This window comes from Streptomyces sp. AHU1, from assembly GCF_045343905.1.
Taxonomy (GTDB): domain Bacteria; phylum Actinomycetota; class Actinomycetes; order Streptomycetales; family Streptomycetaceae; genus Streptomyces; species Streptomyces triticiradicis.
Map to the genome: position 1 here is coordinate 3135936 of NZ_CP174283.1, position 114345 is coordinate 3250280.

99 protein-coding genes, 3 tRNA genes and 1 pseudogene (2 of these 103 running past the window's edge) are annotated in these 114345 nt (G+C 72.4%); 32 read left to right on the forward strand and 71 right to left on the reverse strand.

The window, feature by feature from the left end; translation table 11 throughout:
- The 4 genes in view from ACICHK_RS14180 to ACICHK_RS14195 are tightly spaced (at most 58 nt apart) and all read left to right on the forward strand, a layout consistent with a single transcriptional unit that may run on beyond the window.
- Positions 1 to 362 carry the end of a metal ABC transporter substrate-binding protein gene (locus tag ACICHK_RS14180; RefSeq protein WP_406837187.1) on the forward strand. It extends 601 nt beyond the left edge of the window, so the window shows 362 of its 963 coding nt (coding positions 602–963); its start codon lies off the left edge, out of view; it ends in the stop codon at positions 360 to 362.
- A complete protein-coding gene (locus tag ACICHK_RS14185; protein ID WP_406837188.1) occupies positions 359 to 1147 on the forward strand; it encodes a metal ABC transporter ATP-binding protein in 789 nt (262 codons plus the stop codon). The genes ACICHK_RS14180 and ACICHK_RS14185 overlap by 4 nt, the downstream gene beginning before the upstream one ends.
- Entirely contained in the window at positions 1147 to 2046 is a 900-nt protein-coding gene (locus ACICHK_RS14190) for a metal ABC transporter permease (protein ID WP_406837189.1), read from the forward strand. Before ACICHK_RS14185 ends, ACICHK_RS14190 begins: the two co-directional genes overlap by 1 nt.
- Positions 2047 to 2104: 58 nt before the next feature.
- Positions 2105 to 2521: a Fur family transcriptional regulator gene (locus ACICHK_RS14195; RefSeq protein ID WP_151468024.1), complete on the forward strand. Its 417-nt coding sequence runs from the start codon at positions 2105 to 2107 to the stop codon at positions 2519 to 2521.
- 152 nt (positions 2522 to 2673) lie between these two features.
- Here the strand turns inward: ACICHK_RS14195 and ACICHK_RS14200 are convergent, their stop codons facing one another.
- From ACICHK_RS14200 to ACICHK_RS14215, 4 genes are all read right to left on the reverse strand, one after another.
- Positions 2674 to 3519 (reverse strand): isoprenyl transferase, encoded by an 846-nt coding sequence (locus tag ACICHK_RS14200; RefSeq protein ID WP_151468023.1) that lies wholly within the window; start codon positions 3517 to 3519, stop codon positions 2674 to 2676.
- A gap of 133 nt (positions 3520 to 3652) precedes the next feature.
- Entirely contained in the window at positions 3653 to 4399 is a 747-nt protein-coding gene (gene recO, locus ACICHK_RS14205) for a DNA repair protein RecO (RefSeq protein WP_151468022.1), read from the reverse strand.
- 112 nt (positions 4400 to 4511) lie between these two features.
- A complete protein-coding gene (locus ACICHK_RS14210; protein WP_406837190.1) occupies positions 4512 to 4736 on the reverse strand; it encodes a hypothetical protein in 225 nt (74 codons plus the stop codon).
- Positions 4733 to 4891 carry a hypothetical protein gene (locus ACICHK_RS14215; RefSeq protein WP_192582289.1) on the reverse strand — a complete coding sequence of 53 codons (159 nt, stop codon included), beginning with the start codon at positions 4889 to 4891 and terminating at the stop codon, positions 4733 to 4735. The genes ACICHK_RS14210 and ACICHK_RS14215 overlap by 4 nt, the downstream gene beginning before the upstream one ends.
- A gap of 229 nt (positions 4892 to 5120) precedes the next feature.
- On the opposite strand from ACICHK_RS14215, the gene ACICHK_RS14220 reads away from it, so the two are divergent.
- Both ACICHK_RS14220 and ACICHK_RS14225 read left to right on the forward strand, forming a co-directional pair.
- The gene (locus ACICHK_RS14220; protein WP_406837191.1) at positions 5121 to 5954 is read left to right on the forward strand and encodes a helix-turn-helix domain-containing protein; all 834 of its coding nucleotides are present in this window, start codon (positions 5121 to 5123) and stop codon (positions 5952 to 5954) included.
- A complete protein-coding gene (locus ACICHK_RS14225; RefSeq protein WP_406837192.1) occupies positions 5936 to 6289 on the forward strand; it encodes a DUF397 domain-containing protein in 354 nt (117 codons plus the stop codon). Before ACICHK_RS14220 ends, ACICHK_RS14225 begins: the two co-directional genes overlap by 19 nt.
- Before the next feature lie 9 nt (positions 6290 to 6298).
- On the opposite strand, the gene ACICHK_RS14230 is transcribed toward ACICHK_RS14225, so the two are convergent.
- The 3 genes from ACICHK_RS14230 to ACICHK_RS14240 form a co-directional block, all read right to left on the reverse strand.
- Positions 6299 to 6997, reverse strand: coding sequence for a response regulator (locus ACICHK_RS14230; protein WP_406837193.1), 699 nt, complete (start codon positions 6995 to 6997; stop codon positions 6299 to 6301).
- Positions 6994 to 8331, reverse strand: a complete 1338-nt coding sequence (locus ACICHK_RS14235; RefSeq protein ID WP_406837194.1) for a sensor histidine kinase — start codon at positions 8329 to 8331, stop codon at positions 6994 to 6996. Before ACICHK_RS14235 ends, ACICHK_RS14230 begins: the two co-directional genes overlap by 4 nt.
- Positions 8332 to 8456: 125 nt before the next feature.
- On the reverse strand, positions 8457 to 9215 hold the full coding sequence (locus ACICHK_RS14240; RefSeq protein WP_406837195.1) for an AraC family transcriptional regulator: 759 nt from the start codon (positions 9213 to 9215) through the stop codon (positions 8457 to 8459).
- Between the two features lie 56 nt (positions 9216 to 9271).
- Between ACICHK_RS14240 and ACICHK_RS14245 the strand changes: the two genes are divergently transcribed.
- Entirely contained in the window at positions 9272 to 9844 is a 573-nt protein-coding gene (locus ACICHK_RS14245; protein ID WP_406837196.1) for a class I SAM-dependent methyltransferase, read from the forward strand.
- Positions 9845 to 9871: 27 nt separating this feature from the next.
- Here the strand turns inward: ACICHK_RS14245 and ACICHK_RS14250 are convergent, their stop codons facing one another.
- Together ACICHK_RS14250 and ACICHK_RS14255 are read right to left on the reverse strand one after the other, a co-directional pair.
- The gene (locus ACICHK_RS14250) at positions 9872 to 10348 is read right to left on the reverse strand and encodes a protein-tyrosine phosphatase family protein (RefSeq protein WP_406841219.1); all 477 of its coding nucleotides are present in this window, start codon (positions 10346 to 10348) and stop codon (positions 9872 to 9874) included.
- Between the two features lie 344 nt (positions 10349 to 10692).
- Positions 10693 to 11433 (reverse strand): FadR/GntR family transcriptional regulator, encoded by a 741-nt coding sequence (locus ACICHK_RS14255; RefSeq protein WP_406841220.1) that lies wholly within the window; start codon positions 11431 to 11433, stop codon positions 10693 to 10695.
- Between the two features lie 270 nt (positions 11434 to 11703).
- Here ACICHK_RS14255 and ACICHK_RS14260 point away from each other — a divergent pair, with 270 nt between their 5' ends.
- The 5 genes from ACICHK_RS14260 to ACICHK_RS14280 are packed head-to-tail and all read left to right on the forward strand — an operon-like array spanning position 11704 to position 18298.
- The gene (locus ACICHK_RS14260; protein ID WP_406837197.1) at positions 11704 to 13332 is read left to right on the forward strand and encodes an ABC transporter substrate-binding protein; all 1629 of its coding nucleotides are present in this window, start codon (positions 11704 to 11706) and stop codon (positions 13330 to 13332) included.
- Positions 13333 to 13351: 19 nt separating this feature from the next.
- Complete coding sequence (locus ACICHK_RS14265) at positions 13352 to 14314, forward strand: ABC transporter permease (RefSeq protein ID WP_406837198.1); 963 nt, start codon at positions 13352 to 13354, stop codon at positions 14312 to 14314.
- Positions 14311 to 16287 carry a dipeptide/oligopeptide/nickel ABC transporter permease/ATP-binding protein gene (locus tag ACICHK_RS14270; protein ID WP_406837199.1) on the forward strand — a complete coding sequence of 659 codons (1977 nt, stop codon included), beginning with the start codon at positions 14311 to 14313 and terminating at the stop codon, positions 16285 to 16287. The genes ACICHK_RS14265 and ACICHK_RS14270 overlap by 4 nt, the downstream gene beginning before the upstream one ends.
- On the forward strand, positions 16284 to 17366 hold the full coding sequence (locus ACICHK_RS14275) for an oligopeptide/dipeptide ABC transporter ATP-binding protein (RefSeq protein WP_406837200.1): 1083 nt from the start codon (positions 16284 to 16286) through the stop codon (positions 17364 to 17366). The genes ACICHK_RS14270 and ACICHK_RS14275 overlap by 4 nt, the downstream gene beginning before the upstream one ends.
- Complete coding sequence (locus tag ACICHK_RS14280) at positions 17363 to 18298, forward strand: dihydrodipicolinate synthase family protein (protein WP_406837201.1); 936 nt, start codon at positions 17363 to 17365, stop codon at positions 18296 to 18298. The genes ACICHK_RS14275 and ACICHK_RS14280 overlap by 4 nt, the downstream gene beginning before the upstream one ends.
- Position 18299: 1 nt before the next feature.
- On the opposite strand, the gene ACICHK_RS14285 is transcribed toward ACICHK_RS14280, so the two are convergent.
- The 6 genes and pseudogenes from ACICHK_RS14285 to leuA form a co-directional block, all read right to left on the reverse strand.
- Entirely contained in the window at positions 18300 to 19502 is a 1203-nt protein-coding gene (locus tag ACICHK_RS14285; RefSeq protein ID WP_406837202.1) for an exo-alpha-sialidase, read from the reverse strand.
- Positions 19503 to 19665: 163 nt separating this feature from the next.
- Positions 19666 to 20343 carry a response regulator transcription factor gene (locus ACICHK_RS14290; RefSeq protein ID WP_151468005.1) on the reverse strand — a complete coding sequence of 226 codons (678 nt, stop codon included), beginning with the start codon at positions 20341 to 20343 and terminating at the stop codon, positions 19666 to 19668.
- A 314-nt stretch (positions 20344 to 20657) separates the two neighbouring features.
- A pseudogene (locus ACICHK_RS14295) lies at positions 20658 to 21830 on the reverse strand (sensor histidine kinase); the annotation flags it as partial.
- A gap of 90 nt (positions 21831 to 21920) precedes the next feature.
- Positions 21921 to 24002 (reverse strand): MMPL family transporter, encoded by a 2082-nt coding sequence (locus ACICHK_RS14300; RefSeq protein ID WP_406837203.1) that lies wholly within the window; start codon positions 24000 to 24002, stop codon positions 21921 to 21923.
- Positions 24003 to 24168: 166 nt separating this feature from the next.
- Entirely contained in the window at positions 24169 to 24864 is a 696-nt protein-coding gene (locus tag ACICHK_RS14305) for a TerB family tellurite resistance protein (RefSeq protein ID WP_406837204.1), read from the reverse strand.
- Positions 24865 to 25081: 217 nt separating this feature from the next.
- Entirely contained in the window at positions 25082 to 26833 is a 1752-nt protein-coding gene (gene leuA, locus ACICHK_RS14310) for a 2-isopropylmalate synthase (protein WP_406837205.1), read from the reverse strand.
- Between the two features lie 319 nt (positions 26834 to 27152).
- Between leuA and ACICHK_RS14315 the strand changes: the two genes are divergently transcribed.
- The 4 genes from ACICHK_RS14315 (at position 27153) to ACICHK_RS14330 (ending at position 31257) form a co-directional block, all read left to right on the forward strand.
- Entirely contained in the window at positions 27153 to 28220 is a 1068-nt protein-coding gene (locus tag ACICHK_RS14315) for a M4 family metallopeptidase (protein ID WP_406837206.1), read from the forward strand.
- An 88-nt stretch (positions 28221 to 28308) separates the two neighbouring features.
- On the forward strand, positions 28309 to 28575 hold the full coding sequence (locus ACICHK_RS14320; RefSeq protein ID WP_406837207.1) for a protealysin inhibitor emfourin: 267 nt from the start codon (positions 28309 to 28311) through the stop codon (positions 28573 to 28575).
- A 112-nt stretch (positions 28576 to 28687) separates the two neighbouring features.
- The gene (locus ACICHK_RS14325) at positions 28688 to 29992 is read left to right on the forward strand and encodes a GH1 family beta-glucosidase (protein WP_406837208.1); all 1305 of its coding nucleotides are present in this window, start codon (positions 28688 to 28690) and stop codon (positions 29990 to 29992) included.
- Positions 29989 to 31257, forward strand: a complete 1269-nt coding sequence (locus ACICHK_RS14330) for an MFS transporter (RefSeq protein ID WP_406837209.1) — start codon at positions 29989 to 29991, stop codon at positions 31255 to 31257. The genes ACICHK_RS14325 and ACICHK_RS14330 overlap by 4 nt, the downstream gene beginning before the upstream one ends.
- A gap of 85 nt (positions 31258 to 31342) precedes the next feature.
- Here ACICHK_RS14330 and ACICHK_RS14335 read toward each other — a convergent pair whose 3' ends face one another.
- Positions 31343 to 32221 carry an NAD-dependent epimerase/dehydratase family protein gene (locus ACICHK_RS14335; protein ID WP_406837210.1) on the reverse strand — a complete coding sequence of 293 codons (879 nt, stop codon included), beginning with the start codon at positions 32219 to 32221 and terminating at the stop codon, positions 31343 to 31345.
- A gap of 119 nt (positions 32222 to 32340) precedes the next feature.
- Here ACICHK_RS14335 and ACICHK_RS14340 point away from each other — a divergent pair, with 119 nt between their 5' ends.
- The 4 genes from ACICHK_RS14340 (at position 32341) to ACICHK_RS14355 (ending at position 36683) form a co-directional block, all read left to right on the forward strand.
- Positions 32341 to 33183, forward strand: a complete 843-nt coding sequence (locus ACICHK_RS14340; RefSeq protein ID WP_151467996.1) for a helix-turn-helix transcriptional regulator — start codon at positions 32341 to 32343, stop codon at positions 33181 to 33183.
- 324 nt (positions 33184 to 33507) lie between these two features.
- Positions 33508 to 33984, forward strand: coding sequence for a hypothetical protein (locus tag ACICHK_RS14345; protein ID WP_406837211.1), 477 nt, complete (start codon positions 33508 to 33510; stop codon positions 33982 to 33984).
- Positions 33985 to 34208: 224 nt separating this feature from the next.
- On the forward strand, positions 34209 to 35534 hold the full coding sequence (locus tag ACICHK_RS14350) for a beta-xylosidase (RefSeq protein WP_406837212.1): 1326 nt from the start codon (positions 34209 to 34211) through the stop codon (positions 35532 to 35534).
- A gap of 123 nt (positions 35535 to 35657) precedes the next feature.
- Positions 35658 to 36683, forward strand: a complete 1026-nt coding sequence (locus ACICHK_RS14355) for a WxL protein peptidoglycan domain-containing protein (RefSeq protein ID WP_406837213.1) — start codon at positions 35658 to 35660, stop codon at positions 36681 to 36683.
- On the opposite strand, the gene ACICHK_RS14360 is transcribed toward ACICHK_RS14355, so the two are convergent.
- Complete coding sequence (locus ACICHK_RS14360; protein ID WP_151467992.1) at positions 36577 to 36915, reverse strand: P-II family nitrogen regulator; 339 nt, start codon at positions 36913 to 36915, stop codon at positions 36577 to 36579. The two genes, ACICHK_RS14355 and ACICHK_RS14360, sit on opposite strands and share 107 nt — an antisense overlap.
- Positions 36912 to 38219: an ammonium transporter gene (locus tag ACICHK_RS14365; protein ID WP_151467991.1), complete on the reverse strand. Its 1308-nt coding sequence runs from the start codon at positions 38217 to 38219 to the stop codon at positions 36912 to 36914. Before ACICHK_RS14365 ends, ACICHK_RS14360 begins: the two co-directional genes overlap by 4 nt.
- A 259-nt stretch (positions 38220 to 38478) precedes the next feature.
- Here ACICHK_RS14365 and era point away from each other — a divergent pair, with 259 nt between their 5' ends.
- Positions 38479 to 39471, forward strand: coding sequence for a GTPase Era (gene era / locus ACICHK_RS14370; protein ID WP_151467990.1), 993 nt, complete (start codon positions 38479 to 38481; stop codon positions 39469 to 39471).
- Between the two features lie 57 nt (positions 39472 to 39528).
- Here era and ACICHK_RS14375 read toward each other — a convergent pair whose 3' ends face one another.
- A complete protein-coding gene (locus tag ACICHK_RS14375) occupies positions 39529 to 39882 on the reverse strand; it encodes a cytidine deaminase (protein WP_151467989.1) in 354 nt (117 codons plus the stop codon).
- Positions 39883 to 39925: 43 nt separating this feature from the next.
- Positions 39926 to 40747, reverse strand: a complete 822-nt coding sequence (locus ACICHK_RS14380; RefSeq protein ID WP_406841221.1) for a helix-turn-helix transcriptional regulator — start codon at positions 40745 to 40747, stop codon at positions 39926 to 39928.
- Between the two features lie 141 nt (positions 40748 to 40888).
- On the opposite strand from ACICHK_RS14380, the gene ACICHK_RS14385 reads away from it, so the two are divergent.
- Positions 40889 to 42421: an MFS transporter gene (locus tag ACICHK_RS14385; RefSeq protein WP_406837214.1), complete on the forward strand. Its 1533-nt coding sequence runs from the start codon at positions 40889 to 40891 to the stop codon at positions 42419 to 42421.
- Positions 42422 to 42444: 23 nt separating this feature from the next.
- On the opposite strand, the gene ACICHK_RS14390 is transcribed toward ACICHK_RS14385, so the two are convergent.
- The 5 genes from ACICHK_RS14390 to ACICHK_RS14410 all read right to left on the reverse strand — a co-directional run bounded on the left by ACICHK_RS14390 (position 42445) and on the right by ACICHK_RS14410 (position 46917).
- Positions 42445 to 42804, reverse strand: coding sequence for an MmcQ/YjbR family DNA-binding protein (locus tag ACICHK_RS14390; protein ID WP_406837215.1), 360 nt, complete (start codon positions 42802 to 42804; stop codon positions 42445 to 42447).
- Positions 42801 to 44105, reverse strand: a complete 1305-nt coding sequence (locus ACICHK_RS14395) for a hemolysin family protein (RefSeq protein ID WP_406837216.1) — start codon at positions 44103 to 44105, stop codon at positions 42801 to 42803. Before ACICHK_RS14395 ends, ACICHK_RS14390 begins: the two co-directional genes overlap by 4 nt.
- Entirely contained in the window at positions 44102 to 44599 is a 498-nt protein-coding gene (gene ybeY, locus ACICHK_RS14400; RefSeq protein WP_103554818.1) for an rRNA maturation RNase YbeY, read from the reverse strand. Before ybeY ends, ACICHK_RS14395 begins: the two co-directional genes overlap by 4 nt.
- 12 nt (positions 44600 to 44611) lie before the next feature.
- Complete coding sequence (locus tag ACICHK_RS14405) at positions 44612 to 45670, reverse strand: PhoH family protein (RefSeq protein ID WP_151467987.1); 1059 nt, start codon at positions 45668 to 45670, stop codon at positions 44612 to 44614.
- 143 nt (positions 45671 to 45813) lie between these two features.
- Positions 45814 to 46917 (reverse strand): carbohydrate kinase family protein, encoded by a 1104-nt coding sequence (locus ACICHK_RS14410; protein WP_406837217.1) that lies wholly within the window; start codon positions 46915 to 46917, stop codon positions 45814 to 45816.
- 478 nt (positions 46918 to 47395) lie between these two features.
- Between ACICHK_RS14410 and ACICHK_RS14415 the strand changes: the two genes are divergently transcribed.
- Positions 47396 to 48706, forward strand: coding sequence for an MFS transporter (locus ACICHK_RS14415; RefSeq protein WP_406837218.1), 1311 nt, complete (start codon positions 47396 to 47398; stop codon positions 48704 to 48706).
- A 56-nt stretch (positions 48707 to 48762) separates the two neighbouring features.
- Here the strand turns inward: ACICHK_RS14415 and ACICHK_RS14420 are convergent, their stop codons facing one another.
- The 10 genes from ACICHK_RS14420 to hrcA form a co-directional block, all read right to left on the reverse strand.
- On the reverse strand, positions 48763 to 49755 hold the full coding sequence (locus ACICHK_RS14420) for an adenosine deaminase (RefSeq protein ID WP_151467984.1): 993 nt from the start codon (positions 49753 to 49755) through the stop codon (positions 48763 to 48765).
- A 130-nt stretch (positions 49756 to 49885) separates the two neighbouring features.
- On the reverse strand, positions 49886 to 50791 hold the full coding sequence (locus tag ACICHK_RS14425; protein ID WP_406837219.1) for a ribonuclease Z: 906 nt from the start codon (positions 50789 to 50791) through the stop codon (positions 49886 to 49888).
- 6 nt (positions 50792 to 50797) lie between these two features.
- The gene (locus ACICHK_RS14430) at positions 50798 to 51175 is read right to left on the reverse strand and encodes a histidine triad nucleotide-binding protein (protein WP_406837220.1); all 378 of its coding nucleotides are present in this window, start codon (positions 51173 to 51175) and stop codon (positions 50798 to 50800) included.
- Positions 51176 to 51525: 350 nt separating this feature from the next.
- Positions 51526 to 54738, reverse strand: coding sequence for a S41 family peptidase (locus ACICHK_RS14435; RefSeq protein ID WP_406837221.1), 3213 nt, complete (start codon positions 54736 to 54738; stop codon positions 51526 to 51528).
- Between the two features lie 73 nt (positions 54739 to 54811).
- Entirely contained in the window at positions 54812 to 55357 is a 546-nt protein-coding gene (locus ACICHK_RS14440; protein ID WP_406837222.1) for a hypothetical protein, read from the reverse strand.
- Positions 55358 to 55503: 146 nt separating this feature from the next.
- A complete protein-coding gene (locus tag ACICHK_RS14445; protein WP_151467980.1) occupies positions 55504 to 55896 on the reverse strand; it encodes a VOC family protein in 393 nt (130 codons plus the stop codon).
- A gap of 50 nt (positions 55897 to 55946) precedes the next feature.
- On the reverse strand, positions 55947 to 56696 hold the full coding sequence (locus tag ACICHK_RS14450; RefSeq protein WP_406837223.1) for a 16S rRNA (uracil(1498)-N(3))-methyltransferase: 750 nt from the start codon (positions 56694 to 56696) through the stop codon (positions 55947 to 55949).
- On the reverse strand, positions 56693 to 57787 hold the full coding sequence (locus tag ACICHK_RS14455; protein WP_406837224.1) for a nitronate monooxygenase: 1095 nt from the start codon (positions 57785 to 57787) through the stop codon (positions 56693 to 56695). The genes ACICHK_RS14450 and ACICHK_RS14455 overlap by 4 nt, the downstream gene beginning before the upstream one ends.
- Positions 57788 to 57897: 110 nt before the next feature.
- Positions 57898 to 59037 carry a molecular chaperone DnaJ gene (gene dnaJ / locus ACICHK_RS14460; RefSeq protein WP_151467977.1) on the reverse strand — a complete coding sequence of 380 codons (1140 nt, stop codon included), beginning with the start codon at positions 59035 to 59037 and terminating at the stop codon, positions 57898 to 57900.
- A complete protein-coding gene (gene hrcA, locus ACICHK_RS14465; RefSeq protein ID WP_037618735.1) occupies positions 59038 to 60054 on the reverse strand; it encodes a heat-inducible transcriptional repressor HrcA in 1017 nt (338 codons plus the stop codon).
- Between the two features lie 176 nt (positions 60055 to 60230).
- Here hrcA and ACICHK_RS14470 point away from each other — a divergent pair, with 176 nt between their 5' ends.
- Positions 60231 to 61046 (forward strand): MBL fold metallo-hydrolase, encoded by an 816-nt coding sequence (locus ACICHK_RS14470; protein WP_406837225.1) that lies wholly within the window; start codon positions 60231 to 60233, stop codon positions 61044 to 61046.
- Positions 61047 to 61077: 31 nt separating this feature from the next.
- Positions 61078 to 61887: a DUF3097 domain-containing protein gene (locus tag ACICHK_RS14475; RefSeq protein WP_406837226.1), complete on the forward strand. Its 810-nt coding sequence runs from the start codon at positions 61078 to 61080 to the stop codon at positions 61885 to 61887.
- Positions 61888 to 61926: 39 nt separating this feature from the next.
- On the opposite strand, the gene hemW is transcribed toward ACICHK_RS14475, so the two are convergent.
- The 4 genes from hemW to lepA all read right to left on the reverse strand — a co-directional run bounded on the left by hemW (position 61927) and on the right by lepA (position 69584).
- Positions 61927 to 63159, reverse strand: coding sequence for a radical SAM family heme chaperone HemW (gene hemW, locus ACICHK_RS14480; RefSeq protein ID WP_406837227.1), 1233 nt, complete (start codon positions 63157 to 63159; stop codon positions 61927 to 61929).
- Positions 63160 to 63215: 56 nt separating this feature from the next.
- Positions 63216 to 65294 carry a SpoIIE family protein phosphatase gene (locus tag ACICHK_RS14485; RefSeq protein WP_406837228.1) on the reverse strand — a complete coding sequence of 693 codons (2079 nt, stop codon included), beginning with the start codon at positions 65292 to 65294 and terminating at the stop codon, positions 63216 to 63218.
- Between the two features lie 325 nt (positions 65295 to 65619).
- Positions 65620 to 67491 (reverse strand): AMP-dependent synthetase/ligase, encoded by a 1872-nt coding sequence (locus ACICHK_RS14490; protein WP_406837229.1) that lies wholly within the window; start codon positions 67489 to 67491, stop codon positions 65620 to 65622.
- 224 nt (positions 67492 to 67715) lie between these two features.
- Positions 67716 to 69584 (reverse strand): translation elongation factor 4, encoded by a 1869-nt coding sequence (lepA, locus tag ACICHK_RS14495; RefSeq protein ID WP_151467971.1) that lies wholly within the window; start codon positions 69582 to 69584, stop codon positions 67716 to 67718.
- Positions 69585 to 69898: 314 nt separating this feature from the next.
- On the opposite strand from lepA, the gene rpsT reads away from it, so the two are divergent.
- Complete coding sequence (rpsT, locus tag ACICHK_RS14500; RefSeq protein ID WP_103553320.1) at positions 69899 to 70165, forward strand: 30S ribosomal protein S20; 267 nt, start codon at positions 69899 to 69901, stop codon at positions 70163 to 70165.
- 265 nt (positions 70166 to 70430) lie between these two features.
- On the opposite strand, the gene holA is transcribed toward rpsT, so the two are convergent.
- From holA to leuS, 8 genes are all read right to left on the reverse strand, one after another.
- Complete coding sequence (gene holA, locus ACICHK_RS14505; RefSeq protein ID WP_192582285.1) at positions 70431 to 71417, reverse strand: DNA polymerase III subunit delta; 987 nt, start codon at positions 71415 to 71417, stop codon at positions 70431 to 70433.
- 104 nt (positions 71418 to 71521) lie between these two features.
- Positions 71522 to 71767, reverse strand: coding sequence for a hypothetical protein (locus tag ACICHK_RS14510; RefSeq protein WP_151467969.1), 246 nt, complete (start codon positions 71765 to 71767; stop codon positions 71522 to 71524).
- Between the two features lie 112 nt (positions 71768 to 71879).
- Entirely contained in the window at positions 71880 to 72710 is an 831-nt protein-coding gene (locus ACICHK_RS14515) for an arylamine N-acetyltransferase (protein WP_406837230.1), read from the reverse strand.
- Positions 72711 to 72714: 4 nt separating this feature from the next.
- A complete protein-coding gene (locus ACICHK_RS14520) occupies positions 72715 to 75237 on the reverse strand; it encodes a ComEC/Rec2 family competence protein (protein WP_406837231.1) in 2523 nt (840 codons plus the stop codon).
- Positions 75238 to 75383: 146 nt separating this feature from the next.
- The gene (locus ACICHK_RS14525) at positions 75384 to 76616 is read right to left on the reverse strand and encodes a ComEA family DNA-binding protein (RefSeq protein ID WP_406837232.1); all 1233 of its coding nucleotides are present in this window, start codon (positions 76614 to 76616) and stop codon (positions 75384 to 75386) included.
- A 129-nt stretch (positions 76617 to 76745) separates the two neighbouring features.
- Complete coding sequence (locus ACICHK_RS14530; RefSeq protein WP_151467965.1) at positions 76746 to 77591, reverse strand: DegV family protein; 846 nt, start codon at positions 77589 to 77591, stop codon at positions 76746 to 76748.
- 72 nt (positions 77592 to 77663) lie between these two features.
- Positions 77664 to 78395 (reverse strand): hypothetical protein, encoded by a 732-nt coding sequence (locus ACICHK_RS14535; protein WP_406837233.1) that lies wholly within the window; start codon positions 78393 to 78395, stop codon positions 77664 to 77666.
- A gap of 225 nt (positions 78396 to 78620) precedes the next feature.
- Positions 78621 to 81512 (reverse strand): leucine--tRNA ligase, encoded by a 2892-nt coding sequence (gene leuS, locus ACICHK_RS14540; protein WP_406837234.1) that lies wholly within the window; start codon positions 81510 to 81512, stop codon positions 78621 to 78623.
- Positions 81513 to 81934: 422 nt separating this feature from the next.
- Between leuS and ACICHK_RS14545 the strand changes: the two genes are divergently transcribed.
- Positions 81935 to 83221: a cytochrome b/b6 domain-containing protein gene (locus ACICHK_RS14545; RefSeq protein ID WP_406837235.1), complete on the forward strand. Its 1287-nt coding sequence runs from the start codon at positions 81935 to 81937 to the stop codon at positions 83219 to 83221.
- Positions 83218 to 84837 carry an NADH-quinone oxidoreductase subunit NuoF family protein gene (locus ACICHK_RS14550; RefSeq protein WP_151467962.1) on the forward strand — a complete coding sequence of 540 codons (1620 nt, stop codon included), beginning with the start codon at positions 83218 to 83220 and terminating at the stop codon, positions 84835 to 84837. Before ACICHK_RS14545 ends, ACICHK_RS14550 begins: the two co-directional genes overlap by 4 nt.
- Before the next feature lie 137 nt (positions 84838 to 84974).
- Here the strand turns inward: ACICHK_RS14550 and ACICHK_RS14555 are convergent.
- The 10 genes from ACICHK_RS14555 to ACICHK_RS14600 form a co-directional block, all read right to left on the reverse strand.
- Positions 84975 to 85047 (reverse strand) — tRNA-Ala (locus ACICHK_RS14555).
- A 564-nt stretch (positions 85048 to 85611) separates the two neighbouring features.
- Complete coding sequence (locus tag ACICHK_RS14560; protein ID WP_037618755.1) at positions 85612 to 85845, reverse strand: hypothetical protein; 234 nt, start codon at positions 85843 to 85845, stop codon at positions 85612 to 85614.
- 3 nt (positions 85846 to 85848) lie between these two features.
- Positions 85849 to 86022, reverse strand: a complete 174-nt coding sequence (locus ACICHK_RS14565; RefSeq protein ID WP_103553920.1) for a hypothetical protein — start codon at positions 86020 to 86022, stop codon at positions 85849 to 85851.
- 473 nt (positions 86023 to 86495) lie between these two features.
- Positions 86496 to 86568 (reverse strand) — tRNA-Ala (locus ACICHK_RS14570).
- Positions 86569 to 86685: 117 nt separating this feature from the next.
- Positions 86686 to 87372: a histidine phosphatase family protein gene (locus tag ACICHK_RS14575; protein WP_151467961.1), complete on the reverse strand. Its 687-nt coding sequence runs from the start codon at positions 87370 to 87372 to the stop codon at positions 86686 to 86688.
- Positions 87369 to 87812: a ribosome silencing factor gene (gene rsfS, locus ACICHK_RS14580; RefSeq protein WP_151467960.1), complete on the reverse strand. Its 444-nt coding sequence runs from the start codon at positions 87810 to 87812 to the stop codon at positions 87369 to 87371. Before rsfS ends, ACICHK_RS14575 begins: the two co-directional genes overlap by 4 nt.
- 126 nt (positions 87813 to 87938) lie before the next feature.
- Positions 87939 to 89789 (reverse strand): LCP family protein, encoded by a 1851-nt coding sequence (locus ACICHK_RS14585; RefSeq protein ID WP_406837236.1) that lies wholly within the window; start codon positions 89787 to 89789, stop codon positions 87939 to 87941.
- Positions 89790 to 89806: 17 nt separating this feature from the next.
- Positions 89807 to 90538 (reverse strand): nicotinate-nucleotide adenylyltransferase, encoded by a 732-nt coding sequence (gene nadD / locus ACICHK_RS14590; RefSeq protein WP_151467958.1) that lies wholly within the window; start codon positions 90536 to 90538, stop codon positions 89807 to 89809.
- Between the two features lie 68 nt (positions 90539 to 90606).
- Entirely contained in the window at positions 90607 to 90768 is a 162-nt protein-coding gene (locus ACICHK_RS14595; protein WP_167455651.1) for a hypothetical protein, read from the reverse strand.
- Positions 90769 to 91004: 236 nt separating this feature from the next.
- Positions 91005 to 91163 (reverse strand): hypothetical protein, encoded by a 159-nt coding sequence (locus tag ACICHK_RS14600; protein WP_406837237.1) that lies wholly within the window; start codon positions 91161 to 91163, stop codon positions 91005 to 91007.
- 103 nt (positions 91164 to 91266) lie between these two features.
- Here ACICHK_RS14600 and ACICHK_RS14605 point away from each other — a divergent pair, with 103 nt between their 5' ends.
- Positions 91267 to 92406 carry a M48 family metallopeptidase gene (locus ACICHK_RS14605; RefSeq protein WP_406841222.1) on the forward strand — a complete coding sequence of 380 codons (1140 nt, stop codon included), beginning with the start codon at positions 91267 to 91269 and terminating at the stop codon, positions 92404 to 92406.
- 55 nt (positions 92407 to 92461) lie between these two features.
- Here the strand turns inward: ACICHK_RS14605 and ACICHK_RS14610 are convergent, their stop codons facing one another.
- The 5 genes from ACICHK_RS14610 to proB form a co-directional block, all read right to left on the reverse strand.
- Positions 92462 to 93529: a hypothetical protein gene (locus ACICHK_RS14610; RefSeq protein WP_406837238.1), complete on the reverse strand. Its 1068-nt coding sequence runs from the start codon at positions 93527 to 93529 to the stop codon at positions 92462 to 92464.
- A 123-nt stretch (positions 93530 to 93652) separates the two neighbouring features.
- Positions 93653 to 94285 carry a hypothetical protein gene (locus ACICHK_RS14615; protein WP_406837239.1) on the reverse strand — a complete coding sequence of 211 codons (633 nt, stop codon included), beginning with the start codon at positions 94283 to 94285 and terminating at the stop codon, positions 93653 to 93655.
- 220 nt (positions 94286 to 94505) lie between these two features.
- Positions 94506 to 95792, reverse strand: a complete 1287-nt coding sequence (locus ACICHK_RS14620) for a glutamate-5-semialdehyde dehydrogenase (protein WP_151475038.1) — start codon at positions 95790 to 95792, stop codon at positions 94506 to 94508.
- Between the two features lie 61 nt (positions 95793 to 95853).
- Positions 95854 to 96264 carry a hypothetical protein gene (locus tag ACICHK_RS14625; RefSeq protein WP_151475042.1) on the reverse strand — a complete coding sequence of 137 codons (411 nt, stop codon included), beginning with the start codon at positions 96262 to 96264 and terminating at the stop codon, positions 95854 to 95856.
- A gap of 318 nt (positions 96265 to 96582) precedes the next feature.
- The gene (gene proB / locus ACICHK_RS14630; RefSeq protein ID WP_151475039.1) at positions 96583 to 97689 is read right to left on the reverse strand and encodes a glutamate 5-kinase; all 1107 of its coding nucleotides are present in this window, start codon (positions 97687 to 97689) and stop codon (positions 96583 to 96585) included.
- A gap of 1094 nt (positions 97690 to 98783) precedes the next feature.
- Between proB and ACICHK_RS14635 the strand changes: the two genes are divergently transcribed.
- Together ACICHK_RS14635 and galU are read left to right on the forward strand one after the other, a co-directional pair.
- The gene (locus tag ACICHK_RS14635; RefSeq protein WP_406837240.1) at positions 98784 to 101084 is read left to right on the forward strand and encodes a CDP-glycerol glycerophosphotransferase family protein; all 2301 of its coding nucleotides are present in this window, start codon (positions 98784 to 98786) and stop codon (positions 101082 to 101084) included.
- 83 nt (positions 101085 to 101167) lie between these two features.
- Positions 101168 to 102082 carry a UTP--glucose-1-phosphate uridylyltransferase GalU gene (gene galU / locus ACICHK_RS14640; RefSeq protein WP_406837241.1) on the forward strand — a complete coding sequence of 305 codons (915 nt, stop codon included), beginning with the start codon at positions 101168 to 101170 and terminating at the stop codon, positions 102080 to 102082.
- A 94-nt stretch (positions 102083 to 102176) separates the two neighbouring features.
- Here galU and obgE read toward each other — a convergent pair whose 3' ends face one another.
- The 7 genes from obgE to ACICHK_RS14675 all read right to left on the reverse strand — a co-directional run bounded on the left by obgE (position 102177) and on the right by ACICHK_RS14675 (position 112284).
- The gene (gene obgE / locus ACICHK_RS14645) at positions 102177 to 103613 is read right to left on the reverse strand and encodes a GTPase ObgE (RefSeq protein ID WP_406837242.1); all 1437 of its coding nucleotides are present in this window, start codon (positions 103611 to 103613) and stop codon (positions 102177 to 102179) included.
- A gap of 224 nt (positions 103614 to 103837) precedes the next feature.
- Positions 103838 to 104092, reverse strand: a complete 255-nt coding sequence (rpmA, locus tag ACICHK_RS14650; protein WP_037618784.1) for a 50S ribosomal protein L27 — start codon at positions 104090 to 104092, stop codon at positions 103838 to 103840.
- 16 nt (positions 104093 to 104108) lie between these two features.
- Positions 104109 to 104429, reverse strand: coding sequence for a 50S ribosomal protein L21 (rplU, locus tag ACICHK_RS14655; protein WP_103551359.1), 321 nt, complete (start codon positions 104427 to 104429; stop codon positions 104109 to 104111).
- A gap of 257 nt (positions 104430 to 104686) precedes the next feature.
- Positions 104687 to 108712, reverse strand: coding sequence for a ribonuclease E/G (locus ACICHK_RS14660; protein WP_406837243.1), 4026 nt, complete (start codon positions 108710 to 108712; stop codon positions 104687 to 104689).
- A gap of 261 nt (positions 108713 to 108973) precedes the next feature.
- Positions 108974 to 109762, reverse strand: coding sequence for a TIGR03936 family radical SAM-associated protein (locus ACICHK_RS14665; protein WP_151471374.1), 789 nt, complete (start codon positions 109760 to 109762; stop codon positions 108974 to 108976).
- A 48-nt stretch (positions 109763 to 109810) separates the two neighbouring features.
- Positions 109811 to 111028, reverse strand: coding sequence for a hypothetical protein (locus ACICHK_RS14670; RefSeq protein WP_406837244.1), 1218 nt, complete (start codon positions 111026 to 111028; stop codon positions 109811 to 109813).
- 113 nt (positions 111029 to 111141) lie between these two features.
- Positions 111142 to 112284: a tetratricopeptide repeat protein gene (locus ACICHK_RS14675; RefSeq protein ID WP_406837245.1), complete on the reverse strand. Its 1143-nt coding sequence runs from the start codon at positions 112282 to 112284 to the stop codon at positions 111142 to 111144.
- 332 nt (positions 112285 to 112616) lie between these two features.
- On the opposite strand from ACICHK_RS14675, the gene ACICHK_RS14680 reads away from it, so the two are divergent.
- A complete protein-coding gene (locus ACICHK_RS14680; protein ID WP_406837246.1) occupies positions 112617 to 113303 on the forward strand; it encodes a hypothetical protein in 687 nt (228 codons plus the stop codon).
- A gap of 195 nt (positions 113304 to 113498) precedes the next feature.
- On the opposite strand, the gene ACICHK_RS14685 is transcribed toward ACICHK_RS14680, so the two are convergent.
- Together ACICHK_RS14685 and ACICHK_RS14690 are read right to left on the reverse strand one after the other, a co-directional pair.
- Positions 113499 to 113584, reverse strand: a tRNA-Asp gene (locus ACICHK_RS14685).
- Between the two features lie 23 nt (positions 113585 to 113607).
- A protein-coding gene (locus ACICHK_RS14690) for an RNA-guided endonuclease InsQ/TnpB family protein (protein WP_406837247.1) crosses the window boundary here: on the reverse strand, positions 113608 to 114345 show its 3' portion. The gene runs 486 nt beyond the window's last position; 738 of the gene's 1224 nt are visible here — the last part of the coding sequence; its start codon lies off the right edge, out of view; it ends in the stop codon at positions 113608 to 113610.

The window sequence follows — 114345 nt, forward strand, 5'->3', positions numbered from 1 at the left end:
GCGAGGGTCTCGCGGACACGAGGACCAAGACCTTCATCACCACCCACGCCGCGTTCGGCTACCTGGCCGAGCGCTACGGGCTCACCGAGGAGGCCGTCAACGGCCTCGACCCCGAGTCGGAACCCAGCGCGAACCGGGTGAGGACCCTGGAGAACCTGGCGAAGGCCGACGGCGTCACGACGGTGTTCTACGAGACGCTCACCAGCGACCGGACCGCCGGCACCATCGCCCGGGACGTGGGGCTGCGGACGGACGTCCTCGACCCCCTCGAAGGCATCACCGACAAATCAAGGGGCGACGACTACATGCAGGTCATGCGGTCGAACCTGAAGGCCCTCCGGACAGCTCTGGGGACGAAATGACCACTGTGGAGGACGTCGTGAGCGAGTCCGTCGTGTCCCTGCGCGGCGTCCGGGCGGAGCTGGGCTCGCGCCCGGTCCTGCGCGGCGTGGACCTGACCGTGCGCCGCGGGGAGGTCGTCGCGCTGCTCGGGGCCAACGGCTCCGGCAAGTCGACCGCCGTGCGGGGCATCATCGGCCAGGTCGCCCCCAGCGCCGGCGAGATCGAGATCTTCGGCGTCCCGCGCCGCCGCTTCCGCGACTGGCACCGGGTGGGCTACGTCCCGCAGCGGACCACGGCCGCGGGCGGCGTGCCGGCGACGGTCACCGAGATCGTCGCCTCGGGGCGGCTGTCCCGCGCCCGCTTCGGCATCCTGCGCAAGGCCGACCACGCGGCCGTACGACGGGCCCTGGAGCTCGTCGGGATGGCCGACCGCGCCAAGGACTCCGTGAACGCCCTGTCGGGCGGACAGCACCAGCGGGTCCTCATCGCCCGCGCGCTGGCCTCCGAACCCGAACTGCTGATCATGGACGAGCCGATGGCGGGCGTGGACCTGGCCAGCCAGGAGGTGCTGGCCGAGACCCTGCGCGGCCAGGTCGCCCAGGGCGCGTCCGTGCTGCTCGTCCTGCACGAGCTGGGCCCCCTGGAGCCGCTGATCGACCGCGCGGTCGTCCTGCGGGACGGCTGCGTCCTGCACGACGGCCCGCCGCCGAGAGCGGTCGGCCAGCACGCCCTGCCCGGCCACGACCACGTACACCCCCACGCGGCTCATGACGCCGAACCGATCCGGACGGGACTCCTGAGCTGATGGACATCCTCGACTACGCCTTCATGCAGCGGGCCCTGCTCGCCGCCGTCCTGGTGGGCGTCATCGCGCCCTCCGTCGGCGTCTACCTCGTCCAGCGCCGCCAGGCCCTGATGGGCGACGGCATCGGCCACGTGGCGATGACGGGCGTCGGCCTCGGCTTCCTGCTGTCCACCTCACCGGTGTGGATGGCGACGGCCGTGTCCGTGCTCGGCGCCGTGCTCATGGAGCTGATCCGCTGGTACGGAAAGACCCGCGGGGACATCGCGCTGGCCATGCTCTTCTACGGCGGCATGGCGGGCGGCGTGATGTTCACCCACCTCGCGGGCGGCTCGACCGCCAACCTGACCACGTACCTCTTCGGCTCGCTGTCGACGGTGAGCGCGTCCGACGTCACGTCGATCTTCCTGCTGGCCGCCTTCGTCATGGCCGTCACGCTCGGGCTGCGCCGGCAGCTGTTCGCGGTCAGCCAGGACGAGGAGTTCGCCCGGGTGACCGGTCTGCCGGTGCGGACCCTGAACCTGCTGACGGCGGTCACGGCGGCCGTCACGGTCACCGTCGCGATGCGGGTGGTCGGTCTGCTGCTGGTGAGCGCGCTGATGGTGGTGCCGGTCGCGGCGGCCCAGCAGCTCACCCGGAGCTTCGCGGCGACCTTCGCCGTCGCGGTGGCGATCGGGGTGAGCGTGACGATCGGCGGCACGGTGACGTCGTTCTACCAGGACGTGCCTCCCGGCTCGACGATCGTGCTGCTGACGATCGGCGCGTTCATCGCACTGACGGCGCTGGCGTCGCCGCTGGCCCGGCGCCGGGCGCGGACGCCGGCCGCGGCGCAGGCCGCGGGGGATCCCGCGGAGTGTGTCATTCCGGCCACCCGCGGTCCGGAGGACACCGTCGGCGTCTGACCGTGCTCCGCCCGGACTGGCACAATGGCCGGGCAAGCGCAGACGCGAGGAGGCAACGGTGACAACCGCTGGATCGCCCGTCCGGGGCCGCTCCACCCGGCAGCGTGCCGCCGTGGCGGCGGCGCTCGACGAGGTGACCGAGTTCCGCAGCGCGCAGGAGCTGCACGACATGCTCAAGCACAAGGGCGACTCGGTCGGGCTCACCACCGTCTACCGCACGCTCCAGTCCCTCGCCGACGCGGGCGAGGTCGACGTCCTGCGCACCTCGGAGGGCGAGTCCGTCTACCGGCGCTGCTCCAGCGGCGAGCACCACCACCACCTCGTCTGCCGCGTCTGCGGCAAGGCCGTGGAGGTGGAGGGCCCCGCGGTGGAGAAGTGGGCCGAGGCCATCGCCGCGGAGCACGGCTACGTGAACGTGGCGCACACGGTGGAGATCTTCGGCACCTGCGCGGAGTGCGCGGCGGCGAACGCCTGATCCCCCGGGGAATCAGGCCGCGCGCCGGATCGCGGCCGGGAACCACCCGCGGCCGGCCCGCACCCTCATGACGACGGCCCCTCACCACCGGACGGTGGTGAGGGGCCGTCGTCATCGCGCGGGATTCGGACAACACCCGCGGGCGGCGGGGGTCACGACCCGTCGCCCCGCATGGCCTGCTCCATCGCGAGCAGCTGCTCGTTGGGGACGGCGCCGCCGAAGCGGCGGTCGCGCTGGGCGTACTCGACGCAGGCCCGCCACAGGTCGCGCCGGTCGAAGTCGGGCCACAGCACGTCCTGGAAGACCATCTCGGCGTACGCGCTCTGCCAGATCAGGTAGTTCGAGGTGCGCTGCTCGCCGCTCGGACGCAGGAACAGGTCCACGTCCGGCATGTCCGGGTAGTACATGTACTTCGAGAGGGTCTTCTCGTTGACCTTCGACGGGTCGAGCCGGCCCGCCTTCACGTCCTCGGCCATGGCCCGGGCCGCGTCGGCGATCTCGGCACGGCCGCCGTAGTTCATGCAGAAGTACAGCGTGAGCGCGTCGTTGTCCTTGGTCTGCTCCTGGGCGATCTGGAGCTCCTTGGCGACCGACTTCCACAGCTTGGGCATCCGGCCCACCCAGCGCACCCGGATGCCGAGTTCGTCGAGGGTGTCGCGGGTCTTGCGGATGAAGTCGCGGTTGAAGTTCATCAGGAAGCGCACCTCGTCGGGCGAGCGCTTCCAGTTCTCGGTGGAGAAGGCGTACAGGGAGATGCTGCCGACGCCGACCTCGACCGCGCCCTGGAGCACGTCGAGCACGCGCTCGGCACCGACCTTGTGCCCCTCGGTGCGCGGCAGCCCGCGCTCCTTGGCCCAGCGGCCGTTCCCGTCCATGACGATCGCCACGTGGTCCGGGACGAGTTCGCCGGGGAGTTTGGGCGCGCGGGCACCGGAGGGGTGCGGCTCCGGGGCCTTGTACTCGCGGCGCCGGCCGCCCAGGATCCCGCGTACGACCATGTGCTTCTCGTCTCCCTCTTGCGTGCTCGCGTGCGCCGGGCGCTCGTCTCGCTCTGCTTGCTGTTCTTTGCTGTTCGCACGCGCTCGTGCCGCGCGCGTGCGCTCCCGCCGCCCGGGTCCGCCCGGACGGCGCCTACTTCTCCACGTACCGCAGGGAACGCAGTCCGCGCTCCAGGTGCCAGTGCAGATAGGCCGACACCAGCCCGCTGCCCTCCCGGACGTGCCGCGGCTCGCAAGCGTCCGCGGTCTCCCAGTCTCCCGTGAGCAGCGCGCCGAGGAGTTCGAGGGCCTGAGGCGAGGGTACGACGCTGCCGGGCACCCGGCAGTCGGCGCATACGGTTCCTCCCGCCGCGACCGAGAAGAAGCGGTTCGGTCCCGGCATGCCGCATTTGGCACAGTCGCTGAAGCTGGGCGCGTAGCCGTTGACCGCGAGGGAACGCAGCAGGAAGGCGTCGAGGACGAGGTGCGGCTCGTGCTCGCCGCGGGCGAGGGTGCGCAGCCCGCCGACCAGCAGCAGGTACTGCTGGACCGCCGGCTCCCCCTCGTGGTCGGTGAACCGCTCGGCGGTCTCCAGCATCGCGGTGCCCGCCGTGTAGCGGGCGTAGTCGGTGACGATCCCGCCGCCGTAGGGGGCGATCGTCTCGCTCTGGGTGCACAGGGGCAGCCCGCGGCCGATCAGCTCGCCGCCCCGCGCGAAGAACTGCACGTCCACGTGGGAGAACGGTTCGAGGCGGGCCCCGAACTTCGACTTGGTCCGCCTGACCCCGCGCGCCACCGCCCGTACCCGGCCGTGACCGCGCGTGAGCAGCGTGATGATCCGGTCCGCCTCACCCAGCTTCTGGGTGCGCAGCACGATGCCGTCGTCGCGGAACAGACTCATACGGCCCATTCTCGCCTACGGCGCACGCGCCCCGACCCGGACGGGTCATATCGGGTCCGGGGCCGCCCTCGCGACCCCCGCGGCCATCACGCTCCGGGGGCGCCCCGGCGCCTCACAGCACCTCGCCGCGGCTGCGCGCGTTGACGTACGCGGTCGCCGCGCCGATCCGCTCGGCCGTGGTGGCCTCCCGGACGACCTCCGGCGGGCAGTCCCACTCCCTGCCGCCGCCGAGCGGTCTCAGCTGCACGTACGGCCCCTCGTACCCCATGACCACGCCGACCCTGCCCGTGCGGATGTCGACCGCGCAGGAGCCGGTCGGCGGCGCCGCCGACCTCATCGCAGGGCCGCCGCGAGCCGGGCGGCGACCTCCACCGAGCAGCCGCCCAGGACGATCAGCGGACGAGGTGTGTCGCGCGCCACGCTCGCCGGGTCGATCCGCAAGGAGGGCAAGGTGATGCCGGCCCGTGCGAGCGCCGTCCGTAAATCCTGCACGGTTTCCTCCGCCTCTTCGACGCGGTGCGCCGAGTCCCGCCGCCCGTCAGGCGGCGTGTGTACGTGGGGTCGTCCTTGTGCCGGTACGTGTGCTCGTGCGTGTTCTTCCTTCACCCTGCCCCACCGATCTGCCGTTTTCACGCTTCGCATCCACATAGTGACGCTCCGCATCTAGAATCGGCAGGGTCCCGTCCGCTACAAGCGTGGTGCAGCGCAGAAGGGTTGGCCCATGGCCAACGGTTCGCGGCAGGCCGCCTGGGAGTTTTTCGGTTCAGAACTGAAACGACGTAGGGAGGATGCAGGTTTCACGCAAGTGGAACTGGGGGCTCGGGTCTTCGTCTCCGGGGGCTATATCGGCCAGTTCGAACAGGCCATCCGCAAACCCCAGTTGGACGTGGCCCAGCGCATCGACTCACTGCTGCGGAGCGACGGTTTCTTCGAGCGGATGTGGCACAAGCTCATCGACGACAAGCGCTACGCGGGGTATTTCGCGGCGGTCGTCGAACTGGAACGGACGGCGACGAGGATCGCGGAGTTCGCCCCGGCCCTGGTACCGGGCCTGTTGCAGACGGCGGGGTATGCGCGGGCGGTGACGCTGGCCGCCAATCCCTTCGCGACGGACGAGTACGTGGAGGAGAAGGTGGCCGCCCGGCTGGAGCGGGCCCATGTCCTCGCCGACGCTACAAGGCCCCTGTATTGGGCCGTGCTGCACGAGAACGTGCTGCGCATCCCGGTGGGCGGGGCGGCGACGATGTCCGGACAGCTCGGCCACCTCGCGGGTGTGGTGCGGGAGCGGAAGGCCGCCGTGCAGGTGATCCCGTACGCGGCCGGGGCGCACGCGCTCATGACCGGGGACCTCCGGCTCATGGAGTTCGAGGACGCTCCACCAACCGCCTATGCGGAAGCCCCCTTTTCGGGAACGCTCGTCGACGATCCGGCTGTGGTGAAGCGTGCGCAGCACACCTACGATCTGCTCAGGGCCGTCGCTCTGTCGCCGGAGGCGTCCCTTGCCCTGATCGAGGCGGCGGAGGAGGCCTTCAGACGATGCGCGCCCATGACCTGAGCAACGCCCGCTGGCGCAAGAGCAGTCACAGCAACGGCGAGGGCGGCAACTGCCTCGAAGTCGCCGACGGAGTCACCGGCACCGTCCCCGTCCGGGACAGCAAGGTGCCGGACGGGCCCGTGCTCCTGATCGGCGCGGACGCCTGGACCGCGTTCGTCAGCAACGCCCGCTGGCGCAAGAGCAGCTACAGCGACGACAACGGCGGAAGTTGCCTCGAAGTCGCCGACGCAGTACCCGGCACCGTCCCCGTCCGGGACAGCAAGCTGCCGGACGGCCCCGTGCTCCTGATCGGCGCGGACGCGTGGACCGCGTTCGTCGCCGGCGTCGCGGGCTGAACCCCCGCGTCACCGGGCCGCGTCACGGGTTCGCGCGGCCCTGTTCACCGACACCAGCCCCGCCTCGTAAGCGATGATCACCAGCTGGACGCGGTCCCTGGCGTCCAGCTTCGAGAGCAGCCGGGTGAGGTACGTCTTCGCCGTGGCCACGGTGATGAAGAGCCGCTCGGCGATCTCCGTGTTGGACAGCCCGCTGCCGACCAGCGTCAGGACCTCGCGTTCGCGGTCCGTGACCCCCTTCAACTCGGATCGTGTGCGCACCAGTTCGGGGCGGGCGGCGGTGAAGTCCTGGATGAGCCGACGGGTGATGCCCGGGGCGATGAGGGCGTCCCCGGCCGCCACCACGCGCACCGCCGTGATGATGTCGTCCAGGCCCGTGTCCTTGACCAGGAACCCGGACGCGCCGGCGCGCAGCGCCCCGTACACGTAATCGTCGTCGTCGAAGGTCGTGAGGATAACGATCCTCGTCGGGCCCGTCGGCGCGGAGGTGTCCGCCGTGATCCGGCGGGTCGCCTCGATGCCGTTCGTGCCGGGCATGCGGAGGTCCATGACGACGACGTCGGGGCGCAGTTCTCCGGCGAGCGCCACCGCCTCCTCGCCGTTCTCCGCCTCGCCCACCACCTCGATGTCCTCGATGTCGGCGATGACCATGCGCAGGGCCGTGCGGATGAGCTGCTGGTCGTCGGCGAGGACCACGCGCACCGTCATCGGGTGCCCGTCCCGCCCGTGGCCGGGATCGGGAGGCGGGCGCTCACCCGGAACCCGCCTTCGGGGCGCGGGCCCGCGGTGAACTCGCCGTGCAGCAGGGCGGCCCGCTCGCGCATGCCGATGAGGCCGAAGCCCGTGTCCGTGCCGCTGCCCCTGCCCCGGCCGTCGTCGGTGATCTCGACCGCGACCTCCGTGTCACGGTGGTCGACGGTCACTCGGCAGGCGGTCGTCGCCGCGTGCCGCAGGACGTTGGTGACGGACTCCTGCACTATCCGGAACGCGGACAGGTCGATGTCCGGAGGGAGCCGACGCCGCTCGCCGGTCCAGTGGACGTCCACGCGGACTCCGGCCGCGGTCGCCGCGGCGGCCAGCCGGTCGAGGTCGGCCAGGCCCTCGGCCGGGCTCAGCGGCACGGTCCGCGCGGTGCTGGCCTCGTCCTGGCCGGGCACGGCGGGAGAGGCCGTCTCCGCGGAGCCGTGTTCCGGGGACCGGTCCCGCGGGTCCACGGCACCGCCGTCACCCGGGCCGTCCGTCCGGGCCTCCTGGTCCCCGTCGTCCGCCTCGCGCAGCGCGACGAGCATGCGGCGCAGCCCGGCGAGGGTCTCGCGGCCGGCCGTCTCGACCGCCGTCATCGCCTCGCGGGCGGCGTCCGGCTGGGTGCGCACGACCCGGGCCGCCGCGCCCGCCTGGAGGGCGATGATGCCGATGCTGTGGGCGACCATGTCGTGCATCTCGCGGGCGATGCGCAGGCGTTCGTCGGTGACGGCCTGGTCCGCGGCCCGGGTCCGCAGCTGTTCGGCGTGGACACGGGTGCGGTGGGTGGCGTCGCCGAGCAGCCAGGAGACGACGACGGTCAGCGCCACGGTCAGCTCGACGAGGGTGTCGACGTCCCAGCCCATCAGCAGCCGTACCGACAGCCAGGCGACCAGGACGGCGAGCGCCATGGCGAGTCCGACGGCTGCGGTGCGGCGGGGACGTGCGGCCGCGATGAAGTAGAGAGCGATGTCGACGGCCAGGTACTGGGCGAGCTGGATCGCTCCGACGGCGAGGTTGGTGGTGAGCAGGGCGCCCGCCGCGAGCAGCATGGCCAGGGCGGCGAGGGGCCGACGTCCGAGCCGGGCACTGCCGGCCAGGGCCAGGACGCACGCCACGGTCAGGAACAGCATCCCGTCCCAGCGGTAGAACTGGGCGGCGGCCAGTTCGTTCGGCCCGTTCTGGCCGGGCAACCGGATCCGCGCGAGGAACGTGAACACGGTGCTGGCGCACCAGGCCAGGGCCACCCAGGCGCCGGGCGGGACACGTCTGAGCGAGGGGAGCGACGGCGTGACATGCATGTGCCCGATCGTAGGCAGGCGGTGCGGCCGGGGCATCGGACCGGGGACGTACGACCGTGGTCGACACGTCCTCCTGAACTCGCCTCGCCGACAGCATCGGTGACGGCTTCTCAGGTCGGTGACGCTCAGGTCCGGGACGGGAAGTACTGGCGGGGCGTGACGCCCACGACGCGGTGGAAGGCGGCCACGAAGGAGCTGGCGGAGGCGTATCCGGTGCGGCGGGCGACGGTCTCCAGGGCCAGGCCGTCGGCGAGGAGCGGCATCGCGGCCTGCATGCGCAGCCGTTCGCGCCACTGGCCGAAGGGCAGGCCCGTCTCGGCCACGAAGATCCGCGCCAACGTCCGTTCCCCGGCGCCGACTTCGGCGCCCCACGCGGACATCGGGCGGCCGTCGGCCGGATCGGCACTCAGCGCGTCGGCGACGGCCCGGGCCCGGGGGTCCCGGGGCACGCGCACGGCGACGCTCGTGACGGGGACGGGCGTCAGGACGTCCAGGAGCACGGCCTCGGCCCGGGAACGGTGTTCGTCGGGGAGACCGAGTCCCGCCAAGTGCTCGACGAGCGCGGCCTGCAGGGGGCCGACCGCCACGGCCGTCGGCTCCGTCCAGGTGATCTGCGGGCAGCGCGCGGGATCGATGTAGGCGCTGTGCATGAACGCGTCGCCCGCGGCCTCCGTGAGGTGCGGCAGCCCGGCCGGGATCCACAGGGCGAGGGACGGCGGCAGCAGCCAGGAGCCCCGTTCGCTGCTCACCCGCAGCAATCCTCTTACGGGGACCGCCAGTTGGTGGACGGGATGGGTGTGCGTGGCGAAGACGGTGCCCCGGGGCATGGTGAAGTGCCCCACGAAGACGGCCGTGCCCGCCGGCCCCTGTCCGTTTCGCGACATGGGTCGGCAGCCTAGCCCGTGGCGGACGGCCCGGCCCCGCCCCTAGCGTCGACGGCATGCCGATGAACCGAGCACACCGCAGACTCTGCAGCTCAGAAGGCTGGGCGCGCACCACCAGGGACCGCATCCTGCCCTGGGCCCTGAGGGACGTGGAACTGGGCGACGACGTGCTGGAGATCGGGCCCGGCTACGGCGCCAACCTGCGGGTCCTGGTCGAGTCCGTGGAGCGTCTGACCGTCGCCGAGATCGACGCGGACACCGCGCGGCTGCTGACCGGGCGGTGGGGCGGGCGGGCCCGCGTCCTGCACGCGGACGGCGCGGAGCTGCCGCTGCCGGACGCCTCGTTCGACTCCGTCGTCTGCTTCACGATGCTGCACCACGTGCCCACCGCCGACCGGCAGGACCGCATCTTCGCGGAGGCGTCGAGGGTGCTGCGTCCGGGCGGTGTCTTCGCGGGCAGCGACAGCCTGCCGAGCCTGGGCTTCCGGCTGCTGCACGTGCGCGACACGATGAACACCGTCGACCCGGCGGAGCTCCCCGGGCGGCTGGGCGCGGCCGGCTTCACGGACGTCTCCGTCGACGTGCACCCGAAGGGAAGCATCCTCCGTTTCCGGGCGACGCGCCCCTAGTCCTCGGGGCCGGGTCGGCCGTCCGGATCAGTCCGGCGTGCCGAAGCGGCGTACGTACGCGCGCTGCCAGGGTGTCTCCACCGCGTGCCGGTCGTAGTGCTCGCGCACGTACGCCACCGCCTCCCCGGGCGGTACGCCGTCGAGGACGGCGACGCAGGCCAGGGCCGTGCCGGTGCGGCCCCGTCCACCGTGGCAGGCGATCTCGACGCGTTCGTCCGCGGCCCGTCGCCAGGCCTCCGTGAGCACCGCGCGGGCCCTCGCCCGGTCGGCGGGCAGCCGGAAGTCCGGCCAGCGCAGCCAGTGGGCCTCCCAGGGGACCGGGGGCGGCTCTTTGCCGAGGAGGTGGACGGCGTAGGCGGGCTCGGGTCCTCCGTCGGCCGGGAGCGGCCGGCGCAGCGCCCGGCCCCGGATCAGCCGGCCGGAGGGCAGCGCCAGCACCCCGGGGGCGCGCGCGTCCCAGGTGCCCTCGTGGGCCCGGGAGCCGGACGGGGAGTCGGGTCTCATGTCGGCCATGGGCCCAGCCTAGGGCGCACGGAGCGCAGACCCCGGGCCGAGGCGGGACGGGCGGGAGCGGCGGACCCGGGCGGGGCGGGCCCTGGGGTGCAGGGCCCCTCGGCACCGGCGCCGAGGGGCGGACCCCGGCGGGGAGCCGGGCCGAGGCGGAGCGGACCCGGGAGTGCGGGGCCGACGGCACCCCGCGGGAAACCCGGGCCAAGGCGAGGCGGGTAAAAGCGGCGGACCCGGGCGGAGGCGGACTCGGGGTGTGGGACCGGGCGGCGCCGGGCACGCAGCCCGACTTCCCGGACCGGAGGAGCGGACCGGAGAGCGGGCCCGGGGAGGGGGCCTGTTCAGCTCACGCCGTGGGCGCCCTGCGCGGCGCGGGCCTCGATGCCCCGGAAGTGGTCGGCCATCGCGCGCCGGGCGCCCTCGACGTCCCGGACCCGCAGGGCGGTGAGGATGTCGCGGTGGCGGCGGGCCGTCACCTCCGGGGTGACGTCGTCGGTCCAGCCGCGCACCGCGGCGACCCGCCTGAAGACGGTCCAGAACGCGCCGAGGAGCTGGGGAACGAGCGGGTTGCCGAGCGAGGCGTACAGCAACTCGTGGAACTGGATGTCGAGTTCGGGGAAGGAGCGGCCGTCGTCGCCCGCCTCCTCCATCTCCGTGACGACGGCTTCGAGCCGGTCCAGCTCCTCCTCGGTCAGCACTTCGGCCACCCGGCTTATCAGGCCCTCCTCCAGCACCTCGCGGACCTGGAGGATCTCGGCCAGCGCCCCGGTGGGATCGTCCGGGCGGGCGAGGGTGCGGAAGGTCAGTCCGTCGACGAACGGAGTCATCGACGCCTCACCCACATAGGTGCCGTAGCCGTGCCGGATCTCGACTATGTCGAGCGCCTGAAGGGCCTTGAGCGCCTCGCGGACCGAATTGCGACTCACCCCGAGGTCGTTCATCAGCTCGGTCTCGGTGGGCAGCGGCGCACCGGCCGGGAGCCCCTGGTCGAGGATCAGCTGCATGACCTCGCGCTGGATCTGGCTGCTCACCCGGCGCTCGGGCCGGCGCCGGTTCCCGGTCTCCTCAGGCATGCGCCGCATCGTACGCTCGCTGGACATCGGACGTCCCACCTCCGGGCTGATTAAACGCCAAGTTCGGCCAACTACCCCTGTTTCATACCGTCATTGGTCGTGCCTGTGGAAGATACGCCATTCGTGTGCGGGCCCTTGACCCCCTCCGCGCCCTTTCCTATGGTCGCGCTGCCCCCCATGACGTAGGACGTCGTATCTCCTGCTTCCCGGGACGGCCGCACCGACCGCTCCACCGCCTCACCGGACCGTTCAACTGGACCACTCCTTGCTGGAGGAACCGTGCGCGACGTGAACCCCGCTCCGGCGCCGCACCGCCGGTCGTTCCTGAAGTACACCGGGGCCCTGGGCGCGGCCGCCGCCCTCTCCTCGACGCTCGGCGCCTGCTCGTCCGGGCCGGAGTCGACCAACGACACCGGTGGTTCGGGCAGCGGTGCGAACGCCACGCTGACCGCCGTGATCGGCTACGGGAACGACGGCAGCTGGGACCCGACCCAGACCGCGTCCGCCTTCTGCATGGCCGCCAACAACCACATCTACGAAGGCCTGCTGGACACCGACCCGATCTCCCGCGAGCCCTACGCGGCGCTCGCCACCCAGGTGCCCGCCGACCTCACCGGCACGTCCTGGAAGTTCACCCTGCGGGCGGGAGCCACGTTCCACGACGGGAAGCCGGTCACCGCCGACGACGTGGTCTTCGTCTTCGACCGGATCCTCGACCCGAAGACCCAGACGCTCGCCAAGGGCTTCTTCGCCCCCTGGCTGAAAGAAGTACGCAAGATCGACGCGCGGAACGTCGAGCTGGTCCTCAAGTTCCCCTTCCCCGAAGGGGTCTCCCGGCTCACCCTGGCGAAGATCATGCCCAAGCACGTCTTCTCGCAGCCGGGCGCCTGGGACGACGCGATCAAGGGCAAGGCGATCGGTTCGGGCCCCTACCGGCAGACCGCGCACCACCCGAAGTCCAACACGACGTTCGAGGCGTTCACCGCCTACAACGGGCCGCGCAGGGCCGCCTTCAAGAAGATGAACTGGCTGACCATAGTGGACGCCGCGCCCCGCGTCGCGAAGATCTCCGGGGCGAGCGCCGGGGCCCAGATCGCCGACAACATCCCGTACGCCAACATCGCACAGCTCCGCAAGGGCGGCATGACCGTCCAGGGCGGGGCGGGCATGAACAACCTGTTCCTGATGTTCAACACCGAGCACAAGCCGTTCGACGACGTCCGCGTCCGGCAGGCGCTGCGCTACGCCATCGACACCGACAAGATGGTCGAGGTCGCGCTCAAGGGGCACGGGAAGCCGTCGACCTCCTTCCTCAACGAGGCCAACCCCTCCTACCGTCCCGCGAAGACCGTCTACTCCTACGACCCGGAGAAGGCGAAGAAGCTCCTGAAGGAGGCCGGGGTCGAGAAGCTGAGCATCGAGATCCTGTCGGTGAACGTCAGCTGGATCGTCGACTGCCTGCCGACCGTCAAGGCGTCCTGGGACGCGATCGGCGTGGAGACGACCCTGTCCCCGCAGGAGACCACGGCCGTGTTCACCAAGATGGACCAGAAGCAGGACTACCAGGTCGTCGCCGCCGCCTCGAACCCCAACCAGTTCGGCCTCGACGCCGACCTGATCATGCACTACAACTACGGCCCCCAGAACCTCTGGATGGGCTACGCCCGCTGGGCCGGCGACCCCGTCGCCAAGCAGCTCTTCAAGGACATGGACCGGGCGACGCAGGAACCGGACGCCGACAAGAAGAAGACGATGATCCAGGACTACATCGACGTCGTCGCCGAACAGGCCGTGCTCTACCCGGTGGTGCACAACGAGCTGATGACGGCGTGGAATCCGCGCCGGCTCGCGGGGATAAGGCCCCAGCCCTATCCGGGCATCAACCTGCTCCAGGCCAAGTGGGTCTAGGCGACGGGGGAGTCCGTACGTGGTCACCGTCGTCAGGATCCTGCTGCGCCGCATCGCGCTGCTCGTACCGCTGATGCTCGGGATCGTCCTGTTCGTGTTCCTGGTGATGCGGTTCTCGGACGTCGACCCGGCGTCCGCGTTCTTCCAGGGCGCCAACCCGACCCCCGAGCAGCTGCACGACTTCAGGGAGCGGAACGGGCTGCTCGATCCGCTGCCCGTGCGCTACGTCCACTTCGTGGCCGACCTGCTGCACGGCGACATGGGAACCAGCGCGCTCACCCGGGCGCCGGTCGTCGAACAGGTCACCACCGCGCTGCCGCTCACCCTCCAGCTCACCTTCCTGGGGCTCGGCATCGCGGTGGTGCTGGCGCTCGTCGGAGGGGTGACCGCCGCGATCCACCGCGACCGGCTGCCGGACCAGGTCATCCGGGTGGTGTCCCTGACCGGTGTCGCCGCACCGGGCTTCTGGCTGGCCCTGCTGATGATCCAGTACCTGGCCGTCGACCGGGGCTGGTTCCCGACCGGCGGCTACGTCAACCCGGCGGACTCGCTGTCCGGGTGGCTGAAGACCATGGCGCTGCCCGCGCTCGCGCTCTCCCTGCCGGTCGCGGCCCAGCTCACCCGGATCGTGCGGACCTCCGTGGTCGAGGAGCTCGACAAGGACTACGTGCGCACGGCGATCGGCAGCGGGCTGCCGCCCCGGGTGGTCGTCGGCCGCAACGTCCTGCGCAACGCCCTGATGAACCCGCTCACCGTGCTGGGCCTGCGCGTGGGCTATCTGCTGGGCGGGGCGGTCGTCATCGAGACGATCTTCTCGCTGCCCGGCATGGGCAAGCTGATGATCGACGCCGTGCAGAACGGGGACCCGGCCGTCGTGCAGGGCGTCGTCCTGACCACCGCCTTCGGCTTCGTGGTCGTGAACCTCGTCATCGACATCCTGTATCTGCTGGTCAACCCACGACTGAGGGAAGCGACCCGATGATCACGCGGAAGGATCTGGCCGGCGCCCTCGCCCGGCCCGGTGTCCGGCTGCGCGGCCGGCGCAGGCTGCCGCCGCTGTCGAGGATCGCGGTCTGCTTCCTGACCGTGGTCCTGGTGGTGGCGCTGTTCGCCCCGCTGCTCGCGCCGCACGACCCGCTCGACCAGCAGCCGCAGACGGACGGCACCGGGCATCCCTCGGCGGACCACTGGATGGGACAGGACAGCCTCGGCCGGGACATCCTCAGCCGGCTGATGTACGGGGCGCGCTGGTCCCTGGCCATCGGGCTCGGCGCCACCGCGCTCGCCCTGGTCGTGGGCGCGCTGCTCGGCGCGCTCGCCGCGACCTCGCGCAAGGCGGTCGACGAGACGCTGATGCGCGCGCTCGACGTGGTGATGGCGTTCCCCGGGATCGCGCTCGCCGCCGTGCTCGTCGCCGTGTTCGGCGGCGGCATCACCGTACTGATCTGCGCGATCGCGTTCCTGTTCACCCCGCCCGTCGCCCGGGTCGTCCGGGCGAACGTCCTCGACCAGTACGGCGAGGACTACGTCACCGCCGAGCGGGTGATCGGCGCCCGCACCCCACACATCGTGCTGCGGCACGTGGCCGTCAACTGCGCGGCCCCGGTCCTGGTGTTCTGCACCGTGCAGGTCGCCGAGGCGATCGTGTTCGAGGCCTCGCTGTCCTTCATCGGCGCGGGCGTACGGCCCCCGGACCCGTCCTGGGGCAGTGTCGTCGCCGACGGCAAGAACATGGTGCTGACCGGCGGCTGGTGGGCCACCGTCTTCCCGGGCCTGCTGATGCTGCTCACCGTGCTGTCGCTGAACGTCCTCTCCGAGGGCGTCTCCGACGCCTGGGCCGCGCCGGCCGCCCGGGAGGTGTCCGTGCCGCCCGCGGAGGACCGGCTCGAAGCCCCCGAGCCGGGCAGCGGCACGGTCGTGGAACTGCCCGGTCTGGCGGGAGCCGCGGCCCGGCTGCGGGCGCGGGCCCGGCCGCCGGTCACGGACGGACGGCCCGTGCTCGCCGTCGAGGATCTGGCCGTCGGCTTCGAGGGCCGGCACGGCGGGGTGGACATCGTCGACGGCATCGGCTTCGAGGTGTATCCCGGCGAGGTGCTCGGCCTGGTGGGCGAGTCGGGCTGCGGGAAGTCGCTGACGGCCCTGACGGTGATGGGCCTGGAGCCGAAGGGCGCCCGGGTGCGCGGCCAGGTCCGGTTCCGCGGGCGGCAGCTGCTCGGCGAGCCGATGCGGGTACGGCGCCGGCTGCTGGGCCACGAGATGGCGATGGTCTACCAGGACGCGCTGTCGTCCCTGAACCCGGCGATGACGATCAGGGCGCAACTGGGGCAGGTGGTACGGCGGGGCGGCAGGCGCACGGCGGCCGAGCTCCTCGCCCTGGTCGGCCTCGATCCCGAGCGGACCCTGCGCAGTTACCCCCACGAGCTGTCCGGGGGCCAGCGCCAGCGCGTCCTGATCGCGATGGCGCTGTCCCGGGAGCCCGCGCTGATCGTCGCGGACGAACCGACGACGGCCCTGGACGTCACCGTCCAGGCGCAGGTCATGGAGCTGCTGCTGCGGCTGCGGGAGGAACTGGACTTCGCCCTGGTCCTCGTCTCGCACGACCTGGCGCTGGTCTCGGCGGTCACCGACCGGGTGGTCGTGATGTACGGCGGGCAGATCGTCGAGACGGGGGTGACGGCGGACCTGGTGGAGTCCCCGGCGCACCACTACACGCGCGGGCTGCTGGGCAGCGTCCTGTCGCTGGAGTCGGCGGCGGAGCGCATGACGCAGATCAGGGGGGTCGTCCCCTCCCCCGCCGACTTCCCGGCCGGCTGCCGGTTCGCCGACCGGTGTCCGATGGCGGACGGGACGTGCCGGACGACGGCGCCGGACCTGACCGGCACCCCCACGCACACGGCGGCCTGCCACCACCCGGCCGTCGACCTGGTGACCACGGAGAGCGAGGCCGTGACATGAGCACATCCCCGGCGGACGCGCTCGTCCGGCTCACCGACGCGCACGTCGTCCACAAGGCGCGCAGCGGCGGTGTGTTCACCCGGGACCGGGTGTACGCGCTGACGGGCGCCGACCTCACCGTCGCGCCCGGCGAGACGATCGGGGTCGTCGGCGAGTCGGGCTGCGGCAAGTCGACGCTCGCGAAGGTGCTGGTGGGGGTGGAGCGGCCGACGTCCGGCACGGTGACCTTCGGCGGCCGCGACCTGTGGTCCCTGAGCCCGGACGAGCGGCGCACGGCCGTCGGCTCCGGCACGGGCATGATCTTCCAGGACCCGTCGACGGCCCTGAACCGCAGACTGCCCGTACGCCGGATCCTGCGCGACCCGCTGGACGTGCACCGGCGCGGCAGCACGGCCGAACGCGCCGACCGGGTGCGGGAGTTGATGTCGCTCGTCGGTCTGCCCCGGGCCCTCGCGGACGCGCTGCCCGGCCAGCTCTCCGGCGGTCAGCGCCAGCGGGTGGCGATCGCCCGCGCCCTGGCCCTGGAACCCGGCCTGGTGGTGGCCGACGAGCCGACGAGCGCGCTGGACGTGTCGGTGCGCGCGCAGATCCTCAACCTCCTGCTCGATCTGAAGGAGCGCCTCGGCCTGGCCCTGGTGTTCGTGTCCCACGACATCCAGACGGTGCGCCGGATGAGCGACCGGGTGATCACGATGTACCTCGGGCGGATCGTCGAGGAGTCCCCGGCCGGCGAGGTCACCGACCGCTCCCGTCACCCGTACACCCGGGCGCTGTTCTCGGCGACCCCGAGCCTGCTGGACCCGGTCGAGCCGATCCCGCTGACCGGGCCCGTCCCCTCGGCGACGCGCCCGCCGAGCGGCTGCCCCTTCCGCACCCGGTGCTGGAAGGCGGACACGGAATGCGCGACCCGGATGCCGGAGTTCACGGCCGCGTCGGCGCCCGGCCACCGCTTCCGGTGCCACCATCCTGTCGAGGAGGGCCGGTCGACGCGCACCCTCGTCGCGCAGGCCGGATCCGCCGCCGGGGCCGCCGCCCCGGCCGACGTTCCGCCCCAGCAGCACATCAGGGAGCCTTCATGACCTTCCCCGCCCCGCTCACCGGTGTCGTACCGCCCGTCTGCACGCCCCTGACACCGGACCGCGAGGTGGACGTCCCCTCACTCGTCCGGCTGATCGACCATCTGGTGGACGCCGGGGTGCACGGTCTGTTCGTCCTCGGCTCGACGTCCGAGGTGGCCTATCTGACGGACGCGCAGCGCAGGCTCGTGGTGGAGACGACGGTGGCGCACGTCGCCGGCCGGCTCCCCGTCCTGGCCGGCGCGATCGACATGACGACGCCCCGCGTCCTGGACCACGCGCGCTCCGCCCGGGCCGCGGGCGCGGACGCGATCGTCGTCACGGCGCCCTTCTACACCCGCACCCATCCCGCCGAGATCGCCCGCCACTTCCGTCTCGTCGCGGCCCGCGCCGGGCTCCCGGTGTTCGCCTACGACCTTCCGGCCTCCGTCCACAGCAAGCTGAGTCCCGAACTGGTCCTCGAACTCGCCGCCGACGGTGTGCTCGCGGGCCTCAAGGACTCCAGCGGCGACCTCGGCTCCTTCCGGGCGGTCGTCACCGGCGCCCGTACCCGCCCCGGGATCCGCGGCTTCGCCGTGCTCACCGGCTCCGAGGTGGTCGTCGACGCTGCGCTGGCCCTCGGCGCCGACGGCGTGGTCCCCGGTCTGGCCAACGTGGACCCGGTGGGCTACGTCCGGCTGTACGAACTGTGCGCGGCGGGCGACCAGGAGCGGGCCCGGGCCGAACAGGAGCGGCTGTGCGAGCTGTTCGGCCTGGTGGGCGTCGGCGACCCGGCCCGGATGGGCGGCAGTTCCTCGGCGCTCGGCGCCTTCAAGGCCGCGCTGCACCTGCGGGGCGTCATCGACTGCCCCGCGACGGCGGAACCCCAGGTGCCGCTGTCGCCGGACGAGGTCGAACTCGTGGGCAAGCACCTGGCGTCGGCGGGACTGCTCTGAGTCACCCGAGCAGCCCGACCGGCGGCAGCCGCCGGAACTCGATGGTCTCGTACGGTCCCGCGTCGCCGGTCTCGTAGAGGACGCCGACGCGGGAGGCGCCGAGCTGGACGAGGTCCGAGTAGGCGGCCCGCCGCGCGGACAGGGTGACCGCCTTCGTGAAGTCCGCTCCGGCGGTCGTGCTGCGCCAGACGGCCATCGACTGGCGGACGGTGGGGACGGACGGGCCCGAGAAGAGGAGCGGGGCGTGGCGGCCGGTGAGCTGGAGGACGCTGCCCTGGACGACGGGGACGTCGTTCAGGGAGGGCTGGACGGCGAAGGGGCGGTCCAGGGACTCGGCGCCGTCGCTGGAGTAGGAGTCGAGGCGGTTGCCGGTGCTCGTGCCGTTCTGGTCCCGCGAGGAGAAGTAGAGCCGCCCGTCGGGGAGTTCGGCCACCGAGCTCTCGTTGGCGTTGTCGGTGCCGTCGTAGGAGTCGTCGACGAAGCCGATCCGCCAGGTGCGTCCGCCGTCGTCGCTGTAGAGCGCGTGCGCTCCGTAGTACCTGGCCTCCTGGCCGGTGTCGGCCGATCCGGCGGGCGGGGCGGCGGAGTGGTTGGCGGGCACGACCAGGCGGCCCGCGTGCGGTCCGCGGCGCAGCGCGATCGCGTGGCCGGGACCGGTGGCGTACCAGCGCCAGTCCGGCGGCTTCACCTGGTCCGTGATGTCCCGCGGGGCGGTGAAGTGCCGCCCGTCGTCACGGCTGGTCTGGACGAAGACGCGCCGGCTCTGTTCGGCCGTGACCTCGCCCCGCATGATCTGGGCCTCGGTCACCGCACCGCTGTTGTAGGAGGTGAGCAGGACGATCCGGCCGGTCCGGGGGTCCACCACCGGCGCCGGGTTGCCCCGGGTGTCGCCGTCCCCGGACGCGACGACCGTGAGCGGGCCCCAGGTGCAGCCGCCGTCGGAGGAGCGTCTGAGGACGACGTCGATGTTCCCGGTGTCGCCCGCGCCGCTGTGCCGCCCCTCGGCGAAGGCGAGCAGCGTGCCGGCCCCGGTCATGACGGTCGCCGGGATGCGGTAGGTGTCGTAGCCGTCCTCGCCCGCGGTGTACGGGACGGAGGAGGCGCAGCCCCCGCCGCCCCGGGGCGCGGCCGAGGCGGCGGGGCCGGTGACGGCGAGGGCGGTGAGGAGTCCGGTGGCGGCGGCGAACGCGAGCATGCGGCTCATGGCACTCCCTGGACTGCGTCGACTTCATCGGACACGGAACGACATGGGACGTGGGATGTCCCGGTGAACCTAATGTGCCCAGGGGCTGCGGCGATACCCGTGCTTCCACGGCGGGTGACGGGGCGTCAGCGCGTTTCGGCCGTGCTCCGGGCGGGCCGCCGGGTCAGGCCCGGCCCGCGTCCCCCGGTGTCACCAGGCCCGACTCGTACGCCACGATGACCAGCTGGGTCCGGTCGCGGGCGCCCAGCTTGCCCATGATGCGGCTGACATGGGTCTTCGCGGTGAGCGGGCTGAGTCCCAGGGCCGCCGCGATCTCGGTGTTGTTCAGGCCCCGTGCGACCAGGGTGAGCACCTCGCGCTCACGCCCGGAGAGCCCCTCGGGACCGCCCGCCGTGAGCGCGGGGACGGACGGGGCGCTCAGGAAACGGGCGACCAGACGGGCGGTGGGACCCGGCGAGAGCAGCGCGTCCCCGGCTGCCACCGTACGGATCGCGTCGAGGAGTTCGGCGGGCCGGGTGTCCTTCACCAGGAAGCCGGAGGCGCCCGCGCGCAGCGCCTCCACGATGTGCTCGTCGGTGTCGTACGTGGTGAGCACGAGCACCCTGACCCCGGCGAGGTCCTCGTCGGCCGCGATGAGCCGGGTGGCCTCGATGCCGTCCAGGTCGGGCATGCGGATGTCCATCACGACCAGGTCGGCGCGCCCGGCGCGGGCCAGCTCCACGGCCTCCCGGCCGGTGGCCGCCTGACCGACCACCTCCATGTCCCGCGCCGACTCCACGAGCATGGCGAACGCGGCCCGCACGAGGTTCTGGTCGTCGGCGAGAACCACTCGGATGGTCATCGCGCCCCGCCCCGGCTCGGCTCGGCACCGCGTACGCCGTCGGCGTCCAGGGCGGCCCCGGGTCCCCGCGCGGGACCGCTGTCGCGCACGGTCCCGGAATCCGGCACAGGCCGGGAGGTACCCGGTGTGCCGGGCGCATCCGGCGCACCGGAAGGGGCTGGTACTCCGGACGAGGCCGGGCGGTCCGCCGACGTTCGCCGACTCGGCTGCGGCTGCGGCTGCGGCTGACGATCGGGCTCCGGCCGCCTTCCCAGCTCCGGCCGCCGATCGGACTCGAGCTCCGTCCACCGGCCAGGCTCCGGCACCGTCGTGCCCAGGGGCAGTACCGCCACCACCGCGAAACCGCCCTCCCGTCGTGTTCCGGTCTCCACCGTGCCGCCCACACTGCGGGCCCGCTCCCGCATCCCCACAAGACCGAAGCCGGGCGGGCCGCCCGCGTCCCCGATGCCGTCGTCCGTGACCTTCACCCGCAGGGCCCAGCCGTCCGTCTCCAGTTCCACGCGGACGCCCGCCCCGGGGCCCGCGTGCCGCACCGCGTTGGTCAGCGCCTCCTGGACGATGCGGTAGGCGGCGGCGCCCACGGCGGAGGGGACGCCGTCGGCCCCCGCCAGGGCCTGCGCCTCCACCTCCGTGCCCGCCGCGCGGGCCGCCGCCACCAGGTCGGGCACTCCGTCGAGGCCGGGCAGCGGGCCCCGGCCGTCGCCGCCGTACCCGGTGTCGCGCAGCACCTCCAGCGTGCTCCGCAGTTCGCCGCGCGCGGTCCGGCAGGTCTCGGAGATGTCGTCGAGCGCCTTGGCGACGGCCGCACGGTCCAGGCGGTCGGGGTCGGCGGCCAGGACGTGCGCGGCGACGGAGGTCTGCACCCCGATCAGGGTGATGCTGTGGGCGAGCAGGTCGTGCAGGTCCCGGGCGATGCGCAGCCGCTCCTCGGCGACCCTGCGACGGGCCTCCTCCTCGCGGGTGCGCTCGGCGCGCTCGGCTCGTTCGACGACCGAGGCGAGGTACTGCCCGTGCACCCGGACGTACACGCCGAGCACGATGAACGCGACGATCCAGCCGGTGATGCGCAGCGCCTCGGTGCCCTCGGCGGCGCCCTGCCCGAACTTGACCGTGAGCATGATGCCGATGACACCGCCGCCGACGATCAGGGAGCGCAGCGGGCTCCCGGTGGCGGCGACGGTGAACAGCGCGGTCATCGAGACGAGCAGCGGCGGATTGTGGTCGAAGTCGAGTGCGTGGTACGGGGCGACGCAGGCGACGAGCCCGAGGAACGCGGCGAGCGGGGCACGCCGCCGGAAGACCATCGGGAGGTGGGCGGCGACCAGCAGGGACCAGCCGAGCGCGTCCAGCCGCCGGCCGTCCATCGGCACGATGAGTGCCACGGCGGTGTCGAGGATCAGCAGCACGCCCGCGAGCAGCGCGTCCTGGCGCAGGACCCGCGCCGGGTCGGTGGTGCCCCAGTGTCCGAAGCCCATGAGGTGCAGCATGCGTTTGGCGTCCACCGCTTCATCTTCCGTGAGGGGGGCGCCCCCGCGGGAGGCGGGGGCGCCCGGTGTCCGTCGTCCGGTGGGTGCGGGTCAGCCCACGGGGACGGGGTCCTGCCGTCCGGCCGTCCCGTGGTCCGGTTCGCGGGAGAGGCCGCCCGGCCACCACACCTTCCGGCCCAGTGCCACGCTCGCGCTGGTCACCAGGTACGTACGGACGAGGAAGGTGTCGAGCAGCACTCCGACCGAGATGACGAAGCCGAGCTCGACGAGTTGGAGGAGCCCCATGTTCGTGAGGACCGCGAAGGTGGCCGCGAGGACGAGGCCGGCCGAGGCGATCACGCCCCCGGTGGTGCGCAGGGCGGTGAGCGCGGCGGCGGCCGGTTCGGCGCCGGAGAGGGACTCCTCGCGCATCCGGTGCATGAGGAAGATCCCGTAGTCGACGCCGAGGGCGACCAGGAAGACGAAGGACAGCAGGCCGAGGCCGGGGTCGGTCCCCTCGAACCCGAACAGCGGGCCGAAGACGAGGCCGCCGATGCCGAGGGCCGCGCCCCACACCGCGATGACGGCGGCGACGAGCAGCAGCGGTGCCACGAGCGAGCGCAGCAGCAGGATCAGGATCAGCAGCACCGAGACGAGCACGATCGGGACGACGACGAGCCGGTCGCGGGCGTTGGTGTCCTGGAGGTCGAGCTGCTGGGCGCTCGGGCCGCCGACGTACGATCCGTCGAGGTCGGCCCGCAGGGCCTTGATCGTGGCGGTCTCGGCGGCCGACTGCGGGGCGCCGCGCGCGATGACGGAGATCTCGGTCCAGCCTCCGCCACCGCGTCCGCGTTCGGCGCTCGCGACCCCGGTGTGCCCGCGCACGGCGGACAGGGTGGCGTCCGCGCGTCCGGTGGGGGTGATCACGGTGATCGGCTGGGTGCCCTGCCCGGGGTAGGCGCGGGCGAGCGTCTCCATGGCGGTGACCGAGTCGGGCCGGTGGACGAAGGAGTCCTCCTGCTTGAGCGCGCCCGGCAGGTTCAGGGTGCCGAGGGCGAGCGCCCCGAGCAGGGCGGCTCCGCTCGCCAGGACGACGAGCGGCCTGCGGCCGGCCGAGGACCCCATGGCGGCGAACAGGCTCCGCCGCTGCCGCGGCTCGCTGCCGTAGGCCGGGACGAGCGGCCAGAAGACCCGCCGCCCGAGCAGGACGAGCACGGCGGGCAGCAGGGTCAGCATGGCGAGGAGGGCGCAGAGCACGCCGACGGTGCCGGTCGGGCCCATGCCGCGGCTGCTGTTGAGGTCGGCGGCGAGCAGGCAGAGCAGTCCGGCCGCGACGGTCCCGGAGGAGGCGAGCACGGCGGGCCCGCAGCCGCGCAGGGCCTCCTTCATGGCGTCGTAGGGCCGCTCGACGCGCCGCAGTTCCTCGCGGTAGCGGGAGATGACCAGCAGGGCGTAGTCGGTTCCGGCGCCGAAGACGAGGATCGTCATCACGCCCGAGCTCTGGCCGGAGACGCTCGTGCCGAACGCCTGGTTCAGTCCGTAGGCGACGCCCATCGACAGGTAGTCGGCGACGCCCGCGACGGCGAGCGGTACGAGCCACAGCAGCGGGCTGCGGTAGATGAGGATCAGCAGGAGGGCGACGACGGCGACGGTGGTGTAGAGCAGCGGCCCGCCGAGCGAGTCGTAGACCTCGCCCGCGTCGGTGGCCAGGGCGCCGGGCCCGCCGACGACGACGCTCATCCCGTCGGTGTCCCGGGCCACGTCACGGACGTCGTTCACGAACGCGTCGCGCTTCTTCTCGTCGGTGCCGGGCGCGTTGCTGGCGACCGGGTACATGAGGGTGCTGCCGTCGGAGGACGGCACGGCCCTGGGGGTTTCGGTGAGCGGGTTCGCCCGGGTGATCGCGGCGATCTGGCGGGCCGCGGTGTCCCGGTCGGCCTTCCGGAGTCCCCCGTCGCGGTGGTAGACGAGCACCAGCTCGGTGGTCTCGCCGCCGGGCAGCTGGTCCTCGATCTTCGCGACCCGTGTGGAGTCGGCGCTCGACGGCAGATAGTCGACGGCACGGTCGTGCTGCACGTCGGACAGCTTCGCGGCGAACGGGCCGACGACGGCCAGCAGTCCGATCCACAGCGCGAGCACCGCCCACGGCACGGCCCGCCGGCGCGAGCGCGTCCTTGTCTCTCCGGCCCCCATAAACAGGGCCTCCCTTCGGTCCGGATGTCTGGTTTCCGGGTTCCAGACTTCCGGGCCCAAGGACCCCTTTCGTCGCCCGCGGGAGCGAGCCGCGCCCTACTGCGCCGGGTGTCCCGGGGAGGCCGTTACTCCCCGGGGAGTACTGCGGCGCCGACGCCGGGGTGCGCTACGACGGTGTGCGGGCCGTGGCCAGGAGGCGGGTCACGTCGTCCGAACAGATCGTCAGGGCCGCGCCCACGGTGGCGAGGGCGTCCCGTTCGGCGGGGGTGTACGGGCCGTCGGCGAGGGCGATGCGGGCACCCTGGAGGAGGATCGCCTCGCGGCCCGTCGGGGCGAGGTGCGGGGCCAGCGGGTCCAGGGCCTCGTGGAGCTCTATGGCCAGGCTCGCTCCGCAGGGCTCGCCGAAGAAGCGGCCGGTGTCGGCGGCGAGGGCCTCGACGAGGGCGCCCAGCTGGTCCTCCGTGCAGTCGTCGAAGCCCGCCGAGCGGACGGTGGCGGCGGCGGTCTGCAGGGACGCGCGGGCGCAGCAGCCGCCCGCCGCGAGGACCGCGAGGGCGACGGTGTGGACGGCGTCGCGGAGCATCGCGGAGAAGCGGGTGGTGGTGGGGTGGTCCAGGACGTCGGTGCCGTAGTGGGTGTGGCAGGCCGCGCATTCGACGACGGGCCCCGTCTCGCCGCGCGGGAGGACGGGAACACCCAGAAGGGTGAAGCGGCGCCGGCCGGTCAGCCGCTGGTAGTTGCGGTCGCCGCCGCAGCCGGGGCAGAAGAACTCCCCGTCGCCGACGGTGCTCCACGCCGTACGGGTGCCCAGGACACGGGGAACCTGAACTGCACGACCGTTTCGTCCCCATCCTGGCAGCACGTCGCACACCTCCGTAACTCCCCCACAGCCTTAAGGGCGCGGGCGGTGCCCCCGCGGCAACATCGCCGCGCTGGCGTGATGTTAGCCACATTGTCGAGGTGTCGTCAGTACCTGCGACGAGACCTGCTTGTGACCTGCACACGAATTGGCCGGGACACGACCCGGCCCCGCCCGCCTCGAAAGGCGGACGGGGCCGGGAAGAAGCAGGTGAACGAGGTCAGCGGGCCGCGCGGTTGACGGCGGAGACGACGGCCTTCAGCGAAGCACGTGTCGTGTTCGCGTCGATGCCGATTCCCCACAGGACCTTGTCGCCGATCGCGCACTCGATGTACGAAGCGGCCTGCGCGGAGGCGCCCTCGCTCATCGTGTGCTCCTGGTAGTCGAGCAGGCGTACGTCGATGCCGATGGACTCCAGGGCGTCGAAGAAGGCCGAGATCGGGCCGTTGCCGGAGCCGGACAGCACGGTGTCCGCGCCGTCGACCGTCGCCTCGACGGTGAGGGTGTCCACGCCGTCGGTGTCGGTGGTCGACTGGCCGGTGCGGACCTGGATGCGGCCCCAGGGGTTCTCCGGGTTCGGCAGGTACTCGTCCTGGAAGACGGCCCAGATGTCGCCCGGCGTGACCTCGCCGCCCTCGGCGTCGGTCTTGGCCTGGATGAGCTTCGAGAACTCGATCTGCATCCGGCGGGGCAGGTCCAGCTTGTGGTCGTTCTTCAGGACGTAGGCGATGCCGCCCTTGCCGGACTGCGAGTTGACGCGGATGACCGCCTCGTAGGAGCGGCCGACGTCCTTGGGGTCGATGGGCAGGTACGGCACCGCCCACTCGATGTCGTCGACGGTGACGCCCTTGGCCTTCGCCTCGGCCTCCATCGCGTCGAAGCCCTTCTTGATGGCGTCCTGGTGGGAGCCGGAGAAGGACGTGTAGACCAGGTCGCCCACGTACGGGTGGCGCGGGTGGACCTCCATCTGGTTGCAGTACTCCCACGTACGACGGATCTCGTCGATGTCGGAGAAGTCGATCTGCGGGTCGACGCCCTGGGAGAACAGGTTCATCCCCAGGGTGACCAGGTCGACGTTGCCGGTGCGCTCGCCCTGTCCGAACAGGCAGCCCTCGACGCGGTCGCCGCCGGCCATGACGGCCAGCTCGGCGGCGGCCACGGCGGTGCCGCGGTCGTTGTGCGGGTGGATCGACAGGCAGACGTACTCGCGGCGGGTCAGGTTGCGGTGCATCCACTCGAACCGGTCGGCGTGCGTGGACGGCGTCGAACGCTCCACCGTGGCGGGCAGGTTGAGGATGATCTCGCGGCCCGGACCGGGCTGCCAGACGTCCATGACCGCCTCGCAGACCTCCAGGGCGAAGTCCAGCTCGGTGTCGGTGAAGATCTCGGGGCTGTACTGGTAGCCGAACTCGGTCTCGGGGCCCAGCAGTTTCTCGGCGTACTCGACGACCAGACGGGTGCCGTCGACGGCGATCTGCTTGATGTCGTCCTTGGAGCCGCGGAAGACCACCCGGCGGAAGACCGGCGCGGTGGCGTTGTACAGGTGGACGGTGGCCCGCTTGGCGCCCTTCAGGGACTCCACGGTCCGCTCGATCAGGTCCTCGCGGGCCTGGGTCAGTACGGAGATCGTGACGTCGTCCGGGATCGCGCCCTCTTCCTCGATGATCGAGCGCACGAAGTCGAAGTCGGTCTGGCCGGAGGCGGGGAAGCCGACCTCGATCTCCTTGTAGCCCATCTTGACCAGCTGGTCGAACATCCGGCGCTTGCGCTCGGGCGACATCGGGTCGATCAGGGCCTGGTTGCCGTCGCGCAGGTCCGTGGAGAGCCAGCGGGGGGCGACGGTGATCCGGTTGTCGGGCCAGGTGCGGTCGGGGATGTCGACCTGGTCGTACTGGCCGTACTTGTGGACCGGCATCGACGTGGGGCGCTGGCGGTTGGCTCGGGTCTGCTCGCTGCTGTGGCTGTTCGCCATGTGCGTGGGCTCCTCAGGATGTCCGAAAGGACGGCCGACGGCGCAACGCCAGACTCCGCGGGGAGGGGGTCGGCCTCGACTACAGGCCCTCGCCGCGGCAGCTAAGGAGAAGCAGCCCGAAACGCATGATGCTCCGCAGCCTAGCGGAGCCGCGCTCCGTACGGAGGGCTGTATCAGTATGCGGGATCGCGCGCCCCGAAAGGGACAAAAAGTGCGCCATACCACTTCCGGGCGGAATCTCCGGCTCCTTATCACCCCATTTCATCAATCATGGTTGCACGTGGTGACAAGTGCATCACGCAGTGCAATGGTGCCGGGCATGACGACCAACGGGGGCTTCGAGCCCGTCCACTGCACCATCGTTCCGCCCCACGTCCTCGACAGGATCGCCCGGCACGAGGACCCCGCGCTCGCCGGTCCCGCACGCCGGACCCTGGAGCGCGACGCGTACGAGCGCACCCACCGGCGGCTGACGACCGTCGTCGGCGCGCCCGCCGCCGCGCCCGTGGAGGCCGACGGCCGCGCGCCGCACCGCACGATCTACGACGCCCGCCACCACCAGGACCTGCCGGGCAGGAAGGTCCGCGCGGAGGGCGACAAGCCGGGCAAGGACGCCACCGTCAACCGCGCGTACGCGGGCCTCGGCGCGACCTTCGACCTGTACCTGAGCGCCTTCGGGCGCACCTCGATCGACGGCGAGGGCCTGCGGCTCGACGCCACCGTGCACTACGACACGCACTACAACAACGCCTTCTGGAACGGCGAGCAGATGGTGTTCGGAGACGGCGACGGCGAGATCTTCCTCGACTTCACCCTCCCGGTCGACGTCATCGGCCACGAGCTGACCCACGGCGTCACCCAGTACACGGCGAACCTCACCTACTTCGGCCAGCCGGGCGCCCTGAACGAGTCCATGTCGGACGTCTTCGGCTCGCTGATCAAGCAGTACACGCTCGGCCAGACCGCCGCCGAGGCCGACTGGCTGATCGGCGCCGGCCTGCTCGCCCCGCGGGTCACCGGCACCGCCCTGCGCTCCATGAAGGCGCCGGGCACCGCGTACGACGACGACGTGCTCGGCAAGGACCCGCAGCCCGGGACGATGGACGGCTACGTCCGCACCGGCCGGGACAACGGCGGCGTCCACATCAACTCCGGCATCCCCAACCACGCCTTCTACCTCGTCGCCCAGGCCCTCGGCGGCCACGCGTGGGAGCGGGCCGGACAGATCTGGTACGACGTCCTGACCGGCGGGGAGCTGCCGCAGCAGGCCCTCTTCTCCGACTTCGCCCGGCTCACGCTCGCCGCCGCGCGGACCCGGTACAGCGAGGGCGAGGAACTGCAGGCCGTGTCGAAGGCCTGGGAAGAGGTCGGCGTCACGCCCGCGTAGCCCGGGATCCGGCGCCGGATCCCGGGTATCCGGTCCTTGGCCCCGGGGCGCCCGGCCCCGGCGCCCGACTCCTACGGGATGAGGACTCATGCGGATCGAAGTACGGCGCACGGGCGGGTTCGCGGGCATCGAGCGCCGTGCCGAGGTGGACACCTCGGCGCGGCCCGACGCCCCCGAGTGGCACGCCCTGGCCGAGCAGGCGCTCGCCGCGGGCTGTGCCACGCCTCCCGCGGGCGTCCCGGACGGCTTCAGTTACCAGATCACCGTGGACGGGAGGACGGTCTACGCCGCCGATCCCCGACTGACCGAGGAACAGCGCGAGTTGGTCTCCCTGGTGCTGAAGGAGGGTGCCTGACGAAGGCGCCCGGGGACGCGCCCCGGGAGGCGCGCGGGGCGGCGAGGGAGCGGGGTCCACGGGTTCACGCCGAACCGTTGACTTCCGTTACCGCGGGTACAGATGATCGCGCATGGCGACGAACCCCCTCCCCCAGTTCCCCTCCGGCTTCCTCTGGGGCGTGTCCACCTCGGCCCATCAGATCGAGGGGGCCGTGGACGAACGCGGCCCCTCGGTGTGGGACGCCTTCACCGCCGGGCCCGGGCACGTCAAGGACGGCTCCACGGCCGCGGTGGCCTGCGACCACGTCCACCGCTACCCCGAGGACGTGGCCCTCCTCGCCGGCCTCGGCGTGGACGCGTACCGCTTCTCCGTCTCCTGGCCCCGGGTGAACTCCCCCGGCGGCCTGGACTTCTACGACCGCCTCGTCGACGCGCTGTGCGCGGCGGGCGTACGGCCCGTGCCGACCCTCTTCCACTGGGACCTGCCGGCTGAACTGGACTGGCTGGAGCGGGACACCGCCGAGCGGTTCGCGGAGTACGCCTCGGTCGTCGCCGGACGCCTCGGCGACCGCGTCAAGAAGTGGATCACCCTCAACGAGCCCGCCGAGCACACCCTGCTCGGGCACGCGCTCGGCGCGCACGCCCCCGGCAAGCGGCTCATGTTCGACGCCCTGCCGGTGGCCCACCACCAGCTCCTCGCCCACGGCCTGGCCGTACGGGCGCTGCGCGCGGCCGGGGCGGGCGACGTCGGGATCGCCAACTCGCACGGCCCCACCTGGGCGGCCTCGGACCGTACCGAGGACGTGGAGGCGGCCGACTTCTACGACCTCCTGCTCAACCGGCTCTTCGCCGACCCCGTCCTGCTGGGCCGCTACCCCGACGGCATCGGCGAGCTGATGCCCGGTGACGTCGAGGCGGATCTGAAGATCATCGGCGAGCCGGTCGACTGGTACGGGATCAACTACTACCAGCCGACCAGGGTGGGCGCCCCCGAGGGCGCGGAGATCGAGTTCGGCGGACTGACCCTGCCCGCCGAACTGCCCTTCACCGTCAAGGAACTGGAGGGCTACCCGGTCACCGACTTCGGCTGGGCGGTGGTGCCCGAGGGGCTCACCGAGCTGCTCACCGGCTTCCGCGAGCGCTACGGCGACCGGCTCCCGCCCGTGGTGATCACCGAGAACGGCTGCAGTTACGAGGGCGTCGACGACCAGGAGCGGATCGCCTTCCTGGACGGCCATGTCCGGGCGCTGCACCAGGCGTTGGAGCAGGGCGTCGACGTGCGCGGCTACTTCGTCTGGTCGCTGATGGACAACTTCGAGTGGGCGGAGGGCTACCAGCGCCGCTTCGGTCTCGTGCACGTCGACTACGACACCCTGGAGCGGACCCCGAAGGCCTCGTACGCCTGGCTGCGGGACGCCCTGCGGGCGCAGAGATGACCGCGGCCGACCCGGCCGTACCGCTGCCCGTCTCCGCCCTCGCCGAACCGGTCGAGCGGGTCGGCCGGGGCTGGACCTCGGCCCTCTGTCTCGCCAACGGGGCGATCTGGGTGGGCTGGTACGGCCCCCTGCAGATCCTCCTCGCCTCCCAGGCCGAGAACTTCGCGCCCGGCTCCGGCATGTCCAAGGAGACGATGCTGGCCTGGGTGACGGGCGCGGGCGCGGTCGTCTCGCTGGTCGCCAACCCGCTCTTCGGCGCGCTGTCCGACCGGACGACCGCGCGGTGGGGCCGCCGTACGCCGTGGATCGTGGCCGGGGCGGCCGGGGGCGCGCTGTCCCTGCTGCTCCTCGCGGGCGCGGGCGGGGTGTGGACGATGGCGGCGGGCTGGTGCCTGGTCCAGCTGACCCTGAACGCCGCGTTCGCCGCGGTCACCGCGGCCGTGCCCGACCGGGTGCCGCGGCTCCAGCGCGGCAGCGTGGGCGGCTGGCTGGGGGCGGCGCAGATCCTCGGCGTGGTCGGCGGCACCGGGCTCGCGACGGTGGCCGGGGGCACCGGCGGCGGATACGCGGCCTGCGCGGTGTTCACCCTGGTGGGCGTCCTGCCGTACGTACTGCGCCACCAGGACCTGCGGCTGCCGGTGTCGGCCCGGCCGCCCTGGTCGGGGCGGGAGTTCCTCGCCTCGTTCCGGCTGAGTCCGCGCGAGCACCCCGACCTGGCGTGGGCCTGGCTGACCCGCTTCCTGATCAACCTCAGCAACGCCCTCGTGCTGCTGTACCTGCTCTACTACATGCGGGACCGGCTGCGCCTCGACGACCCCGAACAGGGCGTCCTGGTCCTCACGGCGGTGAACGGGGTCACCCTCCTCGCCACGGTCGTGGTGGGCGGGGTGTGGTCGGACCGGCTGGGGCGGCGCAAGCCGTTCGTGATCTGGTCCGGGGTGCTGATGGCGGTGGCCACGGCGGTGCTGGCCTGCCGGCAGACCTGGCCCGGCGCGATCGCCGCCGCGGCCGTCCTCGGCATCGGCTTCGGTGTCTTCACCTCCGTCGACTTCGCCCTGATGACCGACGTCCTGCCGAAGGCCCTGGACCGCGGCAAGGACCTGGGCGTCATCAACATCGCCAACGCCCTCCCCCAGGTCGCGGCCCCGGTCCTGGCGGCGCCGGTCGTGACGTACCTGGGCGGCTACCGGGTCCTGTACCTGCTCGCGGCGGTGATCGGCCTCGCGGGGGCGGTGCTGGTGGTGCGGATCAAGGGGGTGGACTGAGGGGGTGGACTGAGCGGGAGGACTGAGGGGAGGCGCTCCCGGGGCCGCCCCCTCGGGCGGCCCCGGGCCGGGTTCCCGGGCCCGGTCACAGGGCCCCGGCGTCGCGGGCCGTCCACAGGGACGGGTACACCGGGCGGAAGCCCAGGTCGTGGCGGATGCGGTCGGTGGACACGATGCCGTGCCAGGGGTCGGGGTCGACGCGCTCGTACAGGGCGGGCGGTACGTCGACGCCGTTGATCCGGTGGAGGTCGACGGCGGTGACGGGGGCGTCGTCGGCGATGTTGTAGACGCCGGTGCCGCCCACGCCCGGGGCGTACAGCAGGCGCAGCAGCCCCTGCGCCACGTCCGCGTGGTGGACCATCTGCAGCCGCTGGGTCGCGGCCCACTGCCCGGCCCACCTGAGCGAGGCGGCGAGATGCGGGTCGCCCTCCCCGTAGACGAAGGGCAGGCGGCCGATCCGTACGTCCATGTCCGTGTCCAGGGCGAGCAGACCGCGCTCCGCCTCCGCCTTGGAGGCCGGGTAGGCACCCCACATCTCCCCGCCGGGCACGCTCGGGTCGTCCTCGGTGAGCGGGCGCCCCCGGCCGGTCCCGTACACCAGGCTGGTGCTGACCTGCACGAACCTGCGCACCCCCGCGGAGACGGCGGCGCGGCCCAACTCCAGCGCGGCGTCGCGGTTGACCGACCGGGCCTCGTCGTCCGGCACCCCGCGGAAGGCGGCCGCGATGTTGACCACCGCGTCGACGCCCGCGAGCGCCTTGCCCAGCGCCTCGGCGTCGCGCAGGTCCCCCACCGCGATCTCCGGCCCGAGACCGGTCGGGCCGGTGACCGTGGCCAGGGCCGCCGCCCGGGACTCGTCGCGGACCAGGATCCTCACCCGGTCGCCGGGGGGCGCCTGCTGCAGCAGGCGGGGCACGAAGCGGCGTCCGACCTCGCCGGTGGTTCCGGTCACCAGTGTCAGCATGATCTGCTCCTCTCGTCGGCCTCCACCGTCCCCCCGTGCCGGGCGGGGCGGGAGAGACCTCCTGATCCGGGGACCGTCGGTCCCTGGATAAGACCGGCGGCCCGCGTCACGCTGGAGAGATGGACAGACCCGAGGTGGCCGACTTCCTGCGCCGCGGCCGTGCCCGGCTGGAGCCCTCCGACGTGGGCCTCCCGGCCGGCTCCCGGCGCCGCACCCCCGGACTGCGCCGCGAGGAGGTGGCGGCGCTCGCGGGCATGTCCGTGGACTACTACACCCGGCTCGAACAGTCCCGCGGGCCGCGCCCCTCGCGCCAGATGCTGGGCGCGCTGGCACGGGCGCTGCGGCTCACCGGTGACGAACGGGACCACCTGTTCCACCTGGCCGGCGAGGAACCGCCGCGGGCCACGAGCGCCTCGCCGCACGTGCGTCCCGGGCTGCTGCTGATCCTCGACCGGCTGTACGACGCGCCCGCCCAGGTCGTGACCGACTACGGCGAGCTGCTCGCGCAGAACGCGATGGCGGCGGCGCTGACGGGCGAGGCCGAACCGGGGCGCAACCTCGTACGCCGGTTCTTCACCGACCCGGCCTCCCGCGCCCTCTTCCCGCCCGAGGACCGCCCCGGGCACGCCCGCTCCCACGTCGCCAACCTGCGCGCGGTCACCGCGGCCCGCCCGAAGGATCCGGCCCCGGCCGCCCTGGTGGCCGAACTCCGTTCCACGAGCGAGGAGTTCGCGGAGCTCTGGGAGTCCCACGAGGTCGCGGTGCGGCGCTCCGCGACGAAGCGGTTCCTGAACCCCGCGGTCGGTCTGCTGGAACTCGACTGCGAGATCCTGACCGGCTCCGGCGACAGCCAGCTCCTCGTCGTCCACACGGCACGCCCCGGCACCGAGTCCCACGAACGCCTGCGGCTGCTGCGGGTGATCGGCCTGCAGGACATGGCACCGGCCGCCGGTCACGGGTGAACCCCCGGCCCCGGGAGCCGTGTCGCCGGTGGCCTTCCGCGCCCGGGAGCCAACTTCGGCCACTTTTCGCGGCGTCGGGGGAAAGGGCTCTCTGTCCCTTGCAATCATGAGGCGCCCGCGCCTCAATGGAGCCGCACATTCCGACGGGCCGTCAGAAACGCCTCCGCACGGCGTTCCGCACCCCACGAGCGGACGGTCCGCGTACACGTCTCCCCGCACCCTCACCGGGCACAGAGGTGAGGAGTCCGTGTGCCCGGACCCGGGCGGACGGCTCCGTCCCGACCATCCCCACATGGCAATTCCCCGACACGGGAAGGGATTTCGATGAGAGGCAAGCGACTCGCGACGCTCTCGGCGTTAGCCGCCGGGACGCTCGCGGCGACCGGTCTGGCCTTCGCGCCGGCCGCCGCGGCCGTCACTCCCCAGACGGCCACCGTCACCGCGACCTGCACCATCGGCGGCGGCGGCGCGGCCACCCTCACGGCCACGCAGAACGGCACGGCCGCGACCGTCACCCTCAGCTCCACCGCCATCACGGCCCCGATCCCGATCGCCGCGAACTCGGTCACCTCGACCCTGTCCCTGGTGAACGCGAGCGGCGGGACCACCGCGTTCAGCGGCAGGAAGAACCCCGCGATGGCCATCGGCAGCGGAGTCTCGGTGGGCCCCCTCGACGGCACCGTCGCCTCCGGCGACAGTCTGGAGTTCTACGGCGGCTCCCTGAAGATGACCGTCTTCGGCATCACCATCACCTGTACGGCGGACGCGCCGCAGTCCCCGGGCCCGTTCGTCTTCGACTGATCCGCCGTTCCACCTCGCCCTGACGTGAAGAGGGCCGGCGCCGCCCGCGCGCAGCGGCGCCGGCCCGGCTCCCGCGGCTCCCCGGTGACCATGACAGAAACTGATGGCCCATCAGTCGGTGTGCCGGGACTCCATTGACTTCTCGCACGGCCCGCCCATCAATGTCCCCCTGGCGGCGCAGAAGAGCCGCTGCGCCCGCATCCCTCAGGAGGGGGGCAACACCCATGTCAACCACGGGTCCGACAAACCGAAGACGCCGCATCGCGGCCCTGCTCGGGGCGACCGTACTCGCGCTCACCGTGGGAGGTGCGCTGGCCGCTCCGGCCGGAGCCGCACCCACGAACGTGGACTTCCCCACGCACTGCATCCCGCCGGCGATCGCGGGCCTCCCGCCGATCGACGGCACCACCACCGCGAAGATCACGGTGGACAACGCGAGTCCCAAGGTCGGCGACACGGTCACCGTGACCTACACGGTGGTCAAACCCGCCGCCAGCAACCCCGTGGACCTCGCACTGCCGGCCGACATCATGACCCCGACCGGCAAGGTCGCGCTGGGCGGGGCCCAGACCGGAAGCGTCACCGTCGCCGGCCCCAAGAAGAACGACCCGGTGCCCGCCAAGGGCGCCTTCCCGTCGTTCAGCATGACCGGCACGTTCACCGTGACCGCGCCCGGCGCGATCACCCTGGCGCCCGGCGACTACAACATCCACACCAGCTACATCATGGAGCTGGACACCCCGTGCACGGTCACCAACCCGCCCGCCCCGGTGTCGGAGACGGTCACCGCGACCGGCGGACAGACCAACACCCGGGCCATCCAGCTCGGTTCGGCCTCCGGGCACCCCGGTGACAGCGTGACCGTCACCGGCAGCGGCTTCACCCCGGGCGCGAGCGTCACCCTCGCCGGACGGTCCGGGGCCACCCAGACCGCCGACACGGCGACCGTGACCGCGAACTCCCAGGGCTCCGTCAGCGGCTCGCTCGTCGTCAACGACAGGACGACGACCGGCGTGGTCGCGTACGAGGGAGGAAGCTGGGACCCGGACACCGGCGCGGGACCCGCCGCGTACGTCGTCATCGACGACACGCCCGTCCCCGACGGCAGTCAGAAGCTCACCACCACGGTGAGGGCGGGCACCCTGTCGATGACCCAGGCCGGGGACGCCGTCGCGCTGTCGGCGGTCGACTACGGCAAGGGCGGGGCCTCCACGGGCGCCCTGAAGACGGTGACGGTCAAGGACTTCCGCGGCGGGCCCGCGGGCTGGTCCCTGACCGGCAAGGTCACCGACTTCACCGGCCCCGGCGCGAAGATCGGCGCCGGTGCCCTGAGCTGGACCCCGGCCTGCGCGACCAAGGCCGGCAGCCCGAGCACCTGCCAGGCCGGCTCGTCCGGAACGGTGGGCACCTCGGGAGCGACCCTGGCGTCCACCCCCAACGGGACCCTCACCGGTGGTGAGTTCACCGTCGACGCCGGACTGTCGCTGAACGTACCGGAGTTCACGCCTCCCGGCTCCTACTCCGGTGTGCTCACCCTGACGCTCAGCTGACCGGTCCGCCACTCGACCGGTCTTCCGCACCCCTGTGGCCGGGCGCGCACCCGCCCGTCCACGCAGGGGCTGTCACGACGACAGCCGCCCGTCAGCCGATGCCGTCCGCGGGGGTCCGCACCCATGCGCAAGCCGTACGCCCTCCTCCTGAGCGTGTTCCTGGTCCTGCCCGCCCTCGTGGCCCTGATCGCCACACCCTCGTACGCGGCCGACAACGGCAGCTGGTCGGTCTACCCCGTCTCCTCGCGCATCGCCGCGCGGCCCTACTTCTACCTCTCCGCCGACCCCGGCCAGACCCTCCGGGACAAGGTGACCGTCGCCAACAAGACCGGCTCTCCGCTGACGTTCCGGCTGTACGCGGCCGACGCCTACAACACCGCCCGCGACGGCGGTTTCGCCGTCCGCACCCTGGCCGAGAAGCAGCGCGGGGTGGGGGCGTGGGCCCGGCCCGCACGCACCCGGGTCACCGTGCCCGCGCACGGCGAGGTCACCGTGCCGTTCACCCTGCGGGTCCCCGAGCGCGCCGAACCGGGCGACCATCCGGGCGCGCTGGTGGCGCTCGACGAGCGGATCGAGACGGGCTCGGGCTCCCTCTCGGTCGGGGTGCGACGAGCCGTCGCCGCCCGGGTCTACCTCCGGGTCGGCGGGCCCACGGTCCCCGCCCTCGCGGTGGAGAAGGTCCGCCTCACCCACCACCAGCCGCTGGTCCCCGGCACCGGCTCCTCCGCGGCCACCGTCTCGTACACCCTCCACAACACGGGCAACGTGACGCTGAACCCGAAGGTGCGGCTGAGTGCGGAAGGGCTCTTCGGGCGCACCCTGCTGTCCCGCGAGCTCGCGGGCATCCCCTCGGAACTGCTGCCGGGCCAGCGGGTGCGGCTCACCGCGCCCTGGCACGGGGCGCCCCAGCTCGACTGGGGGGACGTGACGCTGACGGCCAGCGCGCCGGGCACGAAGGAGTCGGCGAGCGCCTCGTTCCTCGCGCTGCCGTGGCTCGTGGCGGTGCTGACGGTCCTCGCGCTCGCCGCGGCCGTGGTGACGCTCAGAGCGCGTCGGGCCCGCGTTCGCCCGTCCGTACCCGTACGACCGTCTCCACGGGTACGGACCACACCTTTCCGTCCCCGATCTTCCCGGTCTGCGCGGCCCTGACCACCGCGTCGATGACCGCGTCGGCCTCCTCGTCCCCGACGACGACCTCGATCCGGACCTTGGGCACCAGGTCGACCCGGTACTCGGCGCCGCGGTACACCTCGGTGTGCCCGCGCTGGCGCCCGTACCCGCTGGCCTCGGTGACGGTCATCCCGTGCACACCGAGCTCCTGCAGGGAGGTCTTGACCTCGTCGAGTCGGTAGGGCTTGACGATCGCGGTGATGAGTTTCATGCCTGGGGCCTGGTCTTCTGCGCGGTGGGAAGGGACGACGAAACCGGGGCGCCGTGGCCCAGGACCCCGTGATCGTAGGCGCTCTCGGCGTGCACCGTAAGGTCCAGGCCGGTCCGCTCCTGCTCCTCGTCCGCGCGCAGCCCCATGAACCGGTCGATCAGGGTGCCGATGCCGTACGTGGCGCCGAACGCGTACGCCCCGACGGCCACGACACCGACGAGCTGGCGGCCGAGCTGTCCGAGCCCGCCGCCGTACAGCAGCCCCTCGGCGCCGCCGGTCATCGAGTGGACGGCGAAGACGCCGATGAGCAGCGTGCCGATGATCCCGCCGACCAGGTGGACGCCGACGACGTCGAGGGAGTCGTCGTAGTTCAGCTTGAACTTCCAGCCCACGGCGTACGAGCAGACGACGCCGGCGGCGAGCCCGACGGCGAGCGCGCCCAGCAGGGACACCACCCCGCACGACGGGGTGATGGCCACCAGACCGGCGACCGCGCCCGAGGCGGCGCCCAGGGTCGTCGGGTGGCCGTCGCGGCGCTGCTCGACGAGGAGCCAGCCGAGCAGGCCCGTGCAGCCGGCGGCGAGGGTGTTGAGGAAGGCCGCGGCGGCCAGACCGTTCGCGCCGAGGGCGGAGCCGGCGTTGAAGCCGAACCAGCCGAACCACAGGAGACCGGCGCCGAGCACGACCATCGGGAGGTTGTGCGGCCGCATGGCGTCCTTCTTGAAGCCGAGCCGCGGCCCGAGCACCAGGCACAGCGCGAGCCCGGAGGCGCCCGAGGCGATCTCGACCGGCATGCCGCCCGCGAAGTCGAGCGCGCCGAGGCCGTCGTGGATCCAGCCGCCCGGGCCCCACACCCAGTGCGCGACGGGAACGTATACGAGCAGGGTCCAGACGGGTACGAACACGAGCCAGGCCCCGAACTTCGTCCGGTCGGCGACCGCCCCGCTGATCAGCGCGGCGGTGATGATCGCGAAGGTGAGCTGGAAGGTGGCGAAGAGCAGGGTGGGGACGGACCCCTGGACGCCGTCCGGGCCGATCCCGGCCATCCCGGCGTGCTCCAGGCCGCCGACGAGCCCGCCGAACGCGTCCGGGCCGAACGCGAGGGAGTATCCGGCGGTCAGCCACACCACCGTGACCAGGGCGATCGACACGAAGCTCATCATCAGCATGTTGAGCACGCTCTTCGCGCGGACCATGCCGCCGTAGAACAGGGCGAGTCCGGGGGTCATCAGGAGGACGAGCGCGGTGGCGGCGAGCAGCCAGGCGGTGTCGCCGGTGTCGATCCGGGAAGCGGCCAGGGTCACGGTCTCTCCAACGGAGTGGGGGGTACGGGGTGGGGGCGTCGTCAGAGCGTCGTGGGTGTCCGTTTCCGGTTGCGCACGCCCACGTTTCCGATGTGTTTCATTGCGCCGTGATTTCCGATTCCTCACCGGGGAGGGAGCGGCCCGCGGCCTCGGGACATCCCGTCCGCGGGAACCGGAACGACCGCTTCACCGGTGCCGTGACGACCGCCTCACGACCGTCGGCCGGCTTGGTGCGGCGGGCACCCGACGATCAGGGACAATGGGCGCCATGAGCGTTCGCAATCAGTCATCCGGGCCGTCCGAGGACAGGGGCACCTCCCACGCCCACGACGCGGCGGGGAAGCACCGCGCCGGCTTCGCCTGTTTCGTGGGCCGCCCCAACGCGGGCAAGTCCACCCTCACGAACGCTCTGGTGGGCCAGAAGGTCGCGATCACCGCGAACCAGCCGCAGACCACGCGTCACACCGTGCGCGGCATCGTGCACCGGCCCGACGCGCAGCTGATCCTCGTCGACACCCCCGGCCTGCACAAACCGCGCACGCTGCTGGGCGAGCGGCTCAACGACATCGTCCGCACCACCTGGGCCGAGGTCGACGTGATCGGCTTCTGCCTGCCCGCGAACGAGAAGCTCGGCCCGGGTGACCGTTTCATCGCGAAGGAACTGGCGTCGATCAAGAAGACGCCGAAGATCGCGATCGTCACCAAGACCGACCTCGTCGACAGCAAGACGCTCGCCGAACAGCTCATCGCGATCGACCAGCTCGGCCGGGAGCTCGGCTTCGAGTGGGCCGAGATCGTCCCGGTGTCGGCGGTCGGGGACAAGCAGGTGGGCCTGCTGGCCGATCTGATCGTCCCGCTGCTGCCGGAGGGACCCGCCCTCTATCCCGAGGGCGACCTGACGGACGAGCCGGAGCAGGTCATGATCGCGGAGCTCATCCGCGAGGCCGCGCTGGAGGGCGTCCGCGACGAGCTCCCGCACTCCATCGCCGTCGTGGTGGAGGAGATGCTGCCGCGCGAGGACCGTCCCGCGGACAAGCCGCTCCTGGACATCCACGCCTTCGTCTACATCGAGCGCCCCAGCCAGAAGGGCATCATCATCGGCCCCAAGGGCAAGCGCCTGAAGGACGTCGGCATCAAGTCCCGCAAGCAGATCGAGGCCCTGCTGGGCACGCCGGTCTTCCTCGACCTGCACGTGAAGGTCGCCAAGGACTGGCAGCGCGACCCCCGGCAGCTGCGCAAGCTCGGCTTCTGAGGGAGCTCCGGCCCGGGGGGAGGGAGCCGGTCCCGCCCCCCGGGGACATCCGTGCGCTCAGCCCGCGGCCACCGTCGTGTGCACGACGCCGTCGAGCCCGGCGAGGAGCACCGGCGTGGCGGGCCCGCCGAGATCCCGTACGGCCGCGCGGTCCGCGTCGGTGACGGCCTCGGCCCCGGACACCACGGCCGCCGCCTCCAGGGACTTCGCCCCGGACGCCACGGCCATCGCGACGGCCGTCTGCAGGGCGCTCAGCCGCAGGGACTGAAGCTCCACGGTCCCGGCGACGTAGGTACGCCCCGTCTCGTCGCGTACGGCCGCGCCCTCGGGCACACCGTTGCGGGCCCGCGCGGAACGGGCCAGGGTGACGATCTTGCGGTCCTCGGGGTCGAGCGCGCTGCTGTCGGTCATGACCAGAGCATACGAAGTGCCGGCACCGTCCCCCGCCGAAGGGTCACCCGGCCACCGGGTACATCGATCCCCGGCGCCCCTCCGGCGAGGCGAGCCACTCCAGCTTCGCGGCCGTGTTCGCCTCCGGCAGCGGCGTGTGCAGCACGACCGTGAGGTCGGGCCGGGCGGGCACCTTCATCGCGGTGGACTCGACGGCGAGCAGTCCCACCAGGGGATGGTCGAGCTCCTTGCGGATCTGCCCGGCCTCCTCGATGTCCCGCCGCTCCCACAGCTCCGCGAACTCGGGGCTCTCCCCGGTCAGCCGGGCCAGCAGCTCGCGGAACCCGTCGTCGTCCGGCGCGGCGGCGCACGACGCGCGGAACTGGGCCACGACGGTACGGGCGTTGCGCTCCCAGGTGTGCGAACGGCCCCGGTAGAGCGGGTCGGTGAAGAAGTCGAGGACACAGTTCTGGGTGATCTCCGGACGCATGCCGAGGACCACCGCGGCGGCGTCGTTGTACATGACGCAGTTGTAGTACGGGTCCATGATGTGCGCCGGATACGGCATCCACGTGTCGATCAGCCGCCGCAGCCCCTCGCACATGTCCCGGTCCCCCGGGGCGACTTCGGGCGCGGGCGGGTTCAGTCCGGCCAGCGTGTACAGATGGCGCCGCTCGGTGTTGCTGAGCCGCAGCACGCGGGCCACGGAGTCGAGGACCTGCGGCGACACGGAGATGTCCCGCCCCTGTTCCAGCCACTGGTACCAGGAGGCGCCCACCCCCGCGAGGACGGCGACCTCCTCGCGGCGCAGCCCCGGTGTGCGGCGGCGGGCGCCGCCGTCCGGGAGCCCGGCCTCGGCCGGTGAGACCCGCGCCCTGCGGCTCATCAGGAACTCGCGCAGCTCCGGGCGTCGTTGGGACCTCGGCGCCTCCTCCGTCACGTGTCTCCCCCTTCGGTGACTGGTGGTGCGGCCACCAGCATAAGTTCCGGCTCCCCACGGATGTTCCGGCCGCCGCACGCTCTTCCCATGACCACGAGGACGACCACCGAGTCCACCACCCGCACCCCCGGCGACGGCACGCCGGGCATCGATCCGGGCACCACGAACGGCCCCCGGGCCGAGACCTCCTCCGCTTCCCCGGCCCGCCCCGGGGGCGGCCGGCCACCACGCGCGGACCGGCTGTCCGGGCGCGACGCACTCGTGCTCTTCGTGCTGTGCGCCGCCCAGTTCATGGTCGCGCTGGACTTCTCCGTCCTGAACGTGGCGCTGCCGGTGCTCGGCCGGGACCTCGGCATGAGCCCGTCCGCGCTCCAGTGGGCCGTCACCGCCTTCGCGCTGCCCTCCGGCGGCTTCCTGCTCCTCTTCGGCCGTGTCGGCGACCTGTTCGGCCGCCGGGGGCTCTTCCTCGCCGGACTGGCCGTGTTCGGCGCGGCCTCGCTGCTCGCGACCTTCGCCTGGGACCCGGCGTCGTTCCTGGCCGGACGGGCCCTGCAGGGGCTCGCCGCGGCGGCGATCGTGCCGACCGGCATGTCGCTGCTCACCACGACCTTCCCGGAGGGTCCCGCGCGTGACCGCGCGCTCGGCATCTCCGGCACGCTCCTGTCGCTCGGCTTCACGGTCGGCATGGTGGCGGGCGGCGTCCTGACCGACGCGCTGGGCTGGCGCTCGACGATGGGCCTGCTGTCGCTGTTCGCGCTGGTCGTGCTGCCGCTCGCCACCGGCCTGCTGCCCGCGTCCGGCCACCGGCCCGCGGACGCGGCGGACCGCCCCGGTCTGGACGTCCCCGGCGCGGTCACCGTCACCGGCGGCCTGCTGTCCCTGATCTACGCGCTGTCGACGGCGGCGGAGCGCGGCTTCGGCGGCGCGGACGTCGTCACGACGCTCGCCCTGGGCGTGCTGCTGCTCGGCGCCTTCGTCCGGATCGAGTCCCGTGCCGACGCCCCGCTCGTCAGCCTGGGGATGCTGCGCCGCCCCACGGTGGCGTGGGGCAACCTGGGCGGCCTGGTCACCTTCTCGATGATGTCGACGGTCGTCTTCGCGCTGACCCTCTACCTCCAGGGGACGCTCGGCCTCTCCGCCTTCGGGACGGGCCTGGTCTTCGGTGCGCAGGGTGCGCTGTCGGCCGTCGCCGGGATGTACGCCCCGAAGGTCATCGGCCGCTTCGGCGCCCGGCGCACGCTGGCCGGCTCGCTGGCCGGCCAGGGGCTGTTCGTGGCGGGGATGCTGCTGCTGAACGCGCACACCTGGTCCGTGTGGATCGCCGTCGCCGGGGTGTCGCTGGCCAGCATGTTCCACCTGGGCGCGATCGTCTCGTACGGACTGACCGTCACCTCGGGCGTCCCCGACGAGGAGCAGGGCCTGGCCACCGGTCTGGTGACCTCCACCCAGCAGGTGGGCATCACCGTCGGCATCCCGCTCCTCGGGGTCCTCGCGACCACGTCGGGCGACCTGCTGGACGGCGTCCGCACGGTCCTCGCCCTGGACGCGGCGATCGTGCTCGCGGCGGCGGCGCTGATCGCGGTCGGACTCGGGCGCGGGGGCGCGGCGCGCGCCCGCTGAGGGCGGCGCCCGCCCGCCACGGGTCAGGGACGGTCGAGGCGCAGCCGCTCGGCCCGCGGCAGACCGGCCACGACGAGATCGTACGAATCCTCGACGAGCTCCCGGACCAGACGGTCCGGGAGCTCTGCGTCGACGGTCACCGTGTTCCAGTGCCGCTTGTTCATGTGGTAGCCGGGGACGATCAGCCCCGGGTGCTGCTCGCGCAGCCGGACCGCGTCGTCCGGGTCGCACTTCAGGTTGACCGTGAGCGGGCGCCCGTCCAGGTTCGTCAGCGCGAAGAGCTTGCCCAGCACCTTGAAGACCGAGGTCTCGGGGTTGAAGGGGAAGTCCTCGACGGTGGCGTTGAAGGACAGGCAGAACGCGCGCAGTTCCTGCGGGGTCACTCCGGCTTCTCCTCCTGCGGGGGCCCGGCCGGGCCGACCGGCTCGACGAGCACGGTGACGATCTTGTTCCGGCGGCCGGCGGCGGCCTCGGCGGTGAGCCGCAGCTCGCGGGTGTCGGGCAGTTCGACCGCGGCGGAGGCGCCGGCGATGGGAACCCGGCCCAGGGCCTTGGCGAGCAGTCCGCCGACGGTCTCCACGTCCTCGTCGTCGTAGGCCTCGAAGCCGTACAGCTCGCCGAGGTCGGTGATGTCGAGGCGGGCGGTCACCCGGAAGCGGTCGTCGCCGAGCTCCTGGACGGGGGGCAGCTCCCGGTCGTACTCGTCGGTGATCTCGCCGACGATCTCCTCGAGGATGTCCTCGATGGTGACGATGCCGGCCGTGCCGCCGTACTCGTCGATGACGACGGCGACGTGGTTGCGCTCCTGCTGCATCTCGCGCAGCAGGTCGCCGGCGTTCTTGGTGTCGGGCACGAACGCGGCGGGACGCATGGCCGTGGACACCAGCTCGGACTCGGCGTCACGGCTGATGTGCGTCTTGCGGGCCAGGTCCTTGAGGTAGACGATCCCGACGATGTCGTCCTCGTTCTCGCCGGTGACGGGTATGCGCGAGAAGCCCGAGCGCAGCGCCAGGGTGAGGGCCTGCCGGATGGTCTTGTAGCGCTCGATGACCACGAGGTCCGTACGGGGCACCATGACCTCGCGCACCAGGGTGTCGCCGAGCTCGAAGACGGAGTGCACCATGCGGCGCTCCTCGTCCTCGATGAGCGACTCCTTCTCGGCGAGGTCGACCATGGCCCGCAGCTCCGCCTCGGAGGCGAACGGGCCGCGCCGGAATCCCTTGCCGGGGGTGAGCGCGTTGCCGATGAGGATCAGCAGCGGCGGGATCGGCCCCATGATCCGGGCGAGCGGCAGCAGGACGTACGCCGCCGCCGTCGCGGTGTTGAGCGGGTGCTGGCGGCCGATGGTGCGCGGCGAGACGCCGACCGCGACGTACGAGACGAGCACCATGACGGTGATGGCGACGGCGAGGGCCTGCCAGGTCTTGTCGAACTCCTTGAGGCAGGCGTAGACGACGAGCGCGGCGGCCGCCATCTCGCAGACCACGCGGACCAGCAGCGCCACGTTCAGATAGCGCGTCGGGTCCGCGGTGACCTGGGCGAGCCTGGCGCTGCCGCGCCGGCCGGCGCGGACCGCCTCCTCGGCGCGGAAGCTGGAGACGCGCGCGAGGCCCGCCTCCGCGCAGGCGGCGAGCCAGGCGACGACGACCAGGACGACGGCACCGACGGCGAGCTGTGGGCTCATGACACGGTCGGGGCCGGAGACGGACCCGTGAGGCCCTTCTCCGCGCGCCAGCCGTCCACGAGGGCGGCCTGCAGACCGAACATCTCGGCCTTCTCGTCGGGCTCCTCGTGGTCGTAGCCGAGCAGGTGCAGCACGCCGTGGACCGTGAGGAGCTGGAGCTCCTCGTCCATGGAGTGCTGCGTCGGGGCGTCCTTGCCCTGGCGCTCGGCGACCTCGGGGCAGAGCACGATGTCGCCGAGCAGCCCCTGCGGCGGCTCGTCGTCGTCCTTCGACGGCGGGCGCAGCTCGTCCATCGGGAAGGACATGACGTCCGTCGGTCCCGGCAGGTCCATCCACTGGATGTGCAGCTGCTCCATGGCCTCGGTGTCGACGACGATCACCGAGAGCTCGGAGAGCGGGTGGATGCGCATGCGTGCGAGCGCGTAGCGGGCGATGTCGAGGATCGCCTGCTCGTCGACCTCGGTTCCGGACTCGTTGTTGACGTCGATCGACATGGCTGTGCTGGTCTACTTCCCTTTGTGGCCCCGGCTCTTGTGCGAGCCGTTCTCGGTGCCGTTCTCGCTGTCGTACTTCTCGTACGCGTCGACGATACGGCCGACCAGCTTGTGCCGGACGACATCCTGGGACGTGAGCCGTGAGAAGTGGACGTCCTCGACGCCCTCCAGGATGTCCTGGACCTGCCGCAGACCCGACTTCGTGCCGCTCGGGAGGTCGACCTGCGTCACGTCACCCGTGATCACGATCTTCGAGTCGAAGCCGAGCCGGGTGAGGAACATCTTCATCTGCTCGGGGCTCGTGTTCTGGGCCTCGTCCAGGATGATGAAGGCGTCGTTGAGCGTCCGGCCGCGCATGTACGCCAGCGGCGCGACCTCGATCGTGCCCGCCGCCATCAGGCGCGGGATCGAGTCCGGGTCGAGCATGTCGTGCAGCGCGTCGTAGAGCGGGCGCAGATAGGGGTCGATCTTCTCGTAGAGCGTGCCGGGCAGGAACCCGAGCCGCTCGCCGGCCTCGACCGCCGGACGGGTCAGGATGATCCTGTTGACCTGCTTGGACTGGAGCGCCTGGACGGCCTTCGCCATGGCGAGGTACGTCTTGCCGGTGCCGGCGGGGCCGATGCCGAACACGACGGTGTGCTTGTCGATGGCGTCGACGTAGCGCTTCTGGTTGAGCGTCTTGGGGCGGATGGTGCGGCCCCGCGAGGACAGGATGTTCTGCGTGAGCACCTCGGCCGGGGTCTCCTGGCCGTCGCCCGTCCCGTCCTCGCTCGCCCTGAGCATGGCGATCGAGCGTTCCACTGCGTCCTCCGTCATGGGCTGCCCCGTGCGGAGCACCAGCATCATCTCGTCGAACAGGCGCTGGACTAGGGCGACTTCACCCGCGTCGCCCACCGCGCTGATCTCGTTTCCCCGGACGTGGATGTCGGCCGCCGGGAAGGCCTTCTCGATCACGCGCAGCAGGGCGTCTCCGGAACCCAGAACGGTCACCATGGGGTGCTTGGCCGGGACGGTGAAGTGTGCGCGCGCCTGCCCCTGGGCGGGGCCGTGAGCTGTGGGTGTCTGAGTCATGGGCCGGCTCTGTAGGCCTGCGTATCCTCCTCGGTCGGCACGCTTGCCACACGGGCAGCCTTGCGGTTCCCAGCGTACGTCGCACCGCTCATGGACCCGTAGGGCTTTTCTCCCGGTGACGAGGTCGTGACCTGAGGGCACGCTCAGGCCGAGCGGCCGAAGCCGATCGTGGGCACCGCCCGGCGCAGCGGCCAGGGGCGGGTGACCTCCGGGAGCAGGCCCTCCAGGAAGGCGTACCGGCTCAAGGCTGCCGGATCCTGGTCGGCGACCGAGTGGACCCGGCGCCACCAGGCGGCGATCTCCGACCAGCCGGGCGCCGACAGTGATCCGCCGAACTCCTGGACGGAGAGCGCGGCGGTCAGCCCGGCGAAGGCGAGCCGGTCGGCGAGCGGCCAGCCGGCCAGGGTCCCGGTGACGAAACCGGCGACGAAGACGTCTCCCGCGCCGGTGGGGTCCAGCGCCTCGACGGCGATGGCCGGGACCTCGGCGCTCTCCCCGGAGCGCCCGTCCACGGCGTAGGCGCCGTCGGAGCCGAGGGTGACGACCGCCAGCGGCACGTGCTCGGCCAGCGCGTGCGCCGCCGCCCGGGGGCAGTCGGCGCCGGTGTAGCGCATGGCCTCCTCGGCGTTCGGCAGGAACGCCTCGCAGTGCGCCAGGTCGGCGAGCCCCGCCAGGTCCCAGCGGCCGGTGTCGTCCCAGCCGACGTCCGCGAAGATCCGGGTGCCCCGGCTCGCGGCCTGCTCGATCCAGGGCGCGCGGACCCCCGGGGTCAGCGAGGCGACGGCGGCACGCGCGTGCGGCGGGCGGTCCGGTGCGGGCTCCTCCAGGGGTGCCTCGTGCCCGTGGCTGACCATGGTCCGCTCGCCCTCGTACGCCATCGACACGGTGACCGGCGAGTGCCAGCCGGGCACGGTCCGCGACGGCGTGAGGTCGATGTTCTCGCCCTGCTCCAGGGCGTCCCAGCAGTACTCCCCGTAGTGGTCGTCCCCGAAGGCGGCCGCCAGGGAGGTCCGCAGGCCCAGCCGGGCGAGGGCGGTCGCCATGTTCGCGACGCCGCCGGGGCTCGATCCCATGCCGCGGGCCCAGGACTCGGTGCCGCGCACGGGGGCGGAATCGAGCCCGGTGAAGATGATGTCCAGGAACACCGTGCCGGTCAGGTAGACGTCCCAGGGCGGGTCGTCGGCCGTGCGCAGCCCGGCGAGCGGGTCGACATGGGCCTGGCGGAACGGTCCTTCGCCGTTGATCACGGTGCGCTCCCAGGGATGGTGCGGATCTGGCCAGTGTGCACCACACCGGCCGCGCGAGCCGTCGGTCACGCCGGACGGGCCACCACCGCGCACCCGCACCCGGCGACGCGCGGGAGGGGCCGTGCCGGTACATCGAATGCCCGCAGGCCGGACGGATCATCACCCACGCCCACCTGGAAACCCCGCCGGGATCCGTCCGGATGCGGGCGGATGTACCGGCACGGCCCCGACCCCCACCGGGCCGCACCCGAACCGCGACGGCCGGCGCAGGCGAACCCGCTCGGCGTCCGAAAGTCCGAAAGAGGGCACCCCTGCCCAGGGATCCCCACCGCAAACAAAGAGTGCCCCAGATCACATCACCACGCCTTCTTCGCGGACCCCCCACCTTGATACAAATTGCCCGCGCGTTCCTGTCCGTCGACAGCCGCCCCTCCCCCTCACTCTTCTTGAGCCGCTCTCGCCTGCCCTGGGAACGCCCGTGTCCGCCCGCACCCCCACGCCCTGGCCCCTCGTCGCCCTTTTCACGGCCGGGTACCTCGCCGCGTATCTGCTCCCCACCACCGTCGGCCGCCTCGACGCGGGACTCCCGCTGTCGGCCACCGGGGCCGGGGCCGTCGGCAGCGTCCTGCTGCTGAGCTCGGCCTCGGCCGGCTTCCTGCTCGCCTCCCGCGTCGACCGCTTCGGCCCGCGCGCGCTGGCCCGCGCCGGACTGCTCCTCGCGGCCGCCGGCTACGGCACCGCCGCGCTCTCGTCGGCGCTGCCCCTCGTGGTCGGCGGGGCGATCGCCGGCGGCTTCGGCTCCGGTACGGCCACCACGGTCGCCGCGACCGGGATCGCCGGCCGGCCCGACCCCCACCGGGTCACCACCCTGGGTCTCTTCGCCGTCTCCGGCCTCGCGGGCGCGCTGTACCTGACCATCCCCCACCTCGGCCCGGGGCACGGATACCCGCTCGCCGCGATCGCCTGCACGGCGCTGCTCGCGCTGTCCCTGACGGGACGGCTTCCCGCACGGACACCGGCCGCCCACGCCGTGCGCGCCGGCGCCCCGCTCCCGCACCGCCGCTCGGGCCTGCTCCTCGCCGGCGCGATGCTCTTCTGGTCCCTCGCGCAGAACTCCCTGTGGGGCGTGAGCGGCAGGATCGGCCTGACCCAGGCGGGCCTCACGGAGGTCGAGGTCGGCGCGGTCTTCGCGGCGGCGCTCGGCGCCGGACTGCTCGGGACCGTCGGCGCGGGCGCCCTCGGCCCGCGGCTCGGCCGGGCGCTGCCGATCGGCCTGGGCACGGCGCTGATCGCCGGCTGCATCGCGCTGAGCGCGGCGGCCACCGGTCTGACGTCCTTCGCGGCGGGCGAGACCGCCTGGAACGCGGTGTACCCGGTCGTGCTCTCGTACGTGATCGGCCTCGCCGCCTCCATGGATCCGCGCGGACGGTGGGCGGTCCTCGTGGGTTCCGCCTCCTCGCTCGGCACGGCGTGCGGCCCGCTCACGGGCAGCGTGCTGTCCGCGCGGGCGGGCTACCCGGCGATGGGAACGGTCCTGGCGGCCGGTCTGCTGCTGGTCGGCGTCCCGATGACGCTCGTGGCCCTGCGCGCACGGCACACCACCCAGATCGTGGAGATCCCCGTGGCCGAGATCCCCGTGGCCGAGATCCCCGTCGTGGACATCCCCGTGACAGAGCTGCCCGTCGTGAAGACCACGCTGGACGGCGTGCCCGCCCAGCGCGGGGCGTACGGGACGACGCCGCGCCGGCGCACGGCCGCCACGCCCGCACCCGGTCCCGTGGGCGTCTGACTCCCGCGAGCGCCCGCCCGCCCATCGGAGGGGAGGGTGGGCGGGCGCTCGACGGGCTAAGGGAACTCGTACGCCTCGACCTCGGCGATGTACCGCGCGCGCCGCTCCTCGTCGTGCTCCAGGAAGGACGCTTCGAACGAGTTGCGCGCCAGCTCCCGCAGCCGCTCCTCACCGAGGCCGAGGGCCTCGCGCACCGCGTCGAAGTTGTCGCCGGCGTAACCGCCGAAGTAGGCGGGGTCGTCGGAGTTGACCGTGCACAGCAGCCCGGCGTCCATCATGGCGGGCAGCGGGTGCTCCGCCAGGACGTCCACGGCGCGCAGCCGCACGTTCGACAGCGGGCACAGGGTCAGCGGCACCCGCTCCCGGACCAGCCGTTCGACGAGCCCGGGGTCCTCCATGCAGCGCAGCCCGTGGTCGACGCGCTCGACGCCGAGGATGTCCAGGGCCTCGGTGATGTACGCGGGCGGCCCCTCCTCGCCGGCGTGCGCGACGCGCCGCAGCCCGAGCTCGGCGGCGGCCTCGTACACCGCGCGGAACTTCACGGGCGGGTGGCCGACCTCGGCGGAGTCCAGGCCGATGCCGGTGATCCGGTCGAGGTGGGGCTTCGCCGCCTCCAGGGTCTCCATCGCGGACTCGGCCGACTCGTCGCGCAGGAAGCACATGATCAGCTGGGTGGAGACGCCGTGGGTCTCCTCGCTGCGCCCGAGCGCCCGCCACAGCCCCTCGACGACCGTCCCCATCGGCACGCCCCGGGCGATGTGCGCCTGCGGGTCGAAGAAGATCTCCGCGTGCCGTACGCCCTGCGCCGCGGCGCGGGCGAGGTAGGCGTCGGCCAGGTCGGCGAAGTCCGCTTCCGTCCGCAGGACGGCCATGAGCTCGTAGTACAGGTTCAGGAAGGTCTGGAGGTCGTCGAAGCGGTACGCCTCGCGGAGCTCCTCGGTGTCCGCGTACGGCAGCGTGACCCCGTTGCGCGCGGCGAGCGCGAAGGCCAGCTCGGGTTCGAGGGTGCCTTCGATGTGCAGGTGCAGTTCAGCCTTGGGGAGAGACATCGAAGCATCGTACGGCTCGCCGCCCGATGTATCGAAAACATCACCTTCCCGCCACGGAGCCTCCCCGCACAGGGCACCCGGCACCGGCGGCACGGACGGGGCCGGTCCGGCCCCGTCCCGCCTCGTGTCCTCAGCGCCGCTTCGGGACCGGCACCCGCACCAGGTCGTTCGCCACCGTCAGCTCCCCCTCGAAGCCCGCGGCGCGGGCCTCGCGCTCGAACTCCCCGGAGTCGGGGTAGCGCTGGCTGAAGTGGGTGAGCACGAGGTGCCGCACGCCCGCCTCCCTGGCCACCCGTCCGGCCTGTCCCGCCGTCAGATGACCGTGGTCCTCGGCGAGCTGGTGGTCGCCGTCGAGGAACGTCGACTCGATGACCAGCAGGTCGCAGCCCTCGGCGAGCGCGTCCACGCCCTCGCACAGCCGGGTGTCCATGACGAAGGCGAACTTCTGTCCCCGCCGCACCTCGCTGACGTCGTCCAGCGAGACGCCCCGCAGCGAGCCCTCCCGCTGCAGCACCCCGACGTCGGGGCCCTTGATGCCGTGCTCCCGCAGCCGCTCCGGCAGCATCCGCCGTCCGTCCGGCTCGACCAGCCGGTACCCGAAGGACTCGACCGGGTGGGAGAGCCTGCGGGCCTCCAGGGTGTACGCGGGCGTCGTCGCGAGGACGCCGTCCTCCTCGACCGGCACCTCGGTCAGCGGCACGGTCTCGCGGTAGGCGGTGGCGTACCGCAGCCGCTCGAAGAAGTGCGCCCCTGAGAGCGGGTAGTGCGCGGTCACCTCGTGCGGTACCCGGTCGAGGTTGATGCGCTGGATCACCCCGCCGAGTCCGAGCGCGTGGTCCCCGTGGAAATGGGTGACGCAGATGCGGTTCAGGTCGTGCGCGGCGACCCCGGCACGCAGCATCTGGCGCTGGGTGCCCTCGCCGGGGTCGAAGAGGAGACCCTCGCCGTCCCAGCGCAGCAGATAGCCGTTGTGGTTGCGGTGCCGGGTCGGGACCTGGCTGGCGGTGCCGAGGACCACCAGTTCACGTGCGGACAAGGCCGGCTATCCCGGCGGCCACTGCATGCCGCGGCCGCCCAGGAGGTGGGCGTGCGCGTGGAAGACGGTCTGGCCGGCACCGCTGCCCGTGTTGAACACGATGCGGTAGCTCTCCAGCTTCTCCTCGTCCGCGACCTCGCCGGCCTCGCGCAGGACGTCCGCCGCGACGGCGGGCTCGGCGGCGGCCAGGGACGCCGCGTCGGGGTAGTGCACCTTGGGGATGACCAGGATGTGCGTCGGTGCCTGCGGGTTGATGTCGCGGAACGCCACGGTCGTGTCGCTCTCGCGCACCAGCGTCGCCGGGATGTGCCCCGCCACGATCTTGCAGAACAGGCAGTCGTCCTGCGGTTCCCCGCCCGGGCCCCGCCTCGGCTCCTGCGTCATGCGTGTGCCTCCTCACGCCGGCCGATCATTACCCCGCATGCTAGGCCCTGTCGTCACATTCCCGCCTGCCCCGCGACGCCCGGCACGCCCCCAAGCTCTTCGAGCAGGGGGTACCCCCGCTCGCCGCACCGGGCGAAAGCCCAAGTACGTCCAGTACGAGGACTTCCGCCCGATACGCCGAGAGCACGCTCCCCCGAGCTCTCGGCTTCGCTCGAGCAGGGGAGACCCCCACGCCGCCGCAGGGCCGCCCTTCGGGCGACGACGGGAATTCGACGACAGGGCCTGGCGGCCCGGCGGCGCGGAGGGCTCTCGCCGCCGTCCGCCCGCGCCGGGCCGCCGGTGTCACCGGGTCACAGCGGCGGCAGCACGGGCGCGGTCTTCGCCGGGTTCTCCTCCAGCGCGGCCAGGGCGATCCTGACCGCCTCGTCGAGCTGGGTGTCACGCCCGGCCGCGTGGTCCTGCGGCGCCTGGACGACCTCGACGTCGGGATCGACGCCGTGGTTCTCCACGTTCCACTCGTAACCCTCCATCCAGAAGGCGTACTTGGGCTGGGTGACGAGGGTGCCGTCGACGAGGCGGTAGCGGCTGTCGATGCCGATGACGCCGCCCCAGGTGCGGGTGCCGACCACGGGCCCGATGCCGAGGGCCTTGATCGCGGCGTTGACGATGTCGCCGTCGGAGCCGGAGAACTCGTTGGCGACGGCGACGACGGGGCCGCGCGGCGCGTCCTCGGGGTAGCTGTAGGGGCGCAGACCGCGGGGCAGGTCCCAGCCGACGATCCGCCGGGCGAGCTTCTCCACGACGAGCTGGGAGGTGTGGCCGCCGCGGTTCTCGCGGACGTCCACGACCAGGCCCTCGCGTGCCACCTCGACGCGCAGATCGCGGTGGAGCTGCGCCCACCCGGCGCCGACCATGTCCGGCACGTGCAGATAGCCGAGGCGGCCGCCGGACAGCTCGTGGACGTGGGCGCGCCGGTCGGCCACCCACGCGTGGTAGCGCAGCGGCTCCTCGTCGGCGAGCGGTACGACGACCGCGTGACGCGGATCGCCGCCGCCCGAGGGCGAGATCGTCAGCTCCACGGGTTTGCCCGCCGTGCCGACGAGCAGGGGCGCGGGCCCGGCCACCGGGTCCACCGGCCGGCCGCCGACCGCGATGATCGCGTCCCCGGCGCGCACCGCGACGCCGGGCGCGGCGAGCGGGGCCCGCGCGTCCGGGTCGGAGGTCTCCGAGGGGAGGATCCGGTCGATGCGCCAACTCCCGTCCTCGTGACGGGAGATGTCCGCGCCGAGAAGTCCCTGCGCCCGGTCGCCGCCGCCCCATCCGCCGCGCGGGGTGACGTAGGCGTGCGAGGTGCCGAGTTCGCCCTGCACCTCCCACAGCAGGTCGACCAGGTCGTCGTGGGTGGCGACCCGGTCCAGGACCGGCCGGTACCGGTCGAGGACCCCGTCCCAGTCGACACCGCCGAGGTCCGGCCGCCAGAAGTTGTCCCGCATGAGACGGCCCGTCTCGTCGTACATCTGGCGCCACTCGGCGGCCGGGTCGACGCTCTGGCGCACCCGCGACAGGTCGACGGTGATGTTCGTGTCGCTCTCGTCGTCGTTCGAGGCGCGCCGGTCGCTGGGGACGACCTTCAGCTTGCCGTCGGTCCACAGCAGGACCCGCTTGCCGTCGCCGGTGACGGTGAAGTGGTCGGCGTCGGCGGCGAGATGCTCGATGCGCTGCTGGGCGAGGTCGTACCGCTCCAGCTCGGTCTTCGGGTCCGGGTCGTCCGGGGTGGCGCGGGAGGAGCCGAGCACGCCCCGCACCGGGTGGCGCAGCCACAGCAGTCCGTCCTTGGCGGCGCGCAGCGTGGAGTAGCGGGCGGCCTCGACGGGGAACGGCACGATCCGGTCGGCGAGGCCGTCCAGGTCGATACGGGTGCTGGGGGCACCCTCGCTGTCCGGCGTCTCGTCCTTGTCGGGCGCCTCGAAGGGCCTGCCGTGGCGCTGCGGTCCGAAGGGCGAGGGGGTCGTCGCGGCCAGGGTGATCAGATACGGCCGGGAGCCGCCGACGAAGGCCAGGTCGAAGACGTGCTCGTCGTAGACGGGGTCGAAGGCTCGGGCCGACAGGAAGGCGAGGTGCTTGCCGTCGAGGGTGAACGCCGGCGCGTAGTCCCGGAAGCGCAGCGGGGTCGCCTCGGTGACCGACAGGTCGGTGGTGTTGGCGAGCTTGAGGTGGCGCAGCGGGCGGGGGCCCGGGTGCGACCAGGCGAGCCACGCCGAGTCGGGCGAGAAGACCAGGCCGCTGACCTCGCCGTCCTCGCTGCGGTCGACCTCGCGGACCTCACCGCTCTCGCGCTCGACGAGCAGCACGCGCCCGTCGTGGGAGGCGACGGCGACACGGCTTCCGTCGGGCGCCACGGCGAGGCCGAGGACCCGGCCGAGCGCTCCGGCGGCGAGCCGGCGCGGGGTGGCTCCGGGGGCGGCTCCGGTGGCGGGGGCGAACTCGAGGGCGTCGTCGCCCTCCGCGTCGGTCACCCACACCACCTGCTCCTCGCCCCCGGCGCGGAAGGTGCGGGGCAGCCGGGCGCGGACGCCCTGTCCGTCGGCGAGGGCGCGGGTGGGGCCGGAGCGGTGGGTGACCCAGTGGACGGCGCCGCGCACGGAGACAGCGCTGCCGCGTCCGGTGTGGTCGGGGGCCGCGGCGGAGAACCAGCGCGAGGCGCTGACGGGGTGCGGCTGCTGGTCGGTGCGCTGGCCGCCGAGCCGGACGTCGAGGCGGCGCGGCTCGGCGCCGTCGAGGTCGTCCAGGAGCAGGAGTTCACCGGCGGACACGTACACCACGCGGGTGCCGTCGGTGGCCGCGTGGCGGGCGTAGAAGGCGTCGACCGGTGTGTGGCGGCGCAGGTCGGATCCGTCGGCGAGCGAGGAGTACAGGGCGCCGACGCCCTCGTGGTCCGACAGGAAGGCGATCCGCCCGCCGACCCAGAAGGGGTACTCGATGTTCCCGTCGAGGTCCTCGTGCAGCCGGACGAACTCGCCCTCGCCGTCCCGGTCGATCCACAGCTTGCCCGCCGTGCCGCCGCGGTAGCGCTTCCACCAGGCCGCCTCGCGCCCCATCGGGGCGGACAGCAGGACGACGCCGCCCTCGCCGTGGGCGACGTCGCCGACGGGGCCGTACGGCAGGGTCGTCGCGGGGCCGCCGTCGAGCGGGACGGACCGTGCCCAGCTGCGGCGCAGGCTGGCCTGGCCCTGGGTGCTGAGGGCGAGCACCTGTCCGTCGGGGGTCCAGCCGCGCACCTGGGTCCTCGCGCTGCCCCAGTACGTCAGCCGTTTCGCGGGACCGCCGTCCAGGGAGGCCGCGTGGACCTCGGGGGCCCCGTCACGCGTCGACGTCCAGGCGACGGTCGTGCCGTCCGGGGAGATGCGTGGATGGCTGACCGGTACGTTGTCGGCGCTGACCCGCCAGGCGCGTGCCCCGCCGTCGAGGGGGGCGGCCCAGATGTCGTCCTCGGCCGTGAAGACGACCAACTCGCCGTGCAGATGCGGGAACCGGATGTACGCGGAGGCTGCGGACTCAGTCACCCGGTCACCCTACGCAGCGCACGCGCGCCCCGACAGGGGTTCGGATCACTTGATCCCCGTACTGCTTGGCAGGTCACTTGCCCTGCGAGGGCCAGCAGGTCGGGTCGCCCTTGCACCACATCGTCTTCGTGACGGTGACGGTGACGGTGGGATCGGGTCCGCCGTACGTGGGGTGGTGGGTGACCGGCGGGGTGGGACCGGAGTCGCAGTCGCCCAGGCCCTTCACGCGGAAGACCTGTCTGCCGCCGACGGTGGCACGCAGATCGCCGCGCACGCAGGCGCCGTTGACGGCCCGGGTGACCTTGCCCGTGACGACGATGGCCCGGCCGTCGCGGGTCTGGCCACGGCAGTCGACGGCCGCCACGGTGTTCTCGCTCGGTGAGTGCGACCTGCCCGCGTCGCCCAGCCGGGCGGTGCAGGTGAGCCAACTCACGTCCACGTGCCGCCGGTCCAGTTCCCTGGTCGCCGTCTGGTCGGTCGTGTAGGCGACGGTGGCGGTGCTGAGCCCGTCGATGGGCTGGCACGCGGTCACGGCGAACACTCCGGCCGCACCCAGCCCGACGGCCGCCGCCACGCGCCCGCGCCTCGTGCGGCGCCTGAAATACCTCATAGCCCCCATGAACGGCAGCGTGCCACCGCGGGGCGGGGCGCGGTAGACCGCATGCGGCCATCGGGGGCACAACCACCCGAAGGAGTTGCCCGGTCGGCCCCGGGGACCGTGGAACTCCCGGTCCCCCGGGGGCCCGGCGGGCTCCTGAGCGGCCGTCAGCCGAGCATCAGCAGCCATTCCTGGAGTTCCACCAGGTTGCCCTCGGGGTCCTTGAGGTGGGCGACACGCATGCGGTCCGTCATGGGCGCCGGGCCGTGCAGCAGGGTCGCGCCGCGCGAGACGATCTGCTCGCAGTAGGCGTCGAGTTCGTCCACCCGCAGCACCACCAGCGACCGGTGTCCGGTCACGGCGTCACCGAGCTCACCCAGTATCCCGGCCATCATGGACCGGTCCTGGAGGGCGATGCCCGCGGACCCGGTGACCGGACTGAACTTCTCGTACGGGCCCTCGGCCGCGCCCGACTGGGGCTTGAGGCCGAGGACTTCGGCGTAGAAGCGGTAGCAGGCGGCGAAGTCGGACACGAGCAGTCGTACCTGAGCGAGTTCCACGGGCTCCCCGTTCGATGTGCGGATGTGAGGTCGTACCGGCGGCGGACGGGTCAGGACCAGCGTCCGGTACGGGCCAGCAGCAGCGCGGTGGCCACGGTCCCGGCCGTCGAGGTGCGCAGCACCGTGCGCCCCAGGTGGAAGGTCTTCGCGCCGGCCTCGGTGAAGAGCGCGACCTCCTCGGCGGAGATGCCGCCCTCGGGGCCGACGACCAGGACGATCTCCCCGGAGCCGGGCAGCGCGGCGGTCGCGAAGGGCTCGGTGCCGAGAGCGGTGTCCTCGTGGAGGACGGCGGCGAGGTCGGCTTTGGCGAGAAGCGCGGCAACCTGCTTGGTCGTCATCGCGTCCGCGACCTCCGGGAAGCGCGTCCGGCGGGACTGCTTGCCGGCCTCCCGGGCGGTGGCCCGCCACTTGCCGAGCGCCTTCAGACCCCGCTCGCCCCTCCACTGCGTGATGCAGCGGGAGGCGGCCCAGGGGACGATCGCGTCGACGCCGGTCTCGGTCATGGTCTCGACGGCCAGCTCGCCCCGGTCGCCCTTGGGCAGGGCCTGGACGACCGTGATGCGCGGCTCCTCGGCCGGCTCCTCGGTGACCGCGCCGATCCGTACGATCAGCCGGTCCTTGCCCTCGGTGTCCACGACCACTCCGTCCGCCCAGCGTCCGGCCCCGTCGGTGAGCCTGACGTCCTCACCGCTGTGCAGCCGTTTCACGGAGACGGCGTGCCGTCCCTCGGGTCCGTCGAGGACGTGCCGTCCCTCGCCGTCCGTGTCGAAGTGCTCGACCAGGAACACCGGCGCCGTCATCGGGCCGCACCCTCTTCCGGGGTCTCGGCGGCGGCCGACAACGCTGTCTCGGCGGCCGCGATCTCTGCGTTCAGTACCTCCACCAGCTGCCCGGCGGGCAGGTCCCGCGCCATGCGGTGGCCCTGCCCGGCCCACAGGGCCATGCCCTGCGCGTCGCCCGCCTTGGCGGCCGCCTTGCGCAGCGGCAGGGTGAGGTGGTGGATCTCGGGGTAGGCGGCGGGGGCGTACGGGCCGTGCTCGCGCATGAAGCGGTTGGCCAGCGCGCGTGCCGGGCGTCCGGAGAAGGCGCGCGTGAGCTCCGTGCGCACGTACAGGGGGTCGGTCAGGGCCTGTTTGTGCACGGCGCTCGCGCCGGACTCGGGGGTGGCGAGGAAGGCGGTGCCGAGCTGGGCCGCGTCCGCGCCCGCGGCGAGGACGGCGGCGATCTGGCTGCCGCGCATGATGCCGCCCGCCGCGACGACCGGGATGGTCACCGCCTCGCGGACCTGGGCGACCAGGCTGAGCAGGCCGACGCCCGTGCCGTCCGTCTCCGGGTTGTCCCGGTGGGTGCCCTGGTGTCCCCCGGCCTCGACGCCCTGCACGACGACTGCGTCGGCCCCGGCCCGCTGCACGCCGAGGGCTTCCTCGGCCGTGGTGGCGGTGACCAGGGTGAGGGTTCCGGCGCGGCGCAGCGACTGGAGCACCTCCGGCTTCGGGACGCCGAAGTGGAAGGAGACCGCCGCCACCGGCTTGTCGAGGAGGACGGCGAGTTTGGCGTCGTAGCCGTCGTCGCGTCCGCTGTCCGGGTCACCGAGCTCGGTCTCGTACCAGGCGGCCTCGCCGGCGAGCTGGTGGGCGTACACCTCGACCGCGGCGGCGTCCGCGTGCTCGGGCTGCGGGAGGAACAGGTTGACGCCGAAGGGACGGCCGGTCAGCCCGCGCAGCTGCTTGATCTCCTGGTACATGCCGTCGGCGGTCTTGTACCCGGCGGCGAGGAAGCCGAGCCCCCCGGCCTCGGACACGGCGGCCGCGAGCTGCGGGACGGAGACCCCGCCCGCCATGGGAGCCTGCACGATCGGGTGAGGGAAGAGATCGGTCAGCGCGGAGGACATGACGGCATGTTGTCACGTCGCCGCAACAAGTCCGAATCCGATCGCCCGCCCGGACCGGCCCCCGGGACGAAGGGCACGGAGCGGTGTCCCCGCCCCGTGCCCCGCCTGGATCAGCGGCCGTTGAAGGCGTCCTTCAGCCGGGAGAAGAGCCCCTGCTGACCGGGCTGGAACTGACCGGTGGGCCGCTCCTCGCCGCGCAGCTTGGCGAGCTCGCGCAGCAGCCGTTCCTGCTCCGGGTCGAGCTTGGTCGGCGTCATGACCTCGACGTGCACGACGAGGTCGCCGCGGCCGCCGCCGCGCAGGTGCGTGACGCCCCGGCCGTGCAGCGGGATCGACTGGCCGGACTGCGTGCCCGGACGGATGTCGACCTCCTCCATGCCGTCGAGGGTCTCCAGCGGCACCTTGGTGCCGAGGGCCGCCGCGGTCATCGGGATGGTGACCGTGCAGTGCAGGTCGTCGCCGCGCCGCTGGAAGGTGGAGTGCGGCAGCTCGTGGATCTCGACGTACAGGTCGCCGGCGGGGCCGCCGCCGGGGCCGACCTCGCCCTCGCCCGCGAGCTGGATGCGGGTGCCGTTGTCCACACCGGCCGGGATCTTGACCGTGAGGGTGCGGCGGGAGCGGACCCGGCCGTCGCCCGCGCACTCGTGGCACGGGGTCGGGACGACGGTGCCGAAGCCCTGGCACTGCGGACACGGCCGCGAGGTCATGACCTGGCCGAGGAAGGACCGCGTCACCTGGGACACCTCGCCGCGGCCGCGGCACATGTCACAGGTCTGCGCGGCGGTGCCGGGCGCTGCGCCCTCGCCGTTGCAGGTGCCGCAGACGACGGCCGTGTCGACCTGGATGTCCTTCGTGGTGCCGAAGGCCGCCTCGTCGAGCTCGATCTCCAGCCGGATCATGGCGTCCTGGCCCCGGCGGGTGCGCGAGCGCGGTCCGCGCTGCGACGCCGTGCCGAAGAACGCGTCCATGATGTCGGAGAAGTTGCCGAAGCCGCCCTGGCCGAAGCCGCCGGCGCCACCGCCGCCGCCCTGCTGGGACAGCGGGTCGCCGCCGAGGTCGTAGACCTGCTTCTTCTGCGGGTCCGACAACACCTCGTACGCGGCGTTGATCTCCTTGAACCGCTCCTGCGTCTTCGGATCGGGATTGACGTCCGGGTGCAGCTCGCGAGCGAGCCTCCGGAACGCCTTCTTGATCTCGTCCTGGGACGCGTCGCGGCGCACGCCGAGTACGGCGTAGTAGTCCGTGGCCACTTACGACTCCGCCAGGATCTGTCCGACGTACCGTGCCACCGCTCGTACCGCTCCCATCGTTCCCGGGTAATCCATGCGGGTCGGGCCGACCACGCCGAGTTTGGCTACTGCCTCGCCGCCCGAACCGTAGCCGACGGAGACCACGGACGTGGAGTTGAGTCCCTCGTACGCGTTCTCGTGCCCGATTCGCACGGTCATGCTCGAATCCCCGGCCTCTCCAAGCAGTTTGAGGAGCACGACCTGCTCCTCCAGCGCTTCGAGCACCGGCCGGATGGTGAGAGGGAAGTCATGTCCGAAACGGGTGAGATTGGCGGTACCGCCGATCATCAGCCGTTCCTCGGTCTCCTCGACGAGCGTCTCCAGCAGCGTGGAGAGCACCGTCGAGACCGTACCCCGGTCCTCCGCCTCGAAGGCTTCGGGGAGGTCCTGGACGAGCTGCGGGACGTCCGCGAAGGGGCGCCCCGCGACCCGGCTGTTGAGCCGGGCGCGCAGGTCCGCCAGCGACGTCTCACCGAACGGCGCCGGACAGTTGATCATGCGCTGTTCGACCCGGCCGGTGTCCGTGATCAGCACGAGCATCACCCGCGCGGGGGCGAGCGACAGCAGCTCCACGTGACGCACGGTCGAACGGGTCAGCGAGGGGTACTGCACGACGGCGACCTGACGGGTGAGCTGCGCGAGCAGCCGCACGGTCCGCCCGACGACGTCGTCGAGGTCGACGGCCCCGTCCAGGAAGTTCTGGATGGCGCGGCGCTCGGGCGCGGTCATCGGCTTGACGCCGGCGAGCTTGTCGACGAAGAGGCGGTACCCCTTGTCCGTGGGGATGCGCCCGGCACTGGTGTGCGGCTGGGCGATGTACCCCTCGTCCTCCAGGACCGCCATGTCGTTGCGGACGGTCGCGGGCGAGACGCCGAGGCGGTGCCGCTCGGTGAGCGCCTTGGAGCCGACCGGCTCCTCGGTGCCCACGTAGTCCTGGACGATGGCGCGGAGCACCTCGAGCCTGCGTTCGCTGAGCATCGCGCACCTCCAGAAGTCGACTCGGTGGTCTTCGTGGCCTTCGTGGCATTCGCCTGGCACTCAGCGCACGCGAGTGCCAACGTTCCCCGGCCCAGTGTACGGCGGTGGGGCACGGCCCGGGCAAGGGCGGGCCTGCGATGTCGTGCACGGCACCCCGCCACCGTTAGCGTCGCCGCATGAGGCTGACTTGGGAAGAGCTGGGATGGGAAAGGGTGGCGCCCCGGGTCGGGCGACGGCGGCTTCCGGACTGGGACTGCACGGCCGGGCTCGTCGTCGGCGAGGGCGCGGCGCTGATGATCGACGCCGGGTCGAGCCTCGCGGAGGGCGCCCGGCTGCGCTCCGATGCGCGGGTCCTGGCCGGCGGACGTGTGACCCATCTCGCGCTCACCCACCCGCATTTCGATCACGTTTTCGGCGCCGCGGTGTTCGCGGGCGCGCGGGTCCTCGCCGCGGACGGTTCGTCCGGGGTGTACGAGAGGGGCCGCGACGAACTGTGCGCGGACGCGGTGCGCAACGGCCTCGCCCCGGAGGCGGCGGAGGAGGCGGCCGACACCCTCGTGCGCCCCCGCCTCTTCGTCCGGAGCACCCTGGACCTGGACCTCGGCGGCGGTGTCGGGGTCCGGCTGGTGCGGACGGGCGAGGGCCACACCGCCCATGACCTCGTGGCCGTCGTGCCGGGGGACCCGGCGGTGGTGTTCTGCGGCGACCTGGTCGAGGAGTCGGGCGAGCCGCAGGCGGGCCCCGACGCCGTGCCGTCGCGCTGGCCGACGGCCCTCGACCGGCTGCTGGAGCTGGGCGGCGAGGACGCGCTCTACGTCCCCGGGCACGGGGCGGTCGTGGACGCCGCGTTCGTGCGGGCGCAACGGGACGCCCTGGCCGCGCGGTTCGGCGTGGCCGCCGCCGGGCCGGCGGGACCGGGGACAGGGGGTTCCGGCTCGGCGGGTTCCGGCACGGCGGGTTCCGGCACGGCGGGTTCCGGCGTGTCGCGGTGAACGCCGCCGGGCTTCTCCTATCGTCATCCGAATGCGCCAGTACTCTCCGGACCTGACCCCGCCGTGGAAGAAGCCCCGGTCCGTGCCCGAGGTCCCGGCGGACCCGGGTCTGGTCGTCGAGGAGCCCGGCACCGGCTTCTGCGGCGCGGTGATCCGCTGCGAGGCGGGCACGGTGACCCTGGAGGACCGCTTCGGCAAGCACCGGGTGTTCCCGCTGGAGCCGCGCGGCTTCCTCCTGGAGGGCAGGACGGTGACGCTGGTCCGCCCGACGGCCGCCGCGCCGGTCCGCCCCGGCCGTACGGCGTCCGGATCGGTGGCGGTCCCCGGCGCCCGCGCCCGGGTCGCGCGCGCCGGGCGCATCTACGTCGAGGGCCGCCACGACGCCGAACTCGTCGAACGGGTCTGGGGCGACGACCTGCGCGTCGAGGGCGTCGTCGTGGAGTACCTGGAGGGCGTCGACGACCTCCCGGCGGTCGTCGACGCGTTCGCCCCGGGCCCGGACGCCCGGCTCGGCGTCCTCGTCGACCACCTGGTCCCGGGTTCGAAGGAGTCCCGGATCGCGGAGGCGGTCACGAGCGAGCACGCCCTGGTGCTCGGCCACCCGTACATCGACGTCTGGGAGGCCGTGAAGCCCTCCTCCGTCGGCATTCCGTCCTGGCCCCGGGTCCCGCACGGCCAGGACTGGAAGACGGGTGTGTGCCGCGCCCTGGGCTGGCCGGAGAACACCGGCGCGGCCTGGCAGCACATCCTGTCCCGGGTGCACTCCTACAAGGACCTGGAACCGGCGCTCCTGGGCCGGGTGGAGGAACTGATCGACTTCGTGACCGCGCCGCCGGAGTGACGGGAACGGCACGGGCGGCCGGGGCCGGGCGCGGCGCGCTCAGTCCACCAGGTCCCGGACGACGGCGTCCGCGAGGAGGCGGCCGCGCAGGGTGAGGACGGCGCGGCCCGCGTCGTAGGGACCGGCTTCGAGGAGCCCCTCGGACAGGGCGCGGCGGGAGGCCGCGAGGCCCTCGGGGCGCAGCAGGGAGAGCGGGCAGCCCTCGCGCAGCCGCAGTTCGAGGAGGATCCGCTCGACCCGCCGGTCCTCCTCGGAGAGGAGTTCACGGCCCGCCCCCGGCGAGCGGCCCTCGGCCAGAGCGGCCGCGTACGCCCCCGGATGCTTCACGTTCCACCAGCGAACACCGCCCACGTGGCTGTGCGCGCCGGGGCCCGCGCCCCACCAGTCGGCGCCCCTCCAGTAGAGCTCGTTGTGCAGACAGCGGCCGGCCTCGGAGGTGGCCCAGTTCGACACCTCGTACCAGTCGAAGCCCGCCGCCGACATCACCTCGTCCGCGATGAGGTAGCGGTCCGCGTGCACGTCGTCGTCCGTCATGGGGACCTCGCCGCGGCGGATGCGGCGCGCGAGCTGCGTGCCCTCCTCGACGATGAGCGCGTAGGCGGAGATGTGATCGGGGCCGGCGCCGAGGGCCGCTTCGAGGGAGGCCCGCCAGTCGTCGTCCGACTCCCCCGGTGTGCCGTAGATCAGGTCCAGGTTCACATGTGCGAAGCCGGCCGCGCGGGCCTCGGCGACACAGGCCTCGGGGCGGCCCGGGGTGTGCGTGCGGTCGAGCACCTTCAGGACGTGCTGGCGGGCGCTCTGCATGCCGAAGGAGATCCGGTTGAAGCCGCCGGCGCGCAGGGTCGCGAGGTACTCGGGGCCGACCGACTCGGGGTTTGCCTCCGTCGTGATCTCGGCGTCGTCCGCGAGCCCGAACTCGTCCCGGATCGCGCCCAGCATCCGTACGAGGTCGTCGGCGGCCAGCAGCGTGGGCGTACCGCCTCCGACGAAGACCGTGCGGACCTGGCGGGGGTCGTCGCCGAGGACCTTGCGGGCGAGCCGGATCTCGTCGGTCAGGGTGTCCGCGTAGTTGTCGCGGGAGGCGAGCACGCCACCGCTGCCCCGCAGCTCGGTCGCCGTGTAGGTGTTGAAGTCGCAGTAGCCGCAGCGGGTCGCGCAGTACGGCACGTGGAGGTAGAACCCGAGGGGCCGCTCGGCGGCCCCGGCCAGGGCGTGCGCGGGCAGCGCCCCGTCGTCGGGGACGGGCTCGCCGTCGGGGAGTGCGGAAGGCATGCCTTCCATTGTCCAGTACGGGCGGGGTCCGGCGGCCCGGCTCCGGGTGAGGCCCGTTACTCGGCCTGCAGCACCAGCAGGGCCATGTCGTCCTCCGGCGGACGGCTGCCGAACGCGTGGACCAGGCCGCGGATCCGTTCCGCGATCATCTCGGCGTTCAGGCCGGCGCAGTCCGCGAGGGCGTGGGCGAGACCGTCGTCGTCGTCGAACTGACGGGACCCCTCGCGCCGCTCCGTCACCCCGTCGGTGACGCACAGGAGGGTGTCACCGGGGTACAGCTCGAAGGACTGGGAAGCGTACTCGGGGTCCTCGAAGACGCCGAGCAGGGTCTGCGGCCGGGCCATCTCCCGTACGACGCCGTCGGGGCCCAGCAGCAGCGGCAGCGGATGCCCCGCCGAGGCGAGGGTGCAGCGCACTCCGCCGTCGAAGGGGACCAGTTCCCCGTAGAGCATGGACAGGAAGCGCGTCTGCGGGCCGAGGTCGTTCCCGAGCCCGGGCCCGCCCGCGGCCACGAGCGCGCGGGCCGCCGCGTCCGCGGCCTCCGTCGCGTCGTCGAGGAGGAGCTGGTTGAGCCGGTCGAGGACGTCCGCGACGTCGTAGCCCTCGCGGGCCAGCAGCCGCAGCCAGGGCCGGGCCAGGCCGATCACGACGGCCGCCTCGGGGCCCTTGCCCTGGACGTCGCCGACGGCGAAGCACCAGCGCCCGTCGCCCGCCGGGAAGACGTCGTAGAAGTCGCCGCTCGGACCGCCCTTGTCGACCGGCTCGTAGACGAGGGCGGTGCGCACCCCGGGGATCTCTGCGACCGCGCCCGGCAGCAGTCCGCGCTGCAGAACCCGGCTGATGGTGGCCTGGCGCGCGTACTGGCGGGCCGCGCCGATGGCCAGGGCGATGCGGCGGCTGAGGTCCTCGACGAGTCCGGTGACCTCGTCGGGGAAGTCGGGCGGCCCGGCCCGCCCGATGACGAGCGTGCCCAGCGGCCGGCCGCCCGCGATCAGCCGGTACGCCAGCGCCGCCCCGCTCGCCCCCCGGGCGCCCAGCGCCTCACCGGGCCAGGGCACCGGGACGGCACGGGAGCGCACCGCGTCGGGAAGCCGCGGCGGGTCCTTCTCCAGGGCCTGGCGCAGCCCCTCGACGAGGTTCTCGCTGCCGTGCCAGACGCGGGCGAGGCGGGGGCCGAGGGCGAGACCGAGGCCGCCGGCCCGGTCGGTGGCCTCGTCCTCCAGCCACACGGCGCACCAGTCGGCGAGGCGCGGGACGAGGAGCTGTCCGGCCAGCGCGGCGACCAGGTCCTCGTCGAGCTGCCCGGCGAGCAGGTCCGAGGCCTCGGCGAGGAAGGAGAGGGCTCCCCGGTCGAGCCAGTCGTGGCCCCGCGCGGTGCCCCGGCCCGCTCCCGGGGCGGACATCGCGGCGTACGGCTCGACGCCGGCCCCCGGCCCGTACTCCGGCACCCGCCCCTCGGCGTACGCGACGGTCCCGGCCGGCCACGGACCGTCCACCGAGGCCGTGAGACCGTCGGCGTACGCGAACCCGCCCTGTCCGTAGAGACCGTCCGCGTCGTCGAACCGGGCCGTCCCGCGCGGGCCCTCGGCGTCCGCGAAGACGTCCGCCCCCGGCAGGGCGCCGGCGGTCCCGTCGACCAGCAGCCTCGACCACACCGTCTTGACGCCCGGACGGTAGGTGATCCCCCAGGCCTCGGAGAGCGCGGAGACGAGGCGCAGGCCCCGTCCGTACTCGGGTGTCCCGTACGGGGATTCGGCGCCGTCCTCCCGTATGGCGCGCGAAGGATGGTGGTCGGAGACCTCGACGACCAGCGTGCCGGGCGGGCCGTCGGCCGGGCGCTCCAGGCGGCACAGCAGCTCGACGTCGGTGCCCGCGTGCACGACGGCGTTGGTGACGAGCTCGCTGACCACCACGGCCGCGTCGCCGGCGAGCCGGTCGTCGATGATCTCGGCGCCGGGCAGGGCCGGTTCGGACCAGTCCAGGAGCGTGTCCCGGAGGAACCGTCGCGCGGCCGCGGCGGCGAGCGGGGTGCCGGGCAACGACGTACGGGACACGACGTCCTGGCCGGCCCGGTGGTGCGCGAGCGCGTCCGGTGCGCACGCCGTGGACTCCCGTTGCGTCGGAATGGCCCTCACTGTGCGGCTCCCTGGGCGGTTCGGACGGTGGCACCTCGGACGATGCGGCCAGGGTGACAGACCGGGGGCGGCCATAAGCACCGAGTAACCAAAGTGGGCCATATTTGATTCAATTTGAGTGGGACCAGTGGGGTGACTCCTTCCCGTCACGAAGGACGGGGACGGGGACGGGGACGGGGCGCGGGGCGCGGGCAGGACGACCGCACGGCGAGCGACCGCGGAGGCGAGCGGTCACGGAACGGGGGCGGGGACGCGCGGGTCCCCGCCGCCCGGTCGCGGAGAGGTCCTGCGCGCCACCGCCCCCGTGACGGGCCGGGAGCCGGGGCTACGCCTCGCGGCTGCCCGCGTACATCTCGTCGATCAGGTGCTTGTACGCCTTCTCGACGACCGGGCGCTTCAGCTTGAGGCTCGGAGTGATCTCACCGTGCTCGACGTCCAGGTCGCGGGGCAGCAGACGGAACTTCTTGATGGTCTGCCAGCGCTGCAGTCCGCCGTTGAGCTCCTTCACGTAGCCCTCGACGAGGGCGACCGTCGCGGGCGCCGCGACGACCTCGGCGTACGACTTGCCCTCCAGGCCGTTGCCCTTCGCCCACTCCAGGATCGACGGCTCGTCGAGGGCGATGAGCGCGGTGCAGAAGTTCCGGTCGGCGCCGTGCACGAGGATGTTGGAGACGTACGGGCAGACGGCCTTGAACTGGCCCTCGACCTCGGCGGGCGCGATGTACTTGCCGCCCGACGTCTTGATGAGGTCCTTCTTGCGGTCGGTGATCCGCAGGTAGCCGTCCGGGGACAGCTCGCCGATGTCGCCGGTGTGGAACCAGCCGTCGGCCTCCAGGACCTCGGCGGTCTTCTCGGGCAGCCCGTGGTAGCCCTCCATGATGCCGGGACCGCGCAGCAGGATCTCGCCGTCGTCGGCGATGCGCACCTCGGTGCCGGGCAGCGGCTTGCCGACCGTGCCGGTGCGGTAGGCCTCGCCCGGGTTCACGAAGGAGGCGGCGGAGGACTCGGTGAGTCCGTAGCCCTCCAGGATGTGGATGCCGGCGCCCGCGAAGAAGTAGCCGATCTCCGGCGCGAGCGCGGCGGAGCCGGAGATGCAGGCGCGCAGGTTGCCGCCGAAGGCCTCGCGGATCTTGGCGTAGACGAGCGCGTCGGCGACCTTGTGCTTGGCGCCGAGCGCGAACGGCACCGAGGCCGAGCCCGTGCGGCGGAAGTTGTCCTGGCTCGCCTTCGCGTACTCGCGGGAGACCTCGGCGGCCCACTGGAAGATCTTGTACTTGGCGCCGCCGCCGGCCCGCGCCTTGGCCGCGACCCCGTTGTAGACCTTCTCGAAGATGCGCGGCACGGCCGCCATGTACGTCGGCCGCACGACCGGCAGGTTCTCGATGATCTTGTCCACGCGGCCGTCGACGGCGGTGACGTGCCCGACCTCGATCTGGCCGGAGGTCAGGACCTTGCCGAAGACGTGCGCGAGCGGCAGCCACAGGTACTGGACGTCGTCCTCGCCGAGCAGTCCGGTCCCGGCGATCGCCTTGGCCATGTACGACCAGTTGTCCTGCGGCAGCCGGACGCCCTTGGGGCGGCCGGTGGTGCCGGAGGTGTAGATGAGGGTCGCGAGCTGGTCCGCGGTGATCGCGCCGACGCGCTCCTTGATCAGCTCGGGGTGCTTCTCCAGGTACGCGGAGCCGCGCGCCTCCAGCTCGGCGAGCGTCAGGACCCAGTCCTCGCTCTCCACGCCCTCGGCGTCGACGACCACGACGTGCGTGAGCTCGGGGAGCTCCGCGCGCTTCTCCCGGGCCTTGGCGAGCTGGGCCGCGTCCTCCGCGATGAGGACCCGGCTCGCGGAGTCGGAGAGGATGAACGCCGACTCCTCGGCGTTGGTCTGCGGGTACACGGTCGTGGTGGCCGCGCCCGCGCAGAGGATGGCGAGGTCGGCCAGGATCCACTCGACCCGGGTCGAGGAGGCGAGCGCGACGCGCTGCTCCGGCTGGACGCCGAGTTCGATCAGGCCGGCCGCGATGGCGTAGACCCGCTCGGCGGCCTGCGCCCAGGTCAGCGACTTCCAGTCGTCCGGCCCGTCGCCCGGAGCCGGTACCGGGTACCGGTATGCCTCGGCGTCGGGTGTGGCCGCCACGCGCTCCAGGAAGAGGGCGGCGACGGACGGCGGACGGTTCTCGATCAGGGTCTGTGTGTCGCTCACGACATCCTCCGGGGCCCGCGGCAGTGCGGCTGGCTCAATTGCGGCTGTTGTTTAACTCGCGAGTAACTACCGAGCAGAGATCAGACTAGAGCGCGTCCGGCCAGTGCGTAAGAGGCGGCGGCCGGTCACTTCCGCGCCGCTTCCCGCAGGACACACCCCCGAGACAAGCACAGGACCCGCCGCGCCGAAGCGCGACGGGCCCTGAATCCCGGGATTCGGCGTGGCTACTTCTTGCCCTTGGCCGAACCGCCGCTGTCGTCGCTGGACAGCACGGCGATGAAGGCCTCTTGCGGAACTTCCACAGAGCCCACCATCTTCATCCGCTTCTTGCCCTCCTTCTGCTTCTCCAGCAGCTTCCGCTTACGGGAGATGTCACCGCCGTAGCACTTGGCGAGGACGTCCTTGCGGATGGCGCGGATGGTCTCGCGGGCGATGACCCGGGAGCCGATGGCCGCCTGGATGGGCACCTCGAAGGCCTGCCGCGGGATCAGCTCGCGCAGCTTGGCGACCAGCCGGACGCCGTACGCGTACGCGGCGTCCTTGTGGGTGATCGCCGAGAAGGCGTCCACCTTGTCGCCGTGCAGCAGGATGTCGACCTTGACCAGGCTGGAGGTCTGCTCGCCGGTGGGCTCGTAGTCGAGCGAGGCGTAGCCGCGGGTCTTTGACTTCAGCTGGTCGAAGAAGTCGAAGACGATCTCCGCGAGGGGCAGGGTGTAGCGGATCTCGACCCGGTCTTCGGAGAGGTAGTCCATGCCGAGCAGGGTGCCGCGCCGGGTCTGGCACAGCTCCATGATCGAGCCGATGAACTCCGAGGGGGCGAGGATCGTCGCGCGCACGACGGGCTCGTACACCTTGTCGATCTTGCCCTCGGGGAACTCGCTCGGGTTGGTGACGACGTGCTCGCTGCGGTCCTCCATCTCGACGCGGTAGACCACGTTCGGGGCGGTGGCGATCAGGTCGAGGCCGAACTCGCGCTCCAGCCGCTCCCGGATCACGTCCAGGTGCAGCAGGCCGAGGAAGCCGACGCGGAAGCCGAAGCCGAGGGCGGCGGAGGTCTCCGGCTCGTAGACCAGGGCGGCGTCGTTGAGCTGGAGCTTGTCCAGGGCGTCACGGAGCTCGGGGTAGTCGGACCCGTCCAGCGGGTACAGGCCCGAGAAGACCATGGGCTTGGGGTCCTTGTACCCGCCGAGCGCCTCGGTCGCACCCTTGTTCAGGGTGGTGATGGTGTCACCGACCTTGGACTGGCGGACGTCCTTCACGCCGGTGATGAGGTAACCCACCTCGCCGACACCGAGCCCGTCGGCGGGCAGCATCTCGGGCGAGTTGGTGCCGATCTCCAGCAGCTCGTGCGTGGCGCCCGTCGACATCATCCGGATGCGCTCGCGCTTGTTGAGCTGGCCGTCGATGACACGGACGTACGTCACGACACCGCGGTACGAGTCGTAGACCGAGTCGAAGATCATCGCGCGGGCGGGGGCGTCCTGGACGCCGACCGGGGCGGGGATCTCGGCGACGACCTTGTCGAGCAGCGCCTCGACACCCAGACCCGTCTTCGCGGAGACCTTGAGGACGTCCTCGGGGTCGCAGCCGATGAGGTTCGCGAGCTCCTCGGAGAACTTCTCCGGCTGGGCGGCCGGCAGGTCGATCTTGTTCAGTACGGGGATGATCTTGAGGTCGTTCTCCATCGCCAGGTAGAGGTTGGCGAGGGTCTGCGCCTCGATCCCCTGGGCGGCGTCGACGAGCAGGACCGTGCCCTCACAGGCCGCCAGGGACCGCGACACCTCGTACGTGAAGTCGACGTGCCCGGGGGTGTCGATCATGTTGAGGATGTGGGTGCGGCCCGGATCCTGGGACGGGGCCCAGGGCAGCCGTACCGCCTGGGACTTGATCGTGATGCCGCGCTCGCGCTCGATGTCCATCCGGTCGAGGTACTGAGCGCGCATCTGCCGCTGCTCTACCACCCCGGTCAGCTGGAGCATGCGGTCGGCGAGCGTGGACTTGCCGTGGTCGATGTGCGCGATGATGCAGAAATTGCGGATCAGGGCCGGGTCGGTACGGCTCGGCTCGGGCACATTGTTAGGGGTCGCGGGCACGCAGGGTCCTGTCTCTTGAGGCGCCTGTCGCCTCGGGTCGGATCGATACGTAGGTTCCATGGTCCCACGCGCGGCGGGCTGCGACCGGTTCGGGCCGCGCGAGGGGGACGGCGGAAACCGGTTCGCAGTCCCTGACCAGGGCGTCGACGACCGGCCCCGGACCGGGGCCGTCCGGCTGGTTTGGGCCGGTCGTGCGGGGACTGGTAGCCTGGGTGGCTGTGTCTCATGCCCTCTCTGCAGGAGACGCACCCAAGAAAATCAAACGGCGGGTGAGACGTGCCGTCTCGCGCGCCTGAACCTGTAAAGGCTCATCAGTGGCGAACATCAAGTCCCAGATCAAGCGGATCAAGACCAACGAGAAGGCCCGGCTGCGCAACAAGGCCGTCAAGTCCTCTCTGAAGACCGCGATCCGCAAGGCCCGCGAGGCTGCTGCCGCGGGTGACGTCGAGAAGGCCACCGTCGCGGCGCGCGAGGCTTCGCGCAAGCTCGACAAGGCCGTCTCGAAGGGCGTCATCCACAAGAACCAGGCCGCCAACAAGAAGTCGGCGCTTGCTTCGAAGGTCGCTTCCCTCCAGGGCTGAGTCGGCTGAGCTCTCCGGGGCTCAACCCCTGACTTGACCGTCGGCCGGACCCGAGCGGGCCCTCTCTCTCCGCTCCCGACCGACGCACCGGATTCACGCGCGATCTGCGTTCGCCACGCGGGCGTGAGTCCACCGGCTCGAACCGAAGGCCCCGCTCCCTCCCTTCCCCGGGAGAACGAGCGGGGCCTTCGGTGTGCCGCGACGGTTCCGGACCGGTGCCGCGACGGGCGGCGTTCACGGCCCGCCATGATCGACCGGACGGGTCCTAGCGCCGGCCGGAGCGGGCGGCTCGCGCGATGGCCACGACCGCCTTCTCCAGGGCGTACTCGGGATCGTCCCCGCCGCCCTTGACCCCGGCGTCCGCCTCCGCGACGGCCGTGAGCGCCATGGCGACCCCGTCGGGCGTCCAGCCCCGCATCTGCTGGCGCACGCGATCGATCTTCCACGGCGGCATCCCCAGCTCACGGGCCAGGTCGGCGGGCCTGCCGCCCCGCGCGGAGGACAGCTTCCCGATCGCCCGCACCCCTTGCGCGAGCGCGCTGGTGATCAGGACGGGAGCCACACCGGTCGACAGCGACCAGCGCAGCGCCTCCAGCGCCTCCGCAGCCCGCCCCTCCACGGCCCGGTCGGCCACGGTGAAGCTGGACGCCTCGGCCCGCCCGGTGTAGTACCTCCCGACGACGGCCTCGTCGATCGTCCCCTCGACGTCCGCGGTCAGCTGCGACACGGCCGACGCCAGCTCCCGCAGATCACTCCCGATGGAGTCCACCAGCGCCTGGCAGGCCTCAGGAGTGGCCGCCCGTCCGAGCGTCCGGAACTCGCTCCGCACGAACGCCAGCCGGTCCGCGGGCTTGGTCATCTTGGGGCAGGCGACCTCCCGCGCGCCCGCCTTGCGCGCGGCGTCGAGCAGCCCCTTGCCCTTGGCCCCTCCCGCGTGCAGGAGCACCAGGGTGATCTCCTCGGCGGGCGCCCCCAGATACGCCTTGACGTCCTTGACCGTGTCGGCCGACAGGTCCTGGGCGTTGCGGACGATCACGACCTTGCGCTCGGCGAAGAGCGAGGGGCTCGTCAGCTCGGCGAGCGTGCCCGGCTGCAGCTGGTCCGGGGTGAGGTCCCGGACGTCCGTGTCGGCGTCGGCGGCCCTGGCGGCGGCCACCACCTCCTGCACGGCACGGTCGAGCAGGAGATCCTCCTGGCCCACTGCCAGCGTGACAGGGGCGAGAGGGTCGTCTTGTGCGGTCTTCTTGGCCATCACCGAAAGCATCCCACGCGCCACCGACAACACGTGCCGCGAGCCGCACTCCCCCGCCCGGCCGAACCCCCTCGCCCTTCCCCTTCCCCCCTCTGCCTCCTGGTTTAAGGCTCCTCGTGCCAGCCGTCCCACTCGGCCGCGAACTCGTCCAGCTCCTTCGGGTCCAGCCGCTCCTCGGGGTCCGTCAGGACCACCAGCCACTGCGCGTCCTCGGCGTCGTCCTCACCCGCGAGGGCGTCCCGGACGAGCTGCGGCTCCTCCAGCAGCCCGAAACGGTCACCGACGGCCTCCGCCGCCTCTTCCGCGGCGTCGCGGTCGGGCAGCACCAGTACATGTCTCACATCGTTCACATGAACATCTTCCGGTACGCCCGACCCGGTCGATGCCGGATCCGGGGGCAGGTCCGTGTGATCCGCGTCCGGGAGCGGGTCCGTGTGATCCGCGCGGCGTGCCGGGCCGTGGCTACCGGGCCCCGCCGACCTCCGGCACCCGGTCCAGTTCGATCCCGAAGCGCTCCCGGTACGTGGCCAGCACCTCCTCGTCCGTCGCCAGTTCCGACACCTCCTTGGTCCCGTCGGCCGTCGACACGGTGAACTTCCGTCCGCTGAGCGTGATCCGGCCTCCGTCCTCGGTGACCCGCGAACAGACCAGCGACCGGGTGAAGTGCGACAGCGGCGAGGTGCCGTGCCACCAGGCCCCGGCGACGAAGTCCCCGAGCACGCGCGGCCGTACCTCCAGCCGGTACTGACGCCTGCCGCCCATGAGGACGTCCAGGTCCTCGTACTCCCGCGAACCGCCTGCGCCCCGCACCCCCGCCGCGTCCGGCCCCGACTCCACGACCCGGAACAGCCCTCCGGGGTCCCGCTGTTCACCCCGCTCCATGAACGCCAGCGGGTAGTGGCTGTGCGCCCCGAAACCGACGTCCGTCAGCCAGTCGCCCCCGTCCACCGTCCGCACCCGCAGCGCGAGATGGTCGTAGGGGATCCCGGGCTTCCCGTCGTCCCCGTACACCCGCGCCGCGAGGAACGTCACGTCGAAGCCCAGCGTCCCCAGCAACGCCCCGAACGCGCCGTTCAGTTCGTAGCAGAAACCCCCTCTGCGGGCGTCCACCACCTTGTCCATCAGCCGCTTCTCCTCCAGCACGATCTCCTCGCCGAGGTGGATCGACAGGTTCTCGAAGGGCACCGTCCGCAGATGGCACAGCTGAAGCTCGCGGAGCACATCGGACGTGGGCCACGCCGGGTGCTGGGCTCCGATGCGGCGAAGGTAGGCGTCGGCCTGTGCGGAATTCATGCATTCAGTGTCGCGCCACGCCCAGCCCTTCGCCCGCACCGGTGACGGCGAGATCGCCGTCCTCGTCGGTACGCAGCACGACCGCTCCTCCCGCCCGCAGGGCCGCGACCGTGCTCGGGGCGGGGTGTCCGTAGGGGTTGTCGCCGCCGACCGAGACGAGCGCGAGCCGCGGAGCCACCCGGCGTATGAGCTCCGGATCCTGATAGGCCGAACCGTGGTGGGCGACCTTGAGCACATCCACACCGTCCAGTTCCGCGGCCTCCGGCGATCTCGACAAGGCCCGCTGGGCGGTCGGCTCCAGGTCGCCGAGGAGCAGCAGCCGCAGCCCCGCGGACCGCACGAGCAGGGTGACACTGGCGTCGTTCGGTCCATCGGGCGGCGGGGCCGGATCCCGCGGCGGCCACAGCACCCGCCAGTCGAGGCCTCCCGCACGCCTCCGCTCCCCCGCCACGGCCCGGGTCAGGGGGATGTGCCGGGCGGCCGCCTCCCTCCGTACGAACTCGGCCTGTTCCGGGGGCTCTTCGAAACCGGTCGTCTCGATCGCGCCCACCGGACGCCCGTGGAGCACACCCGGCAGGCCCGCGACGTGGTCGGCGTGGAAGTGCGTCAGGACGACGAGCGGGACCCTGGTGACCCCGAGCGTGCTCAGACAGCGGTCGACCAGCACCGGGTCGGGCCCCGCGTCCACCACCACCGCGCTGCCGTCCCCCACCGCGAGCACGCTCGCGTCGCCCTGCCCCACGTCACACATCGCGAACCTCCAGCCGGGCGGCGGCCACCCCGTGATCACCCTGGTGAGCGGCGGCGGCTGCACCACGAACAGCAGGAACAGCACCGCGCAGACACCGCTCGGCAACGGATGTCTCAGCAGCCGCCGGCCGGCGGCCACGCCGGCCACCGTGACGAGGGCCAGCAGCAGGGCGCCCGTCCAGCTGTCCGGCCAGTCCACTCCCCCGCCGGGCTGGGCCGCCCCCGTGCGCGCGATGCCCGCGATCCACCGGGCGGGCCAACTCGCCCACCACGCCAGGAACTCGGCCACGGGCATCGCCGGGGAGGCGGCCGCCAGTGTCGCGAAACCCAGCACCGTGGCCGGCGTGACCGCGAACTCCGCGAGGAGGTTGCAGGGCACCGCCACCAGACTCACCCGGGCCGACAGCACGGCGACCACCGGCGCGCACAGTGCCTGGGCGGCCGCGGCCGCGGCGAGCGCCTCGGCCCAGCGCGGAGGCACACGGCGCCGCTGGAGTGCCGCGCTCCAGCGCGGGGCGAGTGTGAGCAGGGCCCCGGTGGCGAGGACGGAGAGCAGGAACCCGTGACTGCGGGCGAGCCAGGGGTCGTACAGCACCAGGAGCAGGACCGCGGCGGCCAGCGCCGGGATCAGTGATCTGCGGCGTCCGGTCGCGATGGCGAGCAGCGAGACCGATCCGCAGGCCGCGGCCCGCAGCACGCTCGGGTCCGGCCGGCACACGACGACGAAGGCGAGCGTGAGCACTCCGCCGAGCAGGGCGGTCGCCCGGAGCGGCACCCCGATCCGGGAGGCGAGGCCCCGGCGCTCCACCCGCTGGGCGAGGCCCGGCGGCCCGATGAACAGCGCGAGGACGATGACGAGGTTGCCTCCGCTGACGGCGAGGAGGTGGGTGAGGTCGGTGGCCTCGAAGGCGTCGTCCAGTTCCGGCGTGACACGTGAGGTGTCCCCCACCACCAGACCCGGCAGCAGCGCCCGCGCGTCCGCGTCCAGGCCGTCGGTCGCCTTCCGCAGCCCTTCGCGCAGCCGGCCGGCGAACCGCTGCGGACCGGACGGTGCTCCCACCACCGCGGGCGGCGCGCCGCCCCGTACCCGCAGCACCGCCGCGATGTCGTCCCCGTCCGACAGGGCGGGCGCGACCCGCGCCGCCACCCGCAACCGGGTGGACGGCAGCAACGACAGCCAGGGCGAACGCCCGCCGGCCTTCCCGGGCGCACCCCGTCGCGGGCGCGCGTCGACGATCACCAGCACCGGTGTCCTGGTGGCCAGCACCACGCCGTCCGCCTGTACGACCCGTGTGACGTCGGCGTCGAACAGCAGCGCCGTCGGGGCTATGTGATCCCCGTTGATCCGGGGCCGGGTGAGCCGGGGATCGGAGGTGATCTCCACCTCCGCGGTCACCTCGGCGAACTTCTCCGCGAGTGCCGGGACGGGCCCGCGCCGCAGGTCCGCCGCGTGCAGCCCCGCGGAGGCCGCCGCGGCGCCGACGCAGAGGAGCACGGCCGCGACGGACACCCGCAGCCCCGGTCGCGCCGCCGCTCGCCCCTCCCCCGCACCCAGGTCGCCCCGTGCCGTGGCCGGGTCTCCCCGCCCCGCCGCCAGCAGCGCGCCACCGGCGGCCAGGGACACGGCCACGACGACCGTCACCTGGCCCGGCGACGCTCCGACGCCCACGGCCGCCGTGAGCCAGACCGCCGCGGCGGGCGCCACGAGCCGGAGATCGGCCGGTCCCTCCGCCCTGGGGTGCGAGGCTCCCAGCCGCCTCCCCGAGGCCGCGTGCACGGGCCGCCGGCCGGACGCGCCGGGGAGACCCGCCGGGGACGTCGGGGAACCTTCCGGCTCGCGGGGCTCCGCCGTCGCCCTCGCCGGCCCGCCGGGCAGCGCGCTCCTCACCGGGCCGGCCCGCCGGACCCTCCTCCCGGAGCCGTTCATGGCCGCACCAGGTCCCGGAGATCGGCGAAGCGGCGGTCCCCGATCCCGTTCACTTCGCGGAGCTCGTCGACCGAGCGGAAACCGCCGTGCGCGGTGCGGTAGTCGATGATGTGCCGGGCCAGGACGGGCCCGACGCCGGGCAGGCTGTCGAACTGGTCGACGGTGGCCGTGTTGAGGGGGATCGGCGCGAAGGGCACGGCACCCGCAGCGGATCCTCCGGGGCCGAGCGCCCCGGGACCGCCCGAGCCGGCTCCCGGCGGGGGCGCGGACGCGCCGACCACGATCTGTTCGCCGTCCACGAGCAGCCGGGCGCGGTTGAGGCCGTCGGTGTCCGTGCCGGGCCGTAACCCGCCGGCGGCCCGCAGGGCGTCCTCGACGCGGGACCCCGCCGGCAGCCGCTGGAGTCCGGGGGCGCGCACCTTTCCGCCCACGTCCACGACGACCACGCTCCCGTCGGCACCCACGGCGCTCGAAGCCCCGGCCGAGGCACCGGACCGCGCTCCCGGCCGGTCGCCCGGCGCGTGCTTCCCGCCGTACGGTGCCGCGGCGCCCACCACCTCGGGAGCCCGGACCGGCCGCGTCCGGCCGGCCCAGAAGTGCTGCACGGCGAAGACGGCGGCCGCGACCAGCAGCACGGTCAGCGCGGCCACGCTCCCGCGTTCCAGACCGCACCTCGACTGCAGCCACAGCGGGAGCCGCTCCCGCACGGCGAGCCCGGCCCGCTCCCGCCACGCGGTGTCCGCCTCCTCGGCCGGATCGCGCGAGACCGGCTCATGCCCGGTCGACGCAGGTGCGGTCGGCCCATGTGCGGTCGGCACGGCCACGGTCGGCGAACTCGCGGCCGTCGTCCCGTCGGCCGCGAAGCGGTCCGTCCACAGGGTCCGGGCGGTCCCCGGCACGATGTCACGGCGGTGTGCCCCGGCGCCGGGAGTCCAGGGCTCCCGGGCGGGACCGGTCAGAACTCCCGTGCCCGCCGCCGTGTTCGCCCTGGGGGCGCCCTCGGCATCGCGGTCCGGCCGCGGCGGCCCGTTCCCCGACTCCCGGTGTCCCTGGGCTCGTTCGGCGAAGAGCGCGTCGGCACGCAGGCGAAGGGCCGCGGCAGAGGTCTCGTGGCGACGGGCCCGGCTTCGCCGGTCGCGGCGGTGATGGCGGCTGCGGCCGTCGGAGAGCGGACCACGGCCCGGGCCGCTGGTCGGGGTCGTGGTGCGTGAACTCGATCGAAGTGCCATGCGGCGAGGATCCGGCATCCGGGCACCCTCGCGATGATCATGCTCAATTCCGGTGGAGAGCGGCCCAGTTGTGGACAACTCCATCACCCGCACGAGCGACGCGGGTGAGCGACACCGCTGCCGGCCCCCTCAGCGGGGCGACACGACCGCCGCCAGCAGCCCGGGTCCGGTGTGGGCTCCGATCACCGCGCCCACCTCGCTCACGTGCAGTTCGGCCAGACCCGGTACGCGCGCCCGCAGACGGTCCGCGAGGGCCGACGCCCGCTCGGGGGCCGCCAGATGGTGGACGGCGATGTCGACCTGCGCGCTGCCCGCCCGGTCGGCGACGATCTCTTCCAGACGGGCGATCGCCTTGGACGCCGTCCGGACCTTTTCGAGGAGTTCGATACGGCCGTCGCGGAGCTGCAGCAGCGGCTTCACCGCGAGCGCGGAACCCAGCAGCGCCTGCGCGGCTCCGATCCTGCCGCCGCGGCGGAGGTAGTCGAGGGTGTCGACGTAGAAGTGGGCGGACGTGCCCGCGGCCCGCTTCTCGGCCGCCGTGACCGCGTCGTCCACGGTCCCGCCCGCCTCGGCGGACTCCGCGGCGGCCAGCGCGCAGAACCCGAGGGCCATGGCGACCATGCCGGTGTCGACGACACGCACCGGGACCGGGGCCTCGCGCGCCGCGAGCACCGCGGCGTCGTAGGTGCCCGAGAACTCGGAGGAGAGATGCAGGGAGACGATGCCGGCGGCCCCGGACTCGGCGATCTCGCGGTAGGTCGCGGCGAAGGTCTCGGGGCTGGGCCGGGACGTCGTGACGGGGCGCCGCTTCTGGAGTGCCTGGGCCAGGGAGCGGGCCGAGATCTCCGTGCCCTCTTCGAGTGCCTGGTCCCCGAGGACCACGGTCAGGGGAACCGCTGTGATGCCGTGGCGCTCCATCGTCCGCGGCGGCAGGTAGGCCGTTGAATCGGTGACGATCGCGACATGGCGGGACATGACCTGGAGGTTACCTGGCTGGGCGGGTGCGCGGCAGCCCGGCCCCTTCCACCTGCGGTCGGAACGGCCGGATCATGTCGTGCTCTCGGGGCGGGGCTTCTTCTGCCAAGGGTAGGTGGGCCGTTGGCCGGGCGGTGTGATGGCCGAACGCCTCGACCGGTCCTCGGGGCGGGACTGCGGGTTCGTGGGCCGGGCCTGTCCGCCGGAGCCGGCCGTGTCCGTGGCGGGAGCGTCGGGCCAGGACGTGGCGGGCCCCGGCTCCTCGGTCCAGTGGCGCAGTGCGCCGGCCTCCACGTCGATCTGGGCGCTCAGCGTGTCCAGGTCGTCGCCCGCGAAGCGGTGGGCCCGGTCGCGGGCGGCCCAGCGCAGCGAGTCCGCCGACTGCGTGATCCGCCGGGTGCGCTCGCGCAGACCGGGCAGCCGGGTGGCGAGCGCGTCCCTGTCGGGCTCGGCCTCCAGACGCTTCAGTTCGGCGTCCAGCTCGTGTCCGTGGGCGCTGAGCCGCTCGAAGAGGCTCAGGGACTCCTTGAGGGACTCGTCCTCCGCCACGCCCGCGTGGAGCGCGTCCTGGGTGGCGCGCATCGATGTGCGCAGCGTCAGCCTGAGCTGGGCGAGCTCGCCCTGGGGACCGGGCTGGGCGAAGGTCTTCGCGCGCAGGGTGGTGTCCTCGACCGTGCGGCGGGCCTGCGAGATGGTGCGGTCCACGCCGCGTTTGGCGGCGCCGATCACCTTCACCGTCGCATACGCGCCGAACACCACGAACAGCAGGAAGAGCAAGGCGATTACGGTGATCACGGTGCCCATCACACTCCTCCTCCGACCGACCGCGGCAGGTGTCGCCGCGCTCTCAACGGTAAACGCTGCGGGCAGGTTCGGAGTTCCGGAAGAACCCCGAACCTGCCCGTAGGGGACGACCCCGAGCCTCCGCACCGGCCCGGACCTGCGCGGGCACCGCGCCGAGACCCGGTGCCCCTCACGCCGTGCCGGCCGTCCCACGGCGATCGCGCCGTGGCGGCCGTGCCGGGCCGGCTACGCGGTGACGATGTTCACCAGCTTCGGAGCGCGCACGATCACCTTGCGGATCCCCGCGCCGCCCAGCGCCGCGACGACCTTCTCGTCGGCCAGAGCCACCTTCTCCAGCTCCGCGTCGGTGATCGACGGGGAGACCTCCAGGCGCGCCTTGACCTTGCCCTTGATCTGCACGACGCAGGTCACGGCCTCGTCGACGACGTACGCCGGGTCGGCCACGGGGAAGTCCTGGTGGACGACCGAGTCGGAGTGGCCCAGCTTGCGCCACAGCTCCTCGGCGATGTGCGGGGCCAGCGGCGCGACCATCAGCACCAGGGCCTCGGCGACCGGACGCGCGACCGGGCCGCCCGCCTTGGTCAGGTGGTTGTTCAGCTCGGTGACCTTGGCGATGGCGGTGTTGAACCGCATGCCCTCCAGGTCCTGGCGCACACCGTCGATCGCCTTGTGCAGGGCGCGCAGCGTGTCCTCGTCCGGCTCGGCGGAGCCGACCGTGACCTCGCCGGTCGTCTCGTCGACGACGTTGCGCCACAGCCGCTGCAGCAGGCGGTACTGGCCGACCACCGCGCGCGTGTCCCAGGGACGGGACACGTCCAGGGGGCCCATCGCCATCTCGTACAGGCGCAGGGTGTCCGCTCCGTACTCGGCGCAGATCTCGTCCGGGGTCACCGCGTTCTTCAGGGACTTGCCCATCTTGCCCAGCAGCCGGGAGACCTTCTCGCCCTGGTAGAACCAGGCGCCGTCGCGCTCCTCGACCTCGGCGGCCGGGACGGCGATGCCGCGGCTGTCGCGGTACACGTAGGCCTGGATCATGCCCTGGTTGAACAGCTTGTGGAACGGCTCGGCGGACGAGACGTGACCCAGGTCGAACAGGACCTTCGACCAGAAACGGGCGTACAGCAGGTGCAGCACGGCGTGCTCGGCACCGCCGACGTACAGGTCGACGCCGCCGTGCGGCTGTCCCTCGCGCGGACCCATCCAGTACTGCTCGATGGCCGGGTCGACCAGCTTCCGGTCGTTGTGCGGGTCCAGGTAGCGCAGCTCGTACCAGCAGGAACCGGCCCAGTTGGGCATGGTGTTGGTCTCGCGGCGGTACTTCCGCGGGCCGCGGCCGTCCTCCAGGTCCAGGGTGACGTGGACCCAGTCGTCGTTGCGGGACAGCGGGGTCTCGGGGGACGTGTCCGCGTCGTCCGGGTCGAAGGTGCGCGGCGAGTAGTCCTCGACCTCCGGCAGCTCCAGGGGCAGCATCGACTCGGGCAGCGCGTGGGCGACGCCGTCCTCGTCGTAGACGATCGGGAAGGGCTCGCCCCAGTAGCGCTGGCGGCTGAACAGCCAGTCGCGCAGGCGGAAGTTGACGGTGCCCTCGCCGATGCCCCGGCGCTCCAGCCACTCCGTGATGCGCGCCTTGGCCTCGACGACGCCCAGGCCGTCCAGGGAGACGTCCTCGCCGGCCGAGTTGACGATCTTCGCGTCGTACGAGGCGAAGGCGTCGTCCCAGGTGGAGGCGTCGGTGCCGCGGTCGTCCGAGGGCTCGACCACGCAGCGCACGGGCAGCTCGAAGGCGCGCGCGAACGCGAAGTCGCGGGTGTCGTGCGCCGGGACGGCCATGATCGCGCCGGTGCCGTAGCCCATCAGCACGTAGTCGGCGATGAAGACCGGGACCTTCTCGCCGTTGACCGGGTTGGTGGCGTACGCGCCGGTGAAGACACCGGTCTTGTCCTTGGCCTCGGCCTGGCGCTCGACGTCGGACTTCGAGGCGGCCTGCGCGCGGTAGGCGGCGACGGCCTCGGCGGGCGTGGCGTGACCGCCGGTCCACACGTCGTGGGTGCCCTCGGGCCAGGCGTCCGGGGTGAACTTCTCGACCAGCGGGTGTTCCGGTGCCAGCACCATGTAGGTGGCACCGAACAGGGTGTCCTGGCGGGTGGTGAAGACCGTGATCGCTTCGCCGTCGATCGGGAAGTCGACGCGGGCGCCCTCGGAGCGGCCGATCCAGTTGCGCTGCTGCAGCTTGATGGCCTCGGGCCAGTCCAGCGCGTCCAGGTCGTCCAGCAGGCGGTCCGCGTAGGCGGTGATGCGCATGTTCCACTGGCGCAGCTTGGCCTTGAAGACGGGGAAGTTGCCGCGCTCGCTGCGGCCGTCGGCGGTGACCTCCTCGTTGGCCAGGACGGTGCCCAGGCCGGGGCACCAGTTGACCGGCGCGTCGGAGGCGTACGCCAGGCGGTAGCCGCTCAGGACGTCGGCGCGCTCGGTGGCGCTCAGCTCGTTCCACGTGCGCGTGGTGCCGTCGACGGCGGGGACGCCGCGCTCACCGCTCTCGAACTGGGCGACCAGCGCGGAGATGGGACGGGCCTTCGCCGCCTCGTCGTCGTACCAGGAGTTGAAGATCTGCAGGAAGATCCACTGGGTCCACTTGTAGTACTCCGGGTCGATCGTGGCGAACGACCGGCGCTTGTCGTGGCCCAGGCCCAGCGTGCGCAGCTGGACCTTCATGTTCTCCATGTTGGCCTCGGTGGACACGCGCGGGTGCGTGCCGGTCTGCACGGCGTACTGCTCGGCGGGCAGGCCGAAGGCGTCGAAGCCCAGGGTGTGCAGGACGTTGTGGCCGGTCATCCGCTGGAACCGGGCGTACACGTCGGTGGCGATGTAGCCCAGGGGGTGACCCACGTGCAGACCCGCGCCCGAGGGATACGGGAACATGTCCATGATGAACTTCTTGGGCCGGGCGGCCAGCTCCGGGTCCCCGGCCAGGTCGCCGGTGGGGTTCGGGGCCTCGTACGTGCCCTCGGCGTCCCAGAAGTCCTGCCAGCGTGCCTCGATGTCGGCGGCCAGGGCGGCCGTGTAGCGGTGCGGCGCGGCCGACTCGGCGGTGGCGGCAGCGGTGTTCGTCTCGCTCATGTCCTCAAAGCTCCATCGATCGTCTCTGCCAGCGGCTCAGTCACTCGGGAAATGAAAAATCCCCTCGCACAGGAGGGGACGCCGCGCCGATGCCGACCACGATGCGTCAGTGGTCGGGACTGATCAGCGCGGCTCGCTAAGCAGAAGGCGTACGGCACGCATGGCGTCAGGGTACCGCAGCGCCCGTACGGGCCGCGACGAGCTTCCGGGGCCGTCGGCACCCCGTGTCACCCCGGCGTGCGGAAAAAAAATCGTTGACCAATGTTCAAATTTTACTTCGCTTAACGGACGCTTGCGGACAACACAAAGACCTCATTGCCCTTTGGTAACAACGCAATAACTCAAACGTGGAGCTCGGCGCGTTTTCTCGACCTAGAGTGCGCCTTCGGGACCGCTTCCCCGAACCGTAGGGAGTACCCCTCATGAACCCTCGTCGCAACAACAGCTCGCTTCCCCGGATGGGCCGTTCGGCCTACGGGGTGGCCACGGCTGTCGCCGTGGTCCTCATACCCGTGTTCGTGCTGGTGGGAGGCAACGCGGTCCAGGACTTCCTGAACTTCGGCGCCGGCGTCCTGTCGCTGGTCTCCCTGACCTGCTCGGTGATCTGGGGCCTGGTCGCCCAGGACCGGCTCATCCTCGACACACGTCAGCGGATCATCGCGCAGGGCGTCCACCGCGTGACCGCCGTCGGCTCGATCGCGTTCCTCCTGGTGCACATCACCGTCAAGCTGGCGCTGGACCACACCGTCCTGATCGCCGCCCTGATCCCCTTCAGCCTGGGCGTCACGGGGCTCGGCGGGCTCATCGGCCTCGGCTCGCTGGCCGGCCTGCTCATGATCTTCGTGGGCATCACCGGCGCGCTGCGCAACCAGTTCGCCGCACCGGCCGTGGTCGCCGCCCGCTGGCGCGCGATGCACATGCTGGCCTACCCCGCGCTGTGCGCGGCCCTGATCCACGGCCTGTTCGCGGGTCGCGCCGCGAAGCCCTTCTTCATGATCTCGTACGAACTGTGCCTGGTCGGCGTCATGGCCGCCCTCCTGGTGCGCGCCGCCCCGAACCCGGTCAAGCACAAGATCGCGGCGCAGATCCTGGCGCTCACCGGCGGCGGCAGCGCCCGCGGGTTCCGCGAGGACCTGGAAGCTTCCCGCGCCGCCGCGATGGAGTCCCCGCAGGGTCCGGGCGGCCGCTCCGACCGGCGTTCCGCGGACGACGGCACCTCCCCGCGCAAGGAGCGCAAGGAGCGCAAGGAGTCCTCGTCCACGCTGTTCGGCGGCGCGCAGGGCACCGCCGACACGGCCGGCTTCGCGGCGGCCTACCGGACCGGGACGATGCCCACGGTCACGGCTCCCGGCACGGGGCAGTTCCCGATGCCCGGGAACGCGCAGCCCACAGAGACGTTTCCCTCCGCCGGCAACGGCGGCGCGCAGGGCGGCTGGCCCGTCCCCGCCCAGTCCGTCGGCGAGGCCCCGGCGTCGGCGTACGACCCGCTCCAGGACACCGGATACACCACCCCCGTCTATGGCAATCCGCCCGTCGGCGGCTACGGCACGAGTGATGTGTACAACACCGGTGAGACGAACGCGTCCTACCGCACGTACAACAGCAACGACACGTACGACAGCGGTCCCACGACTGACGTACTGCCGGGCGCCTTCGACGCTCCTGGCTCCGGTGAATCCTGGAATGCCCCTTCCGGAGGCTTTAAGTGAACGAGGCCCTGCCCGACGTCCCGGAAGTCCGAGTGGTCGGACTTCCGCAGCTCACGTCGGGTTTCGACCTGGTTGAACGTCTTGATCTACCCATGCACCTCAAGGTGCACGGTCCGCTCGAACCCCTGGGCGGGGAGGATCTCGCGAGCCTCGCCGAGGACATCAATCTGAAGGGCCGCGGCGGGGCGGGCTTCCCGTTCGGCAAGAAACTGCGCTCGGTCGCGGAATCAGCCATCAAGAAGGGCATCCGCCCTGTCGTGGTGGTCAACGGAAGCGAGGACGAACCGGCCTGCCGCAAGGACACGGTGCTCATCAACCGTGCCCCGCACCTCATCCTCGACGGCGCCCTCCTGGTCGCGGAGGCCATGGGCGCCCGCCAGCTCGTGATCGGCGTGACCCGCGAGTCCACGCAGCGCTCCATGGAGGCGGCTCTGGAGGAGCGGGGGCTGAGCAACCGCAGGGGATCGCCCCTTCGCGCGCGCGTGCAGCGCAATCCGATCCGCATGGTGACCGGGGCGGCCGCCTCGCTGATCCGCTCGATCGACGGCGGCCCGGCCGTGCCGCCCGGCCGCAAGGTCAGCGCCTCCCAGGCGGGCGTCGGGGGCGCGCCCACCCTGCTGTCGAACGCCGAGACGTTCGCGCAGCTGGCCATCGCCGCCCGCATCGGCCCCGACCGCTACCGCAACACGGGCCTGTACGACGAACCCGGCACCGTCATGCTCACCGTCTCGGGCGCGGTCTCGCGCCCCATGGTGATCGAGGTCCCCACCGGCGTACCCCTGCGCTACGTGCTCCAGCTGGCCGGCGCCCCGGCGATGCCCCAGGGCGTGCTGACCGGCGGCTACCACGGCAAGTGGCTGGACGCGGCGACGGTCAACGAGGCGATCGTCTCGCGGGACTCCCTGGCCGCGGTGGGCGGCGCGCTCGGTGCCGGCGCGATCCTCCCCATCACCCAGGAGACCTGCCCCCTGGGCGAGTCGCTGCGCGTGGCGCAGTGGCTCGCCGACGAGAGCGCGGGCCAGTGCGGTCCCTGTTACCTCGGTCTGCCCGCCGCGGCGCGCGGCCTGGCGGACATCCTCAACGGCGGCGGCCCGGCGGCGCTGGAGGCCGTGAAGCAGGTCGCCAAGTCCGTGAAGCGGCGCGGCGCCTGTTCGCACCCGGACGGTTCGGCGATGTTCATCGAGTCGACCCTGAAGGCGTTCACGGACGACCTGGCCGCACACGTCCTCGGAAACGGCTGCGGAAGGCCCGTGGAGGGCGTTCTGCCGCTCTTCGAGGACGGCCAGGTGCCCATGGGCATCCTGAGCGGCCCGGGTCAGCCGGAGACGGGCTCCAGCCGCCAGAAGATCTTCGTCGACTGGACACTGTGCCGCGGGCACGGTCTGTGCGCCGACCTCCTCCCCGAGGTCTTCGAACTGGGCGCCGACGGCTTCCCGACCGTGGCGCAGGCCCCGGTGCCCCGGTCCGTCGAGGCGAAGGCGCTGCGCGCGGTGCGCCGCTGCCCGGCGCTCGCCCTGCGCATCGAGGAGGACACCAGGGGATCGTCCTCGTCGCGCCCCAACCTGCCGGTCCTCTCCCAGGGACGTGGGCGCCGGGCGCTCGGCAGCGGCCGCTGACCCGAAGGAGCGGGCCACCCGAAAACGGTGGCCCGCCCTCGGCATGTTCCTCGCCACGGCCCGAGAACCGTTCCGTGAAGTACCGGAGAAACGAAGAAGCGGACCACCCTGATCGGGTGGCCCGCTTTCAACGTCTGTGGAGCTAAGGAGAATTGAACTCCTGACCTCCTGCATGCCATGCAGGCGCTCTACCAACTGAGCTATAGCCCCTCGTGGCCACGCGGTGAGACCGCGTTTTCACTGTGTCGCCCGGTTTCCCCGGCGGCGACGCCAACATTACACGGTTCCCCTGGTGAACCACCAAATCGTTTCCCGTCCGTACCGATTCGCGCCGCATGTCGCATTCCGCGGGCCGCGCCGCGCACCGGGTCCGCCCCGATGCGGCGACTGGGCCGAACGGGGGGCCAGGAGGCACGGGAGGGGCGGGGACCGGCCGGAGGAGACGCTCCCGGGCCCTCACGCGGCCCTGGGCGGGCTTCAGGGCGCTCGGCGGCTCGCCGGCGCCCCTGGCGGCCTTCCGGGCCGCTCCGGGGCGCGCAGAGTGCGCCGAGGCCGCTTCAGGGCGGCCGTGGCGTCCCGTTCGCGCGTACGTGCGGTGGCGGGTGGCGGTGACGAGGGGCGTGGACCGCGCGGGCGCGCGGGAACTGCGCAGCGACGGCACCGCATTGACGCCGCCGGCCCGCGGCGGCCGCAACGGCTCGAGGGCCGGACGGGGCGGCCCCGGGAATCACAAAGCCCCGGGGGCGGGCCGCCCCCGGGGTCACACGGCCCCGGTCAGGCCGTGGCGAACGAATAGAACCGCTTGAGAGTGCAGTGCTCGTCGAGGAGCCGTGCGTAGATCGGCTCGCCCTCGAGCTCCCGGTACGTCTCGATGGGGTCGCCTTTTATGATCAGCGCCCGCGCGCATTCCTCGCACCAGTACTGATAGTCGTGGTTGACCGGCTCCATGTCGCGGACGATCGGCGTACCACTGCCGCACCAATCGCATTTCCGCCTGTGTGCACCCATCAATCAGCTCCAGCTGTGGCCGCAGGCCGTGCACACGTAGGAGATTCCACCGTTGTCGCCGAGAACCTGGGCAACGTGGACCGATCCGCAGGAAGGGCAGTCGAGGAGGGTGGCTTTCTTACGGTTCAGTGCCACTTCGAGGAGATCGTGGACCTCCTCGAGGATGCTGGCAGGCATCGCTACTCCCTCCCGTCGGGCCGCGCCCCCTTCCGGCCGTTTGATTCTGCCACGGCCGGAGCAATACGGTCAGCGACGCCTGCGTACCAGTCCGGACACAGGCCCCCAGCGCGGCTGTACGGGGCGGCGCATACGAGCACGCCGGGAGCGCGTCCGCAAAGGTATACGCCCCAGAGGCCCCAAGTGACTCAAGCGGATCCGAGAAGAGTGTGCCGAAGACCACGGCGCCCACCGGTCCGAAGCGCACGCCCGGCCCCTGACGGCGTGACGGCCGGAGCCGGGCGTACGTCCGGCAGTGATCCACGACACAGTTCTCGATGTCCGTCCGGCGGCCAGGCGCCAACTGCGCCCGCTCCGGCGCGTTCCCCGGGGGGACGTCCTCAACTCGCGGACGGACAACGAAAAATCCCGCTCCCTGACGGGAACGGGATCTTTCCTCACTCTGTCCGACGACTCCGGAGAGAGTCGGTCTGTGGAGCTAAGGAGAATTGAACTCCTGACCTCCTGCATGCCATGCAGGCGCTCTACCAACTGAGCTATAGCCCCTTGCGTTCTTCCCGCCCTGCGGGCCGAACAAGAAGAACTTTAGCCTGCGACCAGCCGGAAAGTGAAATCCGGTCCCGCCGGGCCCTCGCCACCGGACGGAGAGCCGTCCGGCGCGCCTCAGTCGTCGTCGCCGAGGACCGGCTCGGGCAGCGTGCCGGCGTTGTGCTCCAGGAGCCGCCAGCCGCGGACGCCCTCGCCGAGGACGGACCAGCAGCAGTTGGACAGGCCGCCCAGGCTCTCCCAGTCCCGGGACTGCAGGCCGAGCAGACGGCCGATGGTGGTGCGGATCGTGCCGCCGTGGCTGACGACGACGAGGGTGCCGTCGTCGGGGAGCTTGTCCGCGTGCCGCAGCACCACGGGGGCGGCCCGGTCGGCGACCTCGGTCTCCAGCTCGCCCCCGCCGCGCCGCACCGGCTCACCGCGCTTCCACGCGGCGTACTGCTCGCCGTGGCGGGCGATGATCTCCTCGTGCGTCAGCCCCTGCCAGACGCCCGCGTAGGTCTCGCGCAGGCCCTCGTCGTGGGTGACGTCGAGGCCGGTGAGGCCGGCCAGCTCGGCGGCCGTGGCCGCGGCGCGCTTGAGGTCGGAGGCGACGATGGCGTCGGGCTTCAGGGAGGCGAGCAGCCGGGCCGCGCGCCGGGCCTGCCCGATGCCCGTCTCGGTCAGCTCGACGTCCGTGGAGCCCTGGAAGCGGCGGTCCACGTTCCAGGAGGTCTGGCCGTGCCGCCACAGGATGATGCGGCGGCCCCGGCCGGGCTTCCCGTCGGAGGCCGCGCCCGCGGCCCCGCGGGCCTCGGCGCTCACCGGAGTTCCCCCAGGCCGGCCGAGTCCTCCTCGGCCTGGAACTTCGCGTGTTCGGCGGCCTTGCCCCGGGTCGCCTTGGCCTCTTCGGGCAGGTCCAGCTCCGGGCAGTCCTTCCACAGCCGCTCGAGGGCGTAGAAGACGCGCTCCTCGCTGTGCTGGACGTGCACCACGATGTCGACGTAGTCGAGCAGCACCCAGCGGGCCTCGCGGTCGCCCTCGCGGCGCACCGGCTTGGCGCCGAGCTCCTTGTTCAGGCGCTCCTCGATCTCGTCGACGATCGACTTGACCTGGCGGTCGTTCGGCGCGGAGGCCAGCAGAAAGGCGTCGGTGATGGAGAGCACATCACTGACGTCGTAGGCGATGATGTCGTGCGCGAGCTTGTCTGCGGCCGCCTGTGCGGCGGTGTTGATGAGCTCGATGGAGCGGTCCGTGGCGGTCACTGCGCGGCTTTCCGTCGGCGGTCGGTTACCCCTCAAGGGTCTCACGGACCGCCGAGGACACCCCACGCGTTTCTCCGGTCACGCCCCGGGGCCGGACCCCGGGGCGTGACGCCGGTCACCCGCGGGTCACCCCGTCGGCTTGCTGGTGATCTTGTAGTCCTGGCCGAGGACGACGGACACGTCCGCGTTGCCGGCGGCCTTGCCCTTCTTCACCGTGCTGGTGGGCAGCCCCAGGGTCTTGGCGACCTCGACGGCGTCCGCCTTCCTGGCGGAATCGCTGTAGGTGATCTGCGACACGCTCTGGGCGGCACCCGCGGTACCGGAGTCCAGGAACGTGTAGCCGCCGTTGACCAGCAGGACACGGGCCTGGCCGGTGGCCGCCTTGACGCCGGTGGCGTTCTCGATGCCGACGCGGACCGCAGAGCCGGCGTCGGGGCTCTTCGCCGTACCGCCCAGGACGTCCTTGATCACGCCGCTGGAGGCGCTCGCGCTCAGGGTGCCGTCCTCCTGCACGGGCAGCGTGGCGGTCTTGTAGTCGCCGCCCTTGGCGAGGTCGGCGAGCTTGGCGAGGAAGGCGCCGAGGTCCTGGTCGGTCAGGGACGGGTCGAGGATCTGGGCCAGGGTCTGCACGGTGGTGGTCGCGGCCTGCTTGTCCGAGGACAGCTTGCGCAGCACCGCCTGCATGACCTGACCGAACCGCTGCAGCTGGGCGTTCTGCGCTTCGCCGGGGGCCAGGTAGGTGGCGTAGGCGACGGCCTTCTTGCCGCTGAGGGTCTGGTCCTCGCCCTTCTCGACGAGCGGGGCCTCGCCCTTCTTCTTGGCGTCGGGGTCCGGCACGTCGGTGTCGGTGGTGACCTCGATGTTGCCGACGAGTTCGACGAGGTTGTCCAGGTAGGGGGTATCGAGCCGCCAGGTGCCCTGGATGCTGGTGCCCAGCACGGTGTCGAGCGCCTCCCGCGTGCCCGAGGAGCCGTCGCCGTCGACGGACTTGGCGAGCGTCGTCGTCGAGCCGTCGTCGTCCGTCAGGGCGAGGGCGTTGGGCAGCAGGACGGTGGTTCCCCGCTTGGTGGTGGTGTTGTCGACGAGCAGGACCGTGGAGGTGCCGCCGCCCTTGGTGTTGTGCAGGTGGACGACGATCACGTCGCGCTTCTGCGCGGCGACGGGCGTCGTGGTCCCCGGCTTGGCCTCCGAGGCGGTGCCGGGCAGTTTGCCCGCGTACCAGAGGTAGCCCGCGCCGCCGACCACGACCAGGGCGACGACCACGACCAGGGCGATGATCCGGCTGCGGGCACGGCGCTTGGCCTCCTCGCGGCGCTCGGTGCGGTTCTCGGTGAACTTCAGCCAGTCGATGACGTCCTCGGACTCGGCCTCCTGGTCCTCGACGAAGGCGAACTGCTCGGTGCGGTAGTCCCGGTCGGTCCGGGGAGTGCCGTCGTCCGCCGGTCCGGGCTGCTGCGGGATGCGGGCGGTCTGCTCGGCCACCCGGGGCCGGCGTCCGGTGCTCGCGGCGCCGGCCGTGTCGGCGGTCCGCCCGTAGCCGTCGTACGACGGCTCGGCGGTCCCGGTCCCGGTCCCGCCGGCCCGCGGCGTACCGGTGCCGAACGGGTCGAAGGAGTCGTACGAGGAGACGGGCGGCTGCTGCCCCGTGTCGTAGGACGACATGGCTTCCTGCTGACCGGTGTCATAGGACGACACCGCTTCCTGTCGACCGGTGTCATACGGCGACACCGCTTCCTGCCGACCGGTGTCATAGGGCGACACAGGCGACTGACGGCCCGTGTCGTAGGCCTGGACAGATTCCTGACGGCCCGTCGCGTAGGGGTCGTAGCCGTAGCCCTGCTGCCGGGCGTCGTAGCCGTCGTACCCTTGGGCGGGCTGCTGCGGGACCTGCCGGTACACGGGCTGGCCGTACTCGTCGTAGCCGACGAGCTCGTAACTCTGGTCGCCGCCCGCGTATCCGTCGTATCGGTCGTTCACCGGGTGCCCCTCTCGGCTCACTGGCCGCGGTACAGCTCACGCTTGTCGATGTAGCGCACCACACCGTCCGGCACCAGGTACCAGACGGGGTCGCCCTTGGCGACTCTCGCACGGCAGTCTGTGGACGAGATGGCGAGCGCGGGGACCTCGACCAGCGAGACACCGCCCTCCGGGAGCCCCGGGTCGGTCAGGGTGTGACCGGGCCGGGTGACCCCGATGAAATGCGCAAGGGAGAACAGTTCTTCCGTGTAGCGCCAGGTGAGGATCTGGCCGAGCGCGTCCGCGCCGGTGATGAAGAACAGGTCCGCGTCGGGATTCAGCGCGCGCAGGTCGCGCAGCGTGTCCGTCGTGTAGGTCGGGCCGCCGCGGTCGATGTCGATCCGGCTCACCGAGAACTGGGGGTTCTCGGCGGTCGCGATGACCGTCATCAGATAGCGGTCCTCGGCCGGGGTGACCGTGCGGTCGGTCTTCTGCCAGGGCTGCCCGGTCGGCACGAACACCACCTCGTCGAGGTGGAACTGCGCGGCGACCTCGCTGGCGGCGACCAGGTGTCCGTGGTGGATCGGGTCGAAGGTGCCGCCCATGACGCCCAGCCGGCGCTTGCCCGGGTTCGAGGGGCCGTTGCCGGGGCCGGTCACCGGGCGCTTCGCCGCGCCGCCGCCCGCCGCGCCCGCACCGCCCGTGGCGTCGCCGACGGCGCCGCTCTCCGTGTCACTCGCCGGACCGGTAGGCATGTCCTGCTCTCCCATGCGTGCAGACCCTACCGGCCCGGCCGACGGGCTCCGGCCGACAGGGGCCCGAGCGGGCCCTTCGGGGCTCAGCGGTCGCGGTTGAAGCGCGTGGTGATCCACAGCAGCAGGAGCAGGACGAACAGGGCCCCGCCGCCGGTCAGGTAGGGGCTGAGGCTCTCGTGGTTGCCGCCGTTCTCGCCCTCGGCGACGACGGTGGCCAACTGTGCGGCGGTGTGCTGGAAGCTCATCTCGGCAGGACCTATCCAGTGGGTGCGGGATAAAGATGTCGGCCCATCGTATGCGGGCGCCCACGCAGCGAACACGGCGACTCCGCCGTTGGGGACACCGGTCGCGGGGCCGTCCCCCGGGACCGCCGGGGCGGGGTCCGCCCGTCACGGAGGTCCTCCCGTCACGGAGGCCCTCCCGGCCCGGAGGGTCTTCCACCGCGGAGGCCTCCCGGCCGGAACCGCCGCGGCCGGGCCGCTCAGTCGTCGCGCTTGTAGCCGCGCAGCAGGAACCAGGCGGTCAGGGCCACGCCGATGACCATGACGACCAGCACGACGCGGAGCAGATTGCCCGGACCCTGCTTGTCCGCCGCCGCGGCGGCATCCGTGAGCCACGCGGCCGTGGGGATGTGCTCCATGTCGTACGACTCCTCCTCTGTACTGCCCGTCCACGGTATCTCCGCCTAGGCTGGGCTCTGCCTCGGGGGCGCATGAGGCATTCAGACGCACATGGGGGAACACATGTCCGACGGCGGCCACGAACGAAACGGGCACGAGAAGGTGCCCAGCAGGCAGCGCAGGCGTTTCGAGGGGATCTCCTCACGGGCCTACGAGCATCCGGCGGACCGCTCGGCCCTGGTGGCCCTGCGCAAGCTCAGCGGCTTCGACACGGTCTTCAAGGCGCTGAGCGGCCTGCTGCCCGAGCGCAGTCTGCGGCTGCTCTTCCTGTCCGACTCGGTCCGTGTCTCGGACGCCCAGTTCACGCACCTCAACGACATGCTGCGGGACGCCTGTTACATCCTGGACCTGGAGAAGGTCCCGCCGATGTACGTGAACCAGGACCCGCAGCCGAACGCGATGTGCATCGGTCTGGACGATCCGATCATCGTGGTGACGACCGGGCTCGTCGAGCTGCTCGACGAGGAGGAGATGCGGTCGGTCATCGGCCACGAGGTCGGCCACGCGCTGTCCGGTCACGCCGTCTACCGCACGATCCTGCTGTTCCTCACCAACCTCGCGGTCCGGGTCGCCTGGATCCCGCTGGGAAATCTCGCGATCATGGCGATCGTGACCGCGCTGCGCGAGTGGTTCCGCAAGTCGGAGCTGTCCGCGGACCGGGCCGGGCTGCTGGTCGGCCAGGACCTGCGGGCCTCGATGCGCGGCCTGATGAAGATCGCGGGCGGCAATCACCTGCACGAGATGAACGTGGACGCGTTCCTGGCGCAGGCCGAGGAGTACGAGTCTGCGGGCGACCTGCGGGACTCCGTGCTCAAGATCCTGAACGTGCTGCCGCGCACGCACCCCTTCACCGCGGTCCGCGCGGCCGAGCTGAAGAAGTGGGCGGAGTCCCGCGACCACCAGCGGATCATGGACGGTCACTACCCGCGACGCGACGCGGACAAGGACGCCTCGGTGTCGGACTCCTTCCGGCAGTCGGCGGCCAGCTACGCGAGCGACGTGAAGAACTCCAAGGACCCGCTGATGAAGCTGGTCAGCGACCTCGCGGGCGGCGCGGGCGACCTCGGGGGCCGGGTGCGGCGCGGCTTCGGCGGTTTCGCGGGCGGCGCCCCCAAGGACGCCGCGGGCGACGGGGACACCGGCACCGGGCGGACGTCGCGCGAGGACCGCTCCGACGACGAGGGCACCGGAAGCCGGGACTGACCGCCCCCGCCGGGCGGCTTCGCCCCGGGCCGGGGCCGACCGCCCGGCGGGCCGGCTACACGGTCGGCTGCGCGCTCCTGGCCAGGGAACCGCACACGGCGGTGGCGCTGCCGGTGGCGTACGGGTCGGTGCCGGCCGGTCCGCCCGCCTTGGCCGTCTGGCCCGCGAGCAGCGGCCGCAGCCGGCTCACCGAGTCGTCCGAGCAGGCGAGCGGGCCGGCCTGGACGTAGGACACCGCCAGTTCGGCCTGGTGCATGCGCAGGTCGTCGCGGTCGAAGCGGAAGGTCAGCTCGCGCCGGACGGTGAACAGGGAGGCCTCGGCCCGGGCGTTCGCGCCGGTCGGCCTCAGCGCGTAGACGAAGGTGTGGTCGGCGACGACCTCCAGGGTGTTCGCGTCGAACTCGGCGGCCTGGAGGGTGCCCTGGACCCGGATCCCCTTGTCCGCGAGCTGGGTCCGGGTCGCGTCGAAGCGGACCAGCCAGCCGGTCGGGGCGTGCCGTCCGTCGGCGGCCGGGTGGTCGAAGCTCCGGTCGAACTGGTCGAGCTGCCGCGGGTCGAGCAGGATCCGTACCGGCCGGGTGGCGCCCCCGGTCAGGACGCTCGGGTCGAGGGACGACTCGACGAGGTAGTCCTTGGCGGTGGTCAGGGCGGTGACGACCTGGCTGTCGGAGAAGTGGGCGGTGCGCCGGACGGCGGGCATCGTGATGCCCTCGGCACCGGTGCGGAACTGGGCGGCCGGGCTGGCGGCGTACAGCTCGTCGGTGCTGGTGGAGCCGGGCACCGCGGTCCCCGGGGCGAGCGGGATCACCGTCATGCGCAGCGGTTCGGCCGACCGGGTAGCGGGGGTCTCGTACGGGTGGCGCACCCCCATGTAGATCGCGGTGCCGAAGGCGATGGCTATCAGCAGGACGAGGATCAGGGCCTGCCGGGACAGTCCGCGCTGGAGGGGCGGCCGACGGCGTACGGCCGGGCTGTGGTCGGCCATGCGTTCCCGGGCGGAGAACTCCTGGAGGCGGGCAGCGCGGACGAACGACTCGTCGAAGACGACGGATCGGTACTCGTCCTCGCCACCGGCGGGAGCACCCTCGGGCGTCCCCTCAGGTGGGTCTCCAGGCCCGCCCATACCTTCAGAGTAGGTCTCCTGAGGCTCCGGTAAACGCTGCGGTGCACGACAAGTTCTGACAGGTTCCCACCAGGGCGGTCACGCTGTGCGACGGACGTCGGCGCCTCGGCGGGGCGAGCGGCCTCAGGGTGTTCGCGGCACCGCCGACACCGTCGGGCGGGCGGGGACGGCGGAGACCGCCGGGCCCGGGCCGGTGAGCTTCTCCCGGCCCTGTTCGAGGCCGGAGGAGGCGGGTGAGGGGACCTGGTCCCGGCCGCCGGAGGACGCGCCGCGGTAGACCGCCGTGAAGGCGAGGGCGACCATGCCGACGCCCATGACGAGGGCCAGGAGCCAGGCGACGGGCCGGTGCCAGCGGGTCTGCTTGCCGTAGGGCCGACCGTACATCCCCGGGAAGCCGTGACGGCCCTCCAGGACCTCGGCGTCGTCGGGATCGTCCAGGTCGGGATCGTGGGCGAAGTCGGCGTGGCCGAAACCGTCCTCGTAGCGCTCGTCGTCACCGCGGGCGCCCCGGGCGTGCGCGCGGCGCGCCTCGGCCTCGGACGCCTCGGCACGGGCCTGGGCGGCCGCGAGCAGCCGCTCCACGGCGGTCGGTTCGTGGAACACCGCCGCCCGTACGAAGTCCTCGTCGAAGACCACGGAGGCGAACTCTTCGTCCGCACCCCCGCGGTCGTGGTCGTCGTCGGGCTCCCAGCCGTCAGGGAACGGCGTGCCCCCCACGTCCTCCGGCACGGGTCCAGAGTAGACCTGGGGGGTCAATTTGGGCAGACGGTACGGAAATTCGTCCGCATGGCGGGACCGCGCCTCAGTGGACCGCGGGCCGTGAACCCTCCGTCGTGCGCCCCGGCGTCCGGCACCGCGCCGCCCGTGCGCCCGGCGCGCGCCCTCCGGACAGGGCCCCGGGGCGCCCGGTACGCCCGCGCACGGCCGTCTCCCGGGCGGCGGCGGCAAAGGGGCCCGCCCCCCGCCCGGCGGCGGCTCAGCGGCGGATGTGGCCGTCGCCCGTGACGATGTACTTCGTGCTCGTCAGTTCGGGCAGTCCCATCGGACCGCGCGCGTGGAGCTTCTGCGTGGAGATGCCGATCTCGGCGCCGAAGCCGAACTGGCCGCCGTCGGTGAAGCGGGTCGAGGCGTTCACGGCGACCGTCGTGGAGTCGACCAGCTGGGTGAAGCGGCGGGCGGCCTGCTGCGAGGTGGTCACGATGGCCTCGGTGTGGCCGGAACTCCACAGCCGGATGTGCGACACGGCCTTGTCGAGCGAGTCGACGACGGCGGCGGCGATGTCGTAGGAGAGGTACTCGGTGTCCCAGTCCTCCGCCGTGGCCTCCACGACGGTGGCCTTGGAGTCCTGGGCGAAGGCGAGGACCCGCTCGTCGGCGTGCACGGTGACCCCGGCGTCCGCGAGGGCGTCCAGGGCGCGCGGCAGGAACTCGGCGGCGATGTCCTGGTGGACCAGGAGGGTCTCGGCGGCGTTGCAGACGCTGGGCCGCTGGGCCTTGGAGTTGATCAGGATGTCGACGGCCATGTCGAGGTCCGCCTGGGCGTCGACATAGACGTGGCAGTTGCCGGTGCCGGTCTCGATGACCGGGACGGTGGACTCCTGGACGACCGTGCGGATCAGGGACGCGCCGCCGCGCGGGATGAGGACGTCGACCAGGCCGCGGGCGCGCATCAGCTCGCCGACCGATTCCCTGCCCTCGCCGGGCACGAGCTGGACGGCGTCGGCGGGCAGTCCGGCGCCGCCCACGGCGTCGCGCAGGACCCGGACCAGGGCCGTGTTCGACTCGTAGGCGGAGGACGAGCCGCGCAGCAGGACCGCGTTGCCGGACTTCAGGCACAGGGCGGCCGCGTCGACGGTCACGTTCGGGCGGGCCTCGTAGATGATGCCGACGACACCGAGGGGGACGCGGACCTGGCGCAGGTCGATGCCGTTCGGGAGGGTCGAGCCGCGGACGACCTCGCCGACCGGGTCGGGCAGCGCCACGACGTCGCGGACGTCGGAGGCGATCGCGCGCACGCGCTCGGGGGTGAGCGTCAGCCGGTCGATGACGCTCTCGCTGGTCCCGGCCTCGCGGGCCTTGGCGACGTCCTTGGCGTTGGCGGCGACGATCTCGCTCGTACGGACCTCCAGCGCGTCCGCGATCGCGAGCAGCGCGTCGTCCTTCTCGGCCCGCGGCAGAGGCGCCAGGTCGGCGGCGGCGGACTTCGCGCGATAGGCGGCCTGGGCCACCGGGGACATGGAGTCGTACGGCGAGAGCGTGGTCATGGGGGAAGGGTAGTGCGCCCGGCGGGCCGGATCCCCGGTCGTCCCATTCGGCGAGACGGGCTCAAAAGGGATGAACCCCGACAGGTGTCGCGGGCAGCGGACCGTACCCCTCGGCGATCCGCTGGTGGTACGTCTCGCGGTCGATGACCTCCAGGCCGACGATCTCCCAGGGCGGGAGTTTGGCGGTCTGGCGGTGCTCGCCCCACAGGCGCAGCGCGACGGCCGCCGCGTCGTGCAGGTCGCGGGCCTCCTCCCAGTAGCGGATCTCCGCGTGGTCGCCCGCGTACCGGCTGGTGAGCAGGAAGGGGTGGTCGTGGGCGAGCTGTTCGAGACCGCGCCGCACCTCGCTCAACGGGGCCTCGCCGCCTGACACGCTCAGCGTGACGTGCCACAGCCGGGGCTGGTCGGCCGGCTGCTCGCCCTCGTAGGCGTCGCCGGCCGCGACGCTGGTCAGGGCCCGTTCCTCGCCCATCGCGCGGGAGGCGGGACCACCGCGGGACGCCGCCGCCCCAGGGCGTACTCGTCTCACGACGGCCTCCTTTACCCGATCGGTCGTACCGAATCCCGGACTCTCCCTGCCACAAAGTTGAGCAGGTGAGAAGCCGCCGTGTGGCGGTTTTACGGAACGTCCACCGGTGGGGGCGGGGGATTCGGCCGTTTACGGGTGTAGTGGACAGCTGTTTCCGCGATGCCCCTGGGGCGCCGGTAAGGGCATTTGGTGGATGAGGCCGGCGTGACGGCCGCCGGGCGGTCCGCGGGCCCCGCGGACGCGTACGACGGGACGCGTGTTCTACGGGTTCAGCAGGACCAGGTCGTCACGGTGCACGACCTCGCGCTCGTACGCGGGGCCCAGCTCGCGCGCCAGTTCCCGGGTGGAACGGCCGATCAGCTGGGGGATCTCCTTGGCGTCGAAGTTCACCAGCCCGCGTGCCACCGCCCGGCCCGTGCCGTCGCGCAGCTCGACCGGGTCGCCCGCGGTGAACTCGCCCTCGACGGCCGCGATGCCGGCGGGCAGCAGCGAGGTGCGCCGCTCGACGACCGCGCGCACGGCTCCGTCGTCCAGGGTGAGCGCGCCCTGCGGGGTGGAGGCGTGCTGGAGCCACAGCAGCCGGTCGGCCGACCGCTTGCCGGTGGCGTGGAAGAAGGTGCCCGTGTCCCGGCCCGCGAAGGCGTCGGCGGCGTGGACCGCGCTGGTCAGCACCACCGGGATGCCGGCCGCGGCGGCGATCCTGGCCGCCTCGACCTTGGTGACCATGCCGCCGGTGCCGACGCCCGCCTTGCCCGCGCTGCCGATCTCGACGTGGGCGAGGTCGGCGGGCTCCCGCACCTCGGCGATCCGCGAGGTGCCGGGCTTGCCGGGGTCGCCGTCGTAGACCCCGTCCACGTCGGAGAGCAGGACCAGCAGATCGGCGCGTACGAGATGGGCGACGAGGGCGGCGAGGCGGTCGTTGTCGCCGAAGCGGATCTCGTCCGTGGCCACCGTGTCGTTCTCGTTGACCACCGGCAGGGCGCCCATCGCGAGGAGCTTGTCCAGGGTGCGCGAGGCGTTGCGGTGGTGGGCGCGCCGGCTGGTGTCGTCGGAGGTGAGGAGCACCTGTCCGACGCGGATGCCGTAGCGGGCGAAGGAGGCCGTGTAGCGGGCCATCAGAAGGCCCTGGCCGACGCTGGCGGCCGCCTGCTGGCGGGCGAGGTCCTTGGGGCGGCGACGCAGTCCGAGCGGCGCGAGGCCGGCCGCGATGGCGCCGGAGGAGACCAGGACGATCTCCTTCTCGCCGCCGTCGCGCGCCTTGGCGAGGACGTCCACGAGCGCGTCGACCCGGTCCGCGTCGAGGCCGCCGGAGGCGGTGGTGAGCGACGAGGAGCCCACCTTGACGACGATCCTGTGTGCTTCGTTCACGGCGTACCTTGCGCTTGCCACCTGCGATCCGTCCCCTTCACGCGCGCGTCCCCTGCACCGCGCTCTCCGGCTTCGACAATCTACGGGAAGTGCGGCACGGCGTGTCCGCACCGTTCGGTGGACGGACGGTCCGGAGCCGGAGCGCGGCCGCGTCGTCCCGGTGAAATGACCTCCGCGTGCACGGCGGCCGGACCGGCGTCGCCCTTGTCGGCCGACGAATTACGGAGGTCGTGACGCTCGCCGAACACGGCTCCGGTCATCCCGCCGTACCCGTGAGGACCCGGCTCAAACGGATGCGGTGCCGAAACGGTCCCGCCGGCGTTCCCATCACCGGAAACGGCCTCGATTTCCGGCCGCGGCGACCTCGGCCGCCGAAGATCACCGGTCGCGGTGACCGGCGAATCCGGCACGGACGAAATGCGGCCCTCCGGACCGTCGGGGAATCCAGGCGCTCCGACGGCCCGCCGCCAGAAAAGCCGAAAACCTTCTTGATTCCGCAGATCCGGTGTGCGCGCCCGTGCGCGCCGAAGACACGGACGGAAAGATTTTCCTTTTCGAGAGGGCTATCGGCCGTCGTACTCGATCACGGACGGATCCCGCGCACGTCGGGGACCCTCGTCGGCGCGGCGGGCGCTCCGCCGGTCCCGTCGGCGTGACGCAGGGCTCACACGCCCCCTTCGCGCCCCGCGGGGCGACATCACCCCGGGACCCGCGGTCACCGGCGAACGGCCCGCCTCGGCCGGTGCCTTCGCCCGGCTTCCACCCAACTCCCGCGCAAAGCACGGTCGGACGGAACACCGCTGGTCCAGAGGGGACGGGAACACCGAGGAGCAATAGCCTCCGGGCATCCGAGGCACAGGACCTGCAACAGGCAACGGCACAGGGCGAACCGCGGACGCTTTAGAGAGCGGAAAGGTTGCGGCGCGACCGGGATGAAACACGCCACACTCCGGCAGCCTCGGCCATACCGGAGCGTACGCTAGGGTTCCGGCTACGTTAACCTAGCGCTGTGTCCCCTGCGCCCCGTCGCGGTCCCGAACGGCCGGAATGCGAGGCGCAGATGAGTTTGATCTGCGATCCCAGGAGCCCTGAGTATGCCTGTGCCGAATGGTAACGCTTCGCCCAAGATAAGCGTTGTCGTACCCGTTTACAAGGTTCAGGGGTACCTGCGAGCCTGTCTGGACTCCATTCTCCAGCAGTCGTTCACCGATTTCGAGATCGTCGCCGTGGACGACCACTCCCCGGACTCCTGCGGCCGAATACTAGACGAGTACGCCCAGAATGACAGCCGTGTAGTTCCCGTGCATTTCACGGAGAACCAGGGAATCGGAAAGGCGCGCGACGCGGGCGCGCTGAAGTCGCGCGGTGAGTACATCCTCTTCCTGGACAGCGACGACACCCTCGCCGACGGCGCGCTCCAGGCCATCGCGGAGCGGCTCGAGGCCACCGGCGACCCGGACATCCTCCTGGTGAACCACGTCCGCACGTACTGGAACAACCGGGTCCAGGCGAGCGCCGCCGGGGAAATGCTCTCCGCCGCCGGCACGGACGTCTTCACCGCGCTGGAGCGCCCCGAATACCTGAACATGTTCGCCGTGGTGTGGAACCGGGCTTACCGCCGGGACTTCTACGTCGGCAACGGTTTCACCTTCACCGACGGCATCTACGAGGACGCCCTCATGGTCTACAAGACCATGCTGACGGCCGACCGCATCGCCGCCACCGACCACGTCTGCGTCGAATACCGCCAGCGCCGCCAGGGCAATTCCATGCGCACGCCCGGCCGCAAGCACTTCGGCATCTTCGAGCAGTACGCCCGGCTCTTCGACTTCCTCGACGAGCGTCCGCACCTGGAGCCCGTGCGGGCCCTCCTGTTCGAGCGCATGGCCAGCCACTTCCTGTTCACCCTGGCCCGCGAGGACCGCATCGTCCCGCAGGACCGGGCGCCGTTCTTCAAGCTGGCCGCCGAGCAGTACAAGCGGTTCAAGCCGAAGGACTTCACGGTTCCCGAGGGCACCATGGGCGTGAAGTTCGACCTCCTGGCCCGCGGTTCGTACCCCGCGTACGCCGCGATGACGATCGCGTCCTCCACCCGCCAGAAGGCCATCAAGCGCGTCACCAAGGCGAAGACGAAGCTCGGCAAGACGGCGTACAACCGGCTCTACCGCCTGCACAAGCGCCGCCCGATCGACGAGAACCTCGCGGTCTACGCGGCCTACTGGAACCGCGGAGTCGCCTGCAACCCCGCGGCCATCTACTACAAGGCCAAGGAACTCGCCCCGCACATCCACGGCGTGTGGGTCGTGCGCCGCGGCGGCGAGGAGAACGTCCCCGCCGGCGTGGACTACGTGGTGGCGAACTCCCCGCGCTACTGGGAGGTCATGGCACGCGCCAAGTACCTCATCAACAACGTCAATTTCCCCAACGAGTTCGTCAAGCGCCCGGGGCAGATCCACCTGCAGACGCACCACGGCACGCCGTTGAAGCAGATGGGCATCGACCAGCAGCGCTTCCCCGCGGCCGCCAAGAACATGAGCTTCGGCAAGATGCTCGAGCGCGCCGACCGCTGGGACCTGAGCCTGACGTCCAACCAGCACTCCACGGAGATCTGGGAGCGCGTCTACCCCTGCGCCTTCGAGGCGGTCGAGTACGGCTACCCCCGCAACGACGTCTACTTCCGGTCCACCGCCGAGGACGTCCAGCGGATCCGTACCGAGCTCGGCATCCCCGAGGGCAAGACGGCCATCCTGTACTGCCCCACGGTGCGCGACTACCAGACGGGATACGTCCCGCGGATCGACCTGGAGCGCTTCTGCCGTGAACTGGGCCCCGACCACGTCGTCCTGGTGCGCACCCACTACTTCTACGGTGCCGACCCGCGGCTCCAGGCGCTGCAGGAGCGCGGTCTGATCAAGGACGTGTCCGCCTACCCGGTGGTCGAGGACCTCTGCCTGGCGGCCGACGCGCTCATCACCGACTACTCGTCCATCATGTTCGACTACGCCTGCCTGGACCGTCCCATCGTCACCTACGCGGACGACTGGGAGGTCTACAGCCGGGCCCGCGGCGTGTACTTCGACATCCTCTCCGGGAACCCGGGGGAGACGCCGGGCGCGAGCGCGACGAACGAGGACGAGCTGATCGAGGTCTTCCGCTCCGGCGCCTGGAACGGCGAGCGGGCCGCCGAGCTGCGCGCGGCGTTCCGCGAGCGCTTCGTGCAGTTCGACGACGGCAACGCCGCCGAGCGTGTCGTGCGCAGGCTGTACCTGAACCAGGAGCCCGCGCCGGCCATCCTCCCGCTGGACGAGCGGACCCCGGCTCCGGCCCCGAACGCCGCGCAGGCGCGGATCGTGGCGCAGCGCTCGGGTGAGCAGCACGGCCTCATCGACGCGTGATCCTGCCGACGTACGTATGACAGCGAGTGGCCCGGACATGTCCGGGCCACTCGGCCGTTCGACGAGAGAAACCGAGAAGCACGATGGCATCGCACCCCAGGATCACCAAGGCTGTCATTCCCGCGGCAGGTCTGGGCACCCGGTTCCTGCCGGCGACCAAGGCCACTCCCAAGGAGATGCTGCCGGTCGTCGACAAGCCGGCGATCCAGTACGTGGTCGAAGAGGCCGTGTCGGCGGGTCTTGACGACGTCCTGATGATCACCGGCCGCAACAAGCGCCCCCTCGAGGACCACTTCGACCGCAACTACGAACTGGAATCCGCCCTCCAGAAGAAGGGCGACGCCAGCCGGCTCGCCAAGGTCCAGGAATCCAGCGACCTCGCCACCATGCACTACGTGCGCCAGGGCGACCCCCGGGGCCTTGGCCACGCCGTCCTGTGCGCCGCCCCCCACGTCGGCCACGAACCCTTCGCCGTCCTCCTCGGCGACGACCTCATCGACCCCCGCGACCCCCTGCTGGCCCGCATGGTCGAGGTCCAGGAACAGCACGGCGGCAGCGTCATCGCCCTCATGGAGGTCGCCCCCGAACAGATCCACCTCTACGGCTGCGCCGCCGTGGAGACCACCGGCCAGGACGACCTGGTCAAGGTGACCGGCCTGGTCGAAAAACCCGACGCGGCCGACGCCCCCAGCCGCTACGCCGTCATCGGACGCTACGTCCTGGACCCCCACGTCTTCGACATACTGCGTACGACCGAGCCCGGCCGCGGCGGCGAGATCCAGCTCACCGACGCCCTCCAGCAGCTCGCCGCGGACGAGAAGGTCGGCGGCCCCGTGCACGGCGTCGTCTTCCAGGGCCGCCGCTATGACACCGGCGACCGCGGCGACTACCTGCGTGCCATTGTCAGACTCGCATGCGAACGTGAAGACCTGGGACCGGACTTCCGGACCTGGCTCCGCAGTTACGTAACCGAGGAGATCCCTGGCGACGCCGGCTGATCACGCCACCCGGACATGAGAGGGCGGGCCGGAGGTTTTCCTCCGGCCCGCCCTCTCATGTCGTCACCGCGGTACCGAGCGGACCGGGCGGTGCCTAGAACGGCTCGAAGTCGTCGTACGCCTTCTCCGACTCGTCCCGCTCGGCCTGCTTGTCCCGGCGGCGCTGGGTCGCGGGGCGCGGAGCGTCGAAGCGGTGGTCCTCACCGCGGCGGCCCAGCATCTCCGCACCGGCCATGACGGTGGGCTCCCAGTCGAAGACGACCGCGTTCTCCTCGGGGCCGATGGCGACGCCGTCGCCGGCGCGGGCGCCCGCCTTCATCAGCTCGGCCTCGACGCCGAGGCGGTTGAGCCGGTCGGCGAGGTAGCCGACGGCCTCGTCGTTGTTGAAGTCGGTCTGGCGCACCCAGCGTTCGGGCTTCTCGCCACGCACGCGGAAGAGGCCGTCCTCCTCCTGCGTCACGGTGAAGCCGGCGTCGTCGACCGCCTTCGGACGGATGACGATCCGCGTCGCCTCCTCCTTGGGCTTCGCGGCCCGCGACTTCGCGACCGTGTCGGCGAGCGCGAAGGACAGCTCCTTCAGGCCCGTGTGGGCGACCGCGGACACCTCGAAGACGCGGTAACCGCGGGCCTCCAGGTCCGGGCGCACCATCTCCGCCAGGTCCTTGCCGTCCGGCACGTCGATCTTGTTGAGGACGACCATGCGCGGACGGTTGTCGAGACCCCCGTACTGTCCCAGCTCCTCCTCGATGATGTCGAGGTCGGAGACCGGGTCGCGCTCGGATTCGAGCGTGGCGGTGTCCAGGACGTGGACGAGCACGCTGCACCGCTCGACGTGGCGCAGGAACTCCAGGCCGAGGCCCTTGCCCTGGCTGGCACCGGGGATGAGGCCGGGCACGTCCGCGATGGTGTAGACGGTCTCGCCGGCGGTGACCACGCCCAGGTTCGGGACGAGGGTCGTGAAGGGGTAGTCCGCGATCTTCGGCTTGGCGGCGGACAGGACCGAGATGAGCGAGGACTTGCCGGCGCTCGGGTAGCCGACGAGGGCCACGTCGGCGACGGTCTTCAGCTCCAGGACGATGTCCTGGAGGTCCCCGGGCACGCCGAGCAGCGCGAACCCGGGCGCCTTGCGGCGGGCCGAGGCCAGCGCCGCGTTGCCGAGGCCGCCGCGGCCGCCCTCGGCGGCGACGTACGAGGTGCCGTGTCCCACGAGGTCCGCGAGGACGTTGCCCGCCTTGTCGAGCACGACGGTGCCGTCCGGCACGGGCAGGACCAGGTCCTGGCCGTCCTTGCCGGAGCGGTTGCCGCCCTCGCCGGGCTTGCCGTTGGTGGCCTTGCGGTGCGGCGAGTGGTGGTAGTCGAGCAGCGTGGTGACGGACTGGTCGACGACCAGGGTCACGTCACCGCCACGGCCGCCGTTGCCGCCGTCCGGGCCGCCGAGCGGCTTGAACTTCTCCCGGTGCACGGAGGCACAGCCGTGGCCTCCGCTACCCGCGGCGACGTGCAGCTCGACGCGGTCCACGAAGGTGGTCATGTGGGGTGCCTCCAGCACTTCGGTTACATCGGTTACTTCAGTGCGTACGCACTTCGGATACTTCGGTGCGTACGGAATGTCTCTTGCGTAACACGCGAAAGGCGGACCCGCTTCCCGTGGGGGAAGTGAGGTCCGCCTCGCGAAGAACTTCGGTTCTACGGAGCCTGGGCCCCGAGGCCTGCGACCGGTCCGCGTGGGACCGGATCAGCCTCGACGGGACTGGATCAGGCGACCGGAACGATGTTCACGACCTTGCGGCCACGGTGCGTGCCGAACTCGACCGCACCGGCGGCCAGCGCGAACAGCGTGTCGTCCTTGCCACGGCCGACGCTGACGCCGGGGTGGAAGTGGGTGCCACGCTGGCGGACCAGGATCTCACCGGCGTTGACGGTCTGACCGCCGAAGCGCTTCACACCGAGCCGCTGAGCGTTGGAGTCGCGACCGTTCCGAGTGGACGATGCGCCCTTCTTGTGTGCCATGTCTCAGTCCCTACCCTTACTTCGCAGCCGCGGGGATCTCAGTGACCTTGATCGCCGTGTACTGCTGGCGGTGGCCCTGACGACGGCGGTAGCCGGTCTTGTTCTTGTAGCGAAGGATGTCGATCTTCGCACCCTTGTGGTGGTCCACGACCTCGGCCTGGACCTTGATGCCGGCAAGGACCCAGGGGTCGCTCGTCACGGCTTCGCCGTCGACGACGAGCAGGGTCGAGAGCTCGACCGTGTCGCCAACCTTGGCGGTGGAAATCTTGTCAACCTCAACGATGTCGCCGACAGCAACCTTGTGCTGGCGACCACCGCTGCGCACGATGGCGTACACGCGGATCTCTCTTTCGCTCGGAACGGACCCCGCAGTCCAGCCGACCGGGAACGAACACGGAAGGCCTCTCCCGGTCACCGGGGTGTCCGAGAGGAAGAGGTTTACGGGGGTGCGGCGCGTCAGGGGACACGCCGACGGTCAAGGTTACGGGGCCGCGACCGAAAGGGTCAAACCAGGCCGGGCCCCGCGGGTGTGCCACCGGTCACGCGGTGTCCCCGGCCCGCTCGACGCGCGGGCCGGGGACGCCGAGCGGAGCCTCAGCTCTCGTCGGTGGAGGCCGTGACGGTGGAGAGCGTCTGCTCCGCCGCCGCGGTCTTCTTCGCCGTGGACTTGGCGGCCGTCTTCTTCGCGGTCGCCTTCTTGGCCGTGGTCTTCTTCGCGGCCGTCTTCTTGGCGGCGACGGTCTTCTTGGTGGCGGCCTTCTTCGCCGTCACCTTCTTGGCCGTCTTGCGGGCCGCCGCCTTCTTGGCCGCAGGTGCCTCGGCGTCGGCCTCGGGCTCGGCGACCGGCTCGGCGGCCTCGGGCTCGGTGGCCGGCTCCGCCGCGGCCGACGGGACGACCACGACGGCCGCCTCCGCGGACGCGGTGGGCGCGGTGGCCTTGCGCACGGCACGGCGGCGCGGACGGGCCGGCGCGGCGCTCTCGGCGGGGGCCTCGGCCACCGCCTCGGCCTCGACCTCGGCGGCGGGCGCCGGAGCCTCGACGGCGGGCGCCGTGACCGGCTCCGTGACCGTCACCACGGCCTCCTCGGCCGACTTGGGCGAACCGGCCGGCGCCGACACCTTGCGGGTCGCACGACGGCGCGTACGGCCCTGAGGGGCGGCCTCGGCCTCCGCCGGGGCCGCGGGGGCCTCGACGGTCTCGGCCGGAGCCTCGGCGACCGGCTGCTCGGCCACGGACCGCTCGGCGGCCGGAGCCTCGACGACCGGGTCCTCGGCCGCGAACGGCTCGGCCTCGGCGGCCTCACGGGACCGGGCGGCGGCCCGCTCGGCGCGCTCCTCGCGCCGGGTCCGGGGAGCGCGCTCCTCGGTCCTCGGCGCACCCGCGGGAGCGGACGCGCGCCGGGAGGCACGGCGACGCGAGCGGCCACGGGTGGCCGCGGCCTCCGCCTCGGCGGCGCTGCCGTACAGCTCCTCGTCCGGCTGGAACTCGGTCTCGACCAGCGCGACGGGCGCGGCGACCTCGGCGGCCACCTCGGCCTCGGTCTCCACCTCCGGCTCCTCGGCCGGCTCCTGCGCGAGCTCGTGGTCGTGCTCGTGGACCTGCTCGGCGCCGCCGCGGCCGCGCTTCTTGCGCTTGCCGCCGCCACCGATGGACGTCGGCTGCTCCATGTGCACGATGACGCCACGGCCGTTGCAGTGGACGCAGGTCTCGGAGAAGGACTCCAGCAGGCCCTGGCCCACCCGCTTGCGGGTCATCTGCACGAGGCCCAGCGAGGTCACCTCGGCCACCTGGTGCTTCGTGCGGTCGCGGCCCAGGCATTCGAGCAGGCGCCGCAGCACCAGGTCGCGGTTGGACTCCAGGACCATGTCGATGAAGTCGATGACGACGATGCCGCCGAGGTCGCGCAGCCGCAGCTGGCGCACGATCTCCTCGGCCGCCTCCAGGTTGTTCCTGGTGACGGTCTCCTCGAGGTTGCCGCCCTGACCGGTGAACTTTCCGGTGTTGACGTCGACCACGATCATGGCCTCGGTCTTGTCGATCACCAGCGAGCCGCCGCTGGGCAGCCAGACCTTGCGGTCCAGCGCCTTCATCAGCTGCTCGTCGATCCGGTACGTGGCGAAGACGTCGACCTCGGAGGTCCACTTCGACAGCCGGTCGGTCAGGTCGGGCGCCACGTGGGAGACGTAGCCGTGGATGGTCTCCCACGCCTCGTCGCCGCTGACGATGACCTTGGAGAAGTCCTCGTTGAAGATGTCGCGGACGACACGGACCGTCATGTCCGGCTCGCCGTAGAGCAGCGTCGGGGCGTTGCCGCTCTTCGCCTTCTTCTGGATGTCCTCCCACTGCGCCTGCAGACGCTCGACGTCACGGCGCAGCTCGTCCTCGCTCGCGCCCTCTGCGGCGGTGCGCACGATGACGCCCGCGTCCTCGGGGACGATCTTCTTGAGGATGGTCTTCAGACGCGCGCGCTCGGTGTCGGGCAGCTTGCGGCTGATGCCGGTCATCGAGCCCTCGGGCACGTACACGAGGTAGCGGCCCGGGAGGGAGACCTGGCTGGTCAGACGGGCGCCCTTGTGGCCGATCGGGTCCTTGGTGACCTGCACGAGGACGGACTGGCCGGACTTGAGGGCGGACTCGATGCGGCGCGGCCCGTTGGCCATGCCGAGCGCCTCGAAGTTGACCTCGCCGGCGTAGAGCACCGCGTTGCGGCCCTTGCCGATGTCGATGAAGGCCGCCTCCATCGACGGCAGCACGTTCTGGACCTTGCCCAGGTAGACGTTGCCGACGTACGAGGTCGCCTGCTCCTTGTTGACGTAGTGCTCGACGAGCACGTTGTCCTCGAGGACGCCGATCTGGGTGCGCTCGCCGCTCTGGCGGACGACCATCACGCGCTCGACGGCCTCGCGGCGGGCCAGGAACTCCGCCTCGGTGATGATCGGAACGCGGCGGCGGCCCTGCTCGCGGCCCTCACGGCGGCGCTGCTTCTTCGCCTCCAGACGGGTCGAGCCCTTGATGGACTGCACCTCGTCCGAGGGCTGCTCCTCGCGCCGGCCGCGCGGCTCGCGGACCTTGACGACGGTGCGCTCGGGGTCGTTCTCGCCGGGCTGCTCGGCGTCGCCGCCGGAGTCACCGGCGCGGCGACGGCGACGGCGCCGGCGACGGCTGCTGCTGGAGCCGCCCGTCTCCTCGCGCTCCTCCGCCTCCTCGGCGTCCTCCTCGGCGGTGTCCTCGGCGTCCTGGGCGGCCTGCTCGGCGGCGTACTCGTCCTCGGCGGATTCGCCGTCCGACTCGGCGGACTCGCCACGGCGGCGACGGCGGCCACCGCGACGGCGGCGGCGACGGGAGCCCGCGGACTCCTCCTCGCCCTCGTCACCCTCGACGGCGTCCTCCGCGTCCTCCGCGTCCTCGGCGGACTCCAGGTCCTCCGCGGACTCGGCGGCCTCGGCGTCCTCGACGGACTCCTGCGGCTCCTCCGTCACGGCCACGGGCTCGTCCTCGAAGCCCCGGCGACGGCGGCGCCTGCTGCGGGGAGCGGCCGGCTCCTGGACGGTCTCGGCCGGCTCGGCGGCCTCAGCGGCCTCGGCCGCCTCGGCGGCGGCCGCGGCGGCGGCCCGCTCGGGCGTCTGGAACATCGGCTCGGTGAAGACCGGGGCCTGGAACACGGCGACGGCCGGACGGGCGGGGCGCCGCGAGGACTCCTCGGTGTCCTTCTGCGCGGGCGCCGAGAAACCGACGGCGGCCTTGCGGGTGGCGCGGCGGCGGGCACGGCGCGGACCGCCCTCCTCGCCCTGCGCGGCCTCGGCCTCGGCGGCCTCGGCCTCGACGGCCGCAGGCTGCGCGGGCTCCTCGGGCTTGCTCTCGCCGCTCACGGGCGCCTCCACCGGCTCGGCGGCGGTGTCGCCCTCGGGCGCGCCGGCGGGGGCGGTGGCCCGGCGGGTGGCACGACGGCGGGTCGTGCGGCGCGGAGCGGCCTCCTCGGCGGCGGGCGCCTCGGGCTCGGCCTCCGTGGTGGCGGGGGCGGCGACCGGCTCGGCGGCGGTCGTCACGACCTCGGCGGCCTCGGCCGCGGCGGGTGCGCCGGCGGGGGCGGAGGCCCGACGGGTGGCACGGCGGCGGGGGCGTCCGGCGGGAGTCGTCTCCTCGGCGGCGGCCGGGGTCTCCTCGACGGGCAGGCTCCCGGACTCGGCGACAGCGGCGGCGGGCGCCACGGTCTCGGCGGTCTCGGCGGCGGCCTCGGCCGCGGCGGGCGCGCCGGCGGGGGCGGAGGCCCGACGGGTGGCACGGCGGCGTGTACGGCGCGGTGCGGCGTCGTCGGTGGTGACGGCGGCCTCGGCCGGGGTCACCTCGGTCTCCTCGACCGCGGCCGCAGCGGCGGTCTCCTCGGTCTCGTCCGTCTCCTCGGCCTCGGTGTCCGCGGAGGTCACGGCCCCCGCGGGGGCTTCCTCCGCCATGAGGTCGGCGGACGCGACGGCCGGTATGGCCGGCGCGGTGGTCTCGGAGGCGGCGGCCGGCGGACCGGCGGGGCGCGACGCCGCACGGCGGCGGCGCCGCGGCGGCAGGGTGTCGCTGGGAGTGTTGTTGTTGTCGGAACCCTCGGTGGGTTCGGTCGGCTCGAGCATGCGGGTGGATCTCCCGTCAGGCTCCCGGGCGCCGCACCCGGTCCGGCGATGCCGGTGACGTCCGCGGCTCGCGCTGTGCGCGGTGCCGCCGTCCGGGGCGCGGGCGCCGCACGGGAGCTCTCTGTGTCCTGTCTCGCCGGTTCCGTACACCATGTGTGCGTACGGCCTGGCGAAAGTCTTAAGGTCGGTGCGCTGCCCGACCCAGGTGGCTCCCGGATACGAGGGCGGCGCTACGACATCTGTCCTTACGCGGGACCTTCCTTACGCCGACGCCTTCGCGGCGGCGGTCCCGGCGGCCCCTGTGCGATCGGCTGGGGCGGCTGCGACTGCCTCGCGGTCGGGCGCGAGCGGGTCGGTCACCGTGCCGGTCTCTTCATCGAACAGCCCCTGCGCCAGCCTGGTCACCGCTGCGGCGACCGGCGGCGCCAGGTCGGCCACGGCGCGAAGACCGGACAGGACGTCGTCGGGTCGAACGGCAGGCGTCACGTGCCGAACAACCAGCCGCAGTATCGCACAGGGCTGGTCGGTCGGCCTATCAGCCTGGGGACTGTGCGTCTCGGGGGTCGTCCCGAGGCTCGCCACGGCACCGCGGGCGTCGAACGTCCGCATGCCGTTCTTGGTCTTGCGGCTGACCTCGACGGTCTCGGCCGTGTTGAAGGCCTCCACCGCGCGCTCCGCGTCCGCCGGGTCCACGCCGTCGAGGCGCATCTCCCACACGGAGGCGGTGAGCCGGTCGGCGAGACCCGAGACGCGGGCCTCGACCGCCTCGATGATGTCGAGCCCCTGGGGCATCGACTCGTCGAGGAGCTCGCGCAGTTTCTCGGGGTCGCGCCGGTCGGTGAGCGCGATCTCCAGGTACTCCGCCTCGCTGCCCGTGCCGGTGGGTGCGGCATTGGCGTACGACACCTTCGGATGAGGCGTGAACCCCGCCGAGTACGCCATGGGTACGGCGGCACGGCGCAGGGCACGCTCGAAGGCGCGCTGGAAGTCACGGTGGCTGGTGAACCGGAGGCGGCCGCGCTTGGTGTAGCGCAGTCGGATGCGCTGCACCGCGGGTGCGGGCGGCGGGCCTTCGGGCTGTCGCTTGCCCAGTGTCGCTCAGTCCTTCATGAGTGCGGTCGTACTGCTACCTAGAGTACGTGTCTCACCGGCCGCTGGTTCCCGCCGGGCGACCGGCTGTGGTTCCGCGGGGGTTCCGAAGAGCATCCGCCGGAAGTCGGCGCGGGCCTGCCGGGCGCTGTCCCGGGCGGACTCCAGGGCCTGCCGAGCCGTCCGCCGGACCGCGCGCGCCGCCTCGGCCGCGGGCCTGAGGACCAGATCGCGTACGGCGTGCCCGACCGGTGTCAGCACGGTCCGGTAGGCCCAGCGCGCCGGTTCCACGAAGGTCCACCGGAAAAGACGCGCGAGGAAGCGTCCGACGGCGAGCGAGACGTACCCGGCGATCCGCCACGCGTGCCCGAGGGCCTCGGCGATCTCCCTGGCCACGACGGCGAGGGCCCGCCCGACGGGGACGAGGACCCACCGCCACACCGCGAGGGCGGGGAGCACCAGCAGGACACGGGCCGTCCAGTGAAGCGCGGCACCGATGCCCACGAAGACCGTCCGTACGATCCGTGCGCACCACCCGGCGAGGAAGGCGATCCCCCTGCCGACGGGGGCGAGGACCCATGTGTACAGCCACACGGCGGGGACCACGAGCAGGTACCGGACCAGCCAGGCGACGGCGGTGTACGCCCCGAACGCGACGGCCGCGAGGACCATGCCGATGCCCTTGAACACCCAGGCGACAGCGCGCCCGACGGGGGTGAGCAGCCGCGCGTACACCCAGCCGCACACGGCCTCGACACCGCCGAGGATCCAGTCGAGCACGGTCAGGACGCCGCCGGCGCACCACTTGAGCGCGGTCAGGAGCCCCGTGAACGTCAGGGCGAGCAGGGCGCCGGCCTTCCGGGCCGTCCAGGCGAGGGCGTGACCGAGCGGGGTCAGGACCGTGCGGTACAGCCAGACCGCGGGCACGACGAGCAGCACGTGCCCGAGCCGGGCCAGTGCCCCGCCGACCGGCAGGACGACGTACCGCCACAGCGCCACCCAGGGCCAGACGAACAGCGCCCGTGCCACCCATCCGAAGGCCCGCCCGAGCGGCCGGAACAGCGTGTCCCGGAGAAACCTTCCGCTCACGACGAGCGCGTCCCACACCATCCGTACCGGCACGACGAGGACGAGCACCACGATCCGCACCGGAACGCGGATCGCGACGGCGAGACATCCCTCGGCCTGCGTGGCGGGCCGGGCCGCGGACGGTTTTTCCAGATCCATACCTGCGTAGACGCACCGGACGCCCCGATGGATGCGACATATCAGCACCCGGCGTACACGACGCGCCGTCACCCGGCGGCACGACCGTCCTCCCTCCCCGGGCTCCCGGACCGCTACCCGCCGTCGGTCCCGCCCGGCCGGGACGCCTTCGTCCCGTCGGGAACGGGGGCCGGCGGGGGGACGGTGGCGAGGCGCCGGACGGAGAACTCGCGGTTGATCCCGGTCTGGCGCCGGACCGCCTCGGGCAGGTCGGGCAGGGCCAGCAGCCGGTCGCAGGCCCGGACCGAGCCCGCGTGGTCACCCACCCAGTAGGCGGTGATCGAGTACTCGAAGAGCAGGCCCCAGCGGTACACCCAGCTCCGGGTGAACAGCAGGTCGTCCGGTTCGGGCCGGTCGAGGGCGGCGCCGAGCAGGGCGTGCGCGGTGTGGTGCCGGCCCAGGACCCGCAGCCGGGAGGCCAGTTCGTAGCAGGCCTCGAGGCGTTGCGGACGCACCTCCCAGGCACGGGAGAACGCGTCCATCGCCCCCGGCCAGTCCCCGGTCCTCTCGGCCTTGAGGAGACCGGCCTCCAGGAGCGAGACGTAGACCTCCTCCGGCCAGCCGCCCATCGCCGCGCGCCGCTCGTACAGCGCGACCGCCTCATCGGCGTTCCCGAGGTCGCGTTCGGTGTTGGCGAGGTAGAAGACCGTACGGGTGTTGGCGGGGTCGCGCTCCAGTTCGCCCCGCAGCAGGCGGGCGTCGCGTTCGAACTTGTCGGCGCGGCAGCCGCCGTCGGCGTGGTCCTCGATCACCAGCGCGTCCAGGTTCTCCTGGGCGTCGGGCCCGTCGGTGCACGGGTACTCGTGGGTGACGCCCTCGTAGCGCCAGTCCCTGTCGCCCCGCATCAGGTGCTTGAAGCGGTGCTGGGTGCCCGGGGTGTCGTAGCGCAGCATGTACGAGGTCGCCGTCAGCGGCGGCAGCGGGGCGTCCTGGCGCAGGACGTGGTCGGCGTCGACGGTGAGGAGGAAGTCGGCCCTGCCCCGGGCGCGCCGGATGTTCCGGGTCCGGTTGTGGCCGAAGTCGACCCAGGGCTCCTCGTGGAGTTCGCCCGGGACGCCGGCGAGTGCCGCGCGGATCAGGTCCTGGGTGCCGTCCGTCGAACCCGTGTCGGAGATCACCCAGGTGTCGATCAGGTGGCGGACCGAGCCGAGACAGCGTTCGATGACCCGCGACTCGTTCTTGACGATCATGCAGAGGCAGATGGTCTGCGGCTTCACGGCGGCCAATGTGGCACACGCCGGACGCCCGGCGGCGCTCCGGACGGGACCGGGCACCGAAACAGCGCCCGATCGGCCGCAGCCGGACCGGCTTCGCGTCCGGGGCGGGCGATCGCCACGACGGGAGAGCGTCCCGATCGGGCACGGCGCGTCCGACGCCGGTCCACCGGACGGCAATTGAGTGGGAGTCACCTGATCGTCTCGAATTGGGCTGATTTGATGATATGTATGGCGCGTTTCCATGGAACGCGCCGGTCCGACCGGCGTCGACGGGTCAAGCTCGCGATCGGCCTCAGGAAAATCCCACCGATCGATTCGAGGAGCGCCCCCGTATGAATCGCGAGTCCCGGACCGCCTGCCTGCCGGGCCCGCCGGCCCGCGGCCGGTTCAAGAGGGCGGGTGTGGTCACGTCGCTGGCGCTGGTGATGGCGTCGGGGGTGGTAGGCCCCGCGACACCGGCGGACCTGGCCGCGTCCGACCGCACGACGGCGGCGCCGGACGGCGGCGACGGGTGCAGGCCGCGCCGTGTCGAGGACCGGGTCCCCGCGAGCGAACCCGCCGACGGCGTGCGGTGGTGCAGAGGTCCGCGGGGCCCGAGGGGCGCGACCGGCCCGCCGGGCCCCTGCGCCGGGATTGACGCCGCGCAGGAATCGGCGGAGTTCGAGATCCGTCTCGCGCTGACGGGCGGAAGGACGTACGCGGGCATCCGCGACCAGCGGACCGGCGAGCAGCAGACCCTCCTGTGGACCGACCTCAGCGCCCGTCCCGACTATCCCGCGGGCGGCGCGGCCGGGCTGCCCTGCGACGTCGCCGTCAACGCGTACAACCGGTCCACCACGGTGAAGCGCATCAAGTTCGACGTCATCACCACCACGGGCCAGGTCTGGGAAGCCGCCTGTGTCGCGTTCACCACCACCCACCCCGCGACCCTGAACTGCGCCGACCGCATGGGCCGTCCCAAGCCCTGGATCCTCGTCGCCCGGCAGCCGACGCCCGGCGCCGTCAACGGCGGCACATGACCGGTACGCGCAAAGGGTGTCCGAAGAGCCGACGGCCGACGCCTCACGGCATCCCGCGGAGGACCGGGAGCGTCCCGCCCGCACGACGGAGCCGCCCACCCGGATGCCCCGGGACGGGCGGCTCGGTCCAAGCGTTCAGAGATCGAAGTTGGCGACGGCGACGTAGCGTCCCGGGCCGCTGGACGACACCGGCCGGGGCCGGCGGCGGGATTCGAACCCGCGTCGCTCTCTTGACAGGAGAATTGACATGCTCCTCGCCCTGAAGGGCGAGGATTCCGGCCTTCCTTGACTGGCTGCTGTGCCGCTACGCGGCACGGTTTCCGGTCGGGATTCCGTGGCTTCCTGTTTCTTCGCGCTGTGCCAGAACGGGCTCTGGTCTTACCGGCACTCCGCAGGCCGATGCCGCCAGTCCGGCGGCCTGTTTGATGTTGATTGCGGCGTTGTGGTCCCGGTCGTGGAGGGTGCCGCAGGCGGTGCAGGTCCATTCCCGCACGTCGAGGGGTTTGGGTCCGTCCATGGCGCCGCAGGTGGAGCAGGTCTGGCTCGTCGGTTCGAACCGGCCGATCCTGACCAGGGTGCGGCCGTACCGGGCGGCCTTGTACTCCAGCATGCCGATGAACTGTGCCCAGCTTGCGTCATGGACGGACTTGGCCAGCCTGGTGCGTGCGAGTCCTCTGACCGCCAGGTCCTCCACGCCGATCGCTTGGTTGTCGCGGATCAGCTTCGTGGAGACCTGATGGAGGAACTCACGGCGCGCGTCGGCCACCTTGGCGTGGGCGCGGGCCACCTTCAGGCGTGCCTTCTCCCGGTTCCTTGATCCCTTCTGCTTGCGGGACAGCTCCCGCTGGGCCTTCTTCAGCTTCTTTTCCGCCCGGCGCAGGAAACGCGGAGAGTCGATCTTGGTGCCGTCCGAGAGGACCGCGAAGGAGGTCAGGCCGAGGTCGATCCCGATGGCCTGGTCGGCGTCGGGCATCCGGGCGGCGTCGGTGGCGGGGTCGGTGTCGATGACGAAGGAGGCGAAGTACCGTCCCGCGCTGTCCTT

Excerpts from the sequence above, each read along its gene's own strand:
- ACICHK_RS14185 (WP_406837188.1), top strand. The coding sequence starts at position 359 with ATGACCACTGTGGAGGACGTCGTGAGCGAGTCCGTCGTGTCCCTGCGC.
- ACICHK_RS14190 (WP_406837189.1), top strand. The coding sequence starts at position 1,147 with ATGGACATCCTCGACTACGCCTTCATGCAGCGGGCCCTGCTCGCCGCC.
- ACICHK_RS14200 (WP_151468023.1), bottom strand. The coding sequence starts at position 3,519 with ATGGTCGTACGCGGGATCCTGGGCGGCCGGCGCCGCGAGTACAAGGCC.
- recO (WP_151468022.1), bottom strand. The coding sequence starts at position 4,399 with ATGAGTCTGTTCCGCGACGACGGCATCGTGCTGCGCACCCAGAAGCTG.
- ACICHK_RS14210 (WP_406837190.1), bottom strand. The coding sequence starts at position 4,736 with ATGAGGTCGGCGGCGCCGCCGACCGGCTCCTGCGCGGTCGACATCCGC.
- ACICHK_RS14220 (WP_406837191.1), top strand. The coding sequence starts at position 5,121 with ATGGCCAACGGTTCGCGGCAGGCCGCCTGGGAGTTTTTCGGTTCAGAA.
- ACICHK_RS14225 (WP_406837192.1), top strand. The coding sequence starts at position 5,936 with ATGCGCGCCCATGACCTGAGCAACGCCCGCTGGCGCAAGAGCAGTCAC.
- ACICHK_RS14230 (WP_406837193.1), bottom strand. The coding sequence starts at position 6,997 with ATGACGGTGCGCGTGGTCCTCGCCGACGACCAGCAGCTCATCCGCACG.
- ACICHK_RS14235 (WP_406837194.1), bottom strand. The coding sequence starts at position 8,331 with ATGCATGTCACGCCGTCGCTCCCCTCGCTCAGACGTGTCCCGCCCGGC.
- ACICHK_RS14240 (WP_406837195.1), bottom strand. The coding sequence starts at position 9,215 with ATGTCGCGAAACGGACAGGGGCCGGCGGGCACGGCCGTCTTCGTGGGG.
- ACICHK_RS14245 (WP_406837196.1), top strand. The coding sequence starts at position 9,272 with ATGCCGATGAACCGAGCACACCGCAGACTCTGCAGCTCAGAAGGCTGG.
- ACICHK_RS14250 (WP_406841219.1), bottom strand. The coding sequence starts at position 10,348 with ATGAGACCCGACTCCCCGTCCGGCTCCCGGGCCCACGAGGGCACCTGG.
- ACICHK_RS14255 (WP_406841220.1), bottom strand. The coding sequence starts at position 11,433 with ATGCGGCGCATGCCTGAGGAGACCGGGAACCGGCGCCGGCCCGAGCGC.
- ACICHK_RS14270 (WP_406837199.1), top strand. The coding sequence starts at position 14,311 with ATGATCACGCGGAAGGATCTGGCCGGCGCCCTCGCCCGGCCCGGTGTC.
- ACICHK_RS14275 (WP_406837200.1), top strand. The coding sequence starts at position 16,284 with ATGAGCACATCCCCGGCGGACGCGCTCGTCCGGCTCACCGACGCGCAC.
- ACICHK_RS14280 (WP_406837201.1), top strand. The coding sequence starts at position 17,363 with ATGACCTTCCCCGCCCCGCTCACCGGTGTCGTACCGCCCGTCTGCACG.
- ACICHK_RS14285 (WP_406837202.1), bottom strand. The coding sequence starts at position 19,502 with ATGAGCCGCATGCTCGCGTTCGCCGCCGCCACCGGACTCCTCACCGCC.
- ACICHK_RS14290 (WP_151468005.1), bottom strand. The coding sequence starts at position 20,343 with ATGACCATCCGAGTGGTTCTCGCCGACGACCAGAACCTCGTGCGGGCC.
- ACICHK_RS14300 (WP_406837203.1), bottom strand. The coding sequence starts at position 24,002 with ATGGGGGCCGGAGAGACAAGGACGCGCTCGCGCCGGCGGGCCGTGCCG.
- leuA (WP_406837205.1), bottom strand. The coding sequence starts at position 26,833 with ATGGCGAACAGCCACAGCAGCGAGCAGACCCGAGCCAACCGCCAGCGC.
- ACICHK_RS14315 (WP_406837206.1), top strand. The coding sequence starts at position 27,153 with ATGACGACCAACGGGGGCTTCGAGCCCGTCCACTGCACCATCGTTCCG.
- ACICHK_RS14320 (WP_406837207.1), top strand. The coding sequence starts at position 28,309 with ATGCGGATCGAAGTACGGCGCACGGGCGGGTTCGCGGGCATCGAGCGC.
- ACICHK_RS14325 (WP_406837208.1), top strand. The coding sequence starts at position 28,688 with ATGGCGACGAACCCCCTCCCCCAGTTCCCCTCCGGCTTCCTCTGGGGC.
- ACICHK_RS14330 (WP_406837209.1), top strand. The coding sequence starts at position 29,989 with ATGACCGCGGCCGACCCGGCCGTACCGCTGCCCGTCTCCGCCCTCGCC.
- ACICHK_RS14335 (WP_406837210.1), bottom strand. The coding sequence starts at position 32,221 with ATGCTGACACTGGTGACCGGAACCACCGGCGAGGTCGGACGCCGCTTC.
- ACICHK_RS14340 (WP_151467996.1), top strand. The coding sequence starts at position 32,341 with ATGGACAGACCCGAGGTGGCCGACTTCCTGCGCCGCGGCCGTGCCCGG.
- ACICHK_RS14345 (WP_406837211.1), top strand. The coding sequence starts at position 33,508 with ATGAGAGGCAAGCGACTCGCGACGCTCTCGGCGTTAGCCGCCGGGACG.
- ACICHK_RS14350 (WP_406837212.1), top strand. The coding sequence starts at position 34,209 with ATGTCAACCACGGGTCCGACAAACCGAAGACGCCGCATCGCGGCCCTG.
- ACICHK_RS14355 (WP_406837213.1), top strand. The coding sequence starts at position 35,658 with ATGCGCAAGCCGTACGCCCTCCTCCTGAGCGTGTTCCTGGTCCTGCCC.
- ACICHK_RS14360 (WP_151467992.1), bottom strand. The coding sequence starts at position 36,915 with ATGAAACTCATCACCGCGATCGTCAAGCCCTACCGACTCGACGAGGTC.
- era (WP_151467990.1), top strand. The coding sequence starts at position 38,479 with ATGGGCGCCATGAGCGTTCGCAATCAGTCATCCGGGCCGTCCGAGGAC.
- ACICHK_RS14375 (WP_151467989.1), bottom strand. The coding sequence starts at position 39,882 with ATGACCGACAGCAGCGCGCTCGACCCCGAGGACCGCAAGATCGTCACC.
- ACICHK_RS14380 (WP_406841221.1), bottom strand. The coding sequence starts at position 40,747 with ATGAGCCGCAGGGCGCGGGTCTCACCGGCCGAGGCCGGGCTCCCGGAC.
- ACICHK_RS14385 (WP_406837214.1), top strand. The coding sequence starts at position 40,889 with ATGACCACGAGGACGACCACCGAGTCCACCACCCGCACCCCCGGCGAC.
- ACICHK_RS14395 (WP_406837216.1), bottom strand. The coding sequence starts at position 44,105 with ATGAGCCCACAGCTCGCCGTCGGTGCCGTCGTCCTGGTCGTCGTCGCC.
- ybeY (WP_103554818.1), bottom strand. The coding sequence starts at position 44,599 with ATGTCGATCGACGTCAACAACGAGTCCGGAACCGAGGTCGACGAGCAG.
- ACICHK_RS14405 (WP_151467987.1), bottom strand. The coding sequence starts at position 45,670 with ATGACTCAGACACCCACAGCTCACGGCCCCGCCCAGGGGCAGGCGCGC.
- ACICHK_RS14420 (WP_151467984.1), bottom strand. The coding sequence starts at position 49,755 with ATGTCTCTCCCCAAGGCTGAACTGCACCTGCACATCGAAGGCACCCTC.
- ACICHK_RS14430 (WP_406837220.1), bottom strand. The coding sequence starts at position 51,175 with ATGACGCAGGAGCCGAGGCGGGGCCCGGGCGGGGAACCGCAGGACGAC.
- ACICHK_RS14440 (WP_406837222.1), bottom strand. The coding sequence starts at position 55,357 with ATGGGGGCTATGAGGTATTTCAGGCGCCGCACGAGGCGCGGGCGCGTG.
- ACICHK_RS14450 (WP_406837223.1), bottom strand. The coding sequence starts at position 56,696 with ATGACGGCGCCGGTGTTCCTGGTCGAGCACTTCGACACGGACGGCGAG.
- ACICHK_RS14455 (WP_406837224.1), bottom strand. The coding sequence starts at position 57,787 with ATGTCCTCCGCGCTGACCGATCTCTTCCCTCACCCGATCGTGCAGGCT.
- hrcA (WP_037618735.1), bottom strand. The coding sequence starts at position 60,054 with ATGCTCAGCGAACGCAGGCTCGAGGTGCTCCGCGCCATCGTCCAGGAC.
- ACICHK_RS14470 (WP_406837225.1), top strand. The coding sequence starts at position 60,231 with ATGAGGCTGACTTGGGAAGAGCTGGGATGGGAAAGGGTGGCGCCCCGG.
- ACICHK_RS14475 (WP_406837226.1), top strand. The coding sequence starts at position 61,078 with ATGCGCCAGTACTCTCCGGACCTGACCCCGCCGTGGAAGAAGCCCCGG.
- hemW (WP_406837227.1), bottom strand. The coding sequence starts at position 63,159 with ATGCCTTCCGCACTCCCCGACGGCGAGCCCGTCCCCGACGACGGGGCG.
- holA (WP_192582285.1), bottom strand. The coding sequence starts at position 71,417 with ATGGCCAAGAAGACCGCACAAGACGACCCTCTCGCCCCTGTCACGCTG.
- ACICHK_RS14515 (WP_406837230.1), bottom strand. The coding sequence starts at position 72,710 with ATGAATTCCGCACAGGCCGACGCCTACCTTCGCCGCATCGGAGCCCAG.
- ACICHK_RS14525 (WP_406837232.1), bottom strand. The coding sequence starts at position 76,616 with ATGGCACTTCGATCGAGTTCACGCACCACGACCCCGACCAGCGGCCCG.
- ACICHK_RS14530 (WP_151467965.1), bottom strand. The coding sequence starts at position 77,591 with ATGTCCCGCCATGTCGCGATCGTCACCGATTCAACGGCCTACCTGCCG.
- ACICHK_RS14535 (WP_406837233.1), bottom strand. The coding sequence starts at position 78,395 with ATGGGCACCGTGATCACCGTAATCGCCTTGCTCTTCCTGCTGTTCGTG.
- leuS (WP_406837234.1), bottom strand. The coding sequence starts at position 81,512 with ATGAGCGAGACGAACACCGCTGCCGCCACCGCCGAGTCGGCCGCGCCG.
- ACICHK_RS14545 (WP_406837235.1), top strand. The coding sequence starts at position 81,935 with ATGAACCCTCGTCGCAACAACAGCTCGCTTCCCCGGATGGGCCGTTCG.
- ACICHK_RS14560 (WP_037618755.1), bottom strand. The coding sequence starts at position 85,845 with ATGGGTGCACACAGGCGGAAATGCGATTGGTGCGGCAGTGGTACGCCG.
- ACICHK_RS14565 (WP_103553920.1), bottom strand. The coding sequence starts at position 86,022 with ATGCCTGCCAGCATCCTCGAGGAGGTCCACGATCTCCTCGAAGTGGCA.
- nadD (WP_151467958.1), bottom strand. The coding sequence starts at position 90,538 with ATGGGAGAGCAGGACATGCCTACCGGTCCGGCGAGTGACACGGAGAGC.
- ACICHK_RS14595 (WP_167455651.1), bottom strand. The coding sequence starts at position 90,768 with ATGAGCTTCCAGCACACCGCCGCACAGTTGGCCACCGTCGTCGCCGAG.
- ACICHK_RS14600 (WP_406837237.1), bottom strand. The coding sequence starts at position 91,163 with ATGGAGCACATCCCCACGGCCGCGTGGCTCACGGATGCCGCCGCGGCG.
- ACICHK_RS14605 (WP_406841222.1), top strand. The coding sequence starts at position 91,267 with ATGTCCGACGGCGGCCACGAACGAAACGGGCACGAGAAGGTGCCCAGC.
- ACICHK_RS14610 (WP_406837238.1), bottom strand. The coding sequence starts at position 93,529 with ATGGGCGGGCCTGGAGACCCACCTGAGGGGACGCCCGAGGGTGCTCCC.
- ACICHK_RS14620 (WP_151475038.1), bottom strand. The coding sequence starts at position 95,792 with ATGACCACGCTCTCGCCGTACGACTCCATGTCCCCGGTGGCCCAGGCC.
- ACICHK_RS14625 (WP_151475042.1), bottom strand. The coding sequence starts at position 96,264 with ATGGGCGAGGAACGGGCCCTGACCAGCGTCGCGGCCGGCGACGCCTAC.
- ACICHK_RS14635 (WP_406837240.1), top strand. The coding sequence starts at position 98,784 with ATGCCTGTGCCGAATGGTAACGCTTCGCCCAAGATAAGCGTTGTCGTA.
- galU (WP_406837241.1), top strand. The coding sequence starts at position 101,168 with ATGGCATCGCACCCCAGGATCACCAAGGCTGTCATTCCCGCGGCAGGT.
- obgE (WP_406837242.1), bottom strand. The coding sequence starts at position 103,613 with ATGACCACCTTCGTGGACCGCGTCGAGCTGCACGTCGCCGCGGGTAGC.
- rpmA (WP_037618784.1), bottom strand. The coding sequence starts at position 104,092 with ATGGCACACAAGAAGGGCGCATCGTCCACTCGGAACGGTCGCGACTCC.
- ACICHK_RS14660 (WP_406837243.1), bottom strand. The coding sequence starts at position 108,712 with ATGCTCGAGCCGACCGAACCCACCGAGGGTTCCGACAACAACAACACT.
- ACICHK_RS14670 (WP_406837244.1), bottom strand. The coding sequence starts at position 111,028 with ATGGATCTGGAAAAACCGTCCGCGGCCCGGCCCGCCACGCAGGCCGAG.
- ACICHK_RS14680 (WP_406837246.1), top strand. The coding sequence starts at position 112,617 with ATGAATCGCGAGTCCCGGACCGCCTGCCTGCCGGGCCCGCCGGCCCGC.